General features: G+C 69.0%; 85 protein-coding genes, 3 tRNA genes and 1 pseudogene. 41 read left to right on the forward strand and 48 right to left on the reverse strand.

What is annotated here, in order from left to right; all coding sequences use genetic code 11:
- The first annotated feature begins 382 nt into the window (after positions 1–382).
- The 7 genes from CXY76_RS03815 to CXY76_RS03845 all read left to right on the forward strand — a co-directional run bounded on the left by CXY76_RS03815 (position 383) and on the right by CXY76_RS03845 (position 11,638).
- Complete coding sequence (locus CXY76_RS03815; RefSeq protein WP_199190191.1) at positions 383–1,402, forward strand: adenosine deaminase; 1,020 nt, start codon at positions 383–385, stop codon at positions 1,400–1,402.
- Positions 1,399–5,025 carry a bifunctional proline dehydrogenase/L-glutamate gamma-semialdehyde dehydrogenase gene (locus tag CXY76_RS03820; RefSeq protein WP_104162937.1) on the forward strand — a complete coding sequence of 1,209 codons (3,627 nt, stop codon included), beginning with the start codon at positions 1,399–1,401 and terminating at the stop codon, positions 5,023–5,025. The genes CXY76_RS03815 and CXY76_RS03820 overlap by 4 nt, the downstream gene beginning before the upstream one ends.
- 36 nt (positions 5,026–5,061) lie before the next feature.
- A complete protein-coding gene (locus CXY76_RS03825) occupies positions 5,062–5,688 on the forward strand; it encodes a hypothetical protein (RefSeq protein ID WP_104162938.1) in 627 nt (208 codons plus the stop codon).
- A gap of 220 nt (positions 5,689–5,908) precedes the next feature.
- Positions 5,909–6,910, forward strand: coding sequence for a 3-oxoacyl-ACP synthase III (locus CXY76_RS03830; RefSeq protein ID WP_104162939.1), 1,002 nt, complete (start codon positions 5,909–5,911; stop codon positions 6,908–6,910).
- Positions 6,907–9,633 (forward strand): alpha/beta fold hydrolase, encoded by a 2,727-nt coding sequence (locus tag CXY76_RS03835; protein WP_104163006.1) that lies wholly within the window; start codon positions 6,907–6,909, stop codon positions 9,631–9,633. The genes CXY76_RS03830 and CXY76_RS03835 overlap by 4 nt, the downstream gene beginning before the upstream one ends.
- Complete coding sequence (locus CXY76_RS03840; protein ID WP_104162940.1) at positions 9,630–10,601, forward strand: NAD(P)-dependent oxidoreductase; 972 nt, start codon at positions 9,630–9,632, stop codon at positions 10,599–10,601. The genes CXY76_RS03835 and CXY76_RS03840 overlap by 4 nt, the downstream gene beginning before the upstream one ends.
- Before the next feature lie 596 nt (positions 10,602–11,197).
- Positions 11,198–11,638 (forward strand): YdeI/OmpD-associated family protein, encoded by a 441-nt coding sequence (locus tag CXY76_RS03845; RefSeq protein WP_104162941.1) that lies wholly within the window; start codon positions 11,198–11,200, stop codon positions 11,636–11,638.
- A gap of 56 nt (positions 11,639–11,694) precedes the next feature.
- Here CXY76_RS03845 and CXY76_RS03850 read toward each other — a convergent pair whose 3' ends face one another.
- From CXY76_RS03850 to CXY76_RS03860, 3 genes are all read right to left on the reverse strand, one after another.
- A complete protein-coding gene (locus CXY76_RS03850; protein WP_304481750.1) occupies positions 11,695–12,066 on the reverse strand; it encodes a GntR family transcriptional regulator in 372 nt (123 codons plus the stop codon).
- Positions 12,063–13,037, reverse strand: a complete 975-nt coding sequence (locus CXY76_RS03855; protein ID WP_146073361.1) for a hypothetical protein — start codon at positions 13,035–13,037, stop codon at positions 12,063–12,065. The genes CXY76_RS03850 and CXY76_RS03855 overlap by 4 nt, the downstream gene beginning before the upstream one ends.
- Positions 13,038–13,107: 70 nt before the next feature.
- A complete protein-coding gene (locus tag CXY76_RS03860; protein ID WP_088454895.1) occupies positions 13,108–13,545 on the reverse strand; it encodes an Lrp/AsnC family transcriptional regulator in 438 nt (145 codons plus the stop codon).
- A gap of 307 nt (positions 13,546–13,852) precedes the next feature.
- Between CXY76_RS03860 and ddaH the strand changes: the two genes are divergently transcribed.
- Both ddaH and rocD read left to right on the forward strand, forming a co-directional pair.
- Entirely contained in the window at positions 13,853–14,644 is a 792-nt protein-coding gene (gene ddaH / locus CXY76_RS03865) for a dimethylargininase (protein ID WP_104163008.1), read from the forward strand.
- Entirely contained in the window at positions 14,641–15,900 is a 1,260-nt protein-coding gene (rocD, locus tag CXY76_RS03870; RefSeq protein ID WP_199190192.1) for an ornithine--oxo-acid transaminase, read from the forward strand. Before ddaH ends, rocD begins: the two co-directional genes overlap by 4 nt.
- A gap of 97 nt (positions 15,901–15,997) precedes the next feature.
- Here the strand turns inward: rocD and CXY76_RS03875 are convergent, their stop codons facing one another.
- From CXY76_RS03875 to CXY76_RS03935, 13 genes are all read right to left on the reverse strand, one after another.
- Positions 15,998–17,272, reverse strand: coding sequence for an alpha-hydroxy acid oxidase (locus tag CXY76_RS03875; RefSeq protein WP_104162944.1), 1,275 nt, complete (start codon positions 17,270–17,272; stop codon positions 15,998–16,000).
- On the reverse strand, positions 17,265–18,041 hold the full coding sequence (locus CXY76_RS03880) for a FadR/GntR family transcriptional regulator (protein WP_233199550.1): 777 nt from the start codon (positions 18,039–18,041) through the stop codon (positions 17,265–17,267). The genes CXY76_RS03875 and CXY76_RS03880 overlap by 8 nt, the downstream gene beginning before the upstream one ends.
- 139 nt (positions 18,042–18,180) lie before the next feature.
- Complete coding sequence (locus tag CXY76_RS03885) at positions 18,181–18,546, reverse strand: LysR family transcriptional regulator (RefSeq protein ID WP_199190193.1); 366 nt, start codon at positions 18,544–18,546, stop codon at positions 18,181–18,183.
- Positions 18,547–18,592: 46 nt separating this feature from the next.
- Complete coding sequence (locus CXY76_RS03890; RefSeq protein ID WP_104162947.1) at positions 18,593–19,186, reverse strand: DJ-1/PfpI family protein; 594 nt, start codon at positions 19,184–19,186, stop codon at positions 18,593–18,595.
- A 97-nt stretch (positions 19,187–19,283) separates the two neighbouring features.
- Positions 19,284–19,679, reverse strand: coding sequence for a DUF3592 domain-containing protein (locus CXY76_RS03895; protein WP_233199551.1), 396 nt, complete (start codon positions 19,677–19,679; stop codon positions 19,284–19,286).
- 27 nt (positions 19,680–19,706) lie between these two features.
- The gene (locus tag CXY76_RS03900; RefSeq protein ID WP_255408456.1) at positions 19,707–21,200 is read right to left on the reverse strand and encodes a rhamnulokinase family protein; all 1,494 of its coding nucleotides are present in this window, start codon (positions 21,198–21,200) and stop codon (positions 19,707–19,709) included.
- A gap of 124 nt (positions 21,201–21,324) precedes the next feature.
- Positions 21,325–23,379, reverse strand: coding sequence for a bifunctional aldolase/short-chain dehydrogenase (locus CXY76_RS03905; RefSeq protein WP_104162948.1), 2,055 nt, complete (start codon positions 23,377–23,379; stop codon positions 21,325–21,327).
- 125 nt (positions 23,380–23,504) lie between these two features.
- Positions 23,505–24,671, reverse strand: coding sequence for an L-rhamnose isomerase (gene rhaI / locus CXY76_RS03910; protein ID WP_104162949.1), 1,167 nt, complete (start codon positions 24,669–24,671; stop codon positions 23,505–23,507).
- Between the two features lie 64 nt (positions 24,672–24,735).
- Positions 24,736–25,080 carry an L-rhamnose mutarotase gene (locus CXY76_RS03915; RefSeq protein ID WP_104162950.1) on the reverse strand — a complete coding sequence of 115 codons (345 nt, stop codon included), beginning with the start codon at positions 25,078–25,080 and terminating at the stop codon, positions 24,736–24,738.
- Between the two features lie 61 nt (positions 25,081–25,141).
- A complete protein-coding gene (rhaS, locus tag CXY76_RS03920) occupies positions 25,142–26,191 on the reverse strand; it encodes a rhamnose ABC transporter substrate-binding protein (protein ID WP_104162951.1) in 1,050 nt (349 codons plus the stop codon).
- A 14-nt stretch (positions 26,192–26,205) separates the two neighbouring features.
- Entirely contained in the window at positions 26,206–27,270 is a 1,065-nt protein-coding gene (locus CXY76_RS03925; RefSeq protein ID WP_104162952.1) for an ABC transporter permease, read from the reverse strand.
- Complete coding sequence (locus CXY76_RS03930) at positions 27,263–28,297, reverse strand: ABC transporter permease (RefSeq protein WP_104162953.1); 1,035 nt, start codon at positions 28,295–28,297, stop codon at positions 27,263–27,265. The genes CXY76_RS03925 and CXY76_RS03930 overlap by 8 nt, the downstream gene beginning before the upstream one ends.
- Positions 28,294–29,817 carry a sugar ABC transporter ATP-binding protein gene (locus CXY76_RS03935; RefSeq protein ID WP_104162954.1) on the reverse strand — a complete coding sequence of 508 codons (1,524 nt, stop codon included), beginning with the start codon at positions 29,815–29,817 and terminating at the stop codon, positions 28,294–28,296. The genes CXY76_RS03930 and CXY76_RS03935 overlap by 4 nt, the downstream gene beginning before the upstream one ends.
- A 153-nt stretch (positions 29,818–29,970) precedes the next feature.
- Here CXY76_RS03935 and CXY76_RS03940 point away from each other — a divergent pair, with 153 nt between their 5' ends.
- Positions 29,971–30,978, forward strand: a complete 1,008-nt coding sequence (locus tag CXY76_RS03940) for a LacI family DNA-binding transcriptional regulator (RefSeq protein ID WP_104162955.1) — start codon at positions 29,971–29,973, stop codon at positions 30,976–30,978.
- Positions 30,979–30,992: 14 nt separating this feature from the next.
- On the opposite strand, the gene CXY76_RS03945 is transcribed toward CXY76_RS03940, so the two are convergent.
- Together CXY76_RS03945 and CXY76_RS03950 are read right to left on the reverse strand one after the other, a co-directional pair.
- On the reverse strand, positions 30,993–32,384 hold the full coding sequence (locus CXY76_RS03945) for an MFS transporter (protein WP_233199552.1): 1,392 nt from the start codon (positions 32,382–32,384) through the stop codon (positions 30,993–30,995).
- Complete coding sequence (locus CXY76_RS03950) at positions 32,381–32,896, reverse strand: MarR family winged helix-turn-helix transcriptional regulator (protein WP_104162957.1); 516 nt, start codon at positions 32,894–32,896, stop codon at positions 32,381–32,383. The genes CXY76_RS03945 and CXY76_RS03950 overlap by 4 nt, the downstream gene beginning before the upstream one ends.
- 129 nt (positions 32,897–33,025) lie before the next feature.
- Between CXY76_RS03950 and CXY76_RS03955 the strand changes: the two genes are divergently transcribed.
- Both CXY76_RS03955 and CXY76_RS03960 read left to right on the forward strand, forming a co-directional pair.
- The gene (locus tag CXY76_RS03955) at positions 33,026–33,934 is read left to right on the forward strand and encodes an alpha/beta fold hydrolase (RefSeq protein ID WP_104162958.1); all 909 of its coding nucleotides are present in this window, start codon (positions 33,026–33,028) and stop codon (positions 33,932–33,934) included.
- 9 nt (positions 33,935–33,943) lie between these two features.
- Positions 33,944–34,993, forward strand: coding sequence for a biotin/lipoate A/B protein ligase family protein (locus CXY76_RS03960; RefSeq protein WP_104162959.1), 1,050 nt, complete (start codon positions 33,944–33,946; stop codon positions 34,991–34,993).
- Between the two features lie 27 nt (positions 34,994–35,020).
- Here the strand turns inward: CXY76_RS03960 and CXY76_RS03965 are convergent, their stop codons facing one another.
- Positions 35,021–35,341 carry a GNAT family N-acetyltransferase gene (locus tag CXY76_RS03965; RefSeq protein WP_233199553.1) on the reverse strand — a complete coding sequence of 107 codons (321 nt, stop codon included), beginning with the start codon at positions 35,339–35,341 and terminating at the stop codon, positions 35,021–35,023.
- Positions 35,342–35,375: 34 nt separating this feature from the next.
- Here CXY76_RS03965 and CXY76_RS03970 point away from each other — a divergent pair, with 34 nt between their 5' ends.
- Together CXY76_RS03970 and CXY76_RS03975 are read left to right on the forward strand one after the other, a co-directional pair.
- Positions 35,376–36,281 carry a site-specific DNA-methyltransferase gene (locus CXY76_RS03970; RefSeq protein WP_104162961.1) on the forward strand — a complete coding sequence of 302 codons (906 nt, stop codon included), beginning with the start codon at positions 35,376–35,378 and terminating at the stop codon, positions 36,279–36,281.
- Entirely contained in the window at positions 36,278–37,204 is a 927-nt protein-coding gene (locus CXY76_RS03975) for an LLM class F420-dependent oxidoreductase (RefSeq protein ID WP_104162962.1), read from the forward strand. Before CXY76_RS03970 ends, CXY76_RS03975 begins: the two co-directional genes overlap by 4 nt.
- Positions 37,205–37,235: 31 nt before the next feature.
- On the opposite strand, the gene CXY76_RS03980 is transcribed toward CXY76_RS03975, so the two are convergent.
- The 6 genes from CXY76_RS03980 to CXY76_RS04005 form a co-directional block, all read right to left on the reverse strand.
- The gene (locus CXY76_RS03980; protein WP_104163011.1) at positions 37,236–38,264 is read right to left on the reverse strand and encodes a LacI family DNA-binding transcriptional regulator; all 1,029 of its coding nucleotides are present in this window, start codon (positions 38,262–38,264) and stop codon (positions 37,236–37,238) included.
- Positions 38,265–38,274: 10 nt separating this feature from the next.
- Positions 38,275–39,705: a GH1 family beta-glucosidase gene (locus CXY76_RS03985; protein WP_104162963.1), complete on the reverse strand. Its 1,431-nt coding sequence runs from the start codon at positions 39,703–39,705 to the stop codon at positions 38,275–38,277.
- Positions 39,702–40,547 carry a carbohydrate ABC transporter permease gene (locus CXY76_RS03990; protein ID WP_104162964.1) on the reverse strand — a complete coding sequence of 282 codons (846 nt, stop codon included), beginning with the start codon at positions 40,545–40,547 and terminating at the stop codon, positions 39,702–39,704. The genes CXY76_RS03985 and CXY76_RS03990 overlap by 4 nt, the downstream gene beginning before the upstream one ends.
- A complete protein-coding gene (locus tag CXY76_RS03995; RefSeq protein WP_104162965.1) occupies positions 40,544–41,533 on the reverse strand; it encodes a carbohydrate ABC transporter permease in 990 nt (329 codons plus the stop codon). The genes CXY76_RS03990 and CXY76_RS03995 overlap by 4 nt, the downstream gene beginning before the upstream one ends.
- A 100-nt stretch (positions 41,534–41,633) precedes the next feature.
- Complete coding sequence (locus CXY76_RS04000) at positions 41,634–42,908, reverse strand: extracellular solute-binding protein (protein WP_369826064.1); 1,275 nt, start codon at positions 42,906–42,908, stop codon at positions 41,634–41,636.
- Between the two features lie 208 nt (positions 42,909–43,116).
- Entirely contained in the window at positions 43,117–43,812 is a 696-nt protein-coding gene (locus tag CXY76_RS04005) for an NAD(P)H-binding protein (RefSeq protein ID WP_104162967.1), read from the reverse strand.
- 80 nt (positions 43,813–43,892) lie between these two features.
- Here CXY76_RS04005 and CXY76_RS04010 point away from each other — a divergent pair, with 80 nt between their 5' ends.
- The 3 genes from CXY76_RS04010 (at position 43,893) to CXY76_RS04020 (ending at position 46,786) form a co-directional block, all read left to right on the forward strand.
- Entirely contained in the window at positions 43,893–44,744 is an 852-nt protein-coding gene (locus CXY76_RS04010; RefSeq protein WP_233199554.1) for a M15 family metallopeptidase, read from the forward strand.
- Between the two features lie 113 nt (positions 44,745–44,857).
- Positions 44,858–45,994 (forward strand): amidase domain-containing protein, encoded by a 1,137-nt coding sequence (locus CXY76_RS04015; protein ID WP_104162969.1) that lies wholly within the window; start codon positions 44,858–44,860, stop codon positions 45,992–45,994.
- A gap of 111 nt (positions 45,995–46,105) precedes the next feature.
- Positions 46,106–46,786 (forward strand): amidase domain-containing protein, encoded by a 681-nt coding sequence (locus CXY76_RS04020; RefSeq protein ID WP_146073362.1) that lies wholly within the window; start codon positions 46,106–46,108, stop codon positions 46,784–46,786.
- 89 nt (positions 46,787–46,875) lie between these two features.
- Here CXY76_RS04020 and pgm read toward each other — a convergent pair whose 3' ends face one another.
- Entirely contained in the window at positions 46,876–48,492 is a 1,617-nt protein-coding gene (gene pgm / locus CXY76_RS04025) for a phosphoglucomutase (alpha-D-glucose-1,6-bisphosphate-dependent) (protein WP_104162971.1), read from the reverse strand.
- Positions 48,493–48,528: 36 nt separating this feature from the next.
- On the opposite strand from pgm, the gene pheA reads away from it, so the two are divergent.
- The gene (pheA, locus tag CXY76_RS04030) at positions 48,529–49,473 is read left to right on the forward strand and encodes a prephenate dehydratase (protein ID WP_104162972.1); all 945 of its coding nucleotides are present in this window, start codon (positions 48,529–48,531) and stop codon (positions 49,471–49,473) included.
- Positions 49,470–49,988, forward strand: a complete 519-nt coding sequence (locus tag CXY76_RS04035; RefSeq protein WP_104162973.1) for a hypothetical protein — start codon at positions 49,470–49,472, stop codon at positions 49,986–49,988. Before pheA ends, CXY76_RS04035 begins: the two co-directional genes overlap by 4 nt.
- Here the strand turns inward: CXY76_RS04035 and CXY76_RS04040 are convergent.
- A complete protein-coding gene (locus CXY76_RS04040) occupies positions 49,985–51,034 on the reverse strand; it encodes a diacylglycerol kinase family protein (RefSeq protein ID WP_199190194.1) in 1,050 nt (349 codons plus the stop codon). The two genes, CXY76_RS04035 and CXY76_RS04040, sit on opposite strands and share 4 nt — an antisense overlap.
- A 49-nt stretch (positions 51,035–51,083) precedes the next feature.
- Here CXY76_RS04040 and serS point away from each other — a divergent pair, with 49 nt between their 5' ends.
- The 5 genes from serS (at position 51,084) to CXY76_RS04065 (ending at position 54,898) form a co-directional block, all read left to right on the forward strand.
- Positions 51,084–52,349 (forward strand): serine--tRNA ligase, encoded by a 1,266-nt coding sequence (serS, locus tag CXY76_RS04045; RefSeq protein WP_104162974.1) that lies wholly within the window; start codon positions 51,084–51,086, stop codon positions 52,347–52,349.
- The gene (locus CXY76_RS04050) at positions 52,346–53,158 is read left to right on the forward strand and encodes an HAD family hydrolase (RefSeq protein WP_104162975.1); all 813 of its coding nucleotides are present in this window, start codon (positions 52,346–52,348) and stop codon (positions 53,156–53,158) included. The genes serS and CXY76_RS04050 overlap by 4 nt, the downstream gene beginning before the upstream one ends.
- Positions 53,159–53,310: 152 nt before the next feature.
- Positions 53,311–53,395, forward strand: a tRNA-Ser gene (locus CXY76_RS04055).
- A gap of 42 nt (positions 53,396–53,437) precedes the next feature.
- The gene (locus tag CXY76_RS04060) at positions 53,438–54,715 is read left to right on the forward strand and encodes an LCP family protein (protein WP_233199555.1); all 1,278 of its coding nucleotides are present in this window, start codon (positions 53,438–53,440) and stop codon (positions 54,713–54,715) included.
- Between the two features lie 92 nt (positions 54,716–54,807).
- Positions 54,808–54,898 (forward strand) — tRNA-Ser (locus CXY76_RS04065).
- Between the two features lie 54 nt (positions 54,899–54,952).
- On the opposite strand, the gene CXY76_RS04070 is transcribed toward CXY76_RS04065, so the two are convergent.
- Positions 54,953–55,942: a TIGR00341 family protein gene (locus CXY76_RS04070; RefSeq protein ID WP_199190195.1), complete on the reverse strand. Its 990-nt coding sequence runs from the start codon at positions 55,940–55,942 to the stop codon at positions 54,953–54,955.
- A 53-nt stretch (positions 55,943–55,995) separates the two neighbouring features.
- On the opposite strand from CXY76_RS04070, the gene CXY76_RS04075 reads away from it, so the two are divergent.
- Positions 55,996–56,517 carry a metallophosphoesterase gene (locus CXY76_RS04075; RefSeq protein WP_104162976.1) on the forward strand — a complete coding sequence of 174 codons (522 nt, stop codon included), beginning with the start codon at positions 55,996–55,998 and terminating at the stop codon, positions 56,515–56,517.
- Here the strand turns inward: CXY76_RS04075 and CXY76_RS04080 are convergent.
- The 3 genes from CXY76_RS04080 to CXY76_RS04090 form a co-directional block, all read right to left on the reverse strand.
- A complete protein-coding gene (locus CXY76_RS04080) occupies positions 56,504–58,273 on the reverse strand; it encodes a bifunctional diguanylate cyclase/phosphodiesterase (protein WP_104162977.1) in 1,770 nt (589 codons plus the stop codon). The genes CXY76_RS04075 and CXY76_RS04080 overlap by 14 nt on opposite strands.
- 88 nt (positions 58,274–58,361) lie before the next feature.
- Complete coding sequence (locus CXY76_RS04085) at positions 58,362–58,859, reverse strand: FBP domain-containing protein (RefSeq protein ID WP_104162978.1); 498 nt, start codon at positions 58,857–58,859, stop codon at positions 58,362–58,364.
- Positions 58,860–58,982: 123 nt separating this feature from the next.
- Positions 58,983–59,837 (reverse strand): SDR family oxidoreductase, encoded by an 855-nt coding sequence (locus CXY76_RS04090; protein ID WP_104162979.1) that lies wholly within the window; start codon positions 59,835–59,837, stop codon positions 58,983–58,985.
- A gap of 214 nt (positions 59,838–60,051) precedes the next feature.
- Here CXY76_RS04090 and CXY76_RS04095 point away from each other — a divergent pair, with 214 nt between their 5' ends.
- Positions 60,052–60,390, forward strand: a complete 339-nt coding sequence (locus CXY76_RS04095; protein WP_233199558.1) for a helix-turn-helix domain-containing protein — start codon at positions 60,052–60,054, stop codon at positions 60,388–60,390.
- A 20-nt stretch (positions 60,391–60,410) separates the two neighbouring features.
- Here the strand turns inward: CXY76_RS04095 and CXY76_RS04100 are convergent, their stop codons facing one another.
- From CXY76_RS04100 to CXY76_RS04110, 3 genes are all read right to left on the reverse strand, one after another.
- On the reverse strand, positions 60,411–62,000 hold the full coding sequence (locus CXY76_RS04100) for a carboxylesterase/lipase family protein (protein WP_104162981.1): 1,590 nt from the start codon (positions 61,998–62,000) through the stop codon (positions 60,411–60,413).
- 47 nt (positions 62,001–62,047) lie between these two features.
- Positions 62,048–62,785, reverse strand: a complete 738-nt coding sequence (locus CXY76_RS04105; RefSeq protein WP_104162982.1) for a flavodoxin family protein — start codon at positions 62,783–62,785, stop codon at positions 62,048–62,050.
- A gap of 164 nt (positions 62,786–62,949) precedes the next feature.
- Entirely contained in the window at positions 62,950–64,152 is a 1,203-nt protein-coding gene (locus CXY76_RS04110; protein ID WP_104163015.1) for an MFS transporter, read from the reverse strand.
- Between the two features lie 130 nt (positions 64,153–64,282).
- Between CXY76_RS04110 and CXY76_RS04115 the strand changes: the two genes are divergently transcribed.
- From CXY76_RS04115 to CXY76_RS04125, 3 genes are all read left to right on the forward strand, one after another.
- Complete coding sequence (locus tag CXY76_RS04115) at positions 64,283–65,668, forward strand: DHA2 family efflux MFS transporter permease subunit (RefSeq protein WP_104162983.1); 1,386 nt, start codon at positions 64,283–64,285, stop codon at positions 65,666–65,668.
- A gap of 2 nt (positions 65,669–65,670) precedes the next feature.
- Positions 65,671–66,078 (forward strand): MmcQ/YjbR family DNA-binding protein, encoded by a 408-nt coding sequence (locus CXY76_RS04120; protein ID WP_104162984.1) that lies wholly within the window; start codon positions 65,671–65,673, stop codon positions 66,076–66,078.
- A gap of 52 nt (positions 66,079–66,130) precedes the next feature.
- Positions 66,131–66,203: transfer RNA gene (locus CXY76_RS04125), tRNA-Arg, on the forward strand.
- Positions 66,204–66,284: 81 nt separating this feature from the next.
- Here CXY76_RS04125 and CXY76_RS04130 read toward each other — a convergent pair.
- The 3 genes from CXY76_RS04130 to CXY76_RS04140 all read right to left on the reverse strand — a co-directional run bounded on the left by CXY76_RS04130 (position 66,285) and on the right by CXY76_RS04140 (position 67,863).
- Positions 66,285–66,902 carry an NUDIX hydrolase gene (locus CXY76_RS04130; protein ID WP_104162985.1) on the reverse strand — a complete coding sequence of 206 codons (618 nt, stop codon included), beginning with the start codon at positions 66,900–66,902 and terminating at the stop codon, positions 66,285–66,287.
- Between the two features lie 93 nt (positions 66,903–66,995).
- On the reverse strand, positions 66,996–67,181 hold the full coding sequence (locus CXY76_RS04135) for a DUF1918 domain-containing protein (RefSeq protein WP_104162986.1): 186 nt from the start codon (positions 67,179–67,181) through the stop codon (positions 66,996–66,998).
- A 235-nt stretch (positions 67,182–67,416) separates the two neighbouring features.
- A complete protein-coding gene (locus CXY76_RS04140; RefSeq protein ID WP_104162987.1) occupies positions 67,417–67,863 on the reverse strand; it encodes a MarR family winged helix-turn-helix transcriptional regulator in 447 nt (148 codons plus the stop codon).
- 130 nt (positions 67,864–67,993) lie between these two features.
- Here CXY76_RS04140 and CXY76_RS04145 point away from each other — a divergent pair, with 130 nt between their 5' ends.
- Positions 67,994–68,935: a diacylglycerol kinase family protein gene (locus CXY76_RS04145; protein WP_104162988.1), complete on the forward strand. Its 942-nt coding sequence runs from the start codon at positions 67,994–67,996 to the stop codon at positions 68,933–68,935.
- 11 nt (positions 68,936–68,946) lie between these two features.
- Here the strand turns inward: CXY76_RS04145 and CXY76_RS04150 are convergent, their stop codons facing one another.
- The 3 genes from CXY76_RS04150 to CXY76_RS04155 are packed head-to-tail and all read right to left on the reverse strand — an operon-like array spanning position 68,947 to position 71,205.
- On the reverse strand, positions 68,947–69,681 hold the full coding sequence (locus CXY76_RS04150; RefSeq protein ID WP_158253833.1) for an ABC transporter permease: 735 nt from the start codon (positions 69,679–69,681) through the stop codon (positions 68,947–68,949).
- A gap of 16 nt (positions 69,682–69,697) precedes the next feature.
- A complete protein-coding gene (locus CXY76_RS19355) occupies positions 69,698–70,501 on the reverse strand; it encodes a hypothetical protein (protein ID WP_158253834.1) in 804 nt (267 codons plus the stop codon).
- Complete coding sequence (locus tag CXY76_RS04155) at positions 70,498–71,205, reverse strand: ABC transporter ATP-binding protein (RefSeq protein WP_104162990.1); 708 nt, start codon at positions 71,203–71,205, stop codon at positions 70,498–70,500. The genes CXY76_RS19355 and CXY76_RS04155 overlap by 4 nt, the downstream gene beginning before the upstream one ends.
- A gap of 161 nt (positions 71,206–71,366) precedes the next feature.
- Between CXY76_RS04155 and CXY76_RS04160 the strand changes: the two genes are divergently transcribed.
- From CXY76_RS04160 to CXY76_RS19630, 3 genes and pseudogenes are all read left to right on the forward strand, one after another.
- A complete protein-coding gene (locus CXY76_RS04160; RefSeq protein WP_104162991.1) occupies positions 71,367–72,227 on the forward strand; it encodes a sensor histidine kinase in 861 nt (286 codons plus the stop codon).
- Positions 72,224–72,916: a response regulator transcription factor gene (locus tag CXY76_RS04165; RefSeq protein WP_104162992.1), complete on the forward strand. Its 693-nt coding sequence runs from the start codon at positions 72,224–72,226 to the stop codon at positions 72,914–72,916. The genes CXY76_RS04160 and CXY76_RS04165 overlap by 4 nt, the downstream gene beginning before the upstream one ends.
- Positions 72,917–73,187: 271 nt before the next feature.
- Positions 73,188–73,550: pseudogene (locus CXY76_RS19630) on the forward strand (DedA family protein); the annotation flags it as partial.
- 143 nt (positions 73,551–73,693) lie between these two features.
- Here the strand turns inward: CXY76_RS19630 and CXY76_RS04175 are convergent.
- The gene (locus tag CXY76_RS04175; RefSeq protein ID WP_104162993.1) at positions 73,694–74,095 is read right to left on the reverse strand and encodes a RidA family protein; all 402 of its coding nucleotides are present in this window, start codon (positions 74,093–74,095) and stop codon (positions 73,694–73,696) included.
- A 335-nt stretch (positions 74,096–74,430) separates the two neighbouring features.
- Here CXY76_RS04175 and CXY76_RS04180 point away from each other — a divergent pair, with 335 nt between their 5' ends.
- Positions 74,431–74,703 carry a hypothetical protein gene (locus CXY76_RS04180; protein ID WP_104162994.1) on the forward strand — a complete coding sequence of 91 codons (273 nt, stop codon included), beginning with the start codon at positions 74,431–74,433 and terminating at the stop codon, positions 74,701–74,703.
- On the opposite strand, the gene CXY76_RS04185 is transcribed toward CXY76_RS04180, so the two are convergent.
- Both CXY76_RS04185 and upp read right to left on the reverse strand, forming a co-directional pair.
- On the reverse strand, positions 74,700–75,410 hold the full coding sequence (locus tag CXY76_RS04185) for a winged helix-turn-helix domain-containing protein (RefSeq protein ID WP_104162995.1): 711 nt from the start codon (positions 75,408–75,410) through the stop codon (positions 74,700–74,702). The genes CXY76_RS04180 and CXY76_RS04185 overlap by 4 nt on opposite strands.
- A gap of 575 nt (positions 75,411–75,985) precedes the next feature.
- Positions 75,986–76,618 carry a uracil phosphoribosyltransferase gene (gene upp, locus CXY76_RS04190; RefSeq protein WP_104162996.1) on the reverse strand — a complete coding sequence of 211 codons (633 nt, stop codon included), beginning with the start codon at positions 76,616–76,618 and terminating at the stop codon, positions 75,986–75,988.
- A gap of 62 nt (positions 76,619–76,680) precedes the next feature.
- Here upp and tadA point away from each other — a divergent pair, with 62 nt between their 5' ends.
- Entirely contained in the window at positions 76,681–77,175 is a 495-nt protein-coding gene (tadA, locus tag CXY76_RS04195) for a tRNA adenosine(34) deaminase TadA (RefSeq protein ID WP_255408457.1), read from the forward strand.
- Here tadA and CXY76_RS04200 read toward each other — a convergent pair.
- Positions 77,117–77,860 carry a glutamine amidotransferase gene (locus tag CXY76_RS04200; RefSeq protein WP_104162997.1) on the reverse strand — a complete coding sequence of 248 codons (744 nt, stop codon included), beginning with the start codon at positions 77,858–77,860 and terminating at the stop codon, positions 77,117–77,119. The two genes, tadA and CXY76_RS04200, sit on opposite strands and share 59 nt — an antisense overlap.
- Positions 77,857–78,819 carry a cation diffusion facilitator family transporter gene (locus tag CXY76_RS04205; protein WP_104163017.1) on the reverse strand — a complete coding sequence of 321 codons (963 nt, stop codon included), beginning with the start codon at positions 78,817–78,819 and terminating at the stop codon, positions 77,857–77,859. The genes CXY76_RS04200 and CXY76_RS04205 overlap by 4 nt, the downstream gene beginning before the upstream one ends.
- Before the next feature lie 77 nt (positions 78,820–78,896).
- On the opposite strand from CXY76_RS04205, the gene proC reads away from it, so the two are divergent.
- Positions 78,897–79,745 carry a pyrroline-5-carboxylate reductase gene (proC, locus tag CXY76_RS04210; RefSeq protein WP_104162998.1) on the forward strand — a complete coding sequence of 283 codons (849 nt, stop codon included), beginning with the start codon at positions 78,897–78,899 and terminating at the stop codon, positions 79,743–79,745.
- A 530-nt stretch (positions 79,746–80,275) separates the two neighbouring features.
- Here proC and CXY76_RS04215 read toward each other — a convergent pair.
- Together CXY76_RS04215 and CXY76_RS04220 are read right to left on the reverse strand one after the other, a co-directional pair.
- Positions 80,276–80,947, reverse strand: coding sequence for a TrkA family potassium uptake protein (locus CXY76_RS04215; protein WP_104162999.1), 672 nt, complete (start codon positions 80,945–80,947; stop codon positions 80,276–80,278).
- Positions 80,940–82,382, reverse strand: coding sequence for a TrkH family potassium uptake protein (locus CXY76_RS04220; RefSeq protein ID WP_369826065.1), 1,443 nt, complete (start codon positions 82,380–82,382; stop codon positions 80,940–80,942). The genes CXY76_RS04215 and CXY76_RS04220 overlap by 8 nt, the downstream gene beginning before the upstream one ends.
- Before the next feature lie 76 nt (positions 82,383–82,458).
- On the opposite strand from CXY76_RS04220, the gene CXY76_RS04225 reads away from it, so the two are divergent.
- The 3 genes from CXY76_RS04225 (at position 82,459) to CXY76_RS04235 (ending at position 83,374) form a co-directional block, all read left to right on the forward strand.
- Complete coding sequence (locus CXY76_RS04225) at positions 82,459–82,917, forward strand: helix-turn-helix transcriptional regulator (protein ID WP_104163001.1); 459 nt, start codon at positions 82,459–82,461, stop codon at positions 82,915–82,917.
- A gap of 64 nt (positions 82,918–82,981) precedes the next feature.
- Positions 82,982–83,188, forward strand: a complete 207-nt coding sequence (locus CXY76_RS04230) for a helix-turn-helix domain-containing protein (protein ID WP_104163002.1) — start codon at positions 82,982–82,984, stop codon at positions 83,186–83,188.
- An 87-nt stretch (positions 83,189–83,275) separates the two neighbouring features.
- Positions 83,276–83,374: a 30S ribosomal protein bS22 gene (locus CXY76_RS04235; RefSeq protein WP_003792170.1), complete on the forward strand. Its 99-nt coding sequence runs from the start codon at positions 83,276–83,278 to the stop codon at positions 83,372–83,374.
- Positions 83,375–83,416: 42 nt separating this feature from the next.
- Here CXY76_RS04235 and CXY76_RS04240 read toward each other — a convergent pair whose 3' ends face one another.
- A complete protein-coding gene (locus tag CXY76_RS04240; RefSeq protein ID WP_104163003.1) occupies positions 83,417–84,136 on the reverse strand; it encodes an HAD family phosphatase in 720 nt (239 codons plus the stop codon).
- 51 nt (positions 84,137–84,187) lie between these two features.
- Here CXY76_RS04240 and CXY76_RS04245 point away from each other — a divergent pair, with 51 nt between their 5' ends.
- Together CXY76_RS04245 and CXY76_RS04250 are read left to right on the forward strand one after the other, a co-directional pair.
- Positions 84,188–84,457: a glutaredoxin family protein gene (locus tag CXY76_RS04245; protein WP_104163004.1), complete on the forward strand. Its 270-nt coding sequence runs from the start codon at positions 84,188–84,190 to the stop codon at positions 84,455–84,457.
- On the forward strand, positions 84,454–84,753 hold the full coding sequence (locus CXY76_RS04250; protein ID WP_104163005.1) for a Dabb family protein: 300 nt from the start codon (positions 84,454–84,456) through the stop codon (positions 84,751–84,753). The genes CXY76_RS04245 and CXY76_RS04250 overlap by 4 nt, the downstream gene beginning before the upstream one ends.
- Positions 84,754–84,955 lie beyond the last annotated feature (202 nt).

Below are 84,955 nucleotides of genomic sequence, written 5' to 3' on the forward strand. Positions count from 1 at the left end.
GAGAGTAGGACACCGCCGGACTTAACTTAGAAAAAACAGGAAAGCCACCCCACGGGGTGGCTTTTCTGCGTTTAACCCCCACCCCCGGAAGGCGCCATCCCGTCGGTCGAGCCTGTCGAGACCCCGCACGACGGCCCACGCACCGCGGGGCCGGGGGAGTACCTCACCAGGTCTCGACAGGCTCGACCAGCGAGGCTGACGCGTCCCGGGACCGGGTCACCGGGCCTGGACACGCTCGACCACCGAGAGCGAGGGCGGGCGCGAGCCGCAACGCATCCGCGAACCGTGAGCCAAGCACCAGAACACGCAACTTTTCGGGGCTTAACTCACAGTTCGCGGACATGGCACGATGGGACTTACCTTTGACACGCGGGAGAGAGCTATGACCGTCGCCACCTGGCCCGTCGCGGAACTGCACGTGCACATCGAGGGCACCCTCGAGACCGAATTGCTCGTTGCCCTGGCCCGACGCAACAACGTCGAGCTGCCCAGCTACGACCCCGACGCGCTGCGTGAGCTGTACAGGTTCACGGATCTGCAGTCGTTCCTCGATATCTACTACGCCAACCTGGCGGTGCTGCGCACCGAGGCCGACTTCTACGATCTCGGGATGGCGTACCTCACCCGCGCATCCGCCGCGGGAGTGCGCCGGGCCGAGATCTTCTTCGACCCGCAGACGCACCTGGCCAACGGCATCCCCCTCGACGTCGTGTTCGGGGGCCTCAGCCGCGCCCTCGGCGACGCCCGCGTCACGCTCGGCATTTCCGCCGACCTCATCCTCTGCTTCCTCCGCCATCTCGGCGGCGCGGCCGCGCTGGCGACCCTGGACGCCGCCATCCCGTACCTCGACCAGTTCATCGGCGTCGGGCTCGACTCCGCCGAGGTCGGGTTTCCACCCTCGCTGTTCACCGAGGTCTTCGCCAGGGCCGAGGCGCTGGGGCTGCACCGCGTTGCCCACGCCGGCGAGGAGGGCGGCCCTGACTACGTGCACGAAGCCCTCGACCTGCTCGGGGTGGAACGCGTGGACCACGGCATCCGTGCCCTCGAAGACCCCCGCCTCGTCGAGATCCTCCGTGAGCGGCAGATCCCGCTCACGGTGTGCCCGCTCTCGAACGTGTGCCTGCGGGCGACCCCGTCGCTGGGCGCGCATCCGCTGCCGGCCATGCTTGCCGCGGGCCTGCTGGTGACCATCAGCAGCGATGACCCGGCCTACTTCGGCGGATACGTCGACGACAATCTCACCGCGCTCCAAGGCGAGTTCGGCCTGGATCACGAGCAGATGGCGACGCTGGCCCGCAACTCGTTCCGGGCGGCGTTTCTACCGGAAGCGGAGAAACGCCGACACCTCGCCGCCGTGGACGAGCACCTTGAGGCGTTGCTGCGACTAACCTCGGGAGCATGAGCAATAGCCTCCCGAACGTGCAGCAGGACCTCGGTGTGGAGGTCGTGGCCCTGGTCACCAAATGGCTGGCCGACAGCGCGACGATCCCCGCAGACGTCTCCGCCGAGCGGCTCGCCGGGGTGCTGAAAGACCCCAATGGACTCGACTTCACCGTGGGCTTCGTCGACGGCGTGATGCGACCGGAAGACGTGATGGTCGCCGGCTACAACCTGCAACGGGTGGCCAAACTCGCGCCGGCATTCCTGCCGCCGGTGCTGCGCGGCGCCATCGGCGTCGGCGGCGTGATGGGCCCGGTGCTGCCGTGGGTCGTGATCCCGGCGGCCCGCAAGGTGCTGCGCCAGATGGTCGGTCACCTGGTCGTGGATGCGACGGCCGACAAGCTCGGCCCCACCATCGAGGCGCTGAAGGAATCGGGCAACCGGCTCAACATCAATCTGCTCGGCGAAGCCGTGCTGGGCGAGAAGGAGGCGCTGCGCCGCCTCGCCGGTACCCGCGAACTCCTGGCCAGGGACGACGTGGACTACGTGTCGATCAAGGTCTCCTCGATCGCCAGCCAACTGTCGATGTGGGCATTCGACGAGGCCGTCGACCGTGTCGTCGAACGCCTGACCCCGCTGTACGAGCTCGCCGCGGCGTCACCGACACCGAAGTTCATCAACCTCGACATGGAGGAGTACCGCGACCTCGACCTCACCATCGCGGTCTTCGAACGCATTCTCGACCAGCCCCGGCTGCAGGGCCTCGAGGCCGGCATCGTGCTTCAGGCCTACCTGCCCGACGCGCTCGGCGCGCTGCAAGGCCTCACCCAGTGGGCGCACGCCCGGCGCGCCGGCGGTGGCGCAGCCATCAAGGTGCGGCTGGTCAAGGGTGCCAACCTCGCGATGGAGCACGTGGATGCGACGGTGCACGATTGGCCGCTCGCCACCTACGCCAGCAAGCAGGACACCGACACCAACTACAAGCGTGTGCTCAACTGGGCCCTCACCCCCCAGAACACCGACGCCGTGCGCATCGGTGTGGCCGGGCACAACCTCTTCGACGTGGCCTACGCCCACCTGCTCGCCGAGCAGCGCGGCGTGGACGACCGTATCGAGTTCGAAATGCTGTTGGGCATGGCCACGAGCCAGGCCGAGGCCGTGAAGAAGGACGTCGGCCGGCTACTGCTCTACACACCGGTCGTGAACCCGGCCGAATTCGACGTGGCGATCAGCTACCTCATCCGCCGCCTCGAGGAGAACGCGAGCGAGGAGAACTTCATGTCGGCGGTGTTCGAACTGGCCGACACCCCGGCCCTGTTCGACCGGGAAAAGCAGCGCTTCCTGGACTCCCTGGCCGCCCTCGAGACCACCCCCGGCGCGCAGCGGGGCACCGTGTTCGTGCCGCCGCCGAACCGCGACCAGGACCGCTCCGTCATCGTGCCGCTCGAACCCCTGCCCGACACCGACTCGCCCCCGCTGACGACGCCGCCGGCCGACGCCGACGACCCCAATCTCACCGCGATGGTGCTCGGGCTGACCCGGGGCTCGGTCTCCCGGAGCCGGTCGGTTCTGGGCGGCTTCCACAATGAACCCGACACCGACCCGTCCCTCCCGGCCAACCGCGCCTGGGGCCGGAGCATCCTGGCCAGGGTCGAGTCCTCGATGCTGGGCAAGGAGAGCATCAAACAGGCCCGCATCGACGACGCCGACAGGCTCGACGAGGTCATCGCCACCGTCACCGCGGCCGGTGCCGCCTGGGGGCGGAAGCCCGGCATCGAGCGCGCCCAGGTGCTGCACCGCGCCGGTCTCGCCCTGGCGGCCAACCGCGACCGGCTGATCGAGGTGATGGCCTCCGAAACCGGCAAGACCATCGCCGAGGGCGACCCGGAGGTCAGCGAAGCCATCGACTTCGCGCACTACTACGCCGAGCGCGCCCGCGAGCTCGACTCCGTGCAGGGCGCCATCTTCGTGCCGTCCCGGCTCACCGTGATCACGCCGCCGTGGAACTTCCCGGTGGCCATCCCGGCCGGCGGTGTGCTCGCCGCCCTCGCCGCGGGCTCCGGCGTGATCATCAAACCGGCAGCCCTCGCCCAGCGCACCGGCGCCGTGATGATCGAAGCGCTCTGGGAGGCCGGCGTGCCGCGCGATCTGCTCGCCCTCGTCGACCTGCCCGACCGGGCTCTTGGCAGCCGGCTGCTCGCCCATCCCGACGTCGACAGGGTCATCCTCACCGGTGCCTACGAGACCGCCACACTGTTCCGCGGCCTGCGGGAGGACCTCCCGCTCCTGGCCGAGACGAGCGGCAAGAACGCCATCATCGTCACCCCGTCCGCCGACCTCGACCTGGCCGCGGCCGACGTGATCAAGAGCGCCTTCGGCCATGCCGGCCAGAAGTGCTCCGCCGCCAGCCTGGTGATCCTGGTCGGGTCCGTCGCGCGGTCCACCCGGTTCCTGGGCCAGCTGGTGGATGCCGCGACGTCGCTCCGGGTGGGCCGGCCCGCCGACCCGGACAGCCAGATGGGCCCGATCATCGAGCCCGCCGACGGCAAGCTGCTGCACGCGCTCACCGAGCTCGGCGCCGGCGAAAGCTGGCTGGTCGAGCCCAAGCTGCTCGACGACGACCTCGAGACCGGGGTCGGGCAACTGTGGTCGCCCGGCATCCGCAGCGGCGTCGCCGCCGGGTCGTACTTCCACCTCACCGAGTTCTTCGGCCCGGTGCTCGGAGTCATGCACGCCCGCAACCTCGAGGAAGCCATCCGCTACCAGAACGCCGTCGACTACGGGCTCACGGCCGGGCTGCACTCGCTCGACGCCGACGAGATCGCCCAGTGGGTCGACACAGTCCAGGCCGGCAACCTCTACGTGAACCGCGGCATCACCGGCGCGATCGTGCGGCGACAGCCGTTCGGCGGCTGGAAGCGCTCGGCTGTCGGCCCCGGCACCAAGGCCGGCGGCCCCAACTACCTCTTCGGCCTGGGCGGCTGGGTCACCGACCCGGGGATCAACAGTTCCACCCTGCACCTGCGGGGCCTCGAACAGCGCATCACCGACCTCATCGAGGCCTCCCAGCCGTCGCTGCCCTACGAGGAGTTCGATGTGCTGCGCCGCTCTGCCCTCAGCGACGCCCTCGCCTGGCGCGAGGAGTTCGACGTTGTCGCAGACGTCTCCGCGCTCGGCCTGGAACGCAACCTGTTCCGCTACCGCCCGCTTCCCGTCACCGTGCGGCTGGGCGATGACGGCAGCCTGGCCCTGCTGCTGCGCGTGATCGCGGCCGGCCTGCTGTCCAAGTCCAGGTTCGTCGTCTCCAGCGCGGTGCCGGTGCCCCCGAGAGTGCGAACCGTCCTTGCTCCCCGCGATATCCCCGTGATCATCGAGAACGACGAGGAATGGCTGGCCAGGGCCGCCGCCGGCGGTATCACCTCGAGCCGGGTGCGGCTGATCGGTGGCGACCCGAAGACCGGCGCCACGGCGGCCGCCACGGCGTTCGCCCACGCCCTCGGCGGCAGCCCGGACATCGCCGTCTACGCGCATCCGGTCACCCAGTCCGGTCGGGTTGAGCTGCTGCCGTTCCTGCGGGAACAGGCGATCTCGATCACCGCGCACAGGTTCGGCAACCCGAGCACCCTCACGGATGAGGTCATCTAGCGCCATAATGGCTGCGGCCGAAGGCGAGGTGATGCAGTGGCGGCACCGAAGTTCCTCCGACTGCGCCGTGAGGCCTGGGGATTCATCATCGGGTCGGCGCTGTTCATCCTGGGCGCCGTCCCCGCCTTCTTAGACGCCGTCGGCCCGGTGGCCGACAACCTGACCTTCTTCATCGGCTCGCTGTTCTTCACCCTCGCCGCGTTCATCCAACTCAACCTCAGCGGCCGCCGGCCGCCGCGCAGCACCACCAACCGGCCGGACCGGTTCGACTGGTGGGCCGCGGCCATCCAGTTCGCCGGCACCCTGTTCTTCAACCTGAGCACCGCGACAGCCCTCGCGGCCAGCCTCGGCGGCACCGAGCGCACCGGGTGGCGTCCGGATGCCTACGGGTCGGTGTGCTTTCTGCTCTCCAGCCTGCTCGCCGTCGTCGCGACCACCGGGCGCGATGCCCTGTGGGACCCCAAGGCCCGAACCTGGCGGGGCGCCTGGCTGAACCTCCTGGGATCTGTGGCCTTCGGCGTCGCCGCGGTCGGCGCATACCCGATTGCGGAGTCCGGCCAACAGTTTTTCGCGAGCTGGGCTACTGTCGGCACCATCACGGGTGGTGTCTGCTTCCTGGTGGCCGCTGCCTTGACCAGACCCGGTAGCCCACGCCTCACCTGACCCTCCCCGAACCCGGGCGAGCGGCCCGGTGACGGCACCACCGTCAGAAAGGGCCGATAATGGAAGGTAGCCGTCGGCGCATCCACCGGAATCCGGAGCCGCTGCGGGCATCAGCTTACGCACGGTTGACACCCAGACTTCTGGGAGAAAATCGATAGGACACGATTTGTCGCCACCCAAAACTCGACAGGGGACCCCGTTGGACGGAAACGCAACAACGATGCACCGCAATGTCGCGTTGTTGTCGGTCGCCACGACCATCGCCCCGCGCATCACCACCTCCGAAGAGATCGATGCTCGCCTGCAGCCGGCGCTCAAGCGGCTGCGCCTGCCCAAGGGGCTGCTGCAGCGCGTCGCCGGAGTGCACGAACGACGCAACTGGGACGTGGGGCAGGCCTTCGACGACGCCGCCGTTTCCGCGGGCAAACGCGCCCTCGCCGAGGCCGGGATCGATCCCAGCGAGGTGGGGCTGATGATCAACACCTCGGTCACCCGCAAGCACCTGGAGCCCTCGGTCGCGGTGCGCATCCACCATGGACTCGGCCTGCCGTCGTCGGCGACGAACTTCGACATCGCCAACGCCTGCCTGGGCTTCGTCAACGGCATGACCCTGGCGGCCCAGCTCATCGACTCCGGCCAGATCAAGTACGCGGTGATCATCGACGGCGAGGATGCCGACGAGATCCAGACCAACACCATCGAACGCCTCGGCCGGCCGGACATCGGCCGCAAGGACTTCATGAGCGAGTTCGCCAGCCTCACGCTGGGCTCCGGCGCCGCGGCGGCCGTGCTCGGCCGGGCCGACGCGCATCCGGAGGGACACCGCATCCTCGGCGGCGTGACCCGGGCGGCCACCCAGTTCAACGACCTCTGCGTCGGCAGCGTCGACGGTATGTTCACCGACGCCAAGGCGCTGCTCAAGGGCGGTATGGAACTCGTCGTGTCGGCCTGGACCGAGGCCAAACGGGACTGGAGCTGGTCGAACATGGACCGCTACATCCTGCACCAGGTGTCGGATGTGCACACCAACGCCATCGTGAAGGCCACGGGCCTGGACCGCAGCAGGGTGCCGCTGACCTACCCCGGCTACGGCAACGTGGGGCCGGCCTCCATCCCGATCACGCTCTCCGAAGAGGCCGGCCGGCTGCAGCCCGGCAACCGGGTCCTGCTGATGGGCGTCGGCTCCGGCCTCAACACGGCCATGATGGAAATTCAGTGGTGAGCTTCCGGCAGCCGCGCACCGCGACGGCCCTCGCTCCGGCGAGCGTTCCGCCGAGCGGGCTGCCCGGGCTGGACCCTGAGTGGTCCCGGATTCTCGATGTGGTCGAGAGCGGCCCGGATGCCGGCACGGCGCCCGGCGCCACCCACGCCTGGCACCTGCTCGACAACGGTGAACAGCTGGCCGCGCTCGGGGCCGAGCCGGTGGGCACGATCCTCTGCGTGCACGGCAACCCCACCTGGTCCTACCTCTGGCGTGACCTCGTGGCCCAGGCCACCTCGGCCGCGGCCGAGGGCCGGCCGGCCTGGCGCGTCATCGCGGTCGACCAGCTCGACATGGGCTTCTCGGAGCGCACCGGTGTCGCCCGTCCGCTCGCGCGCCGCGTGCGCGACCTCGACGACCTGACCCGTGCGCTCGGCCTCACCGGGCCGGTGGTCACCTTCGGCCATGACTGGGGCGGCGTGGTCTCCCTGGGCTGGGCCGTCGACCACCCCGAGCACCTCGCCGGGGTCATGCTGCTGAACACCGCCATCCACCAGAGCGACACCGAACCCATCCCGGCCCCGCTGCGCCTCGCGCTCGCCCGCGGCGTGCTCGGTGCCGGCACCGTGACCACCACGGCGTTCCTGGACACCACCCTCGCGCTCGGCCACCCGGCCCTGCCGACCGCGGTCAAGAACGCCTACCGGGCGCCCTACCGCACCTCCGCCCGCCGCGGCGGCATCGGCGGCTTCGTCGCCGACATCCCGGTGGATGCCCGCCACGGCAGCCACGCGGAGCTCGACCGCATCGCCGAGTCGCTCCGCTCACTCACCGTCCCCGCCCTGCTGCTCTGGGGACCGCGCGACCCGATCTTCAGCGACAGGTACCTCGACGACCTCAGCGACCGGCTGCCGCACGCCGACGTGCACCGCTTCGAGGGCGCCGGACACCTCATCGCCGAGGACGTGGACTACGCCGGCGCCGCCCTCGGCTGGCTCGCCCAGCCCACTCCGTCGGCCGAGTCGACCCCGCTGGTCGAGCCGACCCCGCTGGTCGAGCCTGTCGAGACCCATACAGAGCCCGTCGAGCCACCGCGGCCCCTCTGGCACTACCTCGACGAGCTGCGGGACAGCGACGAGACCGCCCTCATCGACATGGCTCCCAGCACGGGCGCCGGCCCCCGCGTCGTCAGCTGGCGGCTGCTCTCCCGCCGGGTCCGCGAGATCGCGGCCGGTCTGCACCAAATCGGCGTGCGCCGCGGCGACCGCGTCTCCCTGCTCGTGCCACCCAGCGCCGACCTCACCGCGGTGCTCTACGCCTGCATCCGCCTCGGCGCAATCGTGGTGGTGGCCGACGCCGGCCTCGGCCTCACCGGCCTCACCCGCGCGGTCCGCGGCGCCCGCCCCGACCACGTCATCGGCGCGGTGCCCGGCCTGATGGCCGCCCGCGCGCTCGGCTGGCCCGGCCAGAAGATCTCCGTCAACCGGCTTCCCCGCGCCAGCCGCCGCGCACTCGGCGTCTCCTACGCCCTCGCCGACCTGATCTCGCTGGGCCGCGACGAAGAGCTTCCCGAACCGCCCCAGCCTGGGGACGTCGCCGCGGTGCTGTTCACCTCCGGCTCCACCGGACCCGCCAAGGGCGTGGTCTACACCCACGGCCAGCTGTCCGCTGTCAGCCGTGCGCTGCACGCCCAGTACGGGGTCGGCCGCGGCACCGGCCTGGTCGCCGGCTTCGCACCGTTCGCGCTGCTCGGCCCCGCGCTGGGTGCCCGCTCGGTGACCCCGGACATGGACGTCACCGCCCCCAAGACGCTGACCGCCACCGCGGTCGCCGCCGCCGTGGCCGCGATCGACGCCACCGTCGTCTTCCTGTCCCCGGCAGCGCTCGCCAACGTCGTGGCCACCCAGGGCGAGCTGACCCCTTCCGACCGTGCCGCCCTGGCCCGGGTCACGAGCTTCCTCTCCGCCGGCGCCCCGGTCTCCGAGCCGCTGCTGGCCTCGGCCGCCGCCCTGATGCCGGGCGCCAGCGCTCACACGCCGTACGGCATGACCGAGGGCCTGCTAATGACCGACATCACCCTCGACGGCATCCGCGAGGCCGCCCGTGACGACGTGGCGCGCGGCCCCGGCGGCGTGTGTGTCGGCCGCCCGGCGGCGACCACCCGGGTGCGCATCAGCGCCCTCGACGAGACCGGAGCCGCAGTCGGAGAGCTCTCCGAGGATCCGCAGGTCACCGGCGAGATCGTGGTCTCGGCTCCGCACGTGAAGGACCACTACGACAGGCTCTGGCTCACCGACCAGGCCGCCACCCGCGCGGTCACCCCGGGGGAGCGCTGGCACCGCACCGGCGATGTCGGTCACCTCGACGCCGCCGGCCGGCTCTGGGTGGAGGGTCGCCTGCCCCACGTGATCACCACGCCGCACGGCGTCGTCACCCCCGTCGGCCCGGAGCTGGCCGTCTCGGCCCTGGCCGGCGTCGACCGCGCCGCCGCCGTGGGTGTCGGGCCCGCCGGCAGCCAGCAGGTCGTCATCGTGGTCGAGACGGTTCCGCCGGCCGCGCGGGTCGGCCTGGCCGAGCCCGCCCTCGCCGCGGCCGTGCGCGGGGTAGCCGGCCAGCCGGTCGCGGCCGTGCTCGTCGTTCCGCACCTGCCCACCGACATCCGCCACAATTCAAAGATCGACCGCACCCGCCTGGCCGGTTGGGCGCACGGCATCCTCACCGGCGCCAGGCTCACCCAGCCATGAGGGTGCTCGTCACCGGCGCCAGCGGATTCCTCGGCCGGGCCGTCGCGGCCGCCGTCGTTGCCGCCGGCCACGAGGTGCGCTGCTTCCAGCGCCGGCCCAGCGGTGTCGCCGGCGTCACGGATGCCCTGGGCTCGATCACCGAGCCGGCCGACGTCGCCGCGGCCGTCACCGGTGTCGACGCCATCGTGCACATGGCCGCCAAGGTCTCCCTCGCCGGCCCGCCGGCCGAGTTCGAGACCGTGAACGTGGGCGGAACCCGCACCCTGATCGACGCCGCCCGCGCGGCGAACGTGCAGCGCCTGGTCTTCGTGTCGTCGCCGTCGGTCGCGCACTCCGGGGCATCCATCACCGGCAGCGACGCGCTGCCGGCCGACCCCGTCCACGCCCGCGGCGACTACGCCCGTACCAAGGCCGCGGCCGAGCTGCTGGCGCTCGCCGCCGACTCCGCCGAGCTGCGGGTCGTCGCGGTGCGGCCGCACCTGGTCTGGGGCCCCGGCGACACCCAGCTGATCGCGCGCATCGTGGATCGCGCGAGGGCCGGCCGGCTGCCCCTGCTCGGGCACGGCGCCGCCCTGATCGACAGCACCTACATCGACAACGCCGCCGGCGCCATCGCGGCCGCGCTCGAAAGGGTGGATGCCGTGCACGGCAACGCCTACGTGATCACCAACGGGGAGCCCCGGCCGGTGGCCGAACTGCTGGCGGGCATCTGCGCGGCAGCGGGCGTTCGGACACCGACCTGGAGCGTACCGGCGAGTGTGGCCCGCGCGGCCGGCTCCGTCATCGAGGCGGCGTGGCGGGTGTTCCCGGGCGAGGACGAACCGCCGATGACCCGATTCCTCGCCGAGCAGCTCTCCACCGCGCACTGGTTCGACCAGCGCCGCACCCGCGCCGACCTGCACTGGACCCCGGCGGTCTCCCTCGACGAGGGCCTGGCCCGCCTCGCGGAGCACTACCGCACCGCCTGAGCCCTCGACTAACGGCGCCTCACCTGCACTGCGGCGCGTGCCCCGCATAGCGGCGCGTGGCCCGCATAGCTCGGCGGGCGGGGTAGGCGCCGCTGCGCGGGTGGCACGCCACCCGCCTACCGGCGCCTGACCCGCATATCGCTCTCAAAGCCCCGGATGCCCCTGGCTCTACACCCGCACAGCGGCGCCTCACNCCTCAAAGCCCCGGATGCCCCTGGCGCTACACCCGCACAGCGGCGCCTCACCCGCACAGCGGCGCGTGCCCCGCATAGCGGCGCGTGCCCCGCATAGCGGCGCGTGGCCCGCATAGCTCGGCGGGCGGGGTAGGCGCCGCTGCGCGGGTGGCACGCCACCCGCCTACCGGCGCCTGACCCGCATATCGCTCTCAAAGCCCCGGATGCCCCTGGCTCTACACCCGCACAGCGGCGCCTCACCCGCACAGCGGCGCCTCACCCGCACAGCGCGCGCGAGCGGGGAGGCCGTGAGTCGCGCCAAGGTGCACCTTCGGGCGTGCTGAAGGGGCGCAACGCCGCAATTCGCAGGCGATGCGCGCAGCGTGCTTGTCGACATCCGACCGACGGCGGCATACTCGCACCATGGACTTCCGCACCGTCATCGAGCAATCAGGTGCCACCGCCACGGGCATCCCCGTGCCAGAGGAGGTGGTCGCGGCGCTCGGCCCCGGCAAGCGGCACGCCATCACCGTCACCCTCAACGGGCACAGCTACCGCAGTTCGGTCGCACCGTACAAGGGGAAGTACATGATCGCCCTGAGCGCCGAGAACCGGGCCGAGGCCGGTGTGGCCGGCGGCGACGAGGTCGACGTGACGATCGAGCTCGACGATCAACCGCGTACCGTCAACGAGCCGGAGGCCCTCACCGCGGCCCTGACCGCGGATCCGGCGGCCCGGACGGCGTTCGACGCCCTCTCGTACAGCAACCAGCGCCGGCACGTGCTCGCCATCGAGGGGGCGAAGACCGACGCCACCCAGCAGCGCCGCCTCGACGCCGTGCTCGCCGAACTCCGCGGCGCCTGAGCCGGCCTGAACCTCTCCGGCCTGAACCTCTCCGGCCTGAACCCAGCCGCCCCCGCCTAGCCGACCCGGCCCGGCAGGCCGAGCGCCGCGCGCACTATCGCCAGCGCCTCGTCGGGACCCACCCCGAGCGATTTCGCCCGATCGGCGTAGGCCACCGCGGCCAGCTGCATCTGCCGCTGCGTCGCATCCCCGGTCGCGGCGACGAACGAGCCGAGCCGCCCGCGGGTCTCGATCACTTCGTCCTGCTCGAGCGCGCGATAGCTGCGCGCCACGGTGTTGGGCGCCAGGCCCAGGTCCTCGGCGAGGCGGCGCACGGTGGGCAGCTTGTCGCCGGGCGCGAGGGCGCCCGTGCGCACGGCCTCGATCACCTGCATCCGGATCTGCTCGAACGGGGGCGTGGTCGAGTGGGGGTCAACGACCAGTCTCACGGGCGGCCGCTTTCGACCGGAGCGGCTACTCCGTGTGTGCCGCGGCGCAGCTGTGCGGCCACGTCGGGCCAGAGCCGACTGAGGTAGTGCGGCGGCCGGCGTGACTCCATCGCGACCACAGCCGCAACCGCCAAGCCCACGCTCATGACCATGAGCACGATCGACGAGGTCAGAGATACGGCCGTTGCGATCCCCGATGGGCGGGCCACCGCCGAGCTGAGGGAGGTCAGCACCACGAGCGCACTGTAAAACGCCCCTAGCGCTGGCGTCTGCACCAGTGCACGCAGCGTCCAACTGCGGAGCGCGTCGGACCACGCCAACTCCACGTCGCTGCCGGCGGGCTGGCCCCGCCCCACCAAGCGAGTCGACAGGATGCGGCCGACTCCTGCCGATGCGAGCGAGACGATCCACAGCAAAAAGCCGGGCCACCACAGGGAAGGGATGCTCGCATCACTGCGCACGCTGTCGGGGTCAACCAGGATCAGCGCGGCCACGGCGGCGAGGGCCACTCCGCTGACACCCATGGCAACGGGACCGCACCAGAGGTCGACGGTGGAGAGATAATCCGCACGGCTCGGCGTGGGTGCCCGCGCCACGCGAGGACGATCGCCGAGCGAGACGAGCGCCGACCTGAACTCCGCCACGCACAGTCCGACGGCGCCGCCCAGGCCGGTCAGTACGATGATCATCAGCCCGGACCACATGCCGCCGTCCGGTGATTCCGGAAGCGCGATAAGGGAAGCGGTCGCACCGATCAGAGCGATCAGGGTGCCGACCAGCGCACCGCGGGTCCGCGAGCGGATGCGCGCGATCAGGACAGGCTCGACCTCGGGTGTGATGGCCAGGCCGGCGCGTCGGGCGGTATCTCGCAGCGCATTCGGGCCAATGGCGGCACCTGGACGAAGCTGCCACGCGAAGACGACCGTCAGCAGTCCGGCCACGACCAGCAGGGTGATCTCGTACGTGTCCACGGGCATCCTCGTTTGTTTGGTATTTGTACCAAGCTAACAAGCCGGGGTGCGCCCGTCAAGGGCCGTGCCGCTACTCCGCGCTGCGGTGGATCAGCCGGGTGAGCACGATGGCACTGCGGGTGTGGTCGACGTTCGGGGCCAGTCGAACCTTTTCCAGTGCCGCCTCGAGGCCGGGGATGTCGCGGGCCCGGATGTGCACGATGGCGTCGGCGCTGCCGGTCACGGTGCCGGCGTCCACGACCTCCGGCACGCCGGAGAGGATGCGCAACAACTCGTCGGGCGCGACGGTGCCCCGGCAGAACAGCTCGACGTAGGCCTCGGTGCTCATGCCGTCGATCGACGGGTCGACCTGGATGGTGAAGCCGCGGATGACCTTGTCGGCGACCAGCCGGTCCACGCGGCGCTTCACCGCGGACGCCGACAGGCCCACAATGGAACCGATGTCTCCGTAGCCCGCCCGGGCGTTCTGGCGGAGGAGGTCGAGGATGCCGCGATCGAGGTTGTCCATTCGACCAGTGTACGCGGCGAAGTTGCGTGTTTGCCGCTTGCAACGCGTATTACATGCGCGGATTCGCACGAAACGTTGATTCATGCTGTGTGAGACTAGAACCGGCGTCCCTGTGTGATCTGCTCACCGATCGTACAGGGCTCACGAGAGCGACCTGGTCCGCCACCCACCCGCGTTCCGCCAACGCTTCGGCCGGCGGACCGCCAACAGAGGAGCTCCAGTGTCACTAGATGTCGCATCCGCTACCCCGAACGAGTCGGTCGCGCCCGCCGCGGTGACTCGCACGCCGGTCAAGCGCACGATCCTGATGTGCAAACCCGACTTCTTCACCGTCGTCTACCGGATCAACCCCTGGATGGACCCGGCCCTGCCGACCGACACGAGCCTGGCCGTCGCCCAGTGGCAGACGCTGTACGACACCTACATCGGCCTCGGCTTCGACGTGCACCTGATCGACCCCATCGACGGCCTGCCCGACATGGTCTACGCCGCCAACGGCGGTTTTGTCATCGACGGCATCGCCTACGGCGCCAACTTCACCTACCCGCAGCGTCAGCCGGAGGGCCCCGCCTACATGGACTGGTTCGGCGCCAACGACTTCGATGTGCGCGAGCCCGTCGAGATCAACGAGGGCGAGGGTGATTTCCTGCTGGTCGGCGATGTGATCCTGGCCGGCACCGGCTTCCGCAGCGCGTCGAACAGCCACGAGGAGGTCTCGGCCATCTACGGTCGCCCGGTGATCACCCTCACCCTGGTGAACCCCAGCTTTTACCACCTCGACACCGCCATCGCCGTGCTGGATGCGTCGCCGACGTCGGGGAACGGCCACATCGCCTACCTGCCCAGCGCGTTCGACGAACCCAGCCTGGCCATCCTGCGCGAACGCTACCCCGATGCCATCATCGTCACCGAGGAGGACGCCGCGATCCTCGGCCTCAACTCCTACTCCGACGGCTACAACGTCGTGATCGCCGCCAAGGCGAAGGACTTCGAACGCCAGTTGCGTGCACACGGCTTCAACCCGATCGGCGTAGACCTGTCCGAGCTGCTGCTCGGCGGGGGAGGAGTGAAATGCTGCACTCTGGAGCTGCGCCGATGAGCGCCCTGACCGATGCGACCGGCCTCACGGCGCAGGTGGGCCTGACCGACCAGAGCGCGGCGATCGCGCTCGAGAACGAGCACGCCGCCCACAATTACCACCCGCTGGCCGTCGTGGTCGCTTCCGGCGACGGCGCCTGGGTCACCGACATCAACGGCAAGCGCTACCTCGACTGCCTCGCCGCCTATTCCGCGGTCAACTTCGGCCACTCCAACCCGGTGCTGCTGGATGCCGCGCGCGCGCAGCTGGGCCGGATCACCCTCACCAGCCGCGCCTTCCACAACGACCAGCTCGGCCCGTTCGTGACCGCCCTGGCCAAGCTGGCCGGCAAAGACATGGTGCTGCCGATGAACACCGGCGCCGAGGCCGTGGAATCCGGCGTCAAGGTCGCCCGCGCCTGGGGCTACCGGGTGAAGGGCGTCGCGGCGGGGATGGCGAACATCATCGTCGCCGGCGGCAACTTCCACGGCCGCACCACCACCATCATCAGCTTCTCCGACGACGAGTCGGCCCGCGCCGACTTCGGCCCGTTCACGCCGGGCTTCCGCACGGTGCCCTACGGGGATTCCGCCGCGCTGGAGGCGGCCATCGACGAGAACACCGTGGCGGTGCTGCTCGAACCCATCCAGGGCGAGGCCGGCATCGTCGTACCACCGGCGGAGTACCTGCCCGCCGTTCGGGAGATCACCACCCGCCACAACGTGCTCTTCATCGCCGATGAAATCCAGTCAGGCCTCGGCCGCACCGGAGCCACCTTCGCGGTGGAGCAGGCCGGCGTGGTGCCCGACCTGTACCTGCTCGGCAAGGCCCTCGGCGGCGGCATCGTGCCCGTCTCCGCCGTCGTCGGTAACACCGACATCCTCGGCGTGCTGCGCCCCGGCGAGCACGGTTCCACCTTCGGCGGCAACCCGCTGGCCGCCGCCGTGGGCCTGGCCGTGGTGAACCTGCTGGCCACCGGCGAATACCAGCAGCGGGCCAGGGACCTCGGCGCCCACCTGCACGAGAGGCTGCTCGGCCTGGTCGGCCACGGTGTGGTCGAGGTGCGCGGTGCGGGCCTCTGGGCCGGCATCGACATCGACCCGGCGCTGGCCTCGGGGCGTGCGGTCTGCGAGGCCCTGATGGAGCGGGGCGTGCTGGCGAAGGACACCCACGGGTCCACCATCCGTCTGGCGCCGCCACTGGTGGTGTCGGCGGCGGACCTCGACTGGGCGGTCGACCAGCTCGCCGCCGTGCTCGAGGAGTTCGGCGCCGCATAGCGTCCCGCACCATCCGCGAGTTGCCCCGGTGCGGACGAGTTGCCCCGTTGCGCCGGCGCAACTCGTCCGGTTGGGGGCAACTCGGCGTATCCGCTCGCTAGAGGCGGCCGGGCAGGGCCTCCACGGCCTGCGCCGCGAGCGGGTCGATGCGGCCCAGCCGGGTGAGCTGGGTGACGTGGGAGGGGTTCAGCTCCTCGAGCGAGTTCACGCCCAGCAGCCGCATGGTGCGGGCCACCTGGTCGGAGAGAATCTGGATGGCCCGGTCGACGCCGGCCTCGCCGCCGGCCATCAGGCCGTACAGGTAGGCGCGGCCGATGAGGGTGAACCGGGCGCCGAGCGCCACTGAGGCCACGATGTCGGCGCCGCTCATGATGCCGGTGTCCAGGTGCACCTCGAGGTCGTTGCCCACCTCGCGGGCCACGCTGGGCAGCAGGTGGAACGGGATGGGCGCCCGGTCGAGCTGCCGGCCACCGTGGTTGGACAAAATGATGCCGTCCACACCGAGGTCGGCGAGCTTCTTCGCGTCGGCGAGGTTCTGCACACCCTTCACGACGAGCTTGCCCGGCCACTGCGCCTTGATCCAGGCCAGGTCCTCGAAGGTCACGGTGGGGTCGAACATGGTGTCGAGCAGTTCGCCGACGGTGCCGCTCCAGCGGTCCAGGCTGGCGAAGGCGAGCGGTTCGGTGGTGAGGAAGTTGATCCACCACTCCGGCCGCGGCAGCGCGTTCAGCACCGTGCCCACGGTGAGCTGCGGCGGGATGGAGAAGCCGTTGCGCTTGTCGCGCAAGCGCGCGCCGGCCACGGGCACGTCCACGGTCACGAGCAGAGTGTCGAAACCGGCCGCGGCGGCCCGTTCGACCAGGGCCATCGACCTGTCGCGGTCCTTCCACATGTAGAGCTGGAACCAGTTGCGGCCGTTCGGGTTGGCTTTCTTGACGTCTTCGATGGCCGTAGTGCCCATGGTCGACAGCGAGAACGGGATCCCCGCCTTCGCGGCGGCGTGCGCGCCGGCGATCTCACCCTCGGTCTGCATCATCCGGGTGAAGCCGGTGGGCGCGATGCCGAACGGCTGGGCGACGGGAGCGCCGAGCACCTCCCAGCCGGTGGAGACCGTGGACACGTCACGCAGGATCGACGGCTGGAACTCGATGTCCTCAAATGCCTGGCGGGCGCGGGTCAGCGAGATCTCCGCCTCCGCGGCACCCTCGGTGTAGTCGAAGGCGGCCTTGGGGGTGCGCTTCTTGGCGATGGCACGCAGGTCGTGGATGGTGAGGGCGGCACCCAGGCGACGCTTCTTCGCGTTCAGCTCCGGCGCCTTGAACTGCATGAGCGGGGCGAGGTCTTTGATCTTGGGCAGGCGTCGGTCAACCATTGTGAGTCCTGTTCTGCTCGGGGGCGAGTCGGGTCTCGGCGTAGTAGCCGGAGATGTGCGCGTGCACCAGGCCGTGCGCGCCGGCCGGGTCGGCCGCTTCGATGGCCGCCAGGATGCCGCGGTGCTCGGCGCGCAGCCGGGCCGAGGTGTCCGGCCAGGACGCCAGCCGGCCGACCCCGGCGCGCACGTAGCCCTCGATGGCCGTGCGCAGGCCCGCCATGGTGGCGATCACGACCTGGTTACCGCAGGCCTCGGCCAGCGACAGGTGGAACGCGGCATCCAGGGCGAGGAACTCGTCTTCGGTCAGGCCGGGGGCATCCATCGCGTCGAGCAGCTGCGCGCACCGGCCGAGGTCGGGGTCCTGCCGGTCCGGGTGTTGTCGGTCCGGGCGCAGCAGCGCGGCGGAGAGCACGGCCTCGGCGAGTTCGGCCGCGACGGCGGTCTCGAGGACGAGCCGGGTCTTAACGATGTCGGCCACCGGGAAGCCCTGTGCCGCGACCTGCAGGCGCATCAGGGCGCTCATCCCCCCGCCGGGCAGCGCCACGATGATGGCCCCGGCGGTGGGGCCGGAGCCGACGTTGGTGCGCACCAGCCCGAGCACCTCGAGCACCCGGATGGCCTCGCGCACGCTCGAGCGTCCCACGCCGAGGTCGGTGGCCAGGACGCGCTCGCCGGGGAGCCGGTCGCCGGGCTTCAGCCGGCCCAACAGCAGGTCGTTCTCGATGTGCGCGAGCACGATCTCCCAGGCTCGGCGTTCGTCGACGGTCACGGTGTCCTCCTCCATTGGCGGGCTGTGGCTCTGACGTGCGGCGCCGTCGGGCGCCGACTATGTGGTCTGACCACACAGCCTAGCCAGCGGGCGCGCCGAATACCACCCTCGACGCCAGGGTGGACAGCGAATCGTCAGCTCAGCGGGACTGGCGGCGCTTGCCGGGCGCGGCCTGGCCCTTGACGGCGGGCGCGCGACCGCGGCCCTTGGACGCCTTGGCCTTGCCGCCGCCGGATCCGCTGCTGTTGCCCGACCCCTGGGACGGCCCGCCGGGCGGCGGCATGTGGGCGATCAAACCCTTGGCCTCGGCAAGCAGGGCGATGCCGGCCTCGGTGAGATACGGGTTGTCGGCGGCAGGCTCGAAGAGGGGAACACCGAGCTCGGCTTCCAGGGCGGCGACCGACTTCATCAGCGTCGTGCGCGACACGTTGAGGTTCTTGGCGGCGCGCGCGATGTCGAGTTCCTCGGCGACGGCGACAAAACGCCGGAGCAGTGTGGTGTCCACGGGCATCCTCTCTGCCGCACGCGCGAGTCGCGTGCCTCAGTACAGGCTACGCGGTCGTGACGGACTCCACCGGTCGGCTCTGCACGCGGGCGTCGTCGAGGAGCTTCATGAACTCGCGCATCCACTCGGGGTGGTCCGGCCAGGCCCGCCCGGAGACCAGGTTGCCGTCGACGACGGCCGCGCCGTCCTCGAAGATGCCGCCGGCCAGCTCCACGTCCGGCTTCAGCGCCGGGTAGGCCGAGGAGATGCGGCCGCCCTTGAGTACGCCGGCGGCGGCGAGCAGCAGCGGCCCGTGGCAGAGCGCGGCGACGGGCGCGTTGGTGTCGAAGAAGTACCGCACGATGCGCTGGGCGTCTTCGTCGTTGCGGATGTACTCGGGCGCGCGGCCGCCGGGCACCACCAGGGCCAGGTAGTCGGCCGGGTTCACGTCCCTGAATGCCACGTCGGCGGCCAGGGTGTGGCCGAGCTTTTCGGTGTAGGTGTCGAAACCGTCCACGAAGTCGTGCACCACGAACTGCAGGGTCTTCTTCTCCGGGGCGGCGATGTGCACCTCGTAGCCGGCCTCGCGCAGCCGCTGATAGGGGTAGTACACCTCGAGGGTCTCGGCGGCGTCTCCGGTGAGGATGATGATCTTGTCCATGGCATACCTCTCTGTATGGGCCCGTTCGTGGCGTGCACGGGCACAGGGTCTGCCCGCCAGCATCCGTCGGTCCCGAGCCGGCCGCAACCCCTCCCGGTCAGACGAAGAGCAGCACGATCCCCAGGATCGCGGAGCCGACGCCGATGCCGGTCAGGATCAGGCCGGTGAGCCGCAGGGCCTTGCCGTCGTGGTCCGGGGAGTGGGTGCGGCAGCGTTCGGGGGCTCTGGCGTTGAACCACACGGTCACGTCGTCGCCGGGCTGCAGGTGCACGGTCTCGTGGCTGTCGGCGCGGGCCTCGTGCACCTCGCCGGTGCTGTCGAACCAGCGGATCACCGAGCCCGTCGCGGTGGCCGCCACGACGCCATCCGCCTCGACCCACCGACCACCGAAGCCGCGCACGGACAGGCCGATGATGTAGAGCGGAACGCCCACCAGGAGGCCGACGATGGTGAAGATCTCGCTGAGCATCGAGACGATGTCGTGAAGGTCCACCCGTGCCGCCGTTTCCCGTCGCTCTGCCTAGGGTGAAATGTTAGCGCGCGCGGCACGGGAGGATGGTGCCGGTTTGTAGCCGCGCGGCGGATAAGCCTGGTGCACCAGGGCTCGCAGCCCCTCCAGACTGCCGCTCGCGAATCCCTGCGCGCGGGCCTGTACCAGCACGTTCCCGATGGCGGTCGCTTCCACCGGCCCGGCCTGAACCGGCAGCCCGGTGTAGTCGGCGGTGAGCTGGCAGAGCAGTTCGTTCTGGCACCCGCCGCCCACCAGGTGCACAGTGCTCACGGTGCGGCCGGTCAGCTCGGTGATCGTGACCAGGGTGCGGGCATAGGCGGCTGCGAGGCTTTCCACGATGCTGCGCACCAGTTCGGCGCGGCTGCCGGGCGGACGGATGTCGAGTTCAAGGCAGTAGGCCCGGATGCGCTCCGGCATGTCCCCGGGCGGCAGGAACCGGGCGTCGTCGACGTCGAACAACGTCGTGGCGCCGGTCAGGGCGGCCGCCTGGGCGAGCAGAGCCGGCAGCTCGATGTGCTCGCCGTCCCGTTCCCAGGTGCGAATCGACTCGCTGAGCAGCCACAGCCCCATCACATTGCGCAGGTAACGCACCCGGCCGTCAACGCCGCCCTCGTTGGTGAAATTCGCGGCCCGGCTGGCCTCGGAGAGCACCGGCGCCGGCAATTCGACGCCGACGAGCGACCAGGTGCCGCTGGAGATGTAGGCGCAGTCGTCGGTGAGCATCGGCACCCCGACGACGGCGGAGGCGGTGTCGTGCGAGCCCACCGCCACGAGCTCGAGCCGGCCTGAACCGACGTCGGCGGCCACGCCGGGCCGGAACGCGCCGATGCCCTCGCCCGCGGAGACCAGCTCGGGGAACAGGTCACGGGGTAGCCCGAGCGTGGTGATCAGTGCGTCGTTCCAACCCGGGGCGGTGCCGTGTGCCGTGCCGCCGGCCGGGTGCAGCAGACCCGTGGTCGAGGCGTTGCTGCGTTCGGCCACCCGGCGGCCGGTCAGCCAGAAGCCGAGCAGGTCGGGGATCAGCAGCAGGCCGTCCGCCAGTGCGAGGTCGCCCGCAGCCCGGTCGGCGGCCAGCTGGTACAGCGTGTTGAACGGCAGCACCTGCAGGCCGTTCTGGCGATAGAGCTCGGTCGGGGGCACCAGGGCGTGGGTGGCCAGGGCACCCGCTGCGGTGCGGTCATCCCGATAGTGGAACGGATTGCCCAGCATCCTGTCACCGCGCAGCAACGCGTAGTCGACGGCCCAGGAGTCGATGCCGACGCTGACCAGCTCGGGGGCCTCGTGCACGGCGGACCGCAGGCCCACCAGGGCGTTGCGGTACAGCTCCAGGATGTTCCAGTGCAGCCCGTCGATGGTGCGCACCGGGTTGTTCGGGAACCGGGCCACCGAGTGCAGCTTCAGCCGGTTGGGTCCCACCCGGCCGAGCATGACCCGGCCGCTCGAGGCGCCGAGGTCCACCGCGGCGACGACGCCTGCGCCGACCGCGCTCCTCGACGCGCTCACAATGTACCCGTCCGTCGGCCACCGCTACCGCCGCCAACTGTTCCCCGTGCGGACACGTGCGCCCGGCGCACCGGGCACAGTTGTCCGGAACGGCAACAGTTGACCCCGGAGCGCACGGCGCCGCTCACCGGAGGAAGGCGGCGGAGACGCCGGCGTCAACGGGGATGTGCAACCCGGTGGTGTGGCTGAGGTCGCTGGTGCAGAGCACGAACACGGCGTTGGCCACGTTCTCCGGCAGCACCTCGCGCTTGAGCAGGGTGCGCTGGGCGTAGTACTTGCCCAGGTCGTCCTCCTTCACCCCGTAGACCGCGGCGCGCTTGGCGCCCCAGCCGCCGGCAAAGATGCCCGAGCCGCGCACGACGCCGTCGGGGTTGATGCCGTTGACCTTCACGCCGTACTCGCCGAGCTCGGCGGCCAGCAGACGCACCTGGTGGGCCTGGTCGGCCTTGGTCGCCGAGTAGGCGATGTTGTTCGGGCCCGCGAAGACCGAGTTCTTCGACGAGATGTAGATGATGTCGCCGCCGAGCTTCTGGTCGATGAGCACTTTCGCGGCAGCCCGGGAAACCAGGAACGAACCCTTGGCCATCACGTTGTGCTGCAGGTCCCAGTCGGCCACCGTGGTCTCCAACAGCGATTTGGACAGCGACAGCCCGGCGTTGTTCACGACCAGGTCGAGGCCGCCGAAGGCGAGCACGGCGGCGTCGACGGATGCCTGCACCTGGGCCTCGTCGGTGACGTCGGCCTGCACGCCGATCGCCACGTCTTCGTTGCCGATCTCGGCGGCGGCGGCCTGGGCCGTCGCCAGGTCGAGGTCGGCGATGACGACGCAGGCGCCCTCCGCGGCCAGCCGGGTGGCGATGGCCTTGCCGATGCCCGACGCCGCCCCGGTGACCAGGGCCACGCGGGTGGCCAACGGTTTGGGCTTGGGCATCCGCGCCAGCTTGGCCTCTTCGAGGGCCCAGTACTCGATCTTGAACTTCTCGGCCTCGTCGATCGGCGCGTAGCTGGAGAGGCCCTCGGCGCCGCGCATCACGTTGATGGCGTTGAGGTAGAACTCGCCCGCCACCCGGGCGGTCTGCTTGTTCGCGCCGTAGCTGAACATGCCCACGCCGGGAATCAGCACGATGAGGGGGTCCGCGCCGCGGATGGCGGGGGAGCCTGTGGTGGTCGAGCTTGTCGCGACCGCGTTCCGGTCGTAGTAGCCCTGGTAGTCGGCGCGGTAGGCCTCGTGCAGCTCCTGCAGGCGCGCGATCGAGTCCTCCACGGAGGCCCCGGCCGGCAGGTCGAGCAGCATCGGCTTGACCTTGGTGCGCAGGAAGTGGTCGGGGCAGCTGGTGCCGAGGGCGGCCAGCCGCGGGTGGTCGGCGCGGGAGAGGAAGTCCAGGACCTCGGGGGCATCGGTGAAGTGGCCCACCTTGGCGCTGTCGGTGGAGACCAGGCCGCGCAGGGTGGGCGCCAGGGCGGCGGCCTTGGCGCGGCGTTCGGCCTCGGTCAGCGGGCCGAAGCCGTCGAGCACCGCGCCGAACGGCTCGGCGACGGAGTGCTCGGCGATGTAGCCGGTGGCGGTCTGGATGATCCAGAGCGAGTTCGCCTCACAGGCCGCGCTGGTGTCGCCCCAGGCGGTGATGCCGTGGCCGCCGAGGATGCAGCCGATGGCCTGCGGATGGGCGTCCTTGATCGCGGCGATGTCGAGGCCGAGCTGGAAGCCCGGGCGGCGCCAGGGCACCCAGACCACGCGGTCGCCGAAGATCGTGGTGGTGAGCGCTTCGCCGTCGGCGGCGGTGGCGATCGCGATGCCGGCATCCGGGTGCAGGTGGTCGACATGGGCCGCATCGACCAGCCCGTGCATGGGGGTGTCGATCGACGGTGCCGCCCCACCCTTGCCGTGCAGGGTGTAGTCGAGGGCGGCAACCATCTCGTCCTCGCGGTCGACGCCGGGGTAGACGTTCGTGAGGGCGCGCATCCGGTCCAGCCGCAGCACGGCGAGCCCGGGCTCGGTGAGGGTGCCGAGGTCGCCGCCGGAGCCTTTCACCCAGAGGAGGTCGACGGTCTCACCGGTGACCGGGTCGATCTCGGTGCCCTTGGCCGAGGTGTTGCCGCCGGCGTAGTTGGTGTTCTTGGGGTCGGCGCCGAGCCGGTTGGAGCGGGCGATCAGCTCCTGGGCGGTGGGGTTGGTCATGGCGAACTTCTTTCGAGGTCGGGGTGGGGCGGTGAGCGAGGGGAATGCGGCGTAACTGTTGCCCATCCGGACAATTGCGCCCGGTGCGCCGGACGCAGTTGTCCGGAGCGGGAACAGTTGCGGGGTTAGGCTCCCCAGCCGGCCTGCTGGCCGCCTGCTCGTTCCACGGCGATGGCCGCCTGGTAGCCGGATGCCGCGTAGGCGGCCATGGGGTCGGCGGGCAGCCCGCGGGACTCACGCCACGCGGCGAGGTCCGGGCGCACGTCGGTGTAGAAGGCGTCCATCAGGATGGCGTTGGCGCCGAGTACGTCGCCGGCGTCCTGGGCGGCGCGCAGCGCGGAGCCGTCCACGAGGAGCGCGCGGGCGGTCATTTCCTGCACGTTGAGCACCGAGCGGATCTGGCCGGGGATCTTGTCTTCGACGTTGTGGCACTGGTCGAGCATGAAGGCGACGGGGGAGTCGGGCCCGTAACCGCCGCCGCGGATGACCTCGTAGAGGATGCGGAACAGCTGGAACGGGTCCGCCGCGCCGACGATGAGGTCGTCGTCGGCGTAGAAGCGGGAGTTGAAGTCGAAGGAGCCGAGTTTGCCCAGCCGCAGCAGCTGGGCGACGATGAACTCGATGTTGGTGCCCGGGGCGTGGTGGCCGGTGTCCAGGCAGACCAGGGCGCGCTCGCCGAGGGCGCTCACCTGGGCGTAGGACGTTCCCCAGTCGGGCACGTCGGTGTGATAAAAAGCGGGTTCGAAGAACTTGTACTCGAGTACCAGCCGCTGGTTCTCGCCGATCCGGCCGTAGATCGTCTGCAGCGACTCGGCGAGTCGGTCCTGGCGCCCGCGGATGTCGCCCTGCCCGGGGTAGTTGGTGCCGTCGGCGAGCCAGATCTTGAGGTCCTGCGACCCGGTGGCGTGCATGATGTCGATGCAATCGAAGTGGTGGTCGATGGCCTTCTGGCGCACGGCGGCATCCGTGTGGGTGAGGCTGCCGAACTTGTAGGCGTCGTCCTGGAAGGTGTTCGAGTTGACCGTGCCGAGAGCCAGGCCGCGCTCGCCGGCGACGTCGCGGAGAGCGTCGTAGTCCTCCACCTTGTCCCAGGGGATGTGCAGCGCTACGGAGGGGGCCAGGCCGGTGTGCCGGTGCACGGTGGCGGCGTCCGCGATCTTCTCCTGGATGGTGCGGGGCGTGCCCGGCGTGGAGAAGACCTTGAACCGGGTGCCGGAGTTGCCGAACGCCCAGGACGGAAGCTCGATGGCCTGGGTGGCGAGCTGGGGGGTGATGGAATCGAATGTCGTCATGGGGGTCACTTCTCTGTGATCGCTTGGAGGTGTGTGTGAGTCTAAATGAATCGTTTCAATTCCGTCAAGTCGTGCTGCCCTGACCCAGCTGATCCTCGAGGTGGAAGACCTCTCGCAACTGGAGGAAGCCCTGATCGGGCGTCCCGCCGAGATTCACGAAGAACTCGGCCATCTCGGCCTGCCAGCGGGCGTTGACCGCGGTGCGCGCCATGCCGGCCTGTGCGGCCTCGAGCGAGGGGGTCTCGACGTATCCGATGAGGAGCCCGTCGTCGCGGAGAAACAACGAGTAGTTGCTCCACCCGGTGTCCCGCAACGCGTCGAGCATCTCCGGCCAAACCTCAGCGTGGCGCCTGGTGTACTCCTCGATGCGGTCGGGTTTCACCTGGAGCTGGAAGCAGACGCGTTGCACTGGGGTGTCCTTTCGACGGGTGGGCGGGCCGCCACGGTGACGGCCCGCCCCGGGGGGACCGCTAGAAGTCGAAGTCCCCGATGTTCGCCTTGTCGAAGACGAACGGGTCGCCGAGGAGCACGACACCGTCGGCGCCGACGGTGAACTCGCCCAGTTCGCCGGCGTCGAAGCTGTCGCCGTCCGCACCGGTGATGTCACCCTCGATGAGCGCCTTGGCCGCGTAGGCAGCCAGGTAGCCCAGGTCGGCCGGGTTCCACAGCGCGAAAGCGGTGACGGTGCCGTCCTCGATGTAGTCGCGCAGCTGGTTCGGGGTGCCCAGGCCGGTCAGCGCCACGGTGCCCTTGTACTCGGAGGTCTGCAGGTACCGGGCGGCGGCCGCGATGCCCACCGTCGTGGGCGACATGATGCCCTTCAGGTTCGGGTGGCTCTGCAGCAGCGCCGCCGTCTTGTCGAACGAGGTCTGGTCGTCGTCGTCGCCGTAGACCGTCTCGACCAGGGTGATGTTCGGGTGGTTCGTGGCCAGCTCCTCTTCCATCAGTTTGATCCAGGCGTTCTGGTTCGTCGCGTTGGCCGAGGCCGAGAGGATGGCCACTTCGCCGGCGTCGCCGATCTGCTCCGCGATGAGGTCGACCTGCACCTTGGCGATGCCCTCGGCGTCGGCCTGGTTGATGAAGACATCGCGGTACTCGGGGTCGGTGTCCGAGTCGAAGGTGACGACCTTGACCCCGGCGTCGCGCGCCTCGGTGAGGGCGCCGCCGATGGCCTTGGGGTCGTTGGCGGAGACCACGATCGCGCCCACTCCCTGCTGGGTGAGGGTGTTGATGTAGCTGACCTGGCCGTCCGGGGTGGCCTCAACGGGGCCGACCTCGGCGAAGGTGCCGCCGAACTCCTTGATGGCCGTCTCGCCGCCGGCGTCGGAGGTGTCGAAGTAGGGGTTGCCGAGGTTCTTGGGCAGGAACGTGATCGCCAGGTTGGCGTCGCCGCCGCCGTCGGTTCCCCCCGAGGTGCCGGACTCGGCCGAGCAGCCGGTGGCGACGAGCGCGAGGCTCAGGGCGATGGCGGCGACGGCTGCTGTGCGGGTCTTGCGCGTGTTGTGGGTGCGAAACAACATCAGTGTTCTTCCTTTCAATGCGGTGAGTGTTGGGCTGTGCGATTGCGGGCGGATCTCCGGGACTTCTGCCAGGTGTTCTGCAGCCAGACCAGGACGCTGGTGGACACCACCGAGAGCACGAGGAGCACTCCCGTGATGATGTTGATGACATCGGCGGTCACGTTGGCCAGCCGCAGCGCGCTGCCGAGGACGCCGATGAGCAGCACCCCGGCGATCACGCCGTGCAGAGCACCACGACCACCGAAGATGGACACCCCGCCGAGGAGGACGGCGGCGATCACCTGCAGTTCGAGGCCGGTGGCGTTGTCGCCGCGGGCGCTGCCGAATCGCAGTGTGTAGTAGATGCCGGCGAACGCCGACACGGCGCCGGCGAGCACGAAGAGGATGAATTTGGTGCGGTTCACGTTGACCCCGGAAAAGGTGGCCGCCTCCGAGCTCAGTCCGATCGAGTAGATGCCACGGCCGAACGGCGTGAAGTGCAGCAGGAGCGCGAAGACCACCAGCAGGACCAGGAAGGGCACGATGATGCTGGGCAGCGCGGTGCCGCCGATCTTCGACTTGGCCAGATCGGTCCAGAATTGCGGGAAGTCGGTGACCGCCGTGGTGCCCAGCAGGCCGACGGCCAGCCCGCGATAGAGCGCCAGCGAGCCGATGGTGACGGCCAGGGAGGGCAGCCCGACCACGGTGACCAGGAAGCCGTTGATCGCTCCGCCGATGCAGCCCACGATGACGGCGATGAGTCCGGCAACGGGGATGCTCAGGCCACCCTGGTGCAGGATCCCGACGAGCACGCTGCTGAGTCCGACCATGCTGGCCACGGACAGGTCGATCTCGCCCGTGATGATGATGAGGGTCATCGGCAGCGCGATCAGCAGGATCGGAGCGACATCCAGCAGCAGGTAGGTCATCGTGAGCGGGCTGCCGAAGTTGTTCACCCGCAGCATGGCGACGCCGATCACGAGCAGCAGCAGCAGGATCACGGCGCTCTCGCGGCTGACGAGCAGACGGCGCCAGAGGGGATGCCCGTAGTCCCGGTAGGTGCGCGTGGCGCCGGTGCCGGCGAGGGTCGTGTCACTCATGGGTGTCGTCCCTTTCTTCCAGGAGCTTGCGCGTTTGTCGCAGGGCCAGGATGCGGTCCAGGACGATGGCCCCGATGATGAGGGCGCCGACGACGGCACGCTGCCAGAAGTCGGGCACGCCCAGGATCGGCAGTGCCCGGTTGATGGTGAGCAGGAGGGCGGCGCCGAGGGCGGCGCCCCACACGGTTCCGCTGCCGCCGAAGATGGCGACGCCTCCGATGACGGCCGCGCCGACGGCATCGAGTTCGAACCCGCTGCCGGCCTGCGAGTTGATCGTGCCGTACCGGGCGGCGTAGAGCACACCGGCCAGCCCGGCCAGGGCCCCGCAGGCCACGAACGCGATGAGGATGCGCCGGGTCACCTTGAGGCCATAGAGCTCGGCGGCGGCGGGTTCCGAGCCGATCGCGTAGAACTCCCGCCCGCCGCGGGTGTTGCGCATGTACCAACCGGCGGCCGCCAGGACCACCAGGGCGATGATGGTGAGCAGGGGGATGCCGAGGAGCGACCCGGTGCCGAGGGCGAGGAAGTCCTTGGGCATGTCGGACGCGTTGATCCGGTCGCTGCCCGCCCAGAGCACGTTTATGCCCCGATAGGCATACAGGGTGCCCAGCGTGATCACGAGGGCCGGCACCCGGGCGAAGGCCACCAGGGCGCCGTTGATCAGGCCGAGCAGGCCGCCGAAGACGATGCCGGCCAGGAAGACCGCCACGATCGGGATGCCCGGGATGTCGATGAACAGCCGCCCGGTCAGGTACGCCGTGAGGCCGAGCACCGACCCGACCGAGAGGTCGACGCTGCGGGTGATGATCACGATCGCCTGGCCGATGGCCACGAGGATGAGGATGGACGGGGTCAGCAGCAGGTCACGCCAGCCATCCGAGCTGAAGATGAAGTTGGGGTTCACGGCCGTGGCGGCCACGATCACGAGGATCAGGGCGAGCAGGATGCTCGTCTCGCGGGCGCGCACGAACGAGGTGAGGCCGCGTCGCAGCGGATGCGTCCTGGGTGGGGTCAGGGTGGTGGTCACTTGGCGTGCTCCGTTGCGTGGGTGGCGGCGTACATGACGGTCTCGGAGGTGGCATCGGCCCGGCTGATGTCGGCGGTGATGCGGCCCTCGCGCATCACGAGCACCCTGTCCGCCATGCCGAGCACCTCGGGTAGCTCGGAGGAGATCATCAGGATCGCGAGGCCCTGCCCGGCAAGCTCGGAGAGCAGGCGGTGCACCTCGGCCTTGGTGCCGATGTCGATGCCGCGGGTGGGTTCGTCGATGATGAGCACCCGTGGATCGGTGGCCAGCCATTTCGCCAGCACGACCTTCTGTTGGTTGCCGCCGCTGAGCGTGCCGGCGACGGTGTCGAGAGCGTTGGTTTTCACTTCGAGGCGGCTGGCCCAGATCCGGGCGGCGGCGTTCTCGGCGGCGGAGGAAATTAGGCCGCCCCTGGTGAGGGTCCGCTGGATGGACATCGTGGTGTTGCGGGCGACGCTGGAGTCGATCACCAGGCCCTGTTTGCGCCGGTCCTCCGGGACCAGGGCGAGCCCGAGGTTCATGGCCGCCACCGGGTTCCGCCGCGGAACACGCTTGGCACCCATGGTGACGGTGCCGGAGTCGTAGCCGTCCACCCCGAACACGGCCCTGGCGACCTCGCTGCGCCCGGCGCCGACGAGCCCGGCCAAGCCCACGATCTCGCCGCTCGCGACCGAGAAGCTGATGTCGTGGAACACTCCGGCCGAGGTGAGGCCGGTCACCTCGAGCACCGTCTCGCCGATCGCGGCCGCCTGCTTGGGGAAGAGTTCGGTGATGTCGCGGCCCACCATCCGGCGCACGATCTCGTTCACGCTGGTGTCCTCGATTTTGTCCGTCGAGATGTAGCGGCCGTCGCGCATCACGGTGATGGTGTCGCAGAGCGCGAAGACCTCGTCGAAACGGTGGGAGATGAACACTATCGCCCGGCCTTCGTCCCGCAGGCTGCGGGCAACGGCGAACAATCGCTCCACCTCGACGCCGCTGAGGGCGGCGGTGGGCTCGTCCATGATGAGCACCCTGGCGTCGAGGGAGATGGCCTTGGAGATTTCGATGATCTGCTGGTCGGCGATCGAGAGTCCCTCTGCGGGCCGGTCGGGGTTCATCCGCACAGAGAGGCGGGCGAAGAGCTCCTGCACCTCGGCGCGCATCCGTTTGCGGTCGATGCGGCCGAATCGGTTGGTGGGCTGGCGGCCCATGAAGATGTTCTCGGTGACCGAGAGGTCGGGAAACAGCGTGGGCTCCTGGTAGATCACGGCGATACCGGCGGCCTTCGACTGGGCCGTGGAGGTGAAGTCGACGCTCTCGCCGCGGAGCAGGAACTCCCCGGCGTCGCGCTGGTAGAGCCCCGCGATGATCTTCACGAGGGTGGACTTGCCGGCACCGTTCTCGCCGACCAGGGCGTGGATGGAATTCATCTGCACCGTGAGGTCGGCGCTCGAGAGGGCGACCACGGGGCCGAAGGACTTGGCGACGTTTTGAAGCTCGAGGGCGGCGGGGCCGGACACGCCGGGGCTGATCGTCATGGGCAGGACCTATCTTCGACGCTGAAGGAGGGAAGTGTGATTGAATCGTTTTAATCGACTGGTGATGAATATAGGTCGACGACGAGAGACTGTCAAGCAACGACTTTGTCACGGGCGCTAGGGTGGAGCCACAGCGGCAACGAAAGGGCTCAGATGGTGGTCAGCGTGCGCGAGGTGGCGGCTCTGGCGAAGGTGTCCGTCGGCACGGTCTCCAATGTGATGAACCGTCCGGAGAAGGTGTCGCCGGACACCGTCGAACGGGTGCAGGCCGCGATCCTCGCGCTGGGCTTCGTGCGTAATGACGCCGCCCGGCAGCTGCGGGCCGGCCGCAGCCGCAGCATCGGCCTGGTCGTGCTCGACGTGGGCAACCCGTTCTTCACCGACCTGGCGCGCGGTGCCGAGAACCGCGCTGCCGAGGCGGGCCTCACGGTGCTCCTCGGCAACAGCGACGACGACGCCGTGCGCGAGAACGCGTACCTGGACCTCTTCGAGGAGCAGCGGGTGCACGGGGTACTGATCTCGCCCATCGGTGACACGACCGAGCGCCTGGCCCGGCTGCGTGAGCGGGGCACGCCAACCGTGCTCCTCGACCGCCAGGCCGAGAACCGCAATTTCTCCTCGGTGTCGGTCGATGACCCGGCCGGGGGGTACACCGCCGCGCGCCACCTGCTCGAGCGGGGCAGGCGCCGGCTGGCCTTCGTGGGCGGACCCGCGAGCCTGCGGCAGGTGACCGACAGGCTCGCGGGAGCGAGATCGGCCGTCGCCGAGCAGGCGGGTGCGACCCTCGAGGTGATCGAGACCACCGCGCTGTCGGTGCTGGAGGGGCGCAGGGCGGGCGAATCGGTGATGGCCAGGGCGGCAAGTGAGCGGCCCGACGCGATCTTCGCGGCGAACGACCTGCTCGCGATGGGCGTGCTCCAGGCGTTGAACATGAACGGAGACGTTCAGGTGCCCGGCGCCATCGCCCTGATCGGCTACGACGACATCGCGTTCGCGTCGGCGGCTGTCGTACCGCTCTCGTCCATCCGTCAGCCGAGCGAACTGATCGGCCACACAGCGGTCGACCTGTTGCTGCGCGAGGCCGCCAACGGAGCGGAAGGCGAGCACGAGCAGATCGTGTTCCAGCCCGAACTCATCATCCGGGCGTCGACCGGGGGCTGACCGCCGGTGCTGGGCTAGCGCGGCCCGGTGGCTTCGGTCACCGCGATCTCCCGGGTCGCGGTCTCGCGGTCGCGCTCGCGCGCGGCAGCGGCTGCCCTGTCCGTGACGGTGCGAATGGCCGAGGTGAGCGGATGGCCGTCGCCGCGGTGCCGCACGTGCACCCGCGCGGTGCGGGGCGTGGTGCGGGGGCGGATGCGTACCCGCAGGCGCTGGTACCTGATCATCCAGAACATCACCGCGGCGGCCGCGAGCAGCCCGGATGCCGCGGCGACGCCGATGGCCCAGCGGGGGCCGTACTGGTCGGCGATCCAGCCGACCAGCGGGGCGCCGAGCGGGGTGCCGCCGGCGAAGATGGCCATGTACAGCGCCATCACCCGGCCGCGCATGGCGGGCTCGGTGGTGGTCTGCACGTAGGCGTTCGCGGTCGTCATCAGGGTCAGCGAGGTGAGCCCGACGAACGCGAGCGAGATCGCGAAGGCGATGTAGCTGGGCATCAGAGCGGCGATGGTGCAGGTGAGGCCGAAGAAGAAGGCACCGCCCACCACCAGGCGCATCCGGGGGCGGCTGCGCCGGGCAGAGAGCAGGGCGCCGGCCACGCTGCCCACGGCCATGATCGAGCTGAGCATGCCGAACTCGCTGGCGCCCATGCCGAACTCCACGGTGGCCATGGTCGAGGTGAAGATGGCGAAGTTGAAGCCGAACGTGCCTACCAGGAACACCGTGATCAGCACCGCGACGATGTCGGGCCGATGCCAGACGTACCTGAATCCGGCCATGAGTTGGCCACGTTCACGAGGTGCGCGCGGCTGTTTGCGGAGTTGCTTGGTGCGCAGCAGCGTCATGGCGGCGACGGTGAAGGCGAAGGTGACGGCGTTGATCATGAACACCCAGCCGGCGCCGACGGCGACGGTGAGGAGGCCGGCCGCGGCGGGGCCGATCAGCCGTGCGCCGTTGAACGAGGCCGAGTTCAGCGCCACGGCGTTCGAGAGGTTGTCGTCGGGTACGAGCTCGGAAACGAAGGTCTGCCGGGCGGGGGCGTCGATGGCGGCAACAACGCCCAGGCCGAGGGCGAAGAGGTAGACGTGCCACAGCTCGACGACGCCGGTGATGGTGATCAGGCCGAGGCCCAGCGCGAGCAGGCCCATCAGGGCCTGGGTGAGCATCAGTAGCTTGCGCCTGTCGAACCTGTCGGCGATGAGGCCCGACCACGGCATCAGCACCAGTTGTGGCCCGAATTGCAGGGCCATCACGATGCCCACCGCGGTGGCGTTGTAGTCGGTGAGCTGGGTCAGCACGATCCAGTCCTGGGCCGTGCGCTGCATCCAGGTGCCCACATTGGACACCAGGGCGCCGGCGAACCAGATCCGGTAGTTGACCACGCTCAGGGAGCGGAACATTGCACTCAACTGTTGGCGAGCTCCTTCATGATTTCGGTGGCGGACGCCAGGACCTGACGTTGTTCGGGTGTCAGCCGCAGGATGCGCTTGGCGATCCAGTCGTCTCGGCGTCTGCGGGTTTCGCGCACGAGGGTCATCCCGGTGGCGGTGGCCGTGAGCACAACCTTGCGGCCGTCCTCGGCGGAGCCGGCGCGGTCGACCAGGCCGGCCTCGACGAGGGCGTTCACGGTGCGGTTCATCGAGGGCGGGGTGACCCGTTCCTCCTCGCTGAGCGCACTCAGGGTCATCGGGCCGAGCCTGAAGACCGCGCCGAGGGCCGAGAACTGGCCGCTGGTGAGTTCGTTGTCGGCCTGCTCCTGGCGCACCCGGCGGGCCAGCCGACCGTTGGCGAGCCTGAAATCGTGGCTCAACTCTGCGACGGAGCGGCGCTTGGTGTGCGCGTGCGCCGCCGCGGGGGCCGGTGCTGGCGCGTGGGCTGGGGCTGGGGCTGGGGGACTGGGCGCAATGGGACTCTCTGACATGATTACTTAGCCTAACAAATTAGCCATGCTAATGATTCCCGCTCGGCCTGATCCGTGTGAGATCGGCGCGGCGGCCACGGGGAGCAGAAGGGTGGGACAGGCGGGCTGGTTGTACGGCAGAATGAGCGCGTGCCCACCTTCACCGATGAATACGGCGTCCGGATCGTCTACTACGCCTGGCCGGTCGACAACCCGCGTGCCATCGTGCAACTCGTGCACGGGGTCGGCGAACACGCCCTGCGTTACCGGGAGGTGGCCCGCGCGCTCAACGCGGCCGGCTACTCCGTCTATGCCGACGATCACCGTGGGCACGGCCAGACCGGGATGCTGCAGCACGGTGGCGATGCCACCCAGCTCGGTCGGCTCGGCGTTGGCGGCCTGCGCGCGGCGGTCTCCGCCGTGCACGCCTTCACCGGCATGATCCGCCAGGCGGTCCTCGAACAGACGGCGGTTCAGGGCGAGCAGCACGGGCGCCCGCCGGTTCCCCTGGTGCTGCTCGGCCACAGCTGGGGGTCGTTCATGGCGCAGATGATCCTCAACCGGTATCCGGAGGACTATCAGGCTGTCGTGCTCACCGGCACCGCCTACCGCTGGCCCGGCTACCTCAACAGCGGCGATCTCAACGCCAGGCACCGGCACCTCGGCTCGACCGGCGCCGAGTGGCTCAGCCGGGATCCGGCGGTCGCGGCGGCGTTCGTGGCCGACCCGCTCACGACGAGCGTGCCGCTGGCCCAGCTCTTCGGCCTGCGCGACGCCCTCCGCATCCTCGGCAGCCCCGCCCGGCGGCTCCCCGCGGCCCTGCCCGTGCTCATCCAGGTGGGCGGCGACGACCCCGTGGGCGGGGAACGCAGCGCCCGCAAACTTGCGGACGCCTTCAGGCGCCGGTCGGGCCTGCGGGATGTGCGCCTGATCGTGTACCCCGGTGCCCGGCATGAGGTTCTCAATGAGACCAACCGCGACGAGGTGCTGGCCGACCTCGTATCCTGGCTCGACGCGCACCTCCCGGCCGCCGTCTCGGAGGCTCCGGCCGACGATTAGGCTGGGCACATGCATGGTGAATACAAGGTCCCGGGCGGCAAACTCGTTGTGGTCGATCTGAATGTCGTCGACAATCTCATCACCGATTTTCGCCTGGCCGGTGATTTCTTTCTCGAGCCTGATGACGCCCTCGAGGACATCAACGCCGCGGTGAACGGCCTCGCCGCCGACAGTGACGCCGCCACCATCGCCGCTGCGGTGCGTGCCGCGTTGCCGCCCCAGGCCACCCTGCTCGGCTTCTCACCGGAGTCGGTCGCCGTCGCCGTGCGTCGTTCGCTCGCGCACGCCAGCGGCTGGCGGGACTACGAGTGGCAGATCATCCACACCAAGGCCGTGCCCCCGGTCATGCAGATGGCGCTCGATGAGGTGCTCGCGGTCGAGGTCGGCGAGGGCCGACGCAGCCCCACCCTGCGCATCTGGGAGTGGAATGAACCGGCCGTCGTGATCGGCAGCTTCCAGTCGCTGAAGAACGAGGTCGACCCGGTCAACGCCGAAAAGCACGGCTTCACCGTGGTGCGCCGGGTCTCCGGCGGCGGTGCCATGTTCATGGAGGCCGGTTCGGTGATCACCTACTCGATCTACGCGCCTACCGAGCTCGTGCACGGCATGAGCTTCGCCGACTCGTACGCCTTCCTCGACGAATGGGTCATCACGGCACTCAAGTCGCTGGGCATCGACGCGCACTACCAGCCGCTCAACGACATCACGAGCCCCACCGGAAAGATCGGCGGGGCCGCCCAGAAACGCCTCGGCAGCGGCGCCGTGCTGCACCACGTGACGATGAGCTACGACATGGACGGCGAGAAGATGGTGCAGGTGCTGCGTATCGGCCGGGAGAAGCTCAGCGACAAGGGCATCACCAGCGCCGCCAAGCGGGTGGATCCGCTCCGCAGCCAGACGGGCCTCAGCCGCGCCGAGATCATCGACCGCATGAAGCAGACCTTCACCAGCCTGTACGGCGCGAAACCCGGCGACATCACCGACGAGGAATACGCCAAGGCCGCCGACCTGGTGGAGAGTAAATTCAGCACCGACGCCTGGATCGGCCGCGTCCCCTAACCCGCACGGCCCCCGGCGAGCACCGCGTTACGTGCCGCGGATGAGCAGGTCCTGGTATTCGGCGTGCTGGTCAATCCAGTCCGCGACGAACGGGCACGCCGCCACCACGGTGAGGTCGGTGCGGGTGCGCACGTCATCGAGCGCCTGCTCGATGAGGATGCTCGCCAGCCCGTGTGCGCGCTTGGCCGGGTCGATCTCGGTGTGGGTGAACTTCAGTTCCTGGCCCACCAGCCTGTAGTCGGCCAGGCCCACCGGTTCGCCGTCCTGCCACAGCGTGTAGCGCGAGAGGTCCGGTTCGTGCTTGACGTGCGCGGTGGTGTCGTCACGCGTCATCTCTTCACTTGTCATCGGAACAGCGTAAGCCGACTGACAGAATGAGGGAATGCCAAACGCGTGGACTCAGTCCTCTCCCAGCAGGGTCATCGAGGCAGACAACCTGGTTGTGCTGCCGACGCTGCCCGACGCCGCGTTCACTCTCATCTACCTCGATCCGCCGTTCAACACCGGCCGCAGCCAGAAGCGGCAGTCCACCACCTCGGTGCGGAGCACCCTGGCCAGCGGCGCGCACGCCACGGGCACCATCACCGGGTTCAAGGGCCAACGCTACGAGCGCATCAAGGGCGATCTGCTCGGCTACGACGACCAGTTCGAGGACTACTGGGCGTTCCTGGAGCCCCGATTGATCGAGGCCTGGCGGCTGCTCGCCGACGACGGCACGCTCTACCTGCACCTGGACTACCGTGAAGCGCACTACGCCAAGGTGCTCCTCGACGCGCTCTTCGGCCGGGACTGCTTCCTCAACGAGTTGATCTGGGCCTACGACTACGGTGCCAAATCGAAGAACCGCTGGCCCACCAAACACGACACGATCCTGGTCTACGTGAAGAACCCGAAGGGCTACTACTTCGACTCCAGCACCGTGGACCGCGAGCCCTACATGGCGCCGGGGCTGGTCACACCGGAGAAGGTGGCCAAGGGCAAGCTCCCCACGGATGTCTGGTGGCACACCATCGTCTCGCCCACGGGCAAGGAGAAGACCGGCTACCCCACCCAGAAGCCCGTCGGGATCCTGCGGCGCATGATCCAGGCGTCCAGCCGTGAGGGCGACTGGGTGCTGGACTTCTTCGCCGGCAGCGGCACGACGGGTGCTGTCGCGGCCGCCCTGGGGCGCAAATTCCTGCTCATCGACCAGAACCCGGAATCGCTCGCCGTGATGCACGAGAGGCTCGGCGCCCTGCCCGGCGTGGATTTCGTCGACTCCGGTCTGGAAGCAAGACTGGGAGCATGAGACTCCGCATTTTCACCGAGCCCCAGCAGGGCGCCAGCTACGACGACCTCCTCGCGGTCGCGCAGGCCACCGAGACGCTCGGCTTCGACGCATTCTTCCGCTCTGACCACTACCTCGCCATGGGCGATCACGTCTCCGGGCTGCCCGGGCCGACGGATGCCTGGACCACCCTGGCCGGGCTGGCGCGCGAGACCGAGCGCATCCGCCTCGGCACCCTGGTGTCGTCGCTCACCTACCGCCCGCCGGGGGTCCTGGCCATTCAGGTCGCCCAGGTCGACCAGATGTCGGGCGGACGCGTGGAGCTGGGCCTGGGCACCGGCTGGTTCGAACAGGAACACCTGGCTTACGGCATCCCGTTCCCGGCCAAGCGGTTCGGCATGCTCGAGGAACAGCTCGAAGTGATCACCGGCCTGTGGGGCACTCCCGTCGGTGAGACCTACAGCTTCGCCGGCGAGCACTACACCCTCGTCGACTCGCCCGCCCTGCCCAAGCCCACGCAGTCGCGTGTGCCCGTGATCGTGGGTGGCGGCGGAGCCAAGCGCACCCCGGCGATGGCCGCGCGGTTCGCCACGGAATTCAACCTGCCGTTCCCCGACTTCGCCGATATCCCCGGAAAGTTCGCCGGGGTGCGAGCGGCCTGCGAGGCCGTCGGACGTGACCCGCAGGAACTGGTCTACTCGGCGGCGCTCATCGCGGTCGCCGGAGCCGACGAGGCCGAGTTCGCCCGCCGGGCTGCAGCCGTGGGCAGGGAGCCCGCCGAGCTCCGCGAGCACGGGATCGCCGGGACCGCCGGCGAGGTCGTCGACAGGCTGGGATCCCTCGCCGCCGACGGTGTGGAGTGCGTCTACCTGCAGATCATGGACCTGGCCGACCTCGATCACCTCGATTTCCTCGCCCGCGAGGTCATGCCGCAGCTCGATTAGGCGCGTCGGGTCAGGCCGCGCAGCCTGAGGATCAGGCCGAGGCGCGCCGGATGAGCCGGGTCGGCATGATGTTGCGGCGTGGAACATCGGTGTCACCGGTGAGCAGCCGCAGCAGCATGTCGGCCATGGCAAAGCCCATCTCGGCGGACGGCTGGCTGATCGTCGTCAGCGGCACGGCGGCCCCGATCGCGGCCGGACTGTCGTCGAAGGCCACGATCGCGATGTCGTCCGGCACCGCGTAGCCCTGCTCGCGCAGCACGTCGAGGGCGCCGGTGGCCATCAGGTCGCTGGCCACGAAGAGCCCGTCGAGGTCGGACCGGCGCTCGAGCAGCCGGCGCATCGCGGCGGCGGCGGAGACGGCCGTGAAGTCGGCGTGCTCGACGGCGCCGGAGGGCAGCCCGGCCTGCTCCAGCGTGCGCTGGAAACCGGTGAGCCTGTCGATGCCTGCGGGCATGTCGATCGGGCCGGTGATCGAGCCCAGGCGGCGCCGGCCGATGTCGAGCAGGTGCTGGGTGCCGACCTGCGCGCCGGCGACATTGTCGACGTCGACGTAGTACGTGTCCGGGCCGAAATGGTCCGACGGCCGGCCGCCGAAGACCAGCGGGATCTGCGACCCGATGTCGCTCAGGAATTCGTCACGCGTGTGGTGCGAGACCACCAGGGCGCCGTCCACGTTGCCGCTGCGCAGGTACCGCATGGTCTTGTGGCTGGGATCGCTGGAGGCGACGAGCAGGTTGAGGATGTACTGGCTCTCGTCGAGGCGCCGGGTGATGCCCTGCACGATGGCCGCGAAGTACGGGTCACCGAAGAATTTGGTGATGTCTTCGGGGACGACCAGGGCGACGGCCTGGGTCTGCCGGCTGGCGAGCGACCGGGCGGCGCGGTTGGGCACGTAGTTCAGCCGTTCGATCGCCGCGGTGACAACCGCGACGATCTCCGGACTCACCTTGGTGGAACCGTTCACCACCCGGCTCACGGTGGCGCGGGACACGCCGGCGGCCTCAGCCACCAGCTCGAGCGTCGGTTGCGCTGGACGCGGCTGGCGCGTTCCGGTTGTCATGAAGGTCATTCTATTTTGCGAGAGCCGGTTCCGCTGCCGTGGTCAGCGAGCGAGCCGCAACGATGGCCGCGTAGGCGCGACCGCTGTCCTTGATGGTGCGCTCCTGGGTGTCGTAGTCAACGCGTACGATGCCGAAGCGTTTCTGGTATCCCCAGGCCCACTCGTAGTTGTCCATCAGCGACCAGTAGAAGTAGCCCTTCACGTCCACACCCTCGTCGATGGCGTCGAGGACGGCGTCGAGGTGCAGCTGCAGGAACCGGGTGCGATCGGCGTCGTGCACCGAGCCATCCGACGCCACGATGTCGTCATACGCGGCGCCGTTCTCGGTGACGTAGAGGTCGGTACCGGCCGGGCCGGTGTACTCGGCCCCGACGCGCACCAGGAGTTCGCGCAACCCGTCGGGCTGCACTTCCCAGTCCATGGCCGTGACCGGCAGTCCCTGGGGATGGTTGAACACGCCGTCCGCGGCGGGGAAGGGCGAACTGGTCGCCCGGTTGGTGGGGTCGTGCGAGAGCTGCGCGGACTCGGTGGGCCGGTCGGAGACCAGCGACCCGTTGTAGTAGTTCACTCCGAAGCTGTCCAGGGGCTGGCTGATCTGGGCGAGGTCGCCGTCCCGCACGAGATCGGTGAAGCCGAGGTGGGCCACGTCGTCGAGAAGGTCGGCCGGGTAACTGCCCCGGAAGATCGGATCGAGGAAGAACCTGTTGAGCTGGCCGTCGATCCGCCTGGCCGCGTCCACGTCGCCGGGCCGGGCCGGGTCGACGGGCTTGGCCACGGTGAGGTTCAGGGTGATACCGAGCTCCAGCCCGGGGTCGCGTTCGCGCAGGGCCTGCACGGCCAGGCCGTGACCGAGCAGAAGGTGGTGGCCTGCGGCGAGCCCGTCGGTCTTGCTCTGCCGACCGGGCGCGTGCACGCCGGCGGTGTAACCGACGAACGCGGAACACCACGGCTCGTTGAGCGTGGTCCAGACACCGACCCTGTCGCCGAGGGCGTCATGAACGGACAGGGCGTAGTCACGGAACAGTTCCGCGGTGTCGCGGTTGGCCCAGCCGCCCTTCTCCTCGAGCGCCTGGGGCAGATCCCAGTGGTACAGGGTGAGCCACGGCTTGATGCCCGCACCGAGCAGCTCGTCGACGAGTCGGGAGTAGAAGTCGATGCCCTGCGGGTTGACCGGCCCGTTGTCGGGGCGGACCCTGGACCACGAGGTGGAGAACCTGTAGGTCTGCAGGCCCAGCTCCTTCATCACGGCCACGTCGCCGGCGTACCGGTGATAGTGGTCGCAGGCGACGTCGCCGTTTTCAGCGTTGACGACGGCGCCGGGGATGCGGCTGAAGGTATCCCAGATCGAGTCGGTGCGGCCGTCGTCGTGGGCGGCGCCCTCGATCTGGTAGGCGGCCGTGGCCGCACCGAACAGGAAGTCGGCCGGGAAGGCCCTGGTCATCCCTTGACCGCACCCTGCATGATGCCGGCCACCAGCTGCTTGCCCAGGAAGACGAAGAGCACGATCAGCGGGATGATCGAGAGCACCACACCGGAGAGCACCAGCGAGTAGTCCACGTAGTACGCGGCCTGCAGCTGCTGCAGGGCCACCGGCAGGGTGGGGTTGCCGGGGTCGAGCACGATGAACGGCCAGAAGAAGTTCGTCCAGGTGCCGATGAACGCGAACAGGGCGAGCATCGCCGCGGCCGGCCGGGCCGCGGGCAGGCCCACGTGCCAGAAGCTGCGGATCATCGAGGCACCGTCCATGCGCACGGCCTCGATGAGCTCGTCGGGCAGGGCGTCCTTGAGGTACTGGGTCATCCAGAACACCCCGAACGCGGTGACCAGGCCGGGAGCGATGACGGCCCAGAGGCTGCCCGTCCAGCCGAGCCGTGACATCACGATGAACAGCGGCACGATGCCGAGCTGGGTGGGCACGGCCATGGTGGCGATGACGAAGACGAGCAGGCCTTCGCGGCCGCGGAACTTGAGCTTCGCGAACGCGTAGCCGGCCAGGGTGGAGAAGGCCACGACGCTCAGGGCCACGGCCGAGGACACGATGATGCTGTTCAGCAGGGCGTTCCAGAACGGGATGCTGTCGATGACCGTGGCGGCGTTGGCGAAGAAGTTGCCGCCGGGCACGAAGATCATGCCGTTCTTGTTGATAGCGGTCGCATCCTGGCTGCCGATCAGGAAGGACCACCAGATCGGGAAGAACGATCCAACCAGCACGGCAATCAGGACTCCATAGACCCAGAAGCCCGGGCGGCGGTCATGGCCGCCGATTGAACGTGTCTTTCTCATGAGATTCCTCGTGCCTTGATGGGTCGAACCTTGATGGCTTTGTCGCTCGTGGCGCTGATCTTCCGGCTGATGTAGAAGTTGAGCGCGGCGATCAGGATGATGATGAGGAACAGGAGCCACGACACGGCGGAGGCCCTGCCGAAGTTCCGCTGGTTCCAGCCCAACTCGTAGATGTAGAGGGTCAGCGTCTGCCATTGCCGGCTGGCCCCGCCCTGGCCGTACTGGTCGAACATGCGCGGCTCGTCGAAGATCTGCAGGCCACCGATGGTGGAGGTGATGATCACGAAGATGATGGTGGGGCGCATCAGCGGAACGGTGAGCGACCAGAAGGTGCGCCAGCGGCCGGCGCCGTCGATGATCGCGGCTTCGTAGAAGTCGCGGGGCACGGCCTGCATGGCGGCCAGGAAGATCAGGGCGTTGTAGCCGGTCCAGCGGAAGTTGACCATGGTGGCGATCGCGAAGTGACTGGGAATGACGTCGACGTGCCAGCGGATGGACTCGAGGCCGACGGTGTTCAGCAGCTGGTTGATGACGCCGTACTTGTCACCGAACAGGTCGTTGAAGATCAGGGCGACGGCGACGGGGGCCACCACGTAGGGCAGCAGGACGCCCATGCGCCAGAAGGTCTTGCCGCGCAGGTTGAAGTCGAGCACCGCGGCGATGGCGATGGCCGCGATCACCTGGGGGATGGCCGACAGCAGGAAGATGCTGAAGGTGTTGCGCAGCGAGATCCAGAAGTACGGCTGCGCGAGCACGGTCTGGAAGTTCTCGAGACCGACGAAGTCGCCCTGGCCACCGATGAGGTTCCAGTCGTGCAGCGACACCCAGGCCGTGTACCCGAGGGGGAACAGCCCGATCAGTGCGAAGACGATGAAAAACGGTGAGATGTAAAGGTAGGGGGAGAGCTTCACGTCCCAGTGGGAAAGGCGGTGGTTGAAGGCGATGCGGCGGATCGCGCGGGCATCGACTTCGGTCGCGGCTGTCATTCGAGTCCTTGAGGGTGGGAGCAGGTTGAACGAAAGGGAGCCAGGTGGAGGCAGGTGCCTCCACCTGGCGGGTACTGCGGACGTGCGGCGAACTGGCTGGTTAGCCCAGCGCGTTCACGTCAGTTACGAACTGTTCCCACGACTGTTCGCGGGTCATCGACGCGTCTTCGACGCGGGTGAGGGCCTGCTGCATGGCGTCGTTGATCGGGAAGTACTTCACACCCTTGAACGGGGTGACCTCAACGGCCGCGGCGCGGGTGGCGAGGATCTGGCCGACCGGTGCGTTGTTGAAGAACTCGTTCGTCGATTCGAGCAGTTCGGGGCTCTCGAGAGCTTCGACCTGGCTCGGGAAGGTGCCCTTGGAGGCGAACGCCGAGAGCTGCTGCTCCGGCGCGGTCAGCCAGGCGGCCAGCGCCTTGGCTTCTTCGGGGTGCTCGGACTGAGCCGGAACGGTCAGGTACGAACCGCCCCAGTTGCCACCGCCACCGGGGAAGGTGTCGGCGATGTCCCAGCCGGTGACGCCGGCGGCGTTACCTTCGATGACGCCGAGCATCCAGCCCGGGCACAGCATGGTCGCGAAGCCATCGTTCTGGAAGCTCGCGGTCCAGTCGTCGCTCCACTGCTGGAGGTGAGCCGAGAGGGTGCTGCTGGCGTCGAGGACGCTGTTGTACGCGGCCTTCACGTCGGGGTTCTCGGTGGCGATGACGGTTCCGTCATCCTCTTCGTAGGCGTTGTCGAACTGGTTGATGACGCCCTGCCAGGTGGCTCCGGCGGAGTCGAACCACGGCACGTTGGTGCCGGCAGCGGTGAACGTGGCACCGGCTGCGTAGTAGCTGTCCCAGCTGTCACCGAGGAGAGTGGCGACCTCGGCGCGGTCGGTGGGCAGGCCGGCGGCGGCGAACAGGTCGGAGCGGTAGCAGACGCCCTCCGGGCCGATGTCGGTGCCGTAGGCGATCAGGTTGCCGTCGGCGTCGGTGGCCGACGCTTCCTTCCACTCGAGCCAGCGGCCCTCGACCTCGTCGGAGCTGAGGTCGACGAACTGGTCGGAGTACTGCAGGAGCTCAGGAAGCCAGTCAACCTCGATGGCTTCGACATCGCTCAGGCCGCTGCCGGCGGCGAGCCGGGTGGTGAGGTTGTCGCGGGCCTCGTTCGACGTCGCGGCCTTCTTGGCGACGACGGTGATGTCGGGGTTTTCTTCCATGTACTTCTCGAACAGGCCTTCGTAGCCGAATTCGTTGAAGGTGGCGACGGTCAACTTGATCTTGCCGCCCTCATCACTCGAGTCGCCTGCGGGCGCACAGCCCGAGGCAAGCAGGGCGAAAGCTGCGGCGCCGGCGACGGCGGCCACAATCGTGGGGCGAGGGAAACGCTTCACGGTCACTCCTTTGTGTGTGTGGTGCTGGTGGTGTGGAGCGCCGCCGAAGAAAGCTGTGAGAGCGCTCTCACGTGTGATGCCCACCATAGAACCCGCGCGGAGGCATGTCAAGAGAGCGCTCTCACGGAACGGCAGTGATGGCCGATTCGTTATGTTCGCGCTACAAAATCAACCCGTTTGAGGGTCAAGAACCGGCCTGGCCCCGGTCTCAGGCGAAGACCGCGACCGCTTCCGCCACCGGAACCGGCCCGGAGATGAGGTGCAGGATGGCGCGATCACCCGCACCGGTGCCCAGGAGCTCGGCCAGTACCGCGGCCACATCCGCACGGGGGATGCTGCCCGTCGTCTCCGGGTGCACGGCTCCGGTTGCGTCCGGGCCGGTGCGCTCGAGGCGCACGGTACCGGTGGGTTCGTCGTCGGTGAGGGTGCCCGGCCGCACGATGGTCCAGGCGAGGTCACGGCGCACGAGGTCCTCCTCGGCGCCGAGCTTGGCCCGGAGGTAGGCCACGAAGTCGGCCGGCACGCCGTCTGGCGTGACGCCGTCCCGCACGAGGTCGGCGCCGGTGGAAGAAATCTGCACGAACCGGCGTACACCGGCGGCCTCTGCCGCATCGGCCAGCAGTACCGAGGCGCCCAGGTCGACCGAGCTCTTACGCGCATCGCCGCTGCCCGCACCGGCTCCGGCCGCGAAGACCGCGGCGTCGGCACCGGCCAGGACCGCGGCCACAGCGTCGACCGAGCTGTTCTCCAGGTCGAGCAGCACGGGCTGGGCGCCGTCAAGCAGCAGATCCGCGCTTTGCTCCTCATTGCGAATCAACCCGATCACCGTGTGTCCGTCGCGGGACAGCTCCCGGCTGAGGAATCGAGCAATTTTTCCATGTGCACCAGCTATAACAATTCGCATACCCACTACAACAGGAGGCTGGGCGATGGAATTCCCCGCCCGGGCGCCGCTCGTCTCCGGTGCAGGATATGCTCGGCATCGTGTTAGAACAATCGCGCCGGGGGGCGTCACCGCGCGTGCGTCGTCGTCGCGCGCTTGTGGCAGTCACGGCGGGGCTCCTGGTGCTTATCGGCGGGGGTGCCGTAGTCCTGGGCGGTCTCACCGGCCGCGCCGCATCCGCGCCGGCCACAACCGCCGCGCCGACGAAGACCGAGCCGGCCACCCCGCCGGCCGAACCACGCCCCTCGCCCTCCGCCTCGCCCGACCCGGCGCCGGCGCCCACGTTCGACCGCGCGGCTCATTCGATCGACGACCCGAACAGTATCTGGGTCGTCGTCGACAAACTCCGGCCGCTCAACCCGACCGACTACAGCCCAGACGACCTCGTCGACGTCCCTGTTCCGTTCGCGAACTCGCCGCAGCTCCGGCAGGAGGCATCCGACGCCGTCGTGTCGCTCTTCGCCGCCTTCACGGCCGAGACCGGCCTCGCACTCCAGTCCCAGAGCGCGTATCGCAGCTTCGACGCCCAGACGCGGGTCTACAACAACGATCTCGTCAACCTCGGCCAGGCCGGTGCCGACCTGAGCACCGCGCGGCCGGGCACGAGCGAACACCAGACCGGTCTCACCATCGACATCAGCGCCCAGCCCGGCCAATGCTCTCTCAACGCGTGCTTCGCCGACACTCCGCATGGACAGTGGCTCGCCGCCAACGCGTGGCGATTCGGCTACCTGTTGCGCTACCCCGCCGACAAGATCCCGGTGACCGGTTACGAGTTCGAGCCCTGGCATTTCCGGTACATCGGGATCGACCTGGCCACGGAAATGCACAGCGAAGGCGTCACCACCCTCGAGGAGTTCTTCGGCCTTCCGGCCGCACCGTCGTACGGGTGAAACAAACGGCTGAATCCATGCTCATGCATGGGTTTCGGAGGTTCTCCACAGGGTCTTGCCATGCGCGGATGTTCTCCTGACAGGTCCCCACGCCGCCGACGAGAAACGAATTTGTGCGCCCCGATCCTGCTCTTGATTCCCGAACTTCCACCAGACGTCAGCTCAAACGCCAGCACAAGAGAGCCAGGCAGAAGCGTCACCTCGTCATCGTCGCCGGCCTCGCCGCCGGAACCACCGTCGTCGCGATCGTCGCCGGCCTCGTGATCGATGGCAGTGCGTTCAAGGCCGAGGCCGGCCACGCCGCCGCCGCCCCCACAGTCTCGGCGGCCCCGACGCCAACTGCCACCATCTCGATGCCCGCCGTGACCGCCCCGGCGGTTCCGATCATCCGCAGCACGGTGCTCGCCGCCGACGGAACACCGGCCGGACCGGTGACCGGCGGCACTCTGGTGACCGTCTCCGGCACCGACCTCGAAGGCGTGACCAGCGCCAGCTTCGGCGACAAGCCCGCCCAGCTGGTGTCGGTGACGGCGGACACCGTGACGCTGCAGACACCCGCCACGACCGACCTCGGTGCGGTCGCTGTGACAGTCTTCACCGGTGCCGGCGAACCCGTGCAGGTGGCCGGCGGAACGAGCACCCCCGGCGATGACGCCGCGGCCGGCAGCGCCGCCACTGCGGCCCTCACGCAGGCCATCGAACCCGCGGCCGGCCCAGGCCTCGCTGCCGTGGCACCGGCCGCCGCGGAATCGACGCCACCGACCCTCACCTTCACCTACGTGCCGGACCCGAGGATCACCGCCCAGATCGACTACGTCCTGGCGCACTGGCAGGACTACAACACCGAGGCCTACGGCTCGATCGCCGGGAACGACTGCGTGAACTTCACCAGCCAGTCGCTCATCGCGCGCGGCTGGACGATGGACGCGGAGTGGTCCTTCGGCACCGGCCAGTACAGCGCGGCCTGGGCCAGCTCCACGGCCTTCGCCGCCTATCTCTCCGCCCATCCCGAACGTGCGACACCGCTGACCAATGAGCAGCGTGCCGAGGTCACGGTGGGCGATATCGTGCAGTTCGATTGGGACGACTCCGGCGACAAAGACCACACGGGCATCGTCACCAGGGTCGAGCACACCGCGGCGGGCGTTGAAGTTTACTATGCCGGGCACACGAACAACACCGACTACAGGTCCGTCGACGAGTCGTTGGCGCTGGCCGGCGGCAACGTCAGCTTTTGGAGCGTCGTCTAACGTGCGAAAGCGGCCTCGGGTCGCTCCCTCGGCGGCTCGTGGCGCGGTCCCAGACTCTTCACCAAATTCTGTGGTTGGCTTGAGGTTTTCACCCCCCGAATAGAGGTAGTTGTGGCTGTAGCTCGACCAGCACGGATCGGCGTCCTCGCCCTGGTCCTCGGCGGACTCGTCGTTGGAACCGTGGCCCTGGCGACGTCCGGCGCGGATCGAACCGGGTCTGCCCAGGACGGCTCCACAGCGGCCGATGCCACTGTCTCGGCCGATGCCGCGCCGCGCGAAACCCCGGCGACCACGGCCGCGCCCGTCGACGTCGACCCCGCGGTGCAGGCTCAGCTGGGTTACGCGCTGGCGCACTGGAAGGACTACAACACCGACGAATACGGCGTGGTCACCGGAAACGACTGCGTGAATTTCACCAGCCAGTCCCTGGTGGCCAGGGGGTGGGCCATGGACGAGAACTGGTGGACCAGCGGCACCGGCTCCGACTTCGACTTCTCATCGCCCTGGGTGAGTTCGACAGCATTCATGAACTACCTGGCGGACTCCGGCCGGGCCACCGCCCTGACCGACGACCAGCGCGATCAGGTGAAGCTCGGCGATGTTGTGCAATTCGACTGGGACAACAGCGGTGACCGCGACCACACCGCCATCGTCTCCCGCATCGATGGCGCCGGCGACGACATCGTGATCTACTACGCCGGTCACACCGACGACACCGACTACCTCTCGGTCGACTACGCGATCACCGAGAAGCACCCGGGCGGAACCGCGTACTACTGGGGCATCCCCTAGCCCCCGGCCAAACCCGGTGCGCCCACAGGCGGCAAAATGCCCCGTCACGGATCGTGACGGGGCATTTTTGCGCAACTCGCGGGTGCGGGCTAGCTGATCGCGGCGTCGACGATGGCCTTGGCCTCGATCTGTACCTGCTTGAGGTGCTCCGGGCCCTTGAACGACTCGGCGTAGATCTTGTAGACGTCCTCGGTGCCGCTGGGGCGGGCGGCGAACCAGGCGTACTCGGTGAACACCTTCACCCCGCCGATGGCCGCGCCGTTGCCCGGGGCGTTGCTGAGCGCGCCGATGATCTTGTCGCCGGCGAGCTCGGTGGCGGTGATGGCCGCGCCGTCGAGCTTGCCGAGGGCTGTCTTCTGCGCCGGCGTGGCGACGGCGTCGATGCGCTCGTATGCCGGGGCGCCGAAGTGCTCGGCCAGCTCGGCGTACCGCACGCTGGGCGACTTGCCGGTCACGGCGGCGATCTCCGCGGCGAGCAGGGCCAGCAGGATGCCGTCCTTGTCGGTGGTCCAGACCGTGCCGTCGAAGCGCACGAAGCTCGCGCCGGCGCTCTCCTCGCCACCGAAGGCGACCGAGCCGTCGATCAGGCCGGGAACAAACCACTTGAAGCCCACCGGGACCTCCCACAGCTCACGGCCGAGGAACCCGGCGACGCGGTCGATCATGGTGGAGGAGACCAGGGTCTTGCCGATCGCGGCGTCCGCCCGCCAGCCGTCGCGGTGGCTGTACAGGTAGTCGATGGCTACGGCCAGGAAGTGGTTGGGGTTCATCAGGCCGGCATCCGGGGTGACGATGCCGTGCCGGTCGGCGTCGGCGTCGTTTCCGGTGAGGATGTCGAACTCGTCCTTCCGCGCCAGCACCGAGGCCATCGCGGAGGGGCTGGACGGGTCCATGCGGATCTTGCCGTCCCAGTCGAGCGTCATGAACGCCCAGGTGGGATCGACCAGCGGGTTGACCACGGTGAGGTCGAGCTCGTAGCGGTCGCGGATGGCGCCCCAGTAGTTCACGCTCGCGCCGCCCAGCGGGTCGGCGCCGATGCGGATGCCGCTGGCCTTGATGGCCTTCATGTCGATGATGTTCTCGAGGTCGTCGACGTAGTGGCCGCGGAAGTCGTAGGTCTCCACGGCGCTCGGCTCGGCCATGCGCACCGCGCGCATCTCGTCGGCGATGATCTCGTTGGCGCGGTTGGCGATCCACGAGGTGGCGTCGCTGTCGGCCGGTCCGCCGTGCGGCGGGTTGTACTTGAAGCCGCCATCCATGGGCGGGTTGTGGCTGGGCGTGACGACGATGCCGTCGGCCTGGTCGTCGTGGCCGGCCCGGTTGTAGGCCAGGATCGCGTGGGAGAGCGCCGGGGTGGGCACGAAGTCGTCGAACTCGTCGACCAGAACGCGCACGCCGTTGCCGACGAGCACCTCGAGGGCCGTGGTGGTGGCCGGCTGGCTCAGCGCGTGGGTGTCGGCGCCGATGAACAGCGGGCCGGTGATGCCCTGGCCGGCGCGGTATTCCACGATCGCCTGCGTGGTGGCGAGAATGTGGTTCTCGTTGAACGCGGTGTTCAGCGAGCTGCCGCGGTGCCCGGAGGTGCCGAAGACGACCCGCTGGGCGGGCACCGACACATCCGGCTTGAGGTCGTAATACGCCCTGATGAGGGCCTCAACGTCGATCAGATCGGATTTCTGGGCCGGTGTGCCTGCGCGTGCGTTCATAGTGCCCAGTCTTGCACTCCAACTAGGCTGTGAGCCATGCCAGAGACTCCCGATGTGCACTACAGCTTCCTGGGACCGGCGGGAACCTTCACCGAAGCCGCCCTCGCCCAGGTCCCCCAGGCCAAGGGCCTGCCGTGGCGGGCCGTCAACAACGTGGGGGAGGCCTTCGCCGATGTCGTGAGCGGCCGCAGCGTCGCCGCCATGATCGCCATCGAGAATTCGGTCGACGGCGGGGTGAGCGCCACCCAGGACGCCCTGGCCAGCGTGCCGAACCTGCGGATCATCGGCGAATACCTGGTGCCGGTCAACTTCGTGCTCGTCGCCAGGCCCGGAATCGCCCTCGAGGACGTCAAGATCGTCAACGCCCATCCGGTGGCGTACGCGCAGTGCCGCAGTTGGCTCGAAGCAACGCTGCCCAGGCACGGACACATCCCCTCGTCGAGCAATGTCTCCGCCGCCGCCGCCCTGTTCGAGTCGGGACCGGCGGATGCCGCCGTCGCTCCGCCCGGCATCGAGAAGCACCATGACCTGGTGGTGCTCGCCCGCAACATCGGCGACAACCCCAACGCCGTCACCCGGTTCGTGCTCGTGGGACGCACCACCGTGATCCCGGAGCCGACCGGTGCCGACAAGACCAGCGTGATCGTTGAGCTGCCGGAGGACCGGGCCGGTGCCCTGCTGGAGATGCTCGAGCAGTTCGCCACCCGCGGCGTCAACCTCAGCCTGATCCAGTCCCGGCCGATCGGTGATTCGCTCGGCCGGTACCGGTTCGTCATCGACGCCGACGGGCACATCCTCGACGAGCGGGTGGCGGACGCCCTGCTGGGCCTGCGCCGCTTCAGCCCCAAGGTGATCTTCCTCGGCTCGTATCCGCGGGCCGACAAGCAGGCCAACGTGTTCACCGACCGGTATGACGACGGCGTCTTCATCGAAGCCAGGGACTGGCTGCGCGGCCTGCTCTCGGGGGAGCCGACGGCGTGACCGAGCCCGGGGGGACCGGCCGGCCGGCGTTCGACCCGCGGCACGACGCCAGATTCCAGCGCGGTTACCAACCCGGCGACGCCTCCCGGCCCCCTGCCCGGCCTCCCGCCCGGCCCGGGCTGATCGGCAAGCCGCCGGCGAATCCGGCTGCTACCGCGGCCGCCGGCGCCGACGACGCGCTCGACGACCTCGACACCCTGGCCTTCGACGGTGACACGTTCCAGGACGAGCTGGAGGGCCCGAGATGGAACCCGTTCATCGTGCTGCTCTGGGTGCTCGGTGTCGTGTTTACCGTCGCAGCCGTGACCCTGCAGGCGCAGGCCGCGACCTACTCATTCGCGGGCTATTCCTACAACGGCAACGGTCCCCTGCCGTTCGGCATGCTGATCCAGCAGCTGAGCTATTCGATCGCCCCGTCGGTTCTGACCGTGGGTGTGGCCACCCTCTCCGGCCTGCTGTTCTGGCACGCCTGGGTGTGGCGAAACCGCCGGCGCCGAAGCGCCCCGAGCCTCTAGCGACCCACCGACCCGTTCGGGATCTGTGCGTCGACCGCACGGCCGGCCGGCACCCGCACCAGCAGGGCGCCGGCATCCGCCCGGAGGAACACGCTTTTCACCAGCCCGAATTCGTCACCGTCCAACTCGAATTGCTGCGGCTGGTCCGGCACGATCCGGATGTCGGTGCCCACCAGGGTGGTCATCGCGCGTTCGTTGTCGGTCTCGGTGAGCTCGATGATCCGCCGGCCCACGGCGGAGCGCCGCAGCACCCCGTTCTGCCAGGTCACCCGGCGCCAGATCTTGAGCCAGCCCAGCACGCCCTTGGGCTGCAGCACGGCGATGTCCAGAACGCCGTCGTCGATAAGAGCGTCGGGCAGGAACTGGATGTTTCCGGGCAGCACCCCGCAGTTGGCGATCAGGATGGTGCTCACCAGCGCCTGGTGCTCGCTGCGGGTGCCCAGGCTGTAGCGGATCCGGAACGGTTCGGCCTTGGGGATGGCGCGCATGCCCGCGTCCACGTAGGCCAGCCAACCCACCTGCTTCTTCAGGTCGGGGCGGGTCTCGGCGATCATCTGGGCGTCAAGGCCGAGTCCGGCCATCACCAGGAAGACATGGTCGGTGATGCTGTTATCGACCGAGGTCACCGAGGCTACGCCGAGGTCGATGGCCTTGTCGGCGCCGGCGAAGGCGATGCTGATGGCGTCGTCGAGGCTGTTCAGGGGCAGCTGCAGGTTGCGGGCCAGCAGGTTGCCGGTGCCCACCGGCAGGATGCCCAGGCCCACCTCCGAACCGCGCAACGCCTCGGCCACCGCACGCACGGTGCCGTCGCCGCCCGCGGCGAGCACCATGGCCACCCCCTGGCGGAGCGCCTGACGCGCGACCCGCTGGCCGGGGTCTGCCACCGAGGTCTCCAACCAGAGCGGTTCGGCCCAGCCCGCGGCGGCGGCCGCGGTGTTCACGCTCTGGCGCAACCTGTCGACGTCCGTCTTCACGGGGTTGTAGACCACCGCGGCACGGCGCACGCTCGAGGGGATGTCGCTGGGTCCGGAACTGGAGGCTGGCACCCGCACAGGCTAGCAAGGGGGCAACGGCTGGCGCTTGTAGACTGACCGGGTGATTGATCCGGTGCTGCTACGCGAAAATCCCGACCTCGTCAAGCGATCCCAGGAGGCGCGGGGCGACTCTGTTGAGGCCGTCGACGCCGCGCTCGCCGCGGACGCCGACCGGCGATCCTCGATCACCGCCTTCGAGGCGCTGCGTGCCTCGCAGAACGCCTTCGGCAAGACCGTGGCACAGGCGCCGCCCGCCGAGAAGAAGGCCCTCGTCGCCCAGGCGCAGAGCCTGGCCGCTGAGGTCAAGGCGGCCGGAGTCACCGCAGCCGAGGCCGAGGCCCGCTTCGCGAGTGTGATGCGCACCATCGCCAACCCCATCATCGACGGCGTGCCCGCCGGCGGCGAAGACAACTTCGCCACCTTGCGCACCCACGGCGAGATCCCCACCTTCGACTTCGAAGCCCGCGACCACCTCGAACTGGGCGAGATGCTCGGCGCCATCGACATGGCCCGCGGCGCCAAGGTCTCCGGTGCCCGGTTCTACTTCCTGCGCGGCATCGGCGCCCGGCTCGAGATCGCGCTGATGAACATGGCGCTGGACCACGCTCTCGCGGCCGATTTCATCCCGATGATCACGCCCACCCTGGTGCGCCCGGAGATCATGGACGGCACCGGGTTCCTCGGCGAGCACGCCGACGAGATCTACCACCTGCCCGCCGACGACCTCTACCTCACCGGCACCAGCGAGGTCGCCCTCGCCGGGTACCACAGCGACGAGATCCTCGACCTCACCGGCGGGCCGCTGCGCTACGCCGGCTGGTCCACCTGCTACCGCCGCGAAGCCGGGTCGGGCGGCAAGGACACCCGCGGCATCATCCGGGTGCACCAGTTCAACAAGCTCGAGATGTTCACCTACGTACTGCCCGAGAACGCCGAGGCCGAGCACAACCGCCTCGTCGCCCTGCAGGAGGGCATGCTGCAGGCCCTCGGCCTGAGCTACCGGGTGATCGACGTCGCTGCCGGCGACCTGGGTTCCAGCGCCGCCCGCAAGTACGACATCGAGGCCTGGGTGCCCACCCAGGGCGCCTACCGGGAGCTCACCAGCACCAGCAACTGCACCACCTTCCAGGCCCGGCGCCTCGACATCCGCTACCGCACCGAGTCGGGCAAAACCGCCCCGGTCGCCACCCTCAACGGCACCCTCGCCACGACCCGCTGGATCGTCGCCATCCTGGAAACGCACCAGCAGGCCGACGGTTCGGTTCTCGTGCCGGAAGCCCTGCGCCCCTACCTCGGCGGGCTCGACGTTCTCACGCCCATCCGATGAGCCCCACGACCGACGCGCCCTGGCTGGTCGCCCTCGACATCGACGGCACCACCCTGCACGAGGACGGCACCATCAGCGAGGCCGTGATCCGCCAGGTGCGCCGGGTGCACCAGGCCGGCCACGAGATCATGCTCGCTACCGGGAGAAGCGCCGCCGCCACCCTCCCGGTGCTGGACCGCCTCGGGATCACGCCGCGTTTCGTCGTATGCTCCAACGGCGCCATCACGCTGCACCGTGACGCGGATGCCCCGACCGGCTATCGCCGTGAATGGGTCGAGACCTTCGACCCCAGTGACGTGCTGCTCTCCATCCGCTCGCACCTCAAGGACGCGCGGTACGCGGTGGAAGACGAGCACGGCTTCTACAGGTACACCGAGGTCTTCCCCGACGCCACGATCGGCATCGACAGTGAGCACGTGGGGTTCGACGAGCTTCTGCGCCACGACGCCACCCGCGTCGTCGTCGTCTCGCCCGACCACGATATGGAGGACTTCCTGGCGGTCGTCGAGCAGATGGGCCTGAACCGGGTGAGCTACGCGATCGGCTGGACCGCCTGGCTCGACATCGCCCCCGACGGCGTGAACAAGGCCACCGCCATGGAGCGGGTCCGTGCCGAGTGCGGCATCCCGCGCACCCGGGTGATGGCCGTCGGTGATGGGCGCAATGACATCGACATGCTGCTCTGGGCGGGCGCGGAGGGCCGAGGCGTGGCCATGGGCCAGTCCCCGGACGAGGTCCTCGAGGCCGCCAGCGAGCTCACCGTGAGCGTGCAGGACGACGGCCTGGCCGTGGTCCTCAGCAGCCTCTAACTCGACGGCAGGTCCCGGCGGTATCGGGCCGCGCAGGCCGATCAGCGGCTTGCCAGATTCGCGTGTCAGGCTACATATTCCGTGATCGGCTAAGATCGGGCGAAGTTCGATGTTGGATCCTGCCCGTCACGGGATGGTCCCGCGTTGAATCGGGAGGGCTGTCCGAGCGGCCGATGGAGCCAGTCTTGAAAACTGGTGGGCAGAAATGTCTCGTGGGTTCGAATCCCACGCCCTCCGCGCCGCGAGGCGCTGCACCTGCACAATGACGAAAGGATCTGAGTGAGCGACCAATTGCGCCCCCGCTCGAAACGATCGAAGCAGACCAGCCCGATCGCCCGGCACGGAAGGCTCAAGCGGTCCAACGCATTCGCCAACATCGCCAAGGTGCTTGCCGCCTCGCTCGCCGTCGTCATGGTCAGCGGCGCCTCCGTCGCGGCCCTCGCCACCCTCAACGTGGCCGCCAGCATCAAGGAGCCCATCCGCCTGGACAGCGAGACCGCGGGTCCGATCCCGCAGATCAGCTCCATCGACGGTGGGGCCAACCTCCTCCTCGTCGGCAGCGACAGCCGAGTCGGCCAGGGCGGCGGCTACGGCGATCCCGAGGAAGAGACCGCGGTCCTCAACGACGTCACCATGCTGCTGCACATCGCTGAAGACCACAGCAGCGCCACCGTGGTCAGCTTCCCCAGGGACACCTACGTGCCCATCCCGGAATGCACCGGGCCCGACGGCGAAACCTACTCCGCCATGAGTAGCCAGAAGATCAACACCACCCTCAACTACGGCGGGCTCGCCTGCACAGTGTCGACGGTCGAGGAACTCACCGGCCTGCCGATCCAGTACGCCGCCGTCGTGCAGTTCAACGGCGTCGCGGCCATGTCAGAGGCCGTCGGCGGGGTGCCTGTCTGCATCGCGGAGCCCATCGTCGACGAACACACCGACCTGGACCTCGCGGCGGGTGAGCACGAACTCAAGGGCCTTGAAGCGCTGCAGTTCCTGCGCACCCGGTATGGCGTCGGCGACGGCAGCGACCTCGGCCGCATCAGCAACCAGCAGGTCTTCCTGTCCTCGCTCGTGCGTACCCTCAAGAGCGCCGAGACTCTGAGCGACCCGATCAAGCTGTACTCGATCGCCAAGGCCGCCGTGGACAACATGGAGCTCTCGACTTCGCTGCGGAGCATGGACACCATGGTGTCCATCGCGATGGCGCTGAAGGACATTCCGCTTGAGAAGGTCGTCTTCGTGCAGTACCCGGTCTACAACGTAGACGGGGGTGTCGAACCCGACGAGTCCGCCGCCGACGACCTGATGGCGTCCATCCTCGCCGACGCGTCGCCGACGCTGGCGCCCGGTGAGGCCGACTTCCGCTCCGTGGCCGACCCTGCCGCCGGCGCAGCCGAAGCACCCGTCGAGCCGGTCGACCCTGCCGTGACCGAACCGGCCGACCCCGCCGCGGCCGAGCCGGCCCCCACCGAAACGGCTCTGCCCAGCAACGTCTACGGGCAGGACGCGTCCCAGTACACCTGCTCGGCCGGGCGCACTCTGGCCGACCAGTAGCGCCGCCGGCGCCCACCCGCGGGGATGGTGTTCAAACTGACGCCGCGGTGCGGTTAGTATGGTGGATGTGTGTTTGCGCAAGCAGGCATTCGGGAGACGTCGCATAGCCCGGCTTAGTGCACCACCCTGCTAAGGTGGAGTGCCCTTCACGGGGCACCGAGGGTTCAAATCCCTCCGTCTCCGCACTTCGAAAAGCCCGCCAGGTCCCAGGATCCGGCGGGCTTTTCTGCGCTCGGGTCAGGGAGCGGTCGAGAGCTTCACGATGGTGGCCGGGGTCAGGTCGACGGTCACCCGGTCGGGGTTGATGCCCGCCGCCGTGAGGGCGGTCTCCAGCGCGGCGGTGTCGGGCACCGGCGGTGCGCCCTGCACCTGCAGGGTCACGTCGGTGCCCCGGGTGGTGACTCCGGTGACCGTCCAGCCGACGCTTCTGGCCCACTCCGTGCCCACGGTTTGCACGGTGCCCTCCACGTTGCTGCGCGCCGTGACCTCGACGCTGGTGAGTGTGAGGGGCACGCCGATCAGCAGCAGCATCACGGTGAGCACCGCCACGGCGCTCAACAGGCTCGGTGCGCTGGTGTCGCCGGGCACCCTGCGACGAGTGAGCCGGCTCACGCCGTAGACCGACATCACCACGATGCCGGTGCCCAGGATCGCGACGACGTTGGTGACGAAGAGCAGCAGCGCCCCCAGGAACTGCTCGACAGAGCCCGACTCGAGGACCAGGCCGGCCACGGTCAGCGGCGGGACCAGGGAGATGGCTATCGCAACGCCGGGCAGCGTGTCGGAGATGTCCCGGCGCACCAGCGCCACCGAGCCGACGACCCCGGTGCCGAGGGCGGCCAGCAGATCGATCAGTCGGGGACTGACCCTGGCCGAGACCTGGCCGTTGGTGCTGGCGAGCACCTCGGTCGGCACGAGAAGCCCGACCGCGAAGCCGATCACCACGGCCGCGGCGGCCCCGCCCAGCACCAGCACCAGCGAGCGGATGAGGTTGGTCCGGTCGCCGAGCACGGTTGCGAGCATCGTGCCGAGGATGGGCGTCATCAGCGGGGCGACGATCATGGCGCCGATCACCGTGGCGGTGGAATCGCCCACGATGCCCGCCGAGGCGATGATCGACGCCAGCACCAGCAACATCCAGAATCTGGAGTACCGCGCGCTGGACGCCGGCCCGTCGAAGAAGACGGAGTCGCGCATGCTCTCGGTGGTGTTGAAGCGGTCGGCCACGCTGTGAATCTAGCCCCCGCGCGGGAGCCGCGGTAGGCGGGCCAGAATGGGGCATGGCCACCAGACTGCTGCTGATCTCCGACACCCATGTTCCCCAGCGGGCCCGGCGTCTGCCCGAGCAGGTGTGGCGGGCCGTCGACGAGGCCGATCTCGTGTTGCACGCCGGGGACTGGGTCGACCTCAGCCTCTACGACGAGCTGGTGGCACGCGCGACGGCGCTCCTGGGCGTGTTCGGCAACAACGACGGCGCCGACCTGCGCGGCGTGCTGCCGGAGATCGCCCGGGACACTATCGAGGGCCTCCGCTTTGCCATGATCCACGAAACCGGTGCCGCCACCGGGCGGGAGAAGCGCATGGACGCGGCCTTTCCCGACACCGATGTGCTCGTTTTCGGGCACAGCCACATCCCCTGGGACAGTGTGACGCCGCGGGGCTTGCGGCTGCTCAACCCGGGGTCACCAACCGACCGGCGGCGTCAGAGCGCGCACACCTACCTGACCGCGGTCGCCGACAACGGGCGTCTCAGCGACGTCACCCTCGTCAAGATCGCGCCTGAAGAGGTCAGGGGCGGGTGACCGAGGGCTGGACGAGGAACCTGGCCACGAATTCGTCGGCGGCCACCGGCCGCGAGTACAGGTAGCCCTGCGCGAGCAGGCAGCCGTGCTCCCGCAGCCACTCCGCCTGCGCCTCGGTTTCGACACCCTCGGCGATCACCTGAAGGCCGAGGGTCGCCGCCAGCTTGATTGTCAGGTCGGCGACCGGGGAATCCCGTTCGGTGTCGATCGCGGCCACGAAGGACTGGTCGATCTTGATCACGTCGAGCTCGATCTCGGTGAGCCTGGACAGGCTTGAGTGGCCGGTGCCGAAATCGTCCATCGAGATGATCACCCCCGCGCCGCGCAGGACCCGGATGTTGTCGCGAACGGCGGCGGCATCGCTGCCGAAGTAGGTCTCGGTGACTTCGATGTGCACCAGGGCGGGCGGCAAACCCGCAGTGGCGCACTCGGTGAGCACGAACTCGCCGTAGCCGGCCGAGGTCAGTTCGCGCGCTGACGCGTTGATCGCCACGCTCACCGGGTCGCCGTCCCCCCGCAGCCGAAGCCAGCTCGCGGCCTGGGCGACCGACTCCCGAACGACCCACTCCCCGAGGACCACGATGGACCCGCTCGCCTCGCAGAGCGGGATGAACTCGGCGGGCGACACCAGTCCCCTGGTGGGGTGTTGCCAACGCACCAGGGCCTCGGCGCCGATCGCGGCGCCGGTGACCAGATCGACCACGGCCTGGAAGCAGAGGAAGAACTCGCCGTTCCGCAGGCCGTCCCGCACGGCTGCCGGTGAGGCGTAGTACCCGCCGTGGGTGATCATCTTGCCGCGGCCACCCACACGCTGGGCCTCGAAGAGCGCCTTTCCGGCCCGGCCGAAGAACTCGCTCTCGGACTCGCTGCCCTCCCTGGATGAGATGCCGGCCGAGAACTGGGCTACCTGGCCCTGCACTCGCACCATCAGGTCGCGGGCGTCGGCGGAGGTGAACCCGGGCAGCAGGATCGCAAACGCATCCCCCTCCACGCGGCCCATGGTGGCCGTGTTCGGCAGCGCCCTGGCCACATCGGCGACAAAAGTCACGATGGCAAGGTCGCCGCCCTCCCGGCCCCGGCGCCTGTTCACCAGCGCGAACTCGTTGATGTCCAGTCGTACGAGGGCGAGCGGCTCGGTGGGCGCGGCGTCGCGCATGGCCGCGCTGAGCACCTGTTCGAATCCCGCGAAATTGTTGATGCCGGTGAGCTCGTCGGTCTCCGCGAGGAGGGCGCTGCGGGCGAACCAGGAGAGTCCCAGGCCCGTCGCCAGCATGAGGAGCGTCGTCATGGCGACATCCGCCGGGTTGGCGCCGGGGTGGAACGCGAGCACAACGAGCGACACGGGGATGAAGACGGCCGGGTAGATCAGGGATTGCGCGGCGGGGATCACCGCGAATGCGACCAGGGCGAGCAGGCTGGGGGTCCACGCGAAGGTGAAGGTGATCGGCTCGGCGCCGGTCGCCGCCTGGCAGAGCAGGCCCATGACGCCCGTCCAGCACAGGGCGAGGTGGCGCAGTGGCACACGTATCCGGCGGCGGAACACGGTGCTGAGCGCCCCGGAGATGAGGAGTGCCGCACCGACGACCAGGAGCACGACATTCGGTTCATCGTTCTGCACAGACTGGTACCAGGCGTACAGGAACAGGGGCAGCCCGAAACCGGTCTGAGCGACGCCGAGCAGGAGGCCGGCCGACTCATTGGCGTTGAAGAGCCCGGGCCGGTAGCCCACGGACAGGCGTTGCGCAGTGCGTGCCATTCAGCCCACCCCCTGCCACACAGTTGTCGGCGTCTTCGCCGGGTTGTGCCCAATCTACCGCGCCGCCCCCCGAAGGCGTGACAAGCGGCTACTCCGCGGGTTTGAGCACCTCGTTCGTGAACCCCTCGAGACGGGCCAGTAACCCGGCGCCCCGGGTGGTGATCATCTCGGCGGGGTTGGGCTGCATCTGGGACGGCGGCGGCAGGATGCGGATGAGCGTGGAGCAGGCCAGGTCGGAGCAGATGTAGGTTCCGACGGTGTTGCCGTCCCGCCCGGCCTGGCCGGCCTTGGGCACGCTGAACAGGCTCACCTGGTGCGCCGGCTGCTGCGTGCGGCACAGCGAACAGAACGCCGACATCGACCGGCCCGGGCCCCGGGTGGCGGCCCGCAGCACCATGCCCAGCGGAGCATCGCCCCGCCAGAACACTATGTAACCGCGTTGCGCGGCCTGCGGGTCGCGCCAGCCCAGGTATTCACGTTCGTCCCAGATTGTTTCGTGCAGCCCGGGGAGCGGCATCCGGGCGACCTCGTCGGCGCTGGCGTTCACGATGGAACCCCGGATCTCGGCAGCAGAAAGCGGTTTCATGATCTCCCTCCGATAATCCGTACAGCGTAGTCGAGGCCTCCGGTGCTCTCAATGGCTCCGCCCCCGGGCGCAGGGCGCGCCGGAGGCGGATGCTCAGAGCGGCAGCAGCAGCGCCGCGCGGGGTTACGCGACCGCGCGCAGCCCGTCCACCAGCGGGGTGGTGGGGTGGCCGATCAGCGTGGCCAGGTCGCTCGAACCGCCGGCCAGTAGCCCGTCGCGGATGTTGCCGTCCAGGGCAACGACGAAGCCGACGGTGCCGCCGTCCAGACCGGCGCCGGTGAGGATCGCGGTGTGCTCCTCCGGAGAGACGGCGGTGAAGACGACCGGGCGGCCGACAACCTCGATGAGAGCCTCGGCCATCTCGCTGCCCGTCCAGGCGATGTCGCCGGCGAGTTCGTAGGCGACGTTCTCGTGGCCGGGGGTGGTGAGCACCACGGCTGCGGCCTCGGCGTAGTCGGTGCGGGAGGCGCTTGCCACCCGGCCGTCGCCGGTACTGGTGAGGTAGACGCCGCTCTCGCGGGCCTGCTGGACTGCGGCGGCGAAGTTCTCCGTGTACCAGCCGTTGCGGAGGATCGTGAAGGTGACCCCGGACGCCCGCAAAGCCTCCTCGGTGGCCTTGTGCTCCGGTGCGAGGATCAGTGCAGAGGTGTCGGCCTGCGCGGCGCTGGTGTAGACGATGCGGCTCACGCCAGCGGCGACCGCGGCGGTGATGGCATTGGTGTGCTGTGCGACACGCTGCCCCACCTCGCTGCCGGAGACGAGCATCAGCACGTCGGCGCCGGCGAATGCCGCGGCCAGGCTGGCCGGGTCGGTGTAGTCGATGACCGCGGTGGTCACGCCGGTCGCGGCCAGATCGGCCAGGCGTGCGGTATTACGGCCCACTGCCGTGATCTCGGCCGGGGCCACGCCGCGGTTGATGAGGTGCTCGACGATGTGGTGGCCGAGCTGGCCGGTGGCTCCGGTGACGACAATAGACATTGGGGTTCCCTTCGTGGCGCGCAGTCGCGCGCCTTCTGAGGGGTGTAACCGGCACGCTCGTCCAATACTTCCCAACCGCAGGTACCCACCTTTTGGTAAGCTACTAACCATGACCGCTGAATTGAGCAGACCCGACGTTCCGCCCACCGCGCACGGTGCCGTGCGGGACCGTCTCTCCCTGCTGGTCGGCGACCCCGTACCCACCGGGTCTGAGATGCCGGCGGCGAACGTGTTCGCGGCGGGCTGCGCCAGCCGGGTGGTGCTCGACCACGTCACCAGCAAATGGGGCGTGCTGGTGATCGTGGCTCTCACCGAAACCAGCCTGCGCTGGGGCGAACTGCGCCGCGGCATCGAGGGCATCAGCGAGAAGATGCTCGCGCAAACCCTGCGCACCCTCGAGGCGGATGGTCTCGTGCACCGCGACGCGCAGCCCACCATCCCGCCCCGGGTGGATTACAGCCTCACCGACCGTGGCCACGAGCTCGCCGGACATCTCCTGCCGCTGGTGCGCTGGGTGGGCGTGAACGCCGGTGACATCGTGGGCGGCAACTGAGCCGGCCGGGTCGTTCTCGGTTACAGGTTGGGCAGGAACTGCAACCAGGCCACCCGGCGCTCGCCGCGGGGGTCGGATTCCACTCGGTCCTCTTCGTCGAAGATCAGGGTCAGGCGATCCCCCTCGGTGTAGATCGGCCAGCCCGGCCCGGTGAGGCCGGTGGCCGCAAAGCGCAGCCAGTGCGCGCGCATCCGGTCGCCGGTGCGCAGAAAACTCTCCCGGCCTCCCAGGGCCGTGAGTCTGCGCAGCTGGCGGTCGGTGCCCGACGTGGACAGTGCGAGCAATTCGAGCCCGTGGGTGGCGTCGTAGCCGAGGAGGCGCAGCAGCCGGGGGGCCAGGTCGAAGCGGTAGAGGTAAACCGGTGCCGACCGGGAGTGCAGCTCCGCGACCAGCACGCTGGGAAACCAGAACGCATAGTCGCCGCCGAAGTCCGCTTCGGCGCGCAGGGCTGGCAGGGCGGAGTACACCGCTCGCATGTCCTGGTGTGAGCCGGGCGGGGCCTCGTCGAAGAGCGACTGGATGCGCAGGATCGACCGCGGCAGGATGTCGAGCCGGCCGCGGAACATCGAGCCCTCCCTGTCGTTGGTGCCGATGATCAGCGGCACCGGATGGGCGTGGCCCTGCCGGAAGGCGTCGAGCGGGCGTTCGGGCAGGAAATTCCCATCGACGACGGGTGCCATGCAAAAGGTGCCGGGGTCGACGTCCGGGGTGCGGCGTTGCAGCACGAGGGCGGCACGGACCAGGGCGGGCCACGTGGCGGTGTCGAGCAGTTCGGCAGCGGGGCGCCGCCCGCCGGCCAGCTCCGGCGCGCGGCCCTGCCGCAGCACCTCAATGAATTCGGCGGCCCAGCGGCCGGCCAGGGCGGGAGAGTACGCCGCGTTCGACGGCGGGCTCTGGGCGATCGCCCGGGCGAACAGGCCACGGGCGGCCGGTGTGGTGAGCAGCGTCACCACGGCATTGCCGCCGGCGGACTCGCCGATCACGGTGACGTTGCCGGGGTCGCCGCCGAACGCCCGGATGTTATCCCGCACCCATTCCAGGGCGGCGACCTGGTCGCGCAACCCGAGATTGCTCTCAAAGGTGCGGGTGCGGGTGCTGAACCGGCTGAAGTCGAGGTAGCCGAGGGCGCCTAGCCGGTAGTTGAGGGCGACGTAGACCGTGCGGCCGCTCCGCACGATCGTCTGGCTGCGCTCCGTGAAGTCCTGCGAGGACCCGGCGCTGTAGCCGCCGCCGTGGATGAAGACCATCACCGGCAGGTCGGTTTCGTCCGGCCGGTCGGTGGGCCGCTGCACGTTCAGGGTGAGACAGTCCTCGCCCATCTGGGTGCGGCGGCTGACGCCCTTGAACTGGGTGCCCCGGTCTTGCGGGGCGACCGGGCCGTATCTGCTGGCGTCGCGGACTCCCGTCCACGGGATCACCCGCTGTGGTGCGCGGAACCGCAGCGGCCCGACCGGTGGGGCCGCGTAGGGGACTCCGCGCCATGTCTGCACACCTGCGGCGGGTCGGCTGCCGCGCACCAAGCCGCCGGTGACGCGCACCTCCAGGGGCCAGGGCTGGGGTGCGGATGCTGCCTGGTGGGCCGGGGCGTTGTCCGGCAGAGGGCGGAACATTGTGTATCCCTCCTGCCCCGGTTCGCGTGTTCGGGGCCTGTCGTCTCCTAGCGGTACTCCGGATTCGGTTCGAACCCGAAGCGTTCGCCGGCGTCCCACTCCTGGCGCAGGTTGCCGTAGGCGGGGATGCCGCGGTTGGCCTTGAGGATCGCGGCCAGGTGCATCAGGTTCCAGGTCATGAACGTGGTGTTGCGGTTGGTGAACTCGTTGTCGGGGCCGCCGGAGCCCGCGTCCAGATAGCTTGGGCCTGGGCCGATCTCGCCGATCCAGCCGGCATCCGCTGCGGGCGGGATCGTGTAGCCGATGTGCTGCAGGCTGTAGAGGATGTTGGACGAGCAGTGCTTCACGCCGTCTTCGTTGCCGGTGATGATGGCGCCACCCACCTTGCCGTAGTAGATGTACTGGCCCTTGTCGTTGTACTCGCCCGACATCGCGTAGAGCCGTTCGATGACCCGTTTGGTGACCGAGCTGTTGTCGCCGAGCCAGATCGGCCCGCCGAGCACCAGGATGTCGGCGGCCGCGACCTTGTCGAACAGCGCCGGCCAGGCATCCGTCGCCCAGCCGTGCTCGGTCATGTCGGGGTAGACGCCGGTGGCGATGTCGTGATCGATGGCGCGGATGACCTCGACGTGCACACCCTGCTCGCGCATGAGGTGTGCGCTGAGGGAAATGATGCCCTGGGTGTTGCTGATCTCCGGGCTGCGTTTGAGGGTGCAGTTGAGGAACAGGGCGCGGAGGCCCTGGTATTCGAACGAGGCCTGCGTGTTTCTGATCGTGTGCACCATGGGGGCAGTCAAGCACCGGCACCCGGCAGCGTCTAGGCCGGTGCGGCTGTCGCACCCGGAGCGTTCAATCCGTTCAATTGCGGACATCCCACCTTCGTTTCGTCAACGAAGGGGGGATGTCCGCAAACGAAACGATTCAGCGCTGGATGCGGCGGCCCCGGAGGTTAGGGCGCGGACACCGGCGCGGCGACGCGCGACGGGCGCGGCGCGAACCGCCGGGCCAGGAACAGCACCGGGATGAGCAGCGCCATCGGCAGCAGGAACGCCTGGGCGAGCCCGGTGGACTCGGCGAGCAGGCCCACCAGCACGGCACCGAGCACGGCCCCGGCGTAGTTGAACAGGTTCACCCTGGCGATCACCTCGTCGCTGCGGGCCTCGTGCAGCTCGCCCGCTGCGCTGAACGCCAGCGGCACCAGGGCACCGACCCCGAAGCCGGCCAGGGCGAAGCCGGCCACGGCGGCCCAGGTGACGGGCACCGTTGCCACGATCAGGCAGCCCAGGATCGCCAACACGGTGGTGCAGACGGCAAGAACCACGCGGCCGAACCGGCGCACCAGAACGTCGGCGCCGATGCGGGTGACCAGGATGGCGGCCTGGTAGGCGGCGTAGCCGAGCGGGGCGATGGCCGCGCCGGTGAGCAGCACGTCGTGCAGGTACACGGTGCTCCAGGTGCTCACGGCGGAGTCCACCACGAAGGCGGCCAGCACCACGGTGCCGAACACCACAATGCCGCGGCGCGGCAGCTTGCCGTGCGGTGCCGCATCCGGGGCCGGCGGCAGCTTCGTGCGCCGCGGGTCGAAGCCGCGCACACCCACGATGGCAACGCCGAGGGCGACGACGGCGCCGGCGACGAGCGCGATGCCGGCATTGGCCGCGGTGCCGGCCACGGCCGACATCAACAGGGCGCCGGCGATGGCGGCGCCGGTGTACCAGGCGAAGAAGCCGGCCATCACGGAGACGCCGACCCGCTGCTGCACGAGCACGCCCTCCATGGCGCCGGCGGCGTCGACGATGCCCAGGCCCGCGCCGTAGATCGCGAACGCGGCGATGAAGGCAGGCAAGCCCACCGGGGAGGCGATCAGCGGCAGGGCCACGGCCTCGAGAAGCAGCCCCACCACCAGGGCCACCCTGCTTCCCCACCGCACCGCGAGGCGATCGGCCAGCAGCGAACCACCGGCCGCTGCGAGGCAGACCAGCAGCACGATGAGCGACACCACGGTGTCATCGACGCCGTGCCGGGTCTTCAGATTGGGCAGTGAGGTGACGACCACCGCATAGCCGAAGCCCTGCGCGGCGTAGCTGGCGCTCACCGCCACCCGGGAACGACGGATGCCGGCCACGGGGCGAATCGTCGTCGGTGCGCTCATACGGTCGGCTCCAGATCGTCGGCGGTGCAACAGGGCGGTGTCCCGGAGGCTATCAGTGTGCAGCAACGTTCGGCGGTTGCGGTGCTGAACCCGCTGGACCACCACGACCGCGGTGGTGTTGACTGATCGGGTGACTCCCAGCCAGCGGCGCATCCTGATTGTGGCCATCCTGTCGTCGTTCGTGGCGTTCCTGGACGGCTCGATCATCAACGTCGCCCTGCCGGCCATCTCCCGGGAACTCGGCGGTGGCCTGCCGCTTCAGCAGTGGGTGGTCGACGGTTACCTGCTCAGCCTGGGCGCGCTGATCCTGGTGGCCGGGTCGCTCTCCGACACCTTCGGCCGGGTGCGGGTGCTGCGCGCCGGCCTGATCTGGTTCGGGATCACCTCGCTGGCCTGCGGATTCGCACCAACCGGCGAGATCCTCGTCATCGCCCGGCTGCTTCAGGGAGTAGCGGCGGCGCTGTTGGTGCCGAGCTCGCTGGCCCTGATCACCTCCACGTTCAGCGGCGCCTCGCAGGGCAAGGCCATCGGCGCGTGGACCGGCTGGACCGGCGTGGCCGGCATCGCCGGTCCCCTGCTCGGCGGCATCCTGGTGGACTCGGTGAGCTGGCGGCTGGTCTTCTTCATCAACGTCATCCCGATCGCGGTCACGATGTTCCTGCTGCGCCGCGTGCAGGAGCCGACCCGGCCGGTCGCCGGCGCCCGCGTCGACGTGCTCGGCGCCTGCCTGGCCGTGGTGGGGCTGGGCGGACCGGTCTTCGCCCTGATCGAACAGGGCCGGTTCGGCTGGGGCAGCCCCGTCGTCTACCTCCCGATGACGATCGGCCTGATCGCGTTCGCCGCCTTCCTCTGGTGGGAGGCGCGGGCTCCGCAGCCGATGATGCCGCTGGGTCTCTTCCGGGTGCGCAACTTCGCCGTGGGCAACATCGCCACTGTCGGGATCTACGCCGCGCTGAACCTGGGCTTCTTCCTCTTCGCGCTCTACCTGCAGGAGGTCGGCGGCTTCTCCGCTACCCTCGCCGGGCTCGCCGGCATCCCGGCCACTGTGATGATGCTGATCTTCGCCACCCTCTTCGGCACCCTGGCCGGCAAGTACGGTCCGCGGCTGTTCATGACGGTCGGCCCGTTCGTGGCCGGCGCCGGCTTCCTGCTGGTGACCACGGCGGTGCCGCCGGTCAACTTCGCCCTGCAGGTGCTGCCGGGAATCGTCCTGGTGGGCCTCGGCCTGGCGATCACGGTGGCGCCGCTCACCTCGGCCGTGCTCGGCTCGATCCAGTCCAGCCAGGCGGGCATCGGTTCGGCGATCAACAATGCCGTGGCGCGCGTCGCCGGCCTCGTCGCCATTGCCCTGACCGGCACTATCGTCGGGTCCGCCCTGGATGTCGCCGGCTTCCAGCGCGCGATGGTGGTGGTGGCCGCGCTGATGTTCGCGGGCGGCATCGTTTCCTGGCTGGGCATCCGCACGGCCGTGCCCACAGCGGATGCGCCGGTCACGGCCGTCGGGGAGCCCCGGTAGCCATGGAGCACCCGCTGCTCTTCGACGAACCGGATGCCGCACTGGAACGCCTGCGCGCCCTGTGCCTGGCCTTCCCCGAGGCCGTCGAGGTGCTCGCCTGGGGGCGGCCCACCTTCCGCGCCGGCAAGAAGATCTTCGTCACCGCCGGTTCGAGCATGGACCGGCCGCACAGCATAGTTTTCAAGCCCGACCCCGAGGAGCGGCGGGCCCTCGTGCAGGATGCGCGCTTCTTCATCCCGCCGTATTTCGGCCCGGCCGGCTGGCTCGCCATCGACTTCGATACGCCCCGGACCGACTGGGTGGAGCTGGCCGAACTGGTGGAGACGTCGTACCGACAGGTCGCGCTCAAGCGCCAACTGGCGCAATTAGACCTCTGGAGGGCCCCAGGCGCACCAGAGGGCTCAAAATAACTGTTATAGTTTCTAAGTTGTCTTCGAGGGTTTCGGTCCCGAATTCATCACTGCGCCCGTAGCTCAACGGATAGAGCATCTGACTACGGATCAGAAGGTTGGGGGTTCGAATCCCTTCGGGCGCACAGGTTGAAAGCGGTTCACTTCGGTGGGCCGCTTTCGTCGTTTCCGGGGTCGGTCTGCTGACCGACGTGTGCCGTCGTGGCTTACAGAGTCGCCGGCGCCACTGACATCGGCGGTCGCTGCTGATGGTCGAGCTCGGCGAGCACCCCGGCCAGACGTCGTGCGAACAGCGGCGGCACGTTCTCCGGCAGCGCATCCACCGGCCACCACGCGACATCGTCGCTTTCATCGCTCGCCACCGGTGCGGACTCGGGCCTGGCGATCGCCGCGAAGCCGACGTCCCAGTGCGTGCGGCAGCTGAACCCGCCGCCGAGGGCGTGCCGGTCCAGGTCCAGGATGCCGCCGCCGACCGGCACGAGGTCGTCGATGCCGCATTCCTCGCGGGCCTCCCGGAACGCAGTGTCGACAACGGAGCCGTCGGCCGGCTCGACGTGACCGCCCAGTTGCACCCAGAACCGGCCCTTCTTGTGGAAGCAGAGCAGCACCTGTGCCAGGTTCGGAGTGAAGACGAAACAGCTCCCGGTCACGTGCTCGGGTCCGCCGTGGCGTGACATCGCCGCCCGCGGGGAGCCGAGGATGAACCCGAGGTAGTCGTCGCGCAGCACGGCCTGCCCGGGTGCGAGCGGCAGCCAGGCCCGGAGTCGGTCGACGAGGTCGTCGGCGCGCGGGTCAAGGGAGGAGCGGAGGTCGGGTGTGGGCATACCTGAGGGTAGCCGCCGGCAACTGTTGCCCGTGCTGACAATTGCGCCCGGTACGCGGGGCGCAGAAGTCCGATGCGGCAACAGTTGCGCCGGTCAGCGGGCGTGCTCGACGAGGAAGTCGGTGCCGGGGAAGACCAGGGTCTCGTGGCCGTCGTCGAAGGACACCAGGTACGGCGGTTCGCCCTCGGGCCCCCGCACCTCGCGAATCGTGCCGTGCCGGTCGGGCGTTGAATCGGTCTTGCCTCGGATGATGATCCGGTCGTTCTCTGCTGCGCGCATAACGCACCTCCTGTCGGGCAGATTACGCTCGCGGTCCCCGCCTGCACAGGTGCCCGGCGAGTATTCCCACAGACCGCACCGAACCAGAAACTGAGCTAACCTTAGTTTCGTTGTGCGCGACACGGATTCTCGGCCAGGCAGCGTTCGGGTCGTCTGGCCGAGATGGCAGTCCTGCAAGGGAGTGCCACGGCGGGGTGAGGGGTAGGGCCCTCACCTCGCCGCCACCCGCGGCGGCTCAGGCCGGCTGATCCGGTCCCAGCCGCAGCCGGTCGCACAGGGCGGTGAGCTGCAGGAGTTCCTCGTCGCTCAGGCTGTCGCCCACCCGCGTCGTGATCGAGCCCATGTGGTCCACCGCCACCCGTCTGAACAGCGCGAAGCCGGCATCCGTCAGCTGGACGATGGCGCCGCGACCGTCGTCGGGGTCGGCGTGCTTGAGCACGTAGCCCCTGGACGCCAGGCGGTCCACCAGCCGGCTCACGCTGGGCTGGGTGAGCAGCACGTGCTTGTTCAGCTCCCGCAACCGGATGCTGCGTTCGGGTTGGCGGGACAGGTTGAACATCACGTCGTACTCGTTGAAGGAGATCTCGCGGGACGGGAAGTCCTCGGCCAGGCTGCGCATGATGGCCACCTGGGCGCGAAACAGCGACTCCCACGCGCCGACGGCTATCGCACGATCGACCATGTTGCCTCCTCACCGTGCCCCCAGGCATCCCCTGATCAACAATATGGGATCGCCGTGGCGTCCCGCGGCAGCCTAGCCCGGTCGAGGGGGCATAACCGCCTATGCGGCGGGACCGTTCTATAGTGCGCGTATGGATGCCTCGCGAAGTCGAACCCCGTCCGTCGCCATCATCATCAATCCGAGCAAGTTTCCGGACTATGCGGGAACGATGGCCCAGGTGGGGGCCGCCGCGAGCCGTTTCGGCTGGGGTGACCCGCTCTGGTTTGAGACGAGCCGGGACGATTCGGGCGTCGCGGCGGCCCGGGCGGCTTTGGCGCGCGCGCCGGATCTGGTCTGCGTCATGGGCGGCGACGGCACGGTGCGGGCCGTGGCCGGTGTGCTGCGGGGAACCTCGGTGCCGTGCGGGCTGCTTCCCGGCGGAACGGGGAACCTGCTCGCCCGAAACCTGGGCATCCCCGTGGATTCCCCCGACGACGCACTGGAGATCGCGTTCCTGGGCCAGAACCACGCCATCGACGTGGGACTGGCGACCTTCGACGATGGCGAAGAGCGGGTGTTCGTGGTGATGGGCGGTGTGGGCCTGGACGCCGACATCATGGCGCAGACCGACGACGGCCTCAAGAAGAAGGTGGGCTGGGGCGCCTACGTCGTCGCCGGCGGGGCGACGATGTTCCGCGAGGGGTTCGGGGTGACCCTGTCGGTCGACGGTGAGGAGCACACGAGCCATGAGTGCCTCATGGTGCTGGCCTGCAACTGCAGCTCGGTGGTGGCGAACATCGAACTCGCCACCGGCGCCAAGCTCGACGACGCACGACTGGACCTGGTGGTGCTGCGACCCAATGTGGTTGCGGGTTGGTTGGGTGTGGCGGTCGAGGTCGCCGCGCACATCCGCAACGGGGCGGCATCGCTGCGCCAATGGTCGGGCGGCGACTTCGGGTTCCAGCTCGACCGCCCGGTGCTCGCCGAGATCGACGGTGACCCGGTCGGTGAAACCCGTGCCGGCCGGTTCAGCGTCGACCCTGGGGCACTGGTTGTGCGTCTGCCCGTTCCCGCCAGGCTCGGCCTGCACTGAACGGCTCCGGATCAGGCGTCCCGACGGTCGAAGAGCACGAACGCGGGTGCCAGGAGCAGGATGACCCAGGCGACCATCACGACACCGCCGGGGAGCGGCTCCAGCAGCCCCATTCCCGGGTACCGCGAGATGAGTTGCAGCCCCGCGAGGTCGGGGGCGAACCTCAGCCAGGGGAGCAGCCCGACCAGCGCCACCCCGAGCCCCAGGACCAGGGGGATCAGGACGATCACCGGAAGCAGGATGGACCGGGCGAGAACCGTCAGTGCGGCCGAGATGAGACTGATGCAGGTCCAGTTCAGGCCGACCATGAGCAGGTTCAGCGTCATCGCCGGGGTGAACCCCAGCTCGGCGGCGCCCGCGCCCCCGGCCGAGACCTGACGCGCGGCGACGGCGAACCCGACGGCGACGACCGCCAGCAGGAAGGCGAGGGCGGCGACGACGATCACCTTCGCGCCCAGGAGCCGCAGCCGGTTGGGGACGGCCAGCTGGGAACTGCGAAGCAGGCCGTTCCGGTACTCGCTGCCGACGATGAGCGCAGCAAGCAGGATGACGAGCGGTTGGCCGAACCCGGCGACCTCGAAGCCGCCCATGTCGACGCCGGCCGCGGCCGGTGAGAGGGAGGAAGCCAGATTCAGCCCCATCGCGAAAGACAGTGCCGGCGGCAGCACGAGCGCGGCGCCGATCGTCAACAGGGCGGCGGGGAGCGTGCGGATCTTCGTCAGCTCCGCGGCGATCGCTCGATACATGAGTGCTCCGCGCCGGCTACGCATCACGGCGCCGGAACACGATCCCGGCCAGGACAACGGCGACACCGGCCCAGGCGACCAGCACGATCGCGCCGGCCGCGGCAGCGAGGTGGGTGCCGTCCGCCGGCGTGTACAGGCTGGCGCCGGCGGCCGGCGGCACGAATCGTGCGGGCGCCCACAGGGTGATGAGAAAGTCGCCGAGGCCCACCGACAGCGGCACGATGACGACGAGCGGCAGGATCGCATTGCGGGCGAGCACGCCGATCGCGAACGCCAGCAGGGCCAGGACCGTCCAGGTCAGTGCGACGCCGCCGATGTTTCGCCACACGAGCGGCGGAAAGGCCAGCGGTGCCAGGCCTTGGTCGCCGAGCGCGAGGTGCCGGAGCACGGTACCGCCGCCCATCGCCACGATGGCGGTCACCGCGACCACCACAGCGAGGACCGCTGCCCTGGTGGCAAAGAGACGGAGCCGGTGAGGGTCGGCGATGAGGGAGCTGCGGAGCAGCCCATTGCGGTACTCGCTACCCGCGTACAGTGCTCCGAGCGCGATCATCAGGATGAGCCCGATGTTCATCATGTCGAACCCCTGGTACTCCACAGGCAGCGGTTGCGCGGAGTAGAGCTGCGGGTTGGTCGCTGAAGTTGCCCCGGCCAGGTCTCCACCGGTCGCCGCCACCTCCGACAGGCCCGCCAGGTAGGTCAACGACCCGGTGAGGGCGATGGTCAGCACGGGCAGCAGCCACAGTGCCGTGGTCGTGGCGAACTTGACCACCTCGACGCCGACCCGATGCGCGGCCGCACTCAGGAGAAGGCCGTTCACGGGAGGAGACCGGGGTCGGTCAGGGCGAAGAATGCGTGCTCCAGGGAGGGCCGGCTGCCGCGCACGGCGGCGACGCTCCCGGTTGCAACGATGCTCCCGCCGTTGATGACCACCACATCGTCCGCGAGGTCGGCCATCTCCGTGATGAGGTGGCTGGACACCAGAACTGTGTGCCCGGCGTCGGCCTGGCCTCTCAGGAACGACCGCAGCCACCGCAGCCCGTCGGGGTCGAGGCCGTTCGTGGGCTCGTCGAGCACCAGGGTTGCCGGTGATCCGAGCAGAGCAGACGCGATCCCCAACCGCTGCCCCATTCCGAGCGAGAACGTGCCGACCTTGTCTTTCGCGTGGTGCTCGAGCCCCACGGTCGCGAGCACCTCCGACACCCGGCTCAGCGCGATGCCGTTGCTCGTGCACATCCACCGGAGATGATCCCGTGCGGAGCGCCCCGCACTGGCACCCGGGCCGTCGAACATCGCGCCGACCGTCCTCATCGGGCGGCTGAGGTCGCGATAGCGTTTCCCGTCGATCAGCGCGAGACCGGATGCGGCTCGGTCCAGACCGAGCAGGATTCTCAACGCCGAGCTCTTCCCGGCGCCGTTCGGGCCGAGGAACGCGGTGACCCGTGCGGGCTGGGCCTGGAAGCTGATGCCGTGAAGCACCTCCCGTCGGCCATGCGATTTGCGGATGTGCTCGATGCTGATCATGCCTGCCTCTCTGCCCGGGGAACGGCCGGTCCCTCCAGTGAAATGGTCCTCAACGCTGCACGCATCCGACCGAGGGCGGCGCTGTGCGACTGCCGGCGGCCCCAGGGCTGTCAGACCTGGGTCCGATGCCCCCGGCTCGGCCGCTCAGTAGACTCGGGCGCATGACACTGGGGGAGCGTCCGGCACGACGATCCCGGGCGGCCCCGCTCGCGATCGCCGCATTGACAGCCGTGCTCCTCGTCGCCGCCACCTTCGGTGTGACGGGAGCGCTCGCGGTCAGCCTCCCGATCGGGATCATCGCCGCCACCGCGACGATTGTGGTGTGGGCACTGGTCACCCTTCGCGCCGAGCGCGACGCCCATGAGGCCGCGCTCGCCGAGTGGGCGGCGTCGGGCGCGGTGGCGGCCGAACGCCTCCAGATCGCGCGTGACCTGCACGACATCGTCTCGCACGGGCTGGGCCTGATCACCGTTCGCGCGGCCACCGCCAGGCACCTCGACGACCACAGTGAGGGCCATGCCGCCCTGCTGCAGGCGCTGGGGGACATCGAGTCGGCCAGCCGGGAAGCGACGGTGGAATTGCGCCGCATGCTCGGGGTGCTGCGCCGCACCGACGACCCCGCGCCGCGGCTGCCGGTGGAGAGCCTCGAATCCCTGGCCGGGCTCATCGCCGGAGCGACCCGAAACGGCCTGGCCGTCGAGCTCGACCGTGGGGACCTCGGCGACGTGTCGCCGGGAGTGCAGCTCGCGATCACCGTCATCGTGCGGGAGGCACTCGCCAACACCCTCCGGCACTCCGGTCCGACGGCTGTCCGGGTTCGGCTCGTCCGCAGCGGATCCGTCATCACGCTGACGGTGACCGATGCGGGGTCCGCGCCAGGATGGCTCGCTGTCCAGGGTGCCGGCCAGGGGCTCGTCGGTCTCCGGGAACGCACCCAGAGCCTCGGCGGCACTTTGGTCGCCGAACCACGCGGGCGCGGATTCCGGCTCGAGGCCCGGCTGCCCGACCGGGAAGAACCATGACCGCGCCCGCCCGGCCCGTCAGGGTGGTCCTGGTCGACGACCAGCTGCTTCTGCGCCGGAGCCTGGCCCTGGTCATTAACGCCGCGGAAGGGCTCCTGGTCGTCGGCGAGGCGGCTGACGGGTTCGAGGCCGTCGAGGTCGCCGTCGCCACCGTCCCCGACGTGATCCTCATGGACGTGCGCATGCCCCGGCTGGACGGCATCGAGGCCACCAGACGAATCTGCTCGAACCCCGCTCTCCGCGGCGCCAGGGTGCTGATGCTGAGCATGTTCGAGCTCGACGAGTACGTGTTAGACGCGTTGCGGGCCGGAGCGAGCGGCTTTGTGCTCAAGGACAGTAGGCCGGGCGACCTCATCGACGCCATTCTGCGCACCAGCACGGGCGAGGCGCTTTTCGCCCCGTCCGTTCTCACCCGACTCGTGGAGCACTATGTGAACCGCGCCCCCGGAGCCGCGGGAGCAGTGGCCAGGCATGGAGCGGCAGCCACACTCACCGACCGAGAGGTCGAAGTCCTGGGGTTGATCGGTCGGGGTCTCTCCAACGACCAGCTGGCCGTGCACCTGACGATTTCGATCAAGACGGTGAAATCACATATCTCGCACCTGCTGAGCAAACTGGCCGCGCGGGACCGCGCGCAGCTGGTCATCGCCGCCTACGACACCGGGCTCGTGCTGCCGAGGAGGCTCTAGACGGCGCCCTGCAGCCGTCTCCCTCGGGCGGGGGCATGGTGGGGTTAGCCCGCCTGCGAGTACGGGAGCCAGCTCGATGGTGCGTGCCGGTGCGCCTCCGTAGCGTCGGAGACAACGAAGTCCCGCCTCACCGCTATCGCCTGGGGTGGCCTTCCCGGCAGATCGGATCCTCGTGGAGGCGCTCAACGAGCTCATAGTGTCCTGGGCGGCATCCCCCTTCGTGCTCGTCGTCGTTCTGCTCCTCGTGGCCCTCGACGGGTTCTTTCCGCCCATGCCCAGTGAATCCGTCGTGGTGGCCGTCGCCGCGATCGGGGTTGCCACCGGGACCCCGAATCCCTGGGTGGTGTTGCTTGTGGCGGCCATCGGCTCGTTCGTCGGTGACAACCTTGCCTTCTCCCTCGGCCGCAGGGTCGACCTCGATCGTTTCCGCTGGACACGCGGCCCGAGGGCGGCCAGGCTGCTCGAACGTGCTCGCGGCGCCCTCGACCGGCGTGCGGCATCCGTCATCCTCACGGCCCGATTCGTGCCGGTCGGGCGCGTCGCGGTCAATGTCATGGCCGGCTCGACCGGCTTTCCCCGACGCCGTTTCGTGCCGCTCAGCGCCGTGTCAGGGGCGGCATGGGCCGGTTACTCGGTTCTCGTCGGCGTCTTCGCCGGCGCCTGGCTACGGGACCAACCCGTTCTGGGCGCTGTGCTCGCGGTTGCGGTCGCGCTCGCCGGAGGCGTGATCATCGATCTGGTCGTCAGAAGGACCCGTCGACGTCACGACAGCCGGTCCTACGACGGCAGCACCGCCGCGATCGCACCCACCTCGATGAGGGCGCCAGGCACTCCGAGCCCCGCCACCAATGCCGCGGTCACCAGCGGTGGGGCACCCGGCCCCGCGAGCCGCGGCGCGATGGCGCCGTAGGCGGCGCCGAGGTCGGCATCCGCGGCGATGAACACCGTCCACTGCACGACGTCGGCGAGGGATGCGCCGGCGGCTTCAAGCGCGACAGCCACGTTCTCGACCGCCCGGCTGGATTGCTCGGCGACGTCGGTCGAGACGACAGCGCCGGTTTCGTCAACGCCGTTCTGGCCTCCGACATAGATGGTGGTGGCGCCGGCGGGAACTATCGCGACGTGACTGAACGCCGGGCTCACGACGAGTCCGGCGGGTTGCAAGCGGATGATGTCCACGGTGTCTCCTTCGTCTCGGGCTCCGCAGCGAGCAATCGGCGCCCGCTTCCTGGACGACACGCTACGCCGATATCGGGCCGGAGAGCGCGGAATCGGCCAGCGCGCCACGAGCGCCTAGCGCCGCCGAAAGGAACGCTGGGTGAACTCGCAGGAAAATAACGATTGGATAACTGGCGCTCCGTTACCTCTTCGTTATATATTCGTAGTGCGTCAACCGTTTGCTGTGGCGGAAGACGCGAATGTGATTGCAGGACACTCTTGGTGCAAGGGAAGAGGGTCGGTCGTTTGCCTCTACGACCGGCCCTCAATCACGTTAACGGCCGGTAGGCGCGCCCGTGCCTGAGGCAGCCGTCCCGTTGGTCGAGCTTGTCGAGACCGCGCGAGACGACCTCGTGGGCGTGACGATCCCGTTGGTCGAGCTTGTCGAGACCGCGCGAGACGGCCTCGTGGGCGTGACGATCCCGTTGGTCGAGCTTGTCGAGACCGCGCGAGACGGCCTCGTGGGCGTGACGATCCCGTTGGTCGAGCTTGTCGAGACCCCGCGAGACGACCTCGTGGGCGTGACGATCCCGTTGGTCGAGCTTGTCGAGACCCAGCGAGACGGCTAGAAGCGGTCGGGGCTGGGCGTGCTGGCCTGGCGGATCGACACGTCGGCGTGACGGTCGAAGCGGTAACCCACACCGCGCACCGTGCGCACGATGTCCTCGTAGCGGCCCAGCTTGGCGCGCAGGCGACGCACGTGCACGTCGATGGTGCGCTCGTTCGGCGCATCCTCTTCGCTGTCGGCGTCCCACAGCTTGGCGATGAGCTCGGCGCGCTCGATGGTGCGGCCCTCGCGCAGCACCAGGTACTGCAGCAGCTCGAACTCCTTGTAGGTGAGCGCGGCGGTCTCGTTGTCGAGGATCACGCGCTTACGGGAGATGTCAACGACCACGCCGCCGGGCGCCCGGTCGGCGTCGTCGGTGGTGGTGCGGCGCTTGGCGAGGGCGGCCGGGTCCTGCAGGGCCAGGCGCACGACATCCACGTCCCGGCCGCCGACGCCGTCGGGTGCCAGGGCCACGGCGGCGTGAGTCTCGGAGGAGGGGGCGATCGCCTGGGTCAGCTTCTTGAGCTCCTCGACGATGCGGTGCAGGCTCGTGCCCGCCGCGGCGGCCTTGGCCTCGTCGATGCCGACGTAGAGCACGAAGCCGCGGGCCTGGCTGCCGTCCGGCACGGCGCGGATGCGCGGGGCGGTCGGTGCGGGCGCCGGGGCCAGGGTGAGCTCGGGGCGGTAGGACTGGACGGAGCGGGCTGAGTCGATGTGTGCGAGTGACATGATCGGAATCCTTGGGGGTGATGATGCGCAGAGAACCCGGCGCATTGCGCTCATGGGTTCGAGAAAGGGCGGCCGTAGCGGCCGGTGGAGCGGGCGGCCTCGGTAGCGAGGGCCCTGGAGTCGGTCTGCCGCGGTGGCGGCGTCCTCAGCGGCTGCGGATCAGCGGGTGAGGGGCGAGCGACTCGGCGCGAATGCCTGTCTGGTCTAGCGGCACATTCGGCAACACGCCATAACACTGCCGGGCATCATCATGCCGGCAGTCCCCAAAGCCTCGGCGGAGGTCGGGATGCGTGTGGTGGAAGTCATGAATGCGAGTAAAGCCGACTGTGACGAGTTGTGTCAATTCAGTGACGGCGGAAGGCGCTGGGTGGCCTGCACCACGTTCACGGGGAATGTGCGAGATCGTAGGATCTCGCACAAATCGGGGATCCATCAAAGAAATCCACCGCGAAACGAACTATTTCAAAGTTTTGTGAATCTAACTGCGGTCGGCGCGTCGCACGTCGCAGGATCTGCGTGTTGCGGGCGCGCCGAATGTGACGACGCCCGCAGCCGGTTGACTAGACCGGGCCGGATCAGACCAGGCCGTACAGCCTGTCGCCGGCGTCGCCGAGGCCGGGCACGATGTAGCCGTGCTCGTCGAGGCGTTCGTCGACGGCGCCCAGAACGATGGTGACCTCACGGCCGGCCAGAGCGGCCTCGACGGCGGCGAGGCCCTCGGGGGCGGCCAGGATGCAGATGGCGGTGACATCGACGGCGCCGCGGTCGAAGAGGAACTCGATGGCCGCGATCAGCGAGCCGCCGGTGGCCAGCATCGGGTCGAGCACAAAACACTGACGGTCGGACAGGTCGTCCGGCAGGCGCTCCGCATAGGTGGTCGGCTGCAGGGTCTCTTCATTGCGGGCCATGCCCAGGAAGCCGACCTCGGCGGTGGGGAGGAGCTTGACCATGCCCTCGAGCATGCCCAGGCCCGCGCGGAGGATCGGCACCACGAGCGGCTTCGGGTCGCTGATCTTCAGGCCCTTGGCGAGTGATACCGGCGTCTGCACGGTGACTTCCTCGACGCGAACGCCGCGAGTACCCTCGTAGGCCAGCAGCGTCATCAGCTCTTCCACCAGGGCCCGGAACATCGGTGACGAGGTGCTCTGATCACGCAGCACGGTGAGCTTGTGGGTGATGAGCGGATGGTCGGCTACGTGGACTCGCATAGGCTCAATCTACTAGCTCACACGGGCATCCGGCTCTCGTGGGGTGGCCGGAGATGGGGTGCGTGGTGCGGCAGAGCGACGAACACGCGGCCTGGATGCGGCTGGCCTTGCACGAGGCGCACGGTGCCCTGGCCAGCGGCGACGTTCCGGTCGGCGCTGTCGTGCTCGACGCCGCCGGCCGCGTGATCGGTCGGGGGCGCAATGAGCGGGAGCTGCATCAGGACCCGACCCTGCACGCCGAGGTTGTCGCCATCCGTGAGGCGGCCGCCTCGACGGGGGACTGGCACCTGACCGGCTGCACCCTGGTGGTGACCCTGGAGCCCTGCGTGATGTGCGCCGGCGCGATAGTGGCCGCCCGCATCCCCCTCGTGGTCTTCGGGGCCTGGGACGAGAAGGCCGGCGCCGCCGGCTCGCTCTACGACGTGCTGCGGGACCGTCGGCTCAACCACCGGGTGGAGGTGGTGTCTGGCGTGGACGAGGCCGAATGCGGCCGTCTGCTCACTGAGTTCTTCGAGGACCCGCTGCGCCGTCCGGCAGGGCCGACAGCCACTCGCTGAAGAGGGCACGGGACGCGTGCTGCATCGCGTCGGAGTGCCGGGCCCGTTCCTGCCGCAGGGCGTCGGGCTCCAGGCCCTCCGCGCGGACCTCGGCCTCGGAGGAGCTCAGCCAGGCCTCGTGCATCTCAGCGGTCACCTCGGGGTGGAATTGCACGGCCAGCGCCCAGTCCTCGATGGCGAACGCCTCGTTGCCGTAGGCGGCGGACCCGGCCAGCCGGGTGGTGCCCGCCGGCAGATCGAAGGTGTCGCTGTGCCACTGCATCATCGGGATGCCGGCGACATGGCGCAGCGGCCCGTCCTGACCGGCGGCGGTGGGCTCGACCAGGCGATAGCCGATTTCATTGCTCGGTCCCCGGTACACCGTGGAGCCCAGGGCGCTGGCCATCAGCTGGGCGCCCAGACACACGCCGAAGACGGGCCGGCGGGCCTCCAGCCGGCCGGCGAGCAGAGCGATCTCGTCGGCGAGCACCGGAAAACGGTCGGACTCATAGGCGCCCATCTCGCCGCCGAGCACCACGAGCAGGTCGGCCTCGGCCGGGTCGATACCCCGCACGCCGTCCGCGCCGAGGGTGTCGACGTAACGAACCGTGTACCCGTGCTCGAGGAGCACCTGCTCCAGGTTGCCGAGGTGGATCTCGTCGGCGTGCCGCAGCACGACGGCGACACGGCTTACCCGGTCACTCATTCACGGCCCTTGATGAAGATCGCATCCGTGGGCGGGTTGACCGTGGCCGGGTCGATGTAGACGTCGGGCTCCAGGTAAACCACCCTGGCGCTCGGCACGGCCGCGCGGATGCGGCCCTCGATGGTGTCGATGCCGGCGGCGACGTCGGAGAAGCGCTGGCTCGAATCGAAGGACAGCTTGGCGGCCACGAGGAGTTCGTCGGGACCGAGGTAAAGGGTCTTGAGGTGGATGAGGTGCTTGCTCTCCGGACCGGCGAGGATCGCGGCCCTGATGGCGTCGACATCCTTGACGTTGGCGCCCTCGCCCACCAGCAGGCTCTTGGTCTCGATGCCCAGCACGATGGCGACCAGCACGAGCAGCACGCCGATCCCGAGGGTGCCGATGGCGTCCCAGGTGGCATCCCCGGTGAGAACGGTCAGGCCGACGCCGCTCAACGCCAGCATCAGGCCGGTCAGTGCCGCGACGTCTTCGAGCAGCACCACGGGCAGTTCGGGGGCCTTGGAGTGGCGGATGAACTGCACCCAGCTCTCGCCCTTGCGGGTGTGGTTCGACTCCTTCACCGCGGTGCGCAGCGAGAACGACTCGAGGCCGATCGCGACCAGCAGCACCAGGATCGGCAGCCACGCGTTTTCGAGCTCGTGCGGGTTCTGCAGTTTCTCGATGCCCTCGTAGAGCGAGAACACGCCACCGACCGAGAACAGGATGATGGACACCACGAAGGCGTAGACATACCGTTCACGTCCGTAGCCGAACGGATGGTCGGTGTCGGCGGCCTTCTTCGACTTGCGGCCGCCGATCAGCAGCAGGATCTGGTTGCCGGAGTCCGCCAGCGAGTGCACGCCCTCGGCCAGCATCGAGGAGGACCCCGAGACGAACCACGCGATGAACTTGGTGACCGCGATGCCGAGATTGGCCAGCAGCGCCGCCACAATCGCCTTGTTTCCGCCTGATGCGCTCATGCCCATAATCCTAGAACCGTCGCTCCTCCCGAACGCTCAGATGCCCCGGGCCGCGCGCGAAAAACTACACTGGGGGGATGACTTCGACCGCACCCGTCACCCTGCCCGCCATCGCCTTCCTCGGAGCGGGATCGATGGCCAGGGCCGTCCTGGCCGGACTGCTCAAGCCCACCGTCACGGTGGACGGCGGCATCCGCACCACCAACCGGTCAACGGCCAAGGCCGACGAACTCGCCGGCACCGCCGGGGTGACCGCGTGGGCGACCGAGACCGAGCCGAACGCCAACCGTCTCGCGGTGAAGGGGGCCGGCATCGTCATCGTGGCCGTCAAGCCCGCGATGGTGCCCGACCTGCTCGCCGAGATCGCCGACAGCCTCGAGCCCGGCACCCTCGTCGTGAGTGTGGCCGCCGGTGTCACCATCGCCACCTTCGAGACGCACCTGCCCGAGGGGGTAGCCGTGATCCGGTCGATGCCGAACACCCCCGCCGTTGTGGGCCTGGCCGTCACCGGGCTGAGCGCCGGCACCCGCTCGACGGCGGTGCAGATGGAGCTGGCAAGCGCGCTGTTCGAGACCGTGGGTGAGGTTCTGGTGGTGCCAGAGGACAAGATCGACGCCCTGAGCACCATTTCGGGATCCGGCCCGGCCTACGTCTTCTACCTCATCGAACAGCTCACCCTGACGGCCATCGACAAGGGCTTCACCCCCGCAGAGGCCGCGACCATGGTCAACGGCACTTTCCTCGGCGCGAGCGCCCTGCTGGCCGTGTCAGACCTGACCCCCACCGAGTTGCGCCGACAGGTGACCAGCCCCAAGGGCACCACGGAGCGGGCGGTGCAACAGCTCGAGACCGGCGACATCAAGGGCCTGTTCGACCGGGCGACGGATGCCGCGCTCGCGCGGGCGCGGGAACTCGCCGCCTCCTAGCTCCGCGGCGCCCGCCTCGTTGGTCGAGCTTGTCGAGACCCAGTGAGGTGCCTGCGGGTCGCGCCCATCTCGCATCGCGGTGCCGGATTCGTGGCCTGTCTCACCTGGTTTCGACAGGCTCAACCAGCGGATGGGTCTCGTTGGTCGAGCTTGTCGAGACCCCGTGAGGTGCCTGCGGGCCGCGCCCATCTCGTTGGTCGAGCTTGTCGAGACCTCTTGAGGTGTTTGCGGGTCGCGCCCATCTCGCATCGCGGTGCCGGATTCGTGGGCCGTCTCACCTGGTTTCGACAGGCTCAACCAGCGGATGGGTCTCGTTGGTCGAGCTTGTCGAGACCTCTTGAGGTGTCTGCGGGCGGCGCCCATCTCGTTGGTCGAGCTTGTCGAGACCCCGTGAGGTGCCTGCGGGTCGTGCCCATCTCGCATCGCGGTGCCGGACTTATGGGCTGTCTCACCTGGTTTCGACAGGCTCAACCAGCGGCCGGGGCGCCTCACCTGGTTTCGACAGGCTCAACCAGCGGGCGGGCCACGGCTCAGGAGCCGAGGGCGGCGAACCTCTCGATGTCGCCCTCGGTGCCGGCGACGATGATGAGATCGTGGTCGGAGACCACGGTCTCAGCTGTGGCATAGGAGAACGGCCGGCCGGGGCTCTTCACGCCCACCACGGTCACGTGGTGCTTGGTGCGCACCCCGGACTCGGTGAGGTTCAGCCCGCGGATCGGCTTGGGCGGGTACATCTTCACCAGGGCGAAGTCGTCGTCGAACTCGATGAAGTCCAACATCCGCCCCGAGACCAGGTGGGCGACGCGCTCGCCGGAGTCGGCCTCGGGGTAGATCACGTGGTTGGCGCCGATGCGCTCGAGGATCTTGCCGTGAGTCTGCGAGATGGCCTTGGCCCAGATCTGCGGAATCTTGAGGTCGACGAGGTTGGCGACGATCAGCACGCTGGCCTCGACCGAAGATCCGACGGCGCAGACCGCCACCGAGAAATCCTGTGCGCCGATCTGGCGCAGCGCGTCGATCGACTTGGCGTCGGCTTGAACGGCGTGCGTGATGCGCTCCGACCACTTCTGCACCAGAGCCTCGCTGCTATCCACGGCGAGCACTTCGCGGCCCAGCCTGTCGAGCTTGCCCGCCGTCGCTGCGCCGAAACGGCCCAGGCCGATGATGAGCACGGGAGCGTTCTGCTTGATCCGGTCAACCAACTATCGGCCTTTCCTCGGGGCGTTTGAACAACTGTCTGCTCTGGCTCGCTGCCAGCGCCGCCGCGAGAGTCACTGTACCAACCCGGCCCATGAACATCGTCGCCGCCAGCACATATACCCCCTCCGGTGGGAGGTCGGCGGTGAGACCGGTCGACAGCCCGACGGTGGCGAACGCCGAGATCACGTCGAACAGCACCACATCCAGCGCGGCCTTGGATATGTGCAGGATCAGGATGGTGGACACCGCGACGGTGGTCGCTCCCCAGAGCACCACACTCACCGCCAGGCGCAGGATATCGCTGGGGATGCGGCGGCCGAATGCCTCCATCTGCTCCTTGCCCTGCGCCTCGGCGAAGGCGGCCAGGAACAGCACCGCGAGGGTGGTGACCTTGATGCCGCCGGCGGTGGAGGCCGAGCCGCCGCCGATGAACATCAGCATGTCGCTGAGCAGCAGGCTGGAGCCGTGCAGGTCGCTGATGTCGATGGTGGCGAAGCCGCCCGATCGAGTCATCACCGACATGAACAGGGACTGGAAGATCGTGTCGCCGGCGTTCAACGACCCGAAAGTCTTCGGGTTGTCGAACTCCAGAATGATGTAGAAGATCATGCCCAACAGCATCAGCAGTGTGGTCGTCCACAGTGTGAGCTTCACGTGCACGGACCAGCGGCGGGGTGTGCCCAGGCTACGGGCGAACGTCATGAGCACCGGGAAGCCCAGGCTCCCCAGGAAGACGCCGACCATGAGCGCGCCGAGGAACCAGTAGTCGTTGGCGAACTGGTCGATGCCCGCCGCGTTCGGGCTGAATCCGGTGTTGGTGAAGGCCATCGCGGCGTAGTAGATGCTCTGCCAGAGGGCTTCGCCGGTTGGCACGCCGTCGATCAGCATCCGCGGGAACAGCAGCAGGGTGACGGCCGCCTCGATAGCCAGGGTGCTGATGGCCACGGTGAGCAGCAGACTGCCGACCTCGCCAAGGCGCACGGCCTGGCCCTCGTTGACCGGGCCCATGTGGATGCGCGACGGGTTCGAGTCGCTGGCCGCCATGAGCTTCGCGCGGAGGCCCAGACGGCGGGAAATCACCAGGCCCATCAGGGAGGCCAGCGTCAGCACGCCGACGCCGCCGATGTTGACGCCGATGACCACCAGCGCGTTGCCGAACGGCGACCAGTGGGTGGCCATGTCGACAGTGCTGAGGCCGGTGACGCAGATCACCGACACGGCGGTGAAGACAGCGTCGTGGAGCGGGGTCTCGGTGTCGCCCGCGGAGGCGATCGGCAGGGAGAACAGCAGCGTGAAGAGCAGGATCAGGGAGGTGAAGACGAGCAGCGCGAACCTGGACGGGGACTTGCGCACCAGGCCGTCGACCGAGTCCCGGATGCGCCCATACCAAGTGTTCGAATGGTGCGTGAATCGCACATTGGGGGCCTGCGTTTTCACTCGAATCCCCGAACTGTACCGGGGGTCGCTGACAAGTTGTCATAGCACCCGCACCCGGAATGACTAGCCTTGGGGCATGGCAGACATCTTTGGCGTAGTGGCGGACTCGACCCGACGCGATATCTTACGCATTCTCCTCGAGCGCTACAACCAGTCCAGCGCAGCCCAGGGGGAGCTGAGTGTCTCCGACATCGTCAGTTCGCTCGGGTTGAGCCAGCCCACGGTGTCCAAGCACCTCAAGGTGCTGCGCGAGGCTGGGCTGGTCGGTGTGCGCGAAGAGGGCCAGCACCGCTACTACCACCTCGACTATGCCCCGCTCGAGGAGATCGAGGACTGGCTGATCCCGTTCCTCAGCATCGACGTGGATACCGTGCTCGCGGGTGCGGTCGATGACACCGAGGTCCTCAAGGATGAGCAGCGCGCCTTCGCGGCGGCGATCGGCAAGGCCTTCGCGGATACCTCCTTCCAGATGCAGCACGTGGTCAAGGACTCCGGGGTGAAGAAGAGCGTCAAGAAGTGGCGCAAAAGCGACTAGCGGCCGGCCGGGCTTCGCTTTACAGTGACGTGCACACTCACTAGTCCAAAGCAGGGAGCCGCCCATGTCACGCGAGCTTTCCGACCCGCGACTCGACGATCTGCGCTTCCTCACCGTCGCCGAGGTCGCCGAGGTGATGAGGGTGTCCAGGATGACCGTGTACCGCATGGTGCATGCCGGTGAGCTGCCCGCCGTCCGCTTCGGACGTTCATTTCGGGTGCCGGAATCGGCCGTCCTGAGGGCAATCCAACCCACTCTCGGAGGAAGTTAGTCGGACGGGACTTTCTTTATCCGTTAGAATGGGGTTTTCGTGTCGGTCGCGAATCCCGCGGCTAAACCAAATCTTTGTGAGGTCCGTGTGGGTTCTGTAATCAAGAAGCGACGCAAGCGTATGGCGAAGAAGAAGCACCGCAAGCTGCTTCGTAAGACTCGCCACCAGCGTCGTAATAAGAAGTAGACGGTCCCGATCGTTTACCTGAAAAAGCGCTAGGTCACTGACCTAGCGCTTTTTGCTTGCGTGTGCGGCCTTGATCTGTGCGATTTTCATGTGCATGATCGGCCAGCCGCGCGCCAGCGCGTACCGCCGTAGCGTGGTGTCCGGATTCACGGCGACGGGGTTGCCGACGAGTTCGAGCAACGGAATGTCGTTGTGCGAATCGGAGTACGCCCAGCAGAGCGCCAGGTCGATCCCGCGAGCCTCCGCGAGCCCACGAGCGACGACGGCCTTGCGGCTGCCGTGGCAGATGCCGTCGATGAGCTGACCCGTGAAGATGCCATCGACGGTGGCGAGTCTGGTGCCGAGCGCGCCGGTGAGGTCCAGGCGTTCCGCGATCACGTCGGCGACCTCCTGGGCCGTTGCGGTGACCAGCCACACCTCGCGACCCGCTCTGAGGTGGGCGTGTGCCACGGCGACGGTTTCCGGCCACAGCCGATGGATGAGCCGGCTGTCGAAGATGTCGTGGCTGAGGCCGACGAGCTCGTCCCGGGTGTGCCCGGTGATGATGTCCATGGCGCGCATCCGGAGGCGGGCGATATTGACCCCGTCTTCGCCCACCGCCAGGAACCGGGTCTGATTCCAGCCGAACGAGAGGATGTCGGCGAGCGAGATGAACCGCATCCGCCACGCACCGACGCCCAGGTGGTAGAGGCTCGCGCCACGCAACAGCGTGTTGTCCACGTCGAAGAACGCGATAGCGCGGGGACCGGATTCGTCGGACATTGGGCTTGAGTCTACTCAGGTGACCGCACCGCGGCGGCCTAGGCTGGGGGCATGTCCACCGCACACCTGACCCTGATCGGCAAGCCGGGGTGCCACCTCTGCGACGACGCTTTGGCCGTGGTCACCACGGTCCTTGCGGAGCTCGCGGCCGACCCCGGCTCGCCGGCCGTGGTGCTCGAGGAGAAATCAATCCTCGACGACCCCGAGCTGCACGAACTGTACGTCGACGAGATCCCGGTGCTGCTCATCAACGGTCTGGTGCACAACTACTGGCGAATCGACCCGGCGCGCCTGCACACCGCGCTCCTGAAGATCCGATGACCATTCTGCATATCGTGTCCTGGAAGCTGACCGCCACGGACCCCGCCGACAAGGCCGAGCACGCCGCCCAGATGGCGGCCCGACTCGGCGCCCTCGTCGGTGTGGTCGACGAGATCCGCTCGCTCCGCATCGGCCCCGACGTGGTCGGCGGCGCCAACTGGGACATCGCCCTGGTCGCCGAGTTCGACGACGAGGCGGCGCTGGGCCGCTACCAGGTGCATCCGGACCACGTGGCCGCGGGCGCCTACGTGCGCTCGGTCGTTGCAGAGCGGATGGCCGTCGACCTCCTCGTCTGACTGGCGCTCGCCCGCGCCTCCTCCCGACCCGTGCCCCGTGGCCCGTGGCCGCGAGAGCGGTGTTGTGGTTGCTTCAGCAGCGCTGAGGTGACCGTTGGGCCGCTCTCGTGAGGGGTGCCTGTCGCGAGAGCGGTGTTGTGGTTGCTTCACAGCGCTGTGGTGACCGTTGGGCCGCTTTCGCGAATCTGAGTGGATGCGGGGG

Source organism: Cryobacterium sp. N22, assembly GCF_002929555.1.
Taxonomy (GTDB): domain Bacteria; phylum Actinomycetota; class Actinomycetes; order Actinomycetales; family Microbacteriaceae; genus Cryobacterium.

Bases quoted from the DNA above. Each gene is read 5' to 3' on its own strand.
- CXY76_RS03815 (WP_199190191.1), top strand. From the start codon at position 383: ATGACCGTCGCCACCTGGCCCGTCGCGGAACTGCACGTGCACATCGAG.
- CXY76_RS03820 (WP_104162937.1), top strand. From the start codon at position 1,399: ATGAGCAATAGCCTCCCGAACGTGCAGCAGGACCTCGGTGTGGAGGTC.
- CXY76_RS03830 (WP_104162939.1), top strand. From the start codon at position 5,909: ATGCACCGCAATGTCGCGTTGTTGTCGGTCGCCACGACCATCGCCCCG.
- CXY76_RS03840 (WP_104162940.1), top strand. From the start codon at position 9,630: ATGAGGGTGCTCGTCACCGGCGCCAGCGGATTCCTCGGCCGGGCCGTC.
- CXY76_RS03845 (WP_104162941.1), top strand. From the start codon at position 11,198: ATGGACTTCCGCACCGTCATCGAGCAATCAGGTGCCACCGCCACGGGC.
- CXY76_RS03860 (WP_088454895.1), bottom strand. From the start codon at position 13,545: ATGGACAACCTCGATCGCGGCATCCTCGACCTCCTCCGCCAGAACGCC.
- ddaH (WP_104163008.1), top strand. From the start codon at position 13,853: ATGTGCAAACCCGACTTCTTCACCGTCGTCTACCGGATCAACCCCTGG.
- rocD (WP_199190192.1), top strand. From the start codon at position 14,641: ATGAGCGCCCTGACCGATGCGACCGGCCTCACGGCGCAGGTGGGCCTG.
- CXY76_RS03875 (WP_104162944.1), bottom strand. From the start codon at position 17,272: ATGGTTGACCGACGCCTGCCCAAGATCAAAGACCTCGCCCCGCTCATG.
- CXY76_RS03890 (WP_104162947.1), bottom strand. From the start codon at position 19,186: ATGGACAAGATCATCATCCTCACCGGAGACGCCGCCGAGACCCTCGAG.
- CXY76_RS03905 (WP_104162948.1), bottom strand. From the start codon at position 23,379: ATGACCAACCCCACCGCCCAGGAGCTGATCGCCCGCTCCAACCGGCTC.
- rhaI (WP_104162949.1), bottom strand. From the start codon at position 24,671: ATGACGACATTCGATTCCATCACCCCCCAGCTCGCCACCCAGGCCATC.
- rhaS (WP_104162951.1), bottom strand. From the start codon at position 26,191: ATGTTGTTTCGCACCCACAACACGCGCAAGACCCGCACAGCAGCCGTC.
- CXY76_RS03925 (WP_104162952.1), bottom strand. From the start codon at position 27,270: ATGAGTGACACGACCCTCGCCGGCACCGGCGCCACGCGCACCTACCGG.
- CXY76_RS03935 (WP_104162954.1), bottom strand. From the start codon at position 29,817: ATGACGATCAGCCCCGGCGTGTCCGGCCCCGCCGCCCTCGAGCTTCAA.
- CXY76_RS03940 (WP_104162955.1), top strand. From the start codon at position 29,971: ATGGTGGTCAGCGTGCGCGAGGTGGCGGCTCTGGCGAAGGTGTCCGTC.
- CXY76_RS03950 (WP_104162957.1), bottom strand. From the start codon at position 32,896: ATGTCAGAGAGTCCCATTGCGCCCAGTCCCCCAGCCCCAGCCCCAGCC.
- CXY76_RS03960 (WP_104162959.1), top strand. From the start codon at position 33,944: ATGCATGGTGAATACAAGGTCCCGGGCGGCAAACTCGTTGTGGTCGAT.
- CXY76_RS03965 (WP_233199553.1), bottom strand. From the start codon at position 35,341: ATGACAAGTGAAGAGATGACGCGTGACGACACCACCGCGCACGTCAAG.
- CXY76_RS03970 (WP_104162961.1), top strand. From the start codon at position 35,376: ATGCCAAACGCGTGGACTCAGTCCTCTCCCAGCAGGGTCATCGAGGCA.
- CXY76_RS03975 (WP_104162962.1), top strand. From the start codon at position 36,278: ATGAGACTCCGCATTTTCACCGAGCCCCAGCAGGGCGCCAGCTACGAC.
- CXY76_RS03980 (WP_104163011.1), bottom strand. From the start codon at position 38,264: ATGACAACCGGAACGCGCCAGCCGCGTCCAGCGCAACCGACGCTCGAG.
- CXY76_RS03985 (WP_104162963.1), bottom strand. From the start codon at position 39,705: ATGACCAGGGCCTTCCCGGCCGACTTCCTGTTCGGTGCGGCCACGGCC.
- CXY76_RS03990 (WP_104162964.1), bottom strand. From the start codon at position 40,547: ATGAGAAAGACACGTTCAATCGGCGGCCATGACCGCCGCCCGGGCTTC.
- CXY76_RS03995 (WP_104162965.1), bottom strand. From the start codon at position 41,533: ATGACAGCCGCGACCGAAGTCGATGCCCGCGCGATCCGCCGCATCGCC.
- CXY76_RS04005 (WP_104162967.1), bottom strand. From the start codon at position 43,812: ATGCGAATTGTTATAGCTGGTGCACATGGAAAAATTGCTCGATTCCTC.
- pgm (WP_104162971.1), bottom strand. From the start codon at position 48,492: ATGAACGCACGCGCAGGCACACCGGCCCAGAAATCCGATCTGATCGAC.
- pheA (WP_104162972.1), top strand. From the start codon at position 48,529: ATGCCAGAGACTCCCGATGTGCACTACAGCTTCCTGGGACCGGCGGGA.
- CXY76_RS04050 (WP_104162975.1), top strand. From the start codon at position 52,346: ATGAGCCCCACGACCGACGCGCCCTGGCTGGTCGCCCTCGACATCGAC.
- CXY76_RS04075 (WP_104162976.1), top strand. From the start codon at position 55,996: ATGGCCACCAGACTGCTGCTGATCTCCGACACCCATGTTCCCCAGCGG.
- CXY76_RS04080 (WP_104162977.1), bottom strand. From the start codon at position 58,273: ATGGCACGCACTGCGCAACGCCTGTCCGTGGGCTACCGGCCCGGGCTC.
- CXY76_RS04085 (WP_104162978.1), bottom strand. From the start codon at position 58,859: ATGAAACCGCTTTCTGCTGCCGAGATCCGGGGTTCCATCGTGAACGCC.
- CXY76_RS04090 (WP_104162979.1), bottom strand. From the start codon at position 59,837: ATGTCTATTGTCGTCACCGGAGCCACCGGCCAGCTCGGCCACCACATC.
- CXY76_RS04095 (WP_233199558.1), top strand. From the start codon at position 60,052: ATGCCGGCGGCGAACGTGTTCGCGGCGGGCTGCGCCAGCCGGGTGGTG.
- CXY76_RS04100 (WP_104162981.1), bottom strand. From the start codon at position 62,000: ATGTTCCGCCCTCTGCCGGACAACGCCCCGGCCCACCAGGCAGCATCC.
- CXY76_RS04105 (WP_104162982.1), bottom strand. From the start codon at position 62,785: ATGGTGCACACGATCAGAAACACGCAGGCCTCGTTCGAATACCAGGGC.
- CXY76_RS04110 (WP_104163015.1), bottom strand. From the start codon at position 64,152: ATGAGCGCACCGACGACGATTCGCCCCGTGGCCGGCATCCGTCGTTCC.
- CXY76_RS04120 (WP_104162984.1), top strand. From the start codon at position 65,671: ATGGAGCACCCGCTGCTCTTCGACGAACCGGATGCCGCACTGGAACGC.
- CXY76_RS04130 (WP_104162985.1), bottom strand. From the start codon at position 66,902: ATGCCCACACCCGACCTCCGCTCCTCCCTTGACCCGCGCGCCGACGAC.
- CXY76_RS04135 (WP_104162986.1), bottom strand. From the start codon at position 67,181: ATGCGCGCAGCAGAGAACGACCGGATCATCATCCGAGGCAAGACCGAT.
- CXY76_RS04140 (WP_104162987.1), bottom strand. From the start codon at position 67,863: ATGGTCGATCGTGCGATAGCCGTCGGCGCGTGGGAGTCGCTGTTTCGC.
- CXY76_RS04145 (WP_104162988.1), top strand. From the start codon at position 67,994: ATGGATGCCTCGCGAAGTCGAACCCCGTCCGTCGCCATCATCATCAAT.
- CXY76_RS04150 (WP_158253833.1), bottom strand. From the start codon at position 69,681: ATGTATCGAGCGATCGCCGCGGAGCTGACGAAGATCCGCACGCTCCCC.
- CXY76_RS04155 (WP_104162990.1), bottom strand. From the start codon at position 71,205: ATGATCAGCATCGAGCACATCCGCAAATCGCATGGCCGACGGGAGGTG.
- CXY76_RS04160 (WP_104162991.1), top strand. From the start codon at position 71,367: ATGACACTGGGGGAGCGTCCGGCACGACGATCCCGGGCGGCCCCGCTC.
- CXY76_RS04165 (WP_104162992.1), top strand. From the start codon at position 72,224: ATGACCGCGCCCGCCCGGCCCGTCAGGGTGGTCCTGGTCGACGACCAG.
- CXY76_RS04185 (WP_104162995.1), bottom strand. From the start codon at position 75,410: ATGTCACTCGCACACATCGACTCAGCCCGCTCCGTCCAGTCCTACCGC.
- upp (WP_104162996.1), bottom strand. From the start codon at position 76,618: ATGCGAGTCCACGTAGCCGACCATCCGCTCATCACCCACAAGCTCACC.
- CXY76_RS04200 (WP_104162997.1), bottom strand. From the start codon at position 77,860: ATGAGTGACCGGGTAAGCCGTGTCGCCGTCGTGCTGCGGCACGCCGAC.
- CXY76_RS04205 (WP_104163017.1), bottom strand. From the start codon at position 78,819: ATGAGCGCATCAGGCGGAAACAAGGCGATTGTGGCGGCGCTGCTGGCC.
- proC (WP_104162998.1), top strand. From the start codon at position 78,897: ATGACTTCGACCGCACCCGTCACCCTGCCCGCCATCGCCTTCCTCGGA.
- CXY76_RS04225 (WP_104163001.1), top strand. From the start codon at position 82,459: ATGGCAGACATCTTTGGCGTAGTGGCGGACTCGACCCGACGCGATATC.
- CXY76_RS04230 (WP_104163002.1), top strand. From the start codon at position 82,982: ATGTCACGCGAGCTTTCCGACCCGCGACTCGACGATCTGCGCTTCCTC.
- CXY76_RS04240 (WP_104163003.1), bottom strand. From the start codon at position 84,136: ATGTCCGACGAATCCGGTCCCCGCGCTATCGCGTTCTTCGACGTGGAC.
- CXY76_RS04245 (WP_104163004.1), top strand. From the start codon at position 84,188: ATGTCCACCGCACACCTGACCCTGATCGGCAAGCCGGGGTGCCACCTC.
- CXY76_RS04250 (WP_104163005.1), top strand. From the start codon at position 84,454: ATGACCATTCTGCATATCGTGTCCTGGAAGCTGACCGCCACGGACCCC.